We start from the raw sequence: 115,343 nt of genomic DNA, 5'->3' as shown, positions 1-115,343 counted from the left end.
ATCCTTTGATCGATATCCAATCGCGCGATATTGAAAACATGTATCACACTTTTGTTGATTGGGCGTGCTGAATCTCAGATAAAAAGCATTCGCGTTCAGATTATATTCCTTAAGCGATAATTGCTGGTTAGAAATGTGAATCGCATCTTTACTTTCAGGAAGATTTAGAACCCATGGTGTTTGATTTATACGTTCGCCAATACCTCCGTCGTCGTTGACACTATAAAGATCTATTTCAAATGTCATGCTTTCGAGAGGGCTCCATTTTGTGGTATTGTCACACCAGGTTCCCTGAAAACTTAAATACAATTCAAGGGGACGTCCCATTGGGAATTCAATCTTATCAAAATAGTAATAGTTATAATAGTCGTTAGCGCTTTTTAACCAAGCTTCACTATTAAATCCCTTCTTTACGGTGATCTTTTTTTCCTTTTTAAGAGCGGTATGATTGATCCGTACTTCATTAAGATGCAATATGGTGTCTTGCCCATAGTTGCTGATGGAAAGAATAAATAGGAATAGAAAAAGGAACAGGTTTTTCAATGGGTACGTTTTTAATTGCAATCAGGTCCCGCTTCCGGTATAGGCGGATTGGAAAAAAAAAATCTAACAAAAAGCCCCCAGTCCTGAAAACCGGGGGCTTCTTCAATCTAAAATCTAAAACTTATTGTTTGAGTACCTTTACGGTTTTGGTCATGCCGTCTGCAGTCATTTTGACTACATAGCTGCCGTTTGGCAAGCCGGACATGTCCACTTTCGAAGTTGTACTGTTGTCATTCTTAACGATCAATCTTTGCCCGATCATGTTGTACACTTCTACTGAAGTGATGTTTTTCGTATTGGTCAGGGTCAATACGTTTTTGACGGGGTTTGGATAGTAACTGAATCTGTCGTTTTCGATGCCTGGCGTTGACAAGGAAACATCTACCATAACATCATCAACATAGATGAAATATTGGTTGGCGGCTGAGTATGCATTGAACCCGAAGTAATATACGCCATCCGCAGGTACCGTGAAGTTGATGGATTCCTGCATTGCTGTGCCGGAGTTGATGCCGTTATAATTCGCAATATCAATCGACATATCATCTGCAGTTGGCGCTGTTCCGGCCATTACCTTAAGATCTTCGCTGAATGCATCAACGGCATTGTCACCGTATCTGTAAGAGATGTTATAGCCAATGCCGGCCTGCAATGTGACCCCTCTTGTAAAATACCAGGCATTTGCGGCATTGTCAGTGTCGTACCTATACGTAAGTGTCTTACTGTCAAAACCGGCCTGTAAAGCGCCAAAAGTATCTTCGGTAACTTCCCAGGCATTTCCGGTTCCGAGGTTGATGGCGCTGCCACAGATGGGAAGTCCGGGAGGCGTAGCGCTTTCGAAATCTTCCGAAAACGGAAGCCCTGACGCGTCACAGTAGGTGTTGAATTCTACGGGTCCGATCCACGCGCCATAGTCATTTCCGGCGCAAACCGACCTGACCCAGACATTATACTTCGTTCCTGACGCTAGGCCTGTCAGTGTAGCGTATTGGTTCGTTGACGAAACCAGCGTCGCGGTCGCCGGATCCTGCTCGGTTGCCAGGGTGTAACCAACCTGCCACTGCGACTCAGATCCATTCGAAAGCCAGGTTACGTCAGCGCTCGATGTTGAGACGCCGATGGCCGCAACTTCCGATACATCAGGACAGGTTGGCGATAGTTCCCACACAATGTTGTCAAGGAAAATAGACGAATAGGGGCCGCCATTCAAACGAATTGCCACATAGGTGTCCGGTCCGGTGTAGGACGAAAACTCAATCTTGTATTCTGTGGCCGTGTCCGAAGTGTTTACTTCTTCAACGAGGTTGAACACGCCCGAATTGGTGTTGGAATCGATTGTACCGATCTGTAAACTGCCTGCATTGATCGCATAAAATTTTAAACGGTACGTGCCCAACGAAAGGGTCGACAGGTTAGGGGAAACGAGTATGACATCATTGTCAGCAGTGGTCGACGAAAAGTCGTTATAAAGTTGTACTGCATTCGGATTGGAATGCACTTCTATCCAATCCCTTACACTAATGTCAGCGTATTCTGAAATGGATGGGCCTCTCACGATCGCCGTCCAGCAACCCGGAAGGTCGCCTGTGTCGGTTGAATCGAAGTTTTCAGAGAAGTTGGCCGTGGCAATACAGGCCGTGGTAAATGAGACCGGCCCGATCCAGGCGCCATTGTCATTGCCGGCACAAACCGATCTGACCCAGACTTTATAATCCGTATTGTCGGTCAGCCCCGTGATGTCCTTGGTTTCCGATGATGCCGTTACGAAAGTCAGCGTGTTGGGATCCGTCGCAGAAGCCGGTCCGACAGCCACATTCCAGCTGTTTTCCGATCCGCCGCCAATCCAGTTGATGGTGGCGCCGCTGATTGTAGTTGCTGATACCGCTACGTCAGTGACATCAGGGCAGGTCGGATTTACTTCCCATAGTATGTCGTCCAGAAGAATCGACGTGTAGAAGTCCTGATTGTTCAAACGGAACGCCACATAGGTATCCGTCCCGCTGTAAGCACTGAAATCTACTGTGTATTGCGTAACCTGGTTGGTAGTGGTGATTTCTTCGAAAACACTGAAAGTAGCACTTTGCGTATTCGAATCCATGGTACCCACCTGCAGGCTTCCTGTATTTTTAGCATAGAATTTCAGGCGGTGTGTGCCGCTTCCCAGGTTGGATAAGTTGGGGGATACGAGGATCACATCGTCAGCACCTGCCGTATCTGAGTCTGCATTGTAAAGTTCAACGGAGTTTGGAGCCGAATGAACCGTAGTAAAACTGACCGTGTTGATGGTTGCATAATCCGAAATGGTTGGACCCCTGAGGATTTCAGTCCAGCATCCAGGCAATTCCGGCGTGTTTACGCTGTCGAAATTTTCAGAGAAACCGGCAATCGGCAAACAGGCGGAGGTAAACGAAACCGGCCCGATCCAGGCACCGGCATCCGTTCCGCCCGCACACATAGAGCGTACCCAGACTTTATAATTAGTATTGTCAGTAAGTCCTAAGAGTTCCTTAGTTACATCTGCGGAAGCGACGGGAGTCAGCGCATTCGGATCGTTGTCCGAAGCACTACCGACAGCCAGCTGCCAGGCTGACTCCGATCCACCGGGCACCCAGGTTACTGTTGCCGTATTGGTACCGACAGCCGGAACGTTAATTTCGGTCACATCCGGACAGCTAGGGCTTTGTTCCCACAGGATGTCATCGATATAGACACTGCTGTACATTGAAGACGCGTTCAACCTGAACCCGATGTACGTGTCAGTGCCCGTGTAGGAAGTAAAATCGACGGTGTATTGCGTGGCGTCCTGTGTGATCTCAACTTCTTCCAGTACGGAAAATGTAGCCGTATCGGAAAAGCCGTCCATGGTACCGACCTGCAGGTTCGAGAAACCGCTCGCGTAAAACTTGATACGGTGTGTCCCGGCACCCAGATTGGATAGGTTTGGTGAAACCAGGATGACATCATAATCCCCCGTAGAATCTGAATTATCCAGCTGTACGGCGTTGGGCGAAGAATGTACCGGCTCAAAACCCTCGGTGACAATCCCGGCATTCGGTGACAATCCCGGGCCGCGGAGCACGGCGTTCCAGCACGTCGGCAGTTCCGGAGTGGAGACACCGTCAAAACTTTCATTGAACGCACTGATTCCGTTACACGCCGTGGTGAAACCGGATGCTAAAGTCCACGGACTGAATTCAGAACCGCAATTCGCCCTTACATAAAACACATAATCCGTTGCCTGCGTCAATGATGTTGCGGTGTAGGACATCGTGGTCACGGGTGTTCCGGAAGTTGAAGGCCCCGGATTTGGCGAGCCTGCAGGCAGGACCAGTACTTCCCAGGCCGTTTCTGCGCCTCCGGCTTCCCAACTGAAATCGGCACTCGTCATCAGGATCGAATTAACGGACACGTTCAACGGAACCGGACAGGTCAACAGGATTTGGAGTGTGGTCGTGTGGCCACCCTGGCTGCCTGCACAGGCGGCATCGTCAGAATAATGCAGCTTCACCTCGTCGACGGCAATTGCGTTAACGGTCAGTGGCGATTCTCCTGATGCGATAATATTATCTGACAGGTCGGTCACCGTAATGTAGTTTTCCGTGCCGTTGATCGAGCAGGTAAAAACGTAATCGCTGCCAATGGCAATGTTCGACACCTGGGCATAATCATCGACGGTCCAGTTAAACGTCGATATGGTCTGCGGGAATCCCAAGTTGTCAGAAATTACAGTGTTTCCAGGAAACTTGTAAGTTCGGATACATTGAGAAAAACCCGTTACCGCAGTCAAAACCAGAAAGAGCAGTAAAGTAATTCTTTTCATAAATAAACTGTTAGAGGTTGTTAATATATTGCTAAGATAATACGTATTCTGACTATTTTTCGGGGCGATTTCGCCCAAAACCTTATAAATCACAAAAAAACAGACAGAGGGTAATTTTTGTAACAATTGCGATTACCTGATTAGGGCGCCCCCTTCGGGCCGCGCGCTCCGCGCTACATGGTAGCCTGCTGCGATCGCTGGCGCAGCGCCGTTTTCAAAGTGTGGTCCGCGTGCCGAAATCCCGCCCGGCATAAAAAAACCAGCCCGAAAGCTGGTTGATATTATTGGGAGCATCGGGGAAAACCCATGCCGTTCCGCTGCGGCCTTACACCCTGAAAATCCCACCTACAGCGATAATCCTCTGCAGGAAAAAGAAATGCTGTGAGGCATGGTCCGTATTGCTTGTGGTCGTGCGGATGTCGTGCATGTCGATGTAGCCGCCCTTGATTTCGCCCTGTACATAAAAATGCTTGAAGAACGTGATGTTGAGTCCCGCCTTCGCCGAAATGCCAAATCCCGATATATGAAAATCATCATGCCTTTCGCGTCCCAGCAGCTTCGTGTTGGTTTTCGGGAACAGGAATCCCGCCCCGATGCCCTCGGTGACGTTAAACTGTACCTTATCGGTGTTGCTGATCTTCAGTACTGATGAGACATCGTCGGTACGCGAAAACTCAGTGTTTACGTAATTCAGGCCGTCCGTGTGCTCGTACTGGAGAAAGTCTTCGGTCATTTTCGTATCCGTATTGTTGTAAATACCGTTGAATACAGCGCCTTCCTCTGTATCGGGCAAACTGATAAAACCGGAAACGTTCGCAATCTGGTCCTGCGTCATCACATATTTCATGTGATCCCACCCGATCGAAATACTGTAATGGTCATCAATAAAATAGCCCATCCTGAAATTCGTTTGCGGGATTGTCATCCGCCCGGGGTTCAGGTAATCCAGGTGGTAGCCCTTCGGCTTGTCATGGGCTTCCATATCATGCACGGTAAAGTCATAACCTCGGCCCCAAAACCGTACATCCGAACGGCTGTAGCTTTCGCGGTTGCCGCCCCATGAAATGAAAAATTTCCCTTTATTGTGTGAAGAATATAAATCGCCTGTGGTTTCCTGTGCGCTGGCTGACCGGGAAACAACCATCACCATCATCAGGATGAAAACATTTTTAAGCATTGTAGTAGGAAATTGGGAATTAAAATGAATTGACCGTTTTGCGGATTGCCGTAAGTTTCTGCATCAAAGGCTCGAAATAATCAAGGTGCAGCATATTGGCGCCATCGCTTTTGGCGTTTGCCGGATCAAAATGCGTTTCGATAAAGATGCCATCGACACCCACCACGATACCGGCCTTGGCTATGGTTTCAATCATATCCGGGCGGCCCCCGGTGACGCCGGCGGTCTGGTTTGGCTGCTGCAGCGAATGCGTCACATCAAGCACGGTTTTGGCGTATTGCTGCATCGTGGGGATGCCGCGGTAATCCACAATCATGTCCTGGTATCCGAACATCGTGCCGCGATCGGTCACCATGACGTTTTCGTTCTGGCAATCCAGCACTTTCTGCACGGCATGTTTCATGCTTTCGGGGCTCATAAACTGCCCTTTCTTGAGGTTCACGGTCTTGCCGGTGTTGGCTGCCGCTACGACGAGGTCAGTCTGTCGCACCAGGAACGCAGGGATCTGCAGCACATCGACATATTCAGCGGCCATTGGCGCATCTTCATTTGTGTGGATATCGGTCACCGTAGGCACGTCAAAAGTCTCGGAGACCCTGCGTAGGATCTTCAATGCCTTTTCATCGCCGATACCGCAAAAACTGTCAATACGGGAACGGTTTGCTTTTTTGAAAGAGCCTTTAAAAACGTATGGGATCTGCAAATTATCTGTAATCGTGACGAGGCGTTCGGCAATGCGCATTGCCATTTCCTCTCCTTCGATGGCGCACGGCCCGGCCAGGAGAAAAAAGTTCCCACTGTCCAGGTGTTTGATTTTAGGGATGTTGTTTAAATTCATCAGTGTTGCTTTTTGAGGTGCAAAGATAATGATGAATTATGAATTTTTGATGAATAATCTGGACGGCCTCCAAACCCGAAAATGCGCCACACCCACCCCTGATTTTCCTGACCGCGGGGCCGGGCTATTTCTTGCGCAAAGTAAGACCCACAGGGACCATCACCTCGCTTTTGTCATAGATATTGATGTAAAGCCTGGCGGGTTTGTGCGGCCCGTCCCAGTCGAGCTCGTATACCTGGAGCATGCCCACGCCGCCTATCTCGTTGCGCTTGGTAGGGTAGGGGCAGCAGTCCTCAAGCTTGCGGTAGCGCAGCTTTTCGCCGTTTGGACCCGCCAATGCATTGAGGTAACGCTGCGCATTGAGCGTGTCGTTTTGGATATCGCGATAGAATACGTTCACCGGGTAATCCTTGTCGTAGCCGTATCTCGGATCCGTGCTGTACGTCTGTACCGCAAAAGTGTTGTCTTTGAGCAGCACCATGTCCGGCGCATTGTTGTTGATGTTCCTGATTGTGCTTTTTCCGCTCACACAGGCTGACAGTGCCGCTGCGGCTGCTATAGAAATGAGGATTGTCCTTAGTGTCATGGCTGTTTATTTTTGGTGTTTATTCCTAACAACGCGCGAAGCCGCCGTAGCGTATAGCATCCCGATGGAAAGCGTCATAAAAACGGTTTGGGTAATGTAGTCCGGGAAACTGAAATAGTCCCTGATGGCCTGCGGATTCGCGTTTTTTGACGCCATCGCACGCCTGATCATATTTGGGAAAAACTCAGGCGCAATGGATTTCTGGATTACAATCTGCGCAAACGGCATCAGGATGGCAATAAACAGGGTCATGTAAATTCCCGAGATACTTCCCTGCTTCCAGTCCATGCTGTTCCCGAAATACGCCGTTTTCTTCTCCTTAACCGCCATCAGGTAAATCAGGAATGCCAGTATATAGAACCCAAACGAATACCAGATATAATTTTCTATATGGGTGTCATACGCCCCCGTGTATTTTTCGAGGAATACCCACGCGATGTAAACAAAAATGTACCTGATGGCCCATTTGATCTCGATGGCAAATTTTTTCATGTCGTATAATTTCGCGTCAAAAATAACGAAAAACCGTCACCATGCAATTTTAACGGCGCAAGCTTCAGCGAAAAGCACTTTTTTTATTCCGGGCGTTGCCTGCGGCCCGGGCTGTACGCTTTTATCTTTGCTTCCCTGCGGTCAGCAAAGGATAACCGCTGCCATCCCTAACGCATTTCTGCGGCTACCGGCGGTTCCCGTTGACGCTTTTTGTTTACATTTGCGCAAACTCTGCGTGTATGGAATCACTTTATCAAACCTGGCCCTGGTACCTCTCAGGCTTCCTGATCGGAGCGGTCATGATGGTACTCATTTTTTTCGGAAAGACGTTCGGGATGTCGTCAAACCTGCGCTCGCTTTGCACTATTGCAGGGGCGGGCAGGTACGCCGACTTCTTCAACTTCGACTGGAAGTCACAACGCTGGAACCTCGCGGTGGTCTTTGGCGCCATGATCGGCGGATTTGTAGCGGTACATTATATGTCCGATCCGTCAAATGTGGCAATCAATCCCAAAACAATCGAGCAGCTGCATACGCTGGGGTTTGAAGCGCCCGGTGGCAAGCTGGCACCCGACAGCATGTTCGGCCCTGCCGCCTTCCAATCCCCTAAGACGATCGCGATACTGCTTGTCGGTGGGCTGCTCATCGGATTTGGGTCGCGCTACGCGGGTGGCTGTACTTCGGGACATGCGATCCAGGGCCTGAGCAATCTGCAGGTGCCTTCTCTCAAAGCCGTAATCGGTTTCTTCGTTGGTGGCCTGATCATGACCTGGTTGTTATTCCCCTTAATTTTCTAAAGTATGAAAACACTAAAATACATCATCGTCGGATTTGTCTTCGGGGTTGTGCTCACCAAGTCGGAGGCCGTGTCCTGGTACCGCATTTACGAAATGTTCCGGTTTGAATCGTTTCATATGTACGGCATCATCGGTGTGGCCGTTGTCACGGGACTCATCGGCGTACAGTGGATCAAACGAAGCAAGGCGCGGGACATAACCGGCGCACCCATTGTCATCCAGGATAAGGAGCAAGGTTCAGCCCGTTACTGGATCGGAGGGCTGCTGTTCGGGCTTGGCTGGGCGTTGGCAGGATCGTGCCCGGGCCCGATTTTCATATTAATTGGCGCCGGTTTCTTTCCTGTTACCCTGGTTTTACTGGGCGCGCTGCTCGGAACTTTCCTCTATGGCGTCGTAAAAGATAAATTACCGCATTAAAAATTTGGATGCAATTAAAAAAATGTATTATCATTGCGGCAACGTAAAACAAATTAACAAAATTTTAAAAAATGAAAAACATTTTAAAGGTTGCCGTGTTGGTATTGAGTATGTCATTCGTAGGTTGCAGCAGCGACGATGACGAGGCTTCAATCGTAGGAAAGTGGAATTTTTCTAAAGAAGGTCTGGCTGCACAAGGTCAGGAAGTTTTAACTGATTACACACACGCTACTGGTTGTACCAAAGACAATGTGGAGTTTAAGGCTGACGGTACCATTTCAGAAACGTATTATGATGACGCCTGTGCTGCATCGACTTCAAACGGTACTTACACTAAAAGCGGTAACACTGTTGTGGTGACTATGGACGGTGTAGCTACAACTTATGAAGTGAAGCAATTGTCAGGTTCAACTTTGAAAGTGTACGATACTGAAAGTATCGACGGACAGTCTTTCACGAATGTGACTGTGTTTACGAAAAACTAAAACCAATCGGTTACAATTGAAAAAGGCGCTGTAAAACAGCGCCTTTTTCTTTTGAACTAACTTCAACTTTATTGATACACTTTCACATAATCAATAATGTATTGCTGCGGAAAAATACTGTCGTCTACCGCCGGCCCTCCAAAATTGCCGCCGATGGCACAATTGATAAGAATGTAAAACGGCTGGTTAAATGGCCAGTTCCCTTCGGTTTTAGGCTCAGGCTGGTAGGTATAGACCAGTTGGTCATCGACATAAAACCTGATCTTCTCCGCATCCCATTCGGTCGCATACAGGTGAAAGCCATCTTCGACCGCGTCGATTTTTGTCTTTTTTGAGCTGGCATGCTCGCCATGGGTATCCTGGGTATGCAGCGTGGTATACACCATGTCAGGCTCCCGTCCGATGTATTCGAGGATGTCAATCTCACCGCATTTGGGCCATCCAGCGGTGCCGATGTTCGCGCCAAGCATCCAGAAAGCCGGCCAGATGCCCTGGCCCACCGGAACTTTCGCACGCGCTTCAATGCGTCCGTATTGAAATTGTCGTTTTCCCTGTGTCGTAATCCGCGTGGACGAGTAGGTGTCACCTACTTTTTTCGCGGTGATCACCAGCTTGCCATCGACAAGCTTATGGTTTTCCTTCGTGTACAATTGTCGTTCGTTGTTGCCCCAGCCACAGTTAGGGCAGCCGTCGCCAAGCTCAAAATTCCAGTCTTTTTCATTCAGTGACTTACCATTGAATTGCTCTTCCCAGACAAGTTTGCGCTTAGGCTGTTGGGCGTAGCCGGTGTTCACGGCCAACAAAAAGATCAGTAGCTTTTTCATGATTGTCAATTTACATATTTAAAGTCGGCCTGGAGCGTAGCGTCAGAATTGCCTCCAATGAATACCTTAAAGTCACCCGGCTCTGCTTCCCAACGGTTGTTACGCGTATAATATTCGAGCTGTTTTTTGTCGATGTCGAAAGAGACCGTTTTCATTTCACCCGATTTCAGCGGTACCATTTCGAAACCTTTCAGCTCCCTGACCGGCCGTGTCGAACTGCCGAAAAGATCACGCAGGTACATTTGCACCACTTCTTTTCCATCCATTTTACCGATGTTTTTCACATCCGCCGAAACTGTAATTTTATCATTTCCGGACAATACATTTTTGCTGAGCCTGATGTTTGAATATTCAAATTTCGAATACCCCAATCCGTACCCGAAAGGATACAATGGCGTATTTTTCTCGTCCCCATAGTGCGACCAGAAAACACTTTCGCCGCCGCCACCCGGCCTTCCGGTATTCTTGTGGTTGTAATACAGCGGCAATTGCCCGACACTGCGCGGAAATGACATCGGCAGTTTACCGCTGGGGTTGTAGTCGCCGTATAACACCTGGGCGATCGCGTTGCCGCTCTGCGTGCCAAGCTGCCAGGCTTCGACAATGGCAGGCACGTGCGCATCCGCCCAATTTAACAGCAACGGACGGCCGTTGTTTACAACAAGCACTATATTTTTATTTACCTGATAAACCGCTTCGAGCAGTTCCTGTTGCAGGCCCGGAAGTTCAAGGTTCACACGGCTGCGGCCTTCTCCGGTCTGGAAACCGATTTCTCCGAGTACGATCACGACGACGTCGGCATCCTTCGCGGCCGAAACCGCCTGTTCGATGCCCGTCCGGTCGGTCATATTGATTTTGGTTTCAGAACCGAAAACCGGCGTACCCATAGCCAGATCAACGCCTTTTTCAAAAACCAACCGGTTGCCCGTATATTTTTGCATGCCTTCAAGCACCGATACCGCCGACCCGTCTTTTGCGGCACCGCGCCAGCTTCCGAGCGGACTGCTTTTATCATTGGCCAGAGCACCAATAAGCGCAATCTTCTGCCCCGACTTCTTCAACGGTAGCAGGTCGTTTTGGTTCTTGAGCAGCACAATCGACTTTTTGGCCATATCCAGGACGCCGTCATGAAATTCTTTTTTACCGACGGTCGCCTTTTCATTGGCTTCATTGCAGTATTTATAAGGGTCGTCAAACAATCCCAACGCAAATTTCACTTTTAGGATTCTTCGTGCCGCATCGTCGATGTAACTTTCCCTGACTTTCCCTTCTCGCACCAGCGCGGCAAGGTGTTCCACGTAAACTGATGATTCCATGTCCATGTCAGACCCGCCGTTGGCGGCGATTTCAGCAGCCTCTTTGCCGTCTCTCGCCTGGCCGTGTGCAATCATTTCACCCATCGAGCCCCAGTCGGATACGACAAATCCGCCAAACCCCCAATCGCCCTTAAGCACATCACGCTGTAAAAACGCGCTTCCGGTGGATGGGATCCCGTTGATTTCGTTAAATGAATTCATAAACGTGTACACGCCCGCATCTACCGTAGCTTTAAACGGTGGAAAAACGACATTGTAAAGCGTTTCGGTTCCGATGTCAACCGTATTGTAATCACGGCCCGCTTCGGCGAAACCGTAGGCTGCAAAGTGTTTTGTACAGGCCACTATCGTCTTCGCGTTCTTAAAATTGTCGCCCTGAAACCCTTTCACACGGGCGTAAGCAATTTTACTTCCGAGATACGGATCTTCGCCCGCACCTTCCATCACACGGCCCCAGCGTGCGTCTCGCGTGATATCGACCATCGGTGCGAACGTCCAGTTGATGCCAACTGCGGCAGCCTCTTCAGCGGCGATGGACGCAGATTTTTGTATGGCATCAAGATCCCAGCTTGCCGATTCCGCCAACGGGATCGGGCTCAGCGTCTGGTACCCATGAATGACGTCATAGCCAAAAATCACGGGAATGTGTAATCGGCTTTCCTCAACGGCGATTTTTTGCAGCGCGCGCACGTCTTTGGTGCCCAAAACATTCAGCATTGAGCCTACCCAACCCTTTTTCAGGTGTTCGTATTTGATGGCTGCAGCGCCGTCTTTCGGGGCGGGACCGGTAACTTCCCAAAAGCCATTATATTGGTTCATCTGCCCGATCTTTTCTTCCAAAGTCATGAGCCTCAGTAAGGAATCCGCTTTGCGGTCAACCTCGGTGCTGGCCGAAATGGGTTGGCTTATCGCAGTTTTCTGGGTACTGCAACTCCATAGTACTGCGATAGCGATTGCTTGCGGCAGCATTAAAATCCTTCGTTTCATTTGTTTAGGTATTGTTGGCAAAATAAAGGTCGGTGTGAACCGACCTTTTATCAATTTTTATTCAATTCTTATTGGTACACCCTGACGTAGTCCACTTCCATGGTCGATTGTGTAAATGCCGGATCGATGGCGCCACCGAAATTTCCGCCCATGGCCACATTCATGATCAGGAAGAAATCCAGGTTGAACGGCGAACTGGCGACGTTGGCGTAGGAGTGGTAGAGGTTGCCGTCAACATAAAACTTGATGGACGAAGCACTCCAGGTGACCGAATACACGTGGAACTCTGAAGAAACATTCGAAATTGTCGTGCTGTTGGTATTGGCATTGCCGCCCGAAGCTCCGGGATAATGCAAGGTACCGTGAATCACGTTAGGATTGTTGCCGACATGTTCCATCACATCGATTTCACCGCAGGCAGGCCAGGAATTGGTCGCATAATTTTCGCCCAGTGCCCAGAGTGCCGGCCATGTTCCGCCGCCGGTTGGCAATTTGGCGCGGAATTCAATCTTGCCGTATTTGAATTCAAATTTGTTTTCCGATTTCAGTCTTGCGGACGTGTAGCCTGAGCCCACTTTCTTTGCAGTTATTTTGAGGTTCCCGTCTGCCACGATGACGTTGTCCGCGGTATTGGTGTAAGATTGGACCTCGTTGTTGCCCCATCCGCCTGCACCCAGGTCATACGACCATTTTGCAGTGTCGGGAGCACCATTTACGTCAAAGTTATCTTCAAATACAAGATTGTCAAAATTGTCGTCACCAGGCTGTGTCGGAGGTTGGGACGAGAAGGTGTGGTACCAAGCCAGCGCTTCATTACCACCCATGACGGCGCGTACTACCATACGATTTTCAGTTATAGACATGATCTCATAAGTACTTTGCTGGATGTAATAACCCATAAAACCACCGTCAGAGAATGTCATTTGCGTACCTCGTTTCAGGTTGGCCGCTACCAGAGAATTCGATGGGGACAAGCTTACCGTTTTTACGCCGCTCACATCAAAATCAAGACACTGGTCAGAACTGCCCGCCCCACCGGCGACGCCAAGGAACGCGGCGTTGAAGAATGTCCTGCCACCATTATCCAGCTGGTATTTCAGGATGCCATTGTCCAGCGAGAACGTCAGTTCGTTGTCATACAGGCAGGAACTGTCAGGGGAACCTGCCTTTTCAAACGGCTGTGCCTGGTAGTAATCGCCATAGTAATTTTTGGTCAGGTCGCCGTTATTCGGACCCACGCCCAGGTGACCCACCTCTGAGGCCGCCCAGTACCATTTTTTTGAACTGCCGCCGGTAAGGAATTGTACGGCTTCCTCGTCTTTAAAATCACTCTTTACCGTAACCTCTAATGTGGTGCTTGTGGTGACACCGCCTTTTCCGCTGGCCAGTACCGTTACCGAATACGTGTTTAAGCCGTTCTGGGTAAAGCGTTTCCGGAAAATCCCGCTTGGTGAATTTTCTGTGGTGCCGTCGCTGAAGATGTACTTATAGCTGATGGCGTTGTCGGCCGTTGCAGTAAAATCGACGAAGCCGCTGCCGTCTCCGTTAGGCATCTCCGCCGTTTGGCCCACGATGGCTGCATTGACCTGCAGGTTCGAAGGCGTGCTGATGTCGCCAAATGAATGGTCGTCCTGCTCACAGGCCGTAAAGGCGCAGATTGCCGCGAGGATGACCGCTGTTTTTCTGAATAGATTTTTCATTTTCATAGTTAATTTGAAAGTTGGATGTCGTCAAAATAATAGCTTGCGCCTGTTCCTGCGGTCCCGAAGGCGAAGAACACGACGACCCTTTGATATGCGTTGGCGTTGTTGATTCCGGCGAAATCATAGGTGAGTTCTTCCCAGCCATTTGAAGTTGTGGTGGTGGCGTCCAGTTCCGTGTTGATGTTTGGATTGGCAAAATTTTCCAATTTGAGTTTGACGACAATCCCTGACTGCGGCGACCAGACTTTCATCTTGATCTTGTGCAGGCTCGAAAAGTCGATGGGCTGCTGCAGGTTGATAAATGAACCCGCCCAGACTTCAGAGCCGCTGTTTTTCACGAGTTTGGCCACGCGCGTGCTGGTGTTGATTCCGGCAGGGCTCGGGTTGTTCTCTACTGTAGTGTTGGCGCCTCCGAAACCGGTAAACGTGTAAGTCAGTGCGAGGTTCTGGAATGTCAGCGGCAGTACAACCTGTGCTGCGCCTGTGGTCTGCATGATGTCGTCAAAGTAGAATGTGCTTCCCGTTCCGGCGTTCCCGAAATCATAGAAAATCACTAGCCTCTGGTAATTGTTTGCATTGTTGATCCCGGCAAAATCATAGGTAAGCGTTTCCCAGCCGTTGGCCACCGTTGTCGTCATATCTTTCTCGATATTGATGTTCGCGTTGTTCAGGTTTTCCAGCTTCAGCTTTACGATTTTGCCCGGAGCAGGGGAGTAGGTCTTGATCGAGATTTTGGTCATCGAAGAAAAATCGATCGGGAGGTCCAGCGGTAGTGTCACGCCGGCCCAAACTTCGGCACCGGGATTTTTGGTAAGCCTTCCCACGCGGGCGCTGGTGTTGATTCCTGAAATCGACGGGTTATCGGCCACAGCCGACACTGCACCGCCGAAATCCCCGAAAGCGTAGTTGAGCGTCGGCGACTCGAAATTCACCGGCAGCAGCAATGGATCGTACACCGTGACCTGTTGCGTAGTCTGCGTTGTCGCAGCGCCACCACTGAAGGCAGTAACGGTAATGGTGTATATGCCTACTGCCGCGTAGGTGTGCGACACGGTCTGGCCTTCGTTGAACTGCACCGGCTCTTCGTCCGGGCTTTCACCGAATGTGGCCTCGAAGTACGTCTCGAAATTTGCGGAAGCGGTTACATTCAGTTCGTAGGCATTGCCCACGGTCGCAACGGCGCTCATTTGAAGATTTTCAGGGGCGACGAATGTGACGTCAAGATCCTGGGTGTATTCCGTCGTTTTTCCATTCACGGTCATTGCGACGATTTTTACCGTATAATTCCCTTCTGCATAAATGTGTTCGAAATCCTGACCTGGGGCCACGGTTGCCGGTTCAGCGGTGTCATCGCCGAAATAAATCTCGTAAGCAGAAACCCCTTCACCATTGGGGCGGATCCTCACTTTTCCGCTATTGTCATGCGAAATGGTAAACAGTGCGGAAATATTGGTTGGTGCGGCCACGTCGTCGAGGAATTGCGTCCCCGAATCATTGTCGCCTGAGCAGCTTAAGGTTATCGCCGATAGGAATAAGCCGATAAGGTATTTAAAATTTTTCATAGTCTTAAGGTATTAATTGTAACCCGGGTTTTGTTGCCAGTTTCCGTTTGAGAACTGGATTTCCTCAATCGGGATTGGGAATATTTCATTTTTATCCGTTGTAAAACCTTCGATTTCCGAGGCTGCCCTTTTGGTCCTCACCAGGTCAAAGAAACGATGTCCTTCACCCATCAGTTCGGTCCTTCTTTCAGCCCAGATCAGGTCAGTGAGCGCCGGCCCTACGGCGGTAATGTCGTGGTCCGTATCCCCAAAAGCACGCCTTCTTACCCTGTTCAGGTATTCCTGTGCCTTGGCATCGTCGAGTCCGCTGCGGTTGAACGCCTCAGCAGCCATCAGCAACACATCGGCATAACGGATGGCGCGATAATTGTTTGGATTGGTCAGGTTCTGGTCCCCGATATTGGCATCGCCTTTTCTTGGTAAATATTTACGATTGAAAAACCCGGTGTGCTTGTAGCCCGTCCCATACGTCGCGTTATTGGCTGCAGCCCATGCTACGATATCAAGGATGGCTACGTCTTTGCGGTTGTCGCCAATTTCGAAAGCATTTACCGCTTCCTGCCTCGGCACGTTGAAGCTAAATCCTGAATCAAATACGGGGCCGGTGTAATTGCGTATGCCGCTGAATCCGACGGCGACGTTACCCTCGCTGCATTGAAGGCAGCCAAAACCAGCGCCTTCGAGGTCGGTGTATTGGACTTCGAAAACAGATTCAGGACCGTTTTCACCGGAATTTTCGAAAATCGAAGCGTAATCTGATACCAAAGAGTACGTACCCGTGCCGATTAAAGCCTCAAGTACATTGGCCGCGTCGGCGAATTTATCCTGGTACAGGTAAGCCTTCCCTAAAAGCGCCTGTGCAGCACCTTTCGTAGCCCTCCCTTGCTGCGCGGGTACAGGATTCAGGTTGTCAATCGCAAACAATAGGTCCGATTCTATCGAAGCGTAAACATCCTTTACTTCAGACCTTTTTATTGAATTGATGTCGGTAGTGGTAAACCTGGCATCTTTCAACGGAATCGGCCCGAACCATTTTACCAGTTCGAAATTGTAATAAGCGCGCAGGAAATAGGTTTCTCCCAACACCTGATTTTTATTTGGGAAATCTGTCTTATCCTTAAATTCGATGATGTAATTGCAACGGTTGACGCCGGCAAACATCCAATCCCAGAGGTTTTTGAGGTTCGCGTTTACGGGTGTATGCGTCATGTCATCAATCTGCTGGAAACCGATCACATCGGTAGCGCTTTCACCGCCAGAGGCTGTATTGTCAGAGGCGATTTCGCCAAGCATGGCATTGAGGTATGTGGATTGTAGCAAGTCATAAGCAGCGATAAGCGCTTTATTGTAGTCGTCTTCAGAGTTGAAGTAGTTCTCAGAGTCGATGGAGTAGGGTTGGGTCCGCTTTGTGAAGTCGTCGCTGCACGATAAGAGCGTGAACAACACCAGTGCCATGGTTATACTATATTTTTTCATTGTCGGTAATATTAAAAGTTGATGTTTACGCCTAGCATGTAGGTCCTCACTGATGGGTATGTCCCGTTATCGATTCCGCCTCCTATTGGCTGTGCGCCAACGGCACCCGGATCGTAGCCTTTATATTTGGTAAAAGTATAAAGATTGTTGGCTGCAACATACAATTTCAGCTTGCTGATCCCGGCCTTATTCGTGAAATCTGGGTTAACCGTGTAGCCCAGCTGCATGCTCTGGATCCTAAGGTAAGAGCCGTCTTCTATAAAATAATCAGAAAATACATTGTTGCTTGTTGCTGCTGTGGTTACACGTGGCACAGTGTTGCTGGTGCCCTTCCCGGTCCAGCGATTGAGCACGTAGTCAAGCCTGTTTACATCGCTCAGCGTACGCTCGTAGTTTCTTACGATGTCATTTCCGATAGACGCATAGGTAAACACCGAGAAATCGAAACCTTTGTACGCCATACTGAGATTAAAGCCCATGATCAGGTCAGGGATCGGGCTTCCCAGATCGGTCTTGTCCAACGCAGTAATGACCCCATCGCCGTTAAGATCCTTAAACCTGATATCTCCGGGTTGCGCTTCCGCGCCTAAGGCGGCCTGAGAAGGGTGTGCGTTTACCTCATCTACATTTTGGAAAATGCCGTCTGTTTGGTATCCATAAAAATAACCAATTGAATGGCCTTCTTCCATTCTTGAAATCGGCGGTTGACCTACACCGAAATTACCCGCCTGAAGGAAGTTGTTTTCGCCCTTTACATCGGTTACATTGTTGTTTATGGTTGTAAAGTTGTAATTCGCCTCGATTTTAAAGTTGTCCGAAATCTTTTCCTGATATCCTATAGCGAATTCAAACCCCGTATTTCTTGTCGTTCCCGCGTTAACAGTTGGCGAGCCGCTACCCGGTGCGCCTGTTCCTACTGTACCGGATACCGGCAGCCCGTCAATCAAAAGATCTTTACGGGTTTCGTTATAATAATCGGTAACGATGTTGAAACGGTTTTTCCAGAAATTCAGGTCAAGCCCGATGTCCATTTTTTTGGCCTTTTCCCAAAGGACATTAGGATTTGCCAGTGTGCCAATGGCCGTTCCGTTAACCAGCGTGCCGTCAAATACATAAGTAGCTTCACCCGTCAAAAGTGAGGCATAGCGGTTGTTTCCGATTTTATCATTACCAAGGCTGCCATAGCTCCCGCGGAGTTTCATAAAACTCACAAAACGATCATCCCCGTAAAATTGCTCATTTGAAACTACCCATCCGGCCGTCATCGAAGGAAAATAGGCTACCGTATTGGCGGGACCAAATTTGGTAGAGGCGTCGCGCCGTCCCATAAACGAAACCAGGTATGTTCCCTTGTAGTCATATTGAAGTCTTCCGAAATAAGACAACTGTCTTTCATCGTAATTATAAGATCCTACATCGCGTCCATTGAAGCCTGTCGCAAGTAAAATGTCAGCGAAATCCCAATCATTGTTAGGCACATCGTAAGCAGAAGCGAAGAGTCCGGTGCCCCAGGACTTGTTGATGGTCGTTCCCGCAGTCAGTGTGAAATTGTGGGCATCTGCAAACGTACGTTTGTAGGTTCCAAAGAGGTCAAATGTATAACTGTCATCTGTAGTGGTACTTTGATCGACACGGCTTCGGTTGACGTCAAACACTTTGCCGCCGTAATTCAGCATTTTTGCGAAGCTCCTTGAACTCCCATGACCCGTATTAAAACCGATACGGCCTGTGAGGGTGAATCCGGTGAAAGCCTCGTAGTCAAATCCGAAGGTACCATTTATCTTTTTGTAGGCCCCATCGTTGTAGGTATTTGCCAATTGTGCCAAAGGATTGATGATTTCGATTCCGAGCCCCGGTGTATTTGGCACCAGGGTATATTCCCCGTTCGCGTCGTATGGCGCCAGCGTGGCCGGAACGCTTACGGCGTTGAACAGTACTGACCCTAATCCGTTGTCATTGAAACCCCTTGAGTTGAAGTAAGTATAGGTGATGTTTGTGTTGATCTTAAATTTGTCGGAAACGTCAAAACCCAGGGTCATCCTGGCCGAGTTCCTTTTAAACCTTGACTTGTCCCATTGCCCGATGATGCCTTCCTGTGTCAGATCGGATGCGCTGACGCTGTAAGCGACCTTTTCCGATCCGCCGCTTAAGTTGAATTCATGGCTTATAATTGGTGCGCCTTTACGAAACATCTCTTCCTGCCAGTCTGTCCCTTTGCCCAGGCCTGAAACGTTTGGATAAGGAAGTGGCTGTCCTCCATTGGCATAACTTTCGTTGAGCAGTAAAGCGTATTCAGTGGCATTAAGAAGCGGCAGTTTGCGCGTGGTTTCCTGAAATCCGGTGTATCCGGAATAGCTGATTTTCGGCTTGCTGTTCTTTATACCTTTTTTTGTGGTAATCAGGATAACCCCGTTGGCGCCGCCCACACCGTAGATGGCCGCCTGTGAATCCTTAAGAATGGTCAGCGATTCCACGTCGCCAGGGTTCAGGTCGCTCATTGAGCCTACATAACCGTCTATGACGACTAATGGGCCGTTGTCCCCGTTTGATCCGACACCGCGGATTTTAATGTCGAATCCGGAATTTGGCGCACCCGTATTGCCCGATACAATGACGCCCGCCACGGTACCCTGTAGCGCCTGGTCGACTTTTATAGGCTTTATCTTTTCGATTATATCTTTCTTCACCACTGCTACCGCGCCGGTAACCTCCCGTTTACGCTGCGTACCGTAGCCAATCACAACCACCTCATCAAGTAATTTATTGTCTTCTTTGAGGGTGATTGAAATACTGTTATTGGTTTCGTTGATTTTCATTTCATAGTTGGTATATCCGATATACGTAAATACCACTACGCTTCCGGATGGAACTCCGGACAGCTTGAAATTACCGTCAAAATCGGTTTGTACAGATTGTGACGCGTTTTTAATCCCCACGGTGACTCCAGGCATGGGCAGGCCGGATTTTTCATCTTTTACCGTTCCCCCGATATCGACGCTCTGTGAAAAGCCGAAGACCGAGAACAACAGCAAATACATTAATGCATAAGTTGACTTCATGTTGTTATTTTTTTGTTTTGGTTAAAATTAGGCGTGTATATTGATAATCCGACAAAAGAAGCCACAACAAAAAACATACAAACGAAAAATCGGTGGATATTTCTGCCGACTTGCTAAAATTGCCAATGTTAACAGGATTTTAAGAAAGTGGTCGGCGGGTCCAAACCGCCATGGTTGTTGCTACTACACCGTTGTTGTTGTGGTGATGTATAGGATATTTTAACAATCTTCCGAAAGATGTTGAGTAGTGTCTATGCCAGCCATTGAGCGGAAACCCGGATTAACATCAGACGGCCAGGATGTATTCGACCAGACCCTGCTCATGTGATAAGTCCATCTTTTTCCGCAATCGGTACCGCTTGATCTCCACACTGCGCACCGAAATGTTAAGTAGCGGCGCAATTTCCTTGGAAGAGAGGTTCAGCCTGAGGTACGCGCACAGCCTGAGGTCATTCGGTGTTAGGGACGGATGTGCGGCCTTGATCTTCTTCAGGAAATCCTTATCGGCATTATTGAATGCTTCCTTGAATGCGTTCCAGGTGTCCTCCTCATTGATATTCTTATTAATCGTTGAGATGACTGATTTGATGTTCTTATTGTTCGGGTCTTCTGTGGTTTTCCTGAGATCGTCCTTAATCAGTGTCAGCAGCTCATTTTTCTGTATCAGGCTCATGGTGGATGCGGCAAGTTCGCGGTTTTTGCTGTCTACGTCCATCGTCAGCTGCTCATTGCGCATCTTCATTAGTTGCTGTTCATTTTCCAATTCCTTGATCTCAAGCAACAGGTTGTTTTCCTCAATGAGTTTTTCTTTTTGTTTCTGGTAGTAATTTTTATACGACTTGTTGACGAAGTGGGCGAGCACCATCAACAGGATTACGTAGATCAATATTGCCAGGTTCGTCGCGTACCATGGTTTTAGTATGGTGAACCGGTATTCGGCAACATTTTCGGAATACAGGTTACCGATTTTCGCACGCACTTTGAAGGTGTAGCTTCCCGCAGACAGGTTTTTAAAATTGACAACTGATTTTGAAGACAAGGTACTCCAGTTATCCTGCATCCCGTCAAGCAGGTACTGGTATTCGGCATTCACGTACTTGTTGTACTCAGGAATGGTGTAAGCGAAGGTGATGTTGTTATTTGCATATGGGAACTCACCCGAGGCTGAAATGGGAGCGAAAAATGGCGTACCGTTCATCGCATTGGCGGTGACCGCTGTAATGAGGATCTTGTAATTGCTTACACCGAAATCATTGATGTTGATGGTGTAATAGCCGTCAGTGGTTCCAATAAGGTAATTGGACGGGCTGATGCGGCTGATGTTTTCATACCCGAGCATCGAGTTGGTCAGCGACGCGGGTATGGGTATGACATTCTGTTTCAATCCCGCGCTGAGCTTTCCGGGTGAAAAATAATTGATATAGTTTTTGGTAAAAAGCCACAGTTTATTCGAATTATCGACAATCAGGTTTCCCGAAGTATAATCGTCTTTTGCAAAAATGCTGCTGAGGAAACGGTCTTTTTCGAAATCTTTTGTTTTAGGATTCAGGCTGAAGACACCGCCTTTGTATGCATAGTAAATGGTTCCATTGAACTTCGTCAGGCCGGCGTTCTTTCCTTTGGAAGGTGCGGCGTAGGCTTTTAGTCCGAAGCCTTTCGTGAAATCCGCATCGACCGAAATCCGAAAAACGCCCTTGTATTCGTGGCTGATGTAAATATCGTGCTTGTTGCCCAGTTCAAAATACTTCGTCGAATAGTCGAAACCCGAGATGCGGTTCCGGAACGACCACAGTCCGTTGCTGCGCTTCAATACTGAGATCCCGTAATAATTCCCCTGTAACAGCAAATCGGGCGTGTTTGGTACGGTCCTGAATTTCCATGTTCCCGAGGCGCTGAAAATCTGCTGGGCCGCACTTCCAGTTACCACAAATGTCCCCGTATCGTGCCCGCAAAACAGCGTTCCATCATACGCAAACAACGACCAGACCTGGCCTTTGGTTCCCGAAACAAAACGGAATGGCTCTGTTCCATAGTAATTCCTGCAGAACAATCCCTGATTGGTGCCTACATACAGCATATTGTTATGCAACACCGAGGCATACACCGTACCCAGGATTCCGGAATCATCGGTGAAGCTTTTCACCGGCGATTGAAGGTTGACGCAGTTGATGCCATTGTCAAGTCCGATCCAAAGGTTTTTATCCCGATCCTCAAACAGCGACAACGCCGTATTGTTGCTCAGGCCTTTGCTTTGAGTAAGGTGGTAGCGGATTTTTCCCTCTTTGGACAGGATAAAGACGCCATTGGACACGCAGCCGAGTGCAAACCCACCATCGGAAAGCAGCTGGGTAGAATAGACGCTGCTTTGCGCAAGGGCTTCGTCGGCTTCCGTGGCCCATTTGGTAAGCGCCCCATTGTTGTACCGGTAGAATCCGTTGTACTGCGTCTGTATGATCAGTCCGTCATTGTCAGCGATCAGGCCGACAATCTTGTTTGAAACCAGCTGCGGGTTGCCTGACACAAGGATGCTTTTGCCATTCTCAATCTCGAAGAGCCCCTCTCCGACGGTCTGGTAGTACACTGCATTACCCGTCTTAAACGCCTTGTTTATAAGACTTTTGGGCTGTATGATATTGAATTGGCCACCTTTGGAATCGTAAATATAAATCCGGTTGAGCGACTGGAAGATGATCCACTGATCGTATTGCAGGATATTCCAGATCTGCTCGTCGGGCAAAATCCTGTTTCTGATCTTTTCGCTGAGTGATACATAAATTAACCTGCCGTCCTGCTGGCGTTTCCAGAAACCGAATTCCATATAGCAGCCCGTGTAAATCCGGTCACCAATGACCTTTACCGACCGTATGATGGTTTCGTTTGGCGTCGGATACAGTTTCCAGTCCGTACCATTAAATTCGAGTAAGCCTTCGTTATTCGCCGCGTAGATGTAGTTGTTTTTATCCTGTCCCATCATCCAATTCTGGTTGCCGGCCTCATACAGTGACGGGGCATACTTTAAAATGGGGGGCAGGTCCTGTGCCTGGAGGATGCCACAAATGAGGATGACTATGGGGACTATTCTTTTAAGCAACCTTAATTATTTTTTTGGGATTAATTGCGCTTGGGCGGATAAAAATAAAGAATCTTTTTGCAGCATCTCAATATCCGGACAAAAAAAAGCACGAAACGAGTTCGTGCTTTTGTAGATGATGATCAGTCCGGAAAACATCGGCCTGTACAGAGGCCGTAATGGTCGTTGTCTTCCGGACCTAAAATTATTTAATGATCAATTTTTGAGAAACCGTCTTACCGCCAATGGTGGTGTTGACAATGTACATCCCGGCGTTCAGCGAACGCACGTCGATTGTCGCTGTACTGGTACCAGGCTCCACATTAATGACCTTTTGACCGATGGTGTTGAAAACCAAAACCGAGTCGATAGGCTGTTGGGCAGACAAGTGCAGCGTCGTCGATGCCGGATTAGGATACATCGTCATTTTGACCGATTCGTTATCAGTCACGCCTAATTGGTCTGTACTGAAATACACGTTGTCGACATAAACCTTGGCGTTGCTGCTCGCGAAAATCAATTGGGCGATATGCTGCCTTCCCATCAGGTTTGTAAAATCGGATAACGGAATCTGGATTGTGTTCCAATCTGACTGCGTCAGGTTGTTAAACACGATCTCATGCTCAGTATCATCGCCGCCACCAAACGCAGCGTCAGCACCGAAATCAACGAGCTTGACCTTGAATACCGAGAAATCAGGAGACCACACATCGACATTGAAGTGCGTCATCGAAGTGATATCAAGTTGTTGTGCAACTGTTTCTATACCAACAAAGTTCAGTCCGGTATATTTTTTAGTGTCGTCGCCATCTACCTGCACCTCAGTCAGCGTGGCATCAGACCAGCTGGTACGCCAGGTATCTACGGGAACATTCGTGTAAGCGTTGCTGAACATGGACATCACCTGCGCCTGAGGCAAAGTAGGGGCAGGGGCCGCTACCGTAGGATCTGTCGGGATTACGATGATCGGCTCATTGCTGAAATACACATTATCCACATATACTTTGGCGTTGCTGCTTGCGAAAATCAATTGCGCAATGTGCTGCCTTCCGGCCAGGTTCTCGAACTGTGACAACGGAATGTGGAGCGAAATCCACTGGCCTTGTGCCGGCGCATTAAACGTGACTTCATGTTCTGTGTCGTCGCCACCGCCGAATGCCGCATCAGCTCCGAAATCTACCAATTTTACCTTAAAGATGGTAAAGTCAGGTGACCATACATCAACATTGAAAACGGTCATCCCCGTGATATCGAGTTGGTTTGCTACGGTCTCGATACCTACGAAGCTCAAACCGGTGTATTTTTTGGTGTCGTTTCCATCCACCTGTACGTCTTCCAGTGTGGCCGCAGACCATGAGGTTTGCCAGGTGTCTACGGGTACGTTGGTGTATACGTTGCTGAACATAGACAGTACATCTTCCTGCGGAAGGACTGGGTCCGGAGCCGCAGTCAACGGATCAGTGACAGGAGGTGTAACATTTTCGTCGCTGAAATATACGTTGTCTACATATACTTTGGTATTTGAGCTTACAAAGATTAATTGGGCGATGTGCTGCCTGCCCATCAGGTTGGTGAAATCACTTAAAGGGATGTGGATATTTACCCATTGACCCTGTGCCGGGTTATCGATTGTCACTTCGTGCTCCGTATCATCACCGCCGCCGAAAGCGCCGTCATTTCCAAAATCGACCAGTTTCACTTTAAATACGGTGAAATCAGGCGACCAGACGTCAGCGTTAAAATGGCTCATTCCGGTGATGTCAAGTTGCTGTGCTACGGTTTCAACGCCAACAAACACAAGTGACGTATATTTTTTCGTGTCGTTTCCGGCCACCTGCACGTCTTCGAGTGCTGCCGAAGACCAATCGGTACGCCAGGTGTCAACAGCTACATTGTTGTAAACGTTGCTGAACAATGAAATGACATCCGATTGCGGCAACACAGGGTCTGGTGCCGCCGTTAACGGATCGGTCACAGGAGGCACCGTCGTCTCATTGCTGAAATATACGTTGTCGACATACACTTTTCCGCCGCCGCCAACAAAAATCAGCTGGGCGATGTGCTGCCGTCCCATGAGGTTCGTAAAATCAGCCAACGGGATGTGCAGCGTTACCCATTGGTTCAGTGCAGGCGCGTCGAATGTCAGTTCGTGTTCTGTATCATCCCCGCCACCAAAGGCGCCATCATTGCCGAAATCGACCAGCTTAACCTTGAATATGGTGAAATTTGGCGACCACACATCGACATTGAAATGGGTCATACCGTTGATGTCAAGCTGTTGCGCGACGGTTTCAATTCCTACGAAATTGAGCCCGGTATATTTCTTGGTATCGTTGCCATCAACCTGTACATCAGTAAGCGTGGCATCTGACCAGCTGGTGCGCCAGGTGTCTACAGGAACGTTGGTATACGCGTTGCTGAACATTGAAATGACATCCGATGACGGAACTGTTGGGGTCGGAGCCGCCACGACTGGGTCGGTAACCACCGGTACGGTCACTTCATTGCTGAAGTACACATTGTCTACAAATACTGTGGCGTTGCCGCCAACGAAAATCAGCTGGGCAATATGTTGCCTGGTTGTCAGGTTCTCAAATTCGGACAGCGGGATGTGCAGATGCACCCATTGATTCTGGGCAGGAGCGTTGAAGGTAATTTCATGTTCCTTGTCATCGCCGCCGCCAAAGGCCGCGTCAGCACCAAAGTCAACCAACTTCACTTTAAAAAGCGGAAAATCAGCAGACCAGACGTCGACATTGAAATACGTCATCGCAGTGATGTCGAGCTGGCTTGCCACGGTTTCAATCCCGACAAAGCTGAGCCCGGAGTATTTCTTAACATCATTTCCGGCAATCTGCACATCCTCCAGTGTGGCTGCTGACCACGAGGTCTGCCAGGTGTCTACAGGTACATTGGTGTACACATTGCTGAACATCGAGATCACATCCGATTGCGGCAGGGAGGGGTTCTCAGCCGCAGCGGATGGTTGCTGTGAATAACCTAATGAATATAACATCAGGCAAAGCGATATTGTAATTTTTTTCATAAATGTTTGGTTTTTTGTTCTAATCAAATGTAATCACGAATACGTTGTAGTGCGAAGAAACGCATTATATAAAAACTATACAATTTCTTACGATATCGTTATCGCTGCATATAGCTTAAAACACTGCATTTGTCAATAAATGTCAGGGAATGGAGGAGTTGCCTAAGCGTCGTCCCAACCAAAGATGTTGAGGTAATGTTATGGTCGTTCAGAGATGCAGTTTAACAAAACCTGTAGGAAATCTGCGACGGTGTAGGTCAATAGGCCCTATTGAATCTCATATGGGAATGTTATAAGGTATAGGTAACGATTTTTATTACAATTTTAACAACTGCGTTGTCCTGATTGTGTAAATTAGCCCCGTAACACAAATCAACATATATGAAAAAGATTAAATTTTTAGCCATGGCTGCTATTGCTTCCTTAGCTTTCAGTTGCAGCAGCGACAGCGATTCTGGTCCTGCGCCGACTATCATTGCGAAATGGAACCTTACCAAGACGGTTTCCGTTGTATCAGGCACGACCGATACAGATCCGTACACGGATAACGAACCGGGCTGTGACAAGGATTATATTGAATTCGTGACCGGTGGCGTTTTAAAGAACATCATTTTCTTTAAAAATGCAGAGAATGTGTGTACAGAAGACGCCGGAGACCAGGGAACCTGGACGCAGGCCGGAGATGCGCTCAATGTAACCGGAGGGGCTTTGGCAGGAACCTATGAGGTGACCAAACTCACCAATTCAGAATTGCAGATCCGCGCGACTTCCACCGTCGGTGGAACCACTGTCACGGTAACGCGCTACTTTAATAAAGCGAGCTAACATGAAATGATTCATTAAAAAAGCCCTTCTCATGAAGGGCTTTTTTTTTAGCTACTGTTTAATGAATTTTTTCACTGCCGTCTTTCCACCACTGTTGACGGTGATAAAATAGGTTCCCGCTGTGAGAAATTGCGTATTGATCTCTACGTCACCGGCAGGGGTATCGCTTTGATAAAGCAGCTGCCCGTGTATATTACAAATCCTGATCTGGTCGATCCCGGATGGGTTCAGGATATGAAGCTGGTCTTTTACCGGATTCGGATACATGCTGAATTCAGGCGTTTGCGGATCTGCTGCCTGTAGTTCGGCTCTGCTGAAGTACACGTTATCAACATACACGGTTTTATTTCCGCCCACAAAAATCAGTTGTGAAATATGATCCCTGTGTTGCAGGTTGGCAAAATCGGTAAGCGGAATGCTGTACGTGATCCAGCTGCCCTGTTGCGGATTGTTAAATGTTATTTCATGTTCGCTGTCATCGCCGCCGCCGTCGTATATGGCGTTCGGACCAAAGTCGACCAATTTTATCTTGAAAATAGTGAAATCGGGCGACCAGACATCCACATTAAAATAATCCATCTGCGTGGCATCAATTTGTGAGGCTATGGTTTCAATCCCGACGAAGTTTAAATTGGTATACCTTTTCGTCGGATTCCCGTCAATTGCCAAATCCTGCAGCACGGCATCAGACCAGGCGGTCCTCCAGGTGTCGACAGGAACATCCTGATACGCATCGCTGAACATTGAGATGACCTGGGCCTGCGGCAGTACGGGGGTAGGGGCAGCGGTGAGTGGTTGCGGTTGGGCTTCTGCCATCCCGAAAGTGATGTTGTCGAAATACGTTACGCAGCCATAAGTCCGCGGAGATCCGGAAAAGTCAGGAAACACGACAATCTGGTCAAATGTTGTGCCTACCTGCGCAGAAAAATTAAAGGAGAGTTCTTCCCATTGGTTAATGACCGTGTTTGATACCTTAATCTCCGGCTGCGCCCCGTTACCGGGCTGAACTAGTTTGATGCCGACATCGCTGATGACAGATTTGTACACCATGATTTTTATAGTGGCATGGTCGGCATCCAGCGTGAAAGTCCCCATATTCCCATGCTGCGTCTCTGTCCCTGCGTAGGGCATGCCGGTGATGAGTGTGGTAAATTTGGCAACGGTAGGTGAAATGTTAATGCCTGAAGGATTTGGATTGTCCACAAACTCGAGCGCCGGATTGCTGTCATTTTCAAAAACGTTCCAGGTGTAATTGGCACCTTGCCCGCCAGTTTCGAAGTTGATATTCTGCTGGCCATAACCGGCTGTAGCCAGACAAAGTAATGCGTAAATTTTTCTCATAATCTGAATGTGTTGGTTTATATAAATGTACCAACAACAGACAATGAAAATTCCGGGAGCGTGATATTTAAACTATACAACGCGGAATATCTGCACGGCCGGACCAAACGCGTTGTTCCCGTCAATGCCAACGCGACTTTCTATTAAGATTCACGGAAATTTTGAATGGGCTAAAACGATTTCGTAGCCTTGGTGTATGGTTTATTTTGCAGGGAAACTGCCGTTACACGATTTCGGCACTCAGTCCCGCTTCCAATAATTGGGTGCATTGCGGCTTCAATTCCTCAAACGATCCGGTTTTCACGGTACATTTTCCTTTGTAATGCACCAGTATCGCGCATTGCTCGGCTTGTTCAGCGGTATGGCTGCACACGCGGATTAAGGTCTCGATGACATGGTCGAAGGTGTTTACGTCATCGTTGTACAAAACGATTTCATTGTTGTTGCCCACCGCTTCCTCGGTCAGGACCTCCTCTAAAACTTTTTCAATGGTATCCATATCAGTAAGCGTATTTCAGCGAAACCCAGTTGTTACGCTGGAATTTCTTAACGTATCTCAATCCTTTTTCCGTGCAGCAGGCATCGATTGCCGGGATGTCGTCCTCGTAGAATCCGCTCAAAAGCAACTGTCCGCCCTTGTTCAGGCTGTCCACATAAGCCTGCATGTCATTAAGCAGGATATTTCGGTTGATGTTTGCGATAATCAGGTCATAGCGTTTACCTGCCAGTAAGGCCGCATCCCCTTCATAGACCGTGATCTGCGTGCAACCGTTGCGTTCCGCATTTTCAATCGAATTGAGGTAGCACCAGTTGTCGATATCAATCGCATCTGTTGGCCCGGCACCTTTCATTTCAGCCAGGATGGCCAGGATGGCGGTACCGCAGCCCATGTCAAGCGTTTTCATGCCGCGCACATCCATCTCAAGCAAATGCTGGATCATCATGTGCGTCGTCTCATGATGGCCCGTGCCGAAACTCATCTTCGGCTCAATCACAATGTCGTATGCTGCGTGCGTTTTCGGGTGGAAAGGGGCACGTACATGGCATTTGCCGTCAACGTCAATCGGCTCAAAATTTTTCTCCCATTCCTCGTTCCAGTTCACCTGTTCTATTTCTTCGACCTGATATGAAACCGTAAATTCAGGCGAATTGAGGATGTAAATGTCATCCAGGATGTCGGCGGTCCATAGGCTTTTTTGCACGTAGGCCGTCACCCCGAAGTCGGTTTCCACAAAACTTTCGAACGGTTTTTCACCCAATTCGGCTACTAAAATTTCGGCGCCTGACGCCTTTGGCTCAATTGTAAAATGGTATCCCAAATAGATATTTGACATGGTGTAATTTTTTGCAAAGGTATGAAAAAGGTTTAGGGTGCCGAGTAGAACTTTGTGCGATTATTGCCTTTGTTTGTGGCGGGCGTGCCCCTCGTTCCTCGGGTCGGGCTATCCGCTTTAGTCCTCGTCCGCTGCGCTCCCTGCGGGCTGCCGCTGCTATCCCTCACGCGGTACATCGCTGAGAGGGCGTGGCGCGTGTCAGTTTGCTTTCGTCGCAACCGCACCTTTTTTTTATAAATTTGCGACCAAACAAACAACACACTATGAAAAAAATCTTACCCATTCTGTTCCTGCTTTGTGCGGCGTCAGCAAACGCCCAGGAAATCATCCGGAATAAGAAGGACAACGACCTCAAATTGTCGTCCCTGCCTTATTACAACTACGGAAAAGGCCTAGGCATCACGTCGCCGGACAGTATTTTCCAGTTCAACATCCGTTTCAGGATACAGAACCGTGTGACCTATTTTGATAATGAAGGGCAGGACCCGTATTACGAAGGTCAGGTGCGCCGCCTCAGGATGCGGTTTGACGGATTTGTAGGAAATCCTAGATTCCTGTACGTACTGCAGATTTCGTTCGGTGCCGGCGACGTCGGCTCGGAAAAAGCAGGGGAAAACCTGAACGTGATCCGCGACGCGATCTTATACTACCGCCCCAATACACATTGGCAATTCGGGTTTGGGGTGACAAAGCTTCCGGGCACGAGGCAGACCGTGAATTCCTCAGGTGCCATCCAGCTCACCGACCGTTCCATCAACAACTTTAAGTTCGCGATAGACCGTGATTTCGGTTTCCATTTCGCCAACCTCAATGAGTTCAAAGATAAGTTTTCGTATAATTTCAAAGGCGCGATCAGCCTGGGTGAGGGTCGGAACTGGGCAACGAACAACCCGAATGTACCCGCCATTAAAGACAACAACGGGCTGTCATACACCGGAAAGATTGAATTGTTGCCGCTGGGGACTTTTAAGAAGGACGGGCATTACTTTGAAGGCGATATCCTGAGGGAGCCCAAACCCAGGCTGATGGTTTCGGGCGCGTACAATATCAACCTTAAAGCCAGAAAAACATTAGGACAAACCGGTGACTTGTTGTACGAAGCACGCGATATGTCATCGTTATTGCTCGACGCGATTGCCAAATACAATGGGTGGGCTGCCATGCTGACCTATATGAACCGCGTTGCTGATAACCCGGTCACCGTCAACCCGACCGATCCCACTTTAACGCGGGCGGTATTCGCGGGGCAAGGCATGGATTACCAGCTCAGCTACGTGTTCCCCTCTAAGTATGAGTTCATCGGTCGTTATTCGACCCAGAAGGTGGCCGATGAAATCAGCGCCTATTCGCCTGACACGGACCAGTTCAGTTTCGGCATCAACAAGTATATCTGGGAGCATGCACTGAAATTGCAATCCGAGTTTACCTACGAAAAGCTCGACTTTGCCAACGGGAGCTCGGCGAATAATTGGTATGTGCGGTTCCAGATTGAGGTCGGGATTTAAATAAATTCCGCGTTTCCCGCAAAGTTGTTGCCTCCAAACGATGGGAGCCAGATAGCAATCCGCACATCGGTATCGAAAACCGATTATTAGTATTAACAATTGATGTGCATTTTGCGCACGCCGGCTAACGGAATGATTTGTATTTTGCCCTAAGGGTAGGGGAAAGTGCTGTCCCTTACAAAAACCGCTGGATTTTTCGTGCGGTAATTCCACAACAGTTGTTAAAGTTTTTTTCCAGCGTGCGAGCCGTTTCATTTGAAATTTATCGCCGAAAACTAAAAAAAAATGCATTTCCAACGCTTATATTTGCACTATCAACAAAAATCACATGGAAAAAATCTTCAACAACACGCAAACCGCATTTGCACTCAAGACAGATACCGAACTCGACCGCGCTTATTTCCTCTTTAAGATGATTGCGAGTGAGCCCCTGGTGCGTATTGGGACGGCCGTGACCAACTTTGCCATCAAAGCGCATTTGCCTGTCGAAGGGCTGATCCGTGCGACTGTCTTTGACCATTTCTGCGGCGGCGTTAATGAAGCCGACTGCCTGCCGGTAGTCGACAAGATGTTTACCAAAGGCGTATCGTCGGTGTTGGATTATTCCGTGGAAGGCAAGGAAGAAGAAGCGCAATTTGATGCCGCGTTGGACATGACGCTCAAAACCATCCATTTTGCGGAAGAAAGGCAATCAATCCCTTTTGCAGTTTTTAAGCCGACCGGTTTCGGACGTTTTGAACTGTATGAAAAATTGGGTGAGGGGCAAACGCTCAGCGCCGAAGAGCAGGAAGAATGGAACCGCGTTGTTGCCCGTTTTGACCATGTCTGTAAAGTGGCCCACGATAAGGATGTTGCACTGCTGATTGATGCCGAGGAAAGTTGGATGCAGGATGCCGCCGATGACCTCGTGGCGGATATGATGCGAAAATACAACAAGGAAAAAGCCATCGTTTTCAACACCTTACAGATGTATCGCCACGACCGGATGGATTACCTGAAGAAACTGCACGACCAGGCCAAATCAGAGGGATTCTACATCGGGATGAAGATTGTACGCGGCGCCTACATGGAAAAGGAACACAAACGCGCGGAAGAAAAAGGCTATCCCACGCCGATCTGCGCTTCCAAAGAAGCTACGGATGAGAATTACGATGCCGCCATCCTGTACATGGTCAGGCACATCAATAACATGGCCATCTTCGCAGGCACCCACAATGAGGAAAGCTCTTACAAACTGATGGAACTTATGGCGGCGCATAACATTCCGAAAAACGACGGGCGCGTCTGGTTCGGACAGTTGTACGGTATGAGCGACAACATCAGTTTTAACCTCGCTGCTGCAGATTACCACGTGGCAAAATACCTCCCGTTTGGTCCCGTCCGTGATGTGATGCCGTACCTGATTCGCCGTGCTGAGGAGAATACTTCAGTTGCCGGGCAAACGAGCCGTGAACTCAATTTACTGAAAGCGGAGCGCAACCGCAGGAGGGGCAGGTAATCCCCGAGTAGTAGTTATATTTAAAGTTTTATTATTTTTATAGCATACTAACCATTACCCTATCAGTATGTTATCTCCTTATTTGTGGCATAACCCCACAGGAAGGCGTCACAGTATCGTGCTGTTGATGCTGTTATTACCGTTTATTGTTCCGGCGCAAAATCCGACAATGGATTCCCTTCGCGCTGTCATCGCCAAAACCAAATCGGAAAAGGATCGCATCATCCCAATGAGCCACCTGGCCTTTTATTATACCAGCATACAAAAGGACTCGGCTTATAAGATTGCAAACAGGGCCATCGCGCTGGCAAAAAAACATCATGATGAGGAGGCACTGGCGAGCTGCTATAACACGCTGGGCTGGGTGTACTCTTTTGACGGCGATTACGACAAGACCCAGTTTTACATAAACAGTGCCATCGCCATCTATCAGAAGAATAAAGACGAAAGTCAGGTGCTGAAAATCCTGGCGAACCTATCGAATATATACATTCGCATGGAACGATATGAGGCGGCTATGCAAACGGTATTCAAAGGTATCCGTAAGCTTGACAAAATCAAGGATAATGCATCGGCTTGTGCGTTGTATAAAAACCTGGGCGTCATTTACCGAAAAATGAATGATTTCCGAAGTGCTGTAAATTACATGCGCAAGGCACTCGATTACGCACCAACGGCGAAAACCAAAAATGAGGTAAAGACGAGCCTTGCCAACATTTACCAGCTCAAGGGCGAGTACGATAAGGCGATGCAGGAATACAACGAACTGGCGGCCTACTATGAGAATACGGGCGACGATTACAATGCCGCTCTCGTCTACGAAAACATCGCTCAGGTGTATATTTATCGGAAGGTCCCGGCGCTTACGAGGAAATATTTTGACAAGGCAATGCAGGTATACCGGCGGTTGGGCTATAAGATGGATATCGTCTATCTACAGCTTACCATCGGCGTTTTTGAAAGTACACTGGCACATTACGATGCCGCCATATCTGTCGTTGAAGAAGCGTATGCACTGTCGACCGAAATGCATAACACGCTTTACCGACTAAAGGCTTTACACCTTCTGGCCGATTTTTATGAAGCCACACACAATTACAAAAGGTCGCTGGAATGCGTAAAGCAGGCGGCAACCGTCAGCGACAGCCTGGATCTACAGGAACAGCAGACAAGATTCGACAAACTACAGACTGAATTCGGAACGAAAGAAAAAGAAAAAGAAATTAAGCTGCTGAACAAGGACAGGATGCTCCAGCAGCAAAAAATAAAAAACAGCCGCACCATGTTGGTCGTCATGGTGTTGCTTGTCGTCTTCATTCTGTTGGGCATTGCGTTCATTATCAACCGAAACCGACTCAGGCAGCGCAATAAGGAACTGGAGTTGCGCAACCGTATCGCATCAGACCTACATGACGATGTCGGCAGCTCGCTGAGCAGCATCCGGCTATTGAACGAAATGGTCCGCAATAACAGGGAAGGCTCCCCGGAACTCATGGAAAAAATCAGTACCAACATCAGGGAAACCATCGAATCGATGAGCGATATCGTGTGGATGATAAAACCGGACTCCTATCGAACCACGTCATCAGGACTGGATAAGAGGATGCAGCATTTTGTCGCCGATCTTCGCGCATCATCCCCATTGGAATTGATATTCAGGACTGAAAATACGGCAGACATGCAACTGTCGATGATTCATAAAAGGAATATCTACCTAATTTTTAAGGAAGCGCTGAATAACGCCGTCAAGTATTCCGGTGCTGATAGCGTCGAAGTGGAACTGCTGCTGCGGGAACGTATACTCACACTCACCGTTTCTGACAACGGTTCCGGTTTTGATGTGGCCGCGGCAAACCATGGTGACGGCCTTGAGAACATGCAGCAGCGTGCCAGGGATATCGGCGCGGTATTCGAGATCAGGAGTGCTCCCGGCTCAGGCACACACCTAAGGCTGACCGTCAAAATCTAGCCATCCCCCAAATTCGGGATGCGTCTCAAAACTTAAATAATTTAATTTGCTTTTAAAAACCGATGCAGCCACTCGAGGTCATACTTTTCGAAGACAACAGGCACCTGCGCGAAAGCCTGGAAATGGTTATTAACAGTGATCCGGCGCTTCATTGCGCAGCCAGTTTTGCCAACGGCAGCGACGCTGTCACCAAGATGAAGAAGCACAATCCCGATATCGTGCTGATGGACATTGCGATGCCACGCGTAGACGGCATTGATGCAACCCGTCAAATCAAATCGGTATTTCCTGATGCCCAAATCCTGATCCAGACGGTTTTTTCTGACGATGATTACATCTTCAGGGCGATCTGCGCCGGCGCATCGGGGTACATCCTGAAGTCAACAACACCTGAAGGATACATTGCGGCATTGAAAGACATCGGCAACGGTGGTTCGCCCATGACACCCGGAATTGCCCGGCGGATTGTCGATTTGTTCCGCAACGCCATGCCACAGACAGCCGCCAACTCCAAGCCCTTATTAAGTTTCAGGGAAAAGGAAGTGCTGCATGCATTGGTCGACGGGAAAAGCTATAAGATGATTGCTGCTGATTTAGGGCTTTCGCTCGACACCGTAAAATCACACATCAAGAATATCTATGCCAAGTTACAGGTGAATTCCAACACGGAAGCCGTTGCGAGGGCACTGCGCGAAAACCTGTGACCGCATGTCGCTCATGTGCAATAACCGTTATGGCTTTCACGCATCGGTCCGTCAATGTCGCGTGATATGGCCCGGTTTTTTCCGTATTTTGAAAAATGGATGACAATCTGGGGACCCGTATCCCGAAGATCAGTCTGACCACTGCGGCGCTAACAACGTTGCAAACCGGATGTATGTCGCTGGTCAGTTATCCCGCCGGTTCAAGGTTTGTACTGATCGCAATCCGGTTCCAGGCATTGATCGTCACTACGGCCATAATGAGTTGCGCGATTGTGATTTCATCAAAAAACTGTGTGGCCTTTTTGTAAGTATCTGCAGACAATCCGAGATTATTGATAAGGGTCACCTCTTCAGTTATGGCAAGGATGACTTTCTCTTCTTCAGAAAACAAAGCCGTGTCGCGCCAGGCGTTCAAAAGAAAAATGCGTTGTGTCGTTTCCCCGTTTTTCAGCGCATCTTTGGTGTGCATGTCTATACAGAAAGCACAGCCGTTAATTTGCGACGCCCTGATCTTAATTAGTTCCCTATGGGTTTTGGACAGCTTCGTCGTTGCCATATAACCTTCAAGGGCATACATGGCTTTAAAAGCCTGTGGCTGTAATTCATTGATGTTGATTCTGGTTTCCATTTTTGTGTATCTAAGATTAATGACGCAAAGCTAGCTCAGTAAAAACACACAGAACTTAAACTGGTTTAAGAACGTTTCTTTTTCCGGATTTCACTTAAATATTCAGGTGTGAAACCAGATAGGAAGCAATCAGGTATTGAGGTACCCGCTGGACGAATGCGGGTTGCCTAAGGCATAACTGTTCATAAATCTCTTCCTTAGAAAAATCGTAAAGATACTTCAGCCTGATCTGCGCTGCGGCATAGGCACGTTGGTACACAAACCGGAAATACCGCTCCATTTTTGGAAACTCAGTCAGTAACCGATCCTGGGCCTCCCTCAATGTATAATATCTCGGAATCTTCAACAGCCTGGATGTAAAATTCCGTCGGGAGATTCCGTTCATACGCCATATTATCGGTAATCCACCATGTTTCGATGGCAAACTCAGTCGTCTGTTCAATGCCTTTATCATTAATAAAGAACTTCCGCAGGCAGCCCTTCAATACAAAATAATGGTACCGGCACAATTGCCCTTCTGAAAGCAGGTTTTCCTTCTTTTTAACATCCATAACCTGGAAGAAAGAATCAATACCGGCATATTCAGCATCATCTGTGGTAATGAATTTTTCAAGATGCGATTGAAATATGTCGTGCATCCCGCTAAGTTATGAAAAAACAGTTGGCAGCAAAACACTCACCCTATCTCGTGATGCCCCGCATCACCTAATGCCTGTACTTTGCGTCAAAGGTTCCTCATTATTAACTTCTTACCAAAGATTAAAATTTCCTTTTATGAAGAAACAACTATTTTTACTAACCCTGTTTGCCTGCCTGCTTGGCGCGCAACGGGGGCACGCCCAGATCGGCGTCGGAACGGAAACCCCGCAGGGGGCACTGGACGTCTCAGCAACCGATAAAGGTTTGTTGGTACCCCGGGTGGTACTGACAGCCAGAAACGTGGCAGCACCGGTAACCAACCCTCAGGGAGGCGCATTAGCCAATGGAACATTGGTTTATAACCTGCAACAGGGTGGTACACCCCCAAACAATGTGCTTGTGGGATTTTACTTTTGGCAGGACGGGAGCTGGTACCCCGTATCAAGGGAGGCACTGCCTATCGACGGTTCAGCTGAGTTTGCGCCCATTTACGTCTCAGCGTACGGTAACAATACTGCCGCCGTCTGGGGTGCCGCCACAACCAATACCTCAGATTCAAAAGGGGTGTTGGGCACCTCTGCTGCCTCACTTGGTGCCGGAGTACAGGGAGAAGCATACAACACCACAGGCTATGCCTCGGGTGTAAGGGGATATTCCGGTTCTGCCAACGGAAGCGGTGTAGACGGCATCGCCAATAGTGTTACCGGCGAGAACTATGGTGTTCATGGCTCGAGCCAAAGCCCTGATGGCTATGGCGGTTATTTTAAGAACGAAACCGGAGGTAAGGCACTGCGTACCGCCGAAGGCGGCGTACAAATGGATGCACTGTCCGGCACGGGTACGCGTATGGTTGTCGCCGGCAGCAATGGTACACTTTCTGCACTGGCTTTGCCGGAATCTTTCTCGCTGCCCTACTCCGGAACAACTGCTTCTTCAGCCCTGACATTGGAAAGTACAGCAGGCGGTTCGTCTGTAATTGTTGCCTATGCTTCGGCAGGTACAGGTGATGCGGCTGGTGTTGTCGGTACTACGAACGCACCATCGGGAAGCGGTCTCAGGGGGACGGCGCTAAGCGGCGCAGGTACAGCTGCCGGTGTGGAAGGAGCTTCGACAGCCTCAGGCGGAACAGGGGTATACGGCATAGCGACCCATTCAACAGGAGTCAACAATGGCGTATTTGGGTTATCGCTGAGTCCACAGGGAAGTGGTGGTACTTTCGCTAATTTAAACACTTCCGGCATAGCACTCAGGACGCAGCAGGGAAACATAAAATTTGATAAACTGTCCGGCTCGGGCACCCGTATGGTCGTTGCCGGTGCAGATGGAACTTTATCTACCCAACCAACAGGACTCGTATTGCCTTACACTGTAACGACCCCCGGCTCAGGAATCAACATTACGACTGACGGCCCGGCGGCAAATGCGTTTGTAGGTATTTCCTCAACCGGTGTCGCGGTTTACGGACGTACTCATGGTGCTACATCAGCAATTCAGGCGATAGCCGATATCGAAGGAGACTTTTATTCTAACGGTATTTATGCCGAGAATTTTAGCCAGCAGGGAGCAGGTATCACGGGCGTTGCCAATGCAGATTCAGGTGTTGCAGCCGGTGTGTCAGGCGAAACACAAAGCCCTAATGGAAGCGGAGGGGTATTTCGAAACTGGAGCGATGGTGTTGCCCTGAGAACTTTGCAGGGTACTATCAGGTTTGACGACCTTTCCGGTGACGGGATGCGCATGGTCGTCGCCGATGCCAGCGGAAGATTATCTGCCCAACCAGCCGGATTGGTGTTGCCTTACACTGTGACCACCGCCGGCTCAGGAATCAACATTACGACTGACGGCCCGGCGGCAAATGCGTTCGCAGGTATTTCCTCTACCGGTGTCGCTGTCTACGGACGTACTCATGGTACTACATCAGCGATTCAGGCAATAGCCGACATAGAAGGAGACGTTTATTCTAACGGTATGTATGCCGAGAATTTTAGCCAGCAGGGAGCGGGCATCATGGGTGTTGCCAATGCAGATTCAGGTGTTGCAGCCGGTGTGTCCGGCGAAACACAAAGCCCAAATGGAAGCGGAGGGCTATTTAGAAACTGGAGCGATGGGGTCGCCCTGAGAACTTTGCAGGGTACTATTAGGTTTGACAACCTTTCAGGTACAGGAAACCGTATGGTGGTAGCAGGAGCGAACGGTACGTTATCAACCCAGGAAATCCCTGTTGGCGGCAGCGCCGGAGGCACGTTAAACGATGCCTACGATTACCCAACCCCTGGTTCAGGAAGTATTATTGATGCTGATTCCGGTGCCGTGGTTATCGGCGGGACTGATGGTTTGCAGGTGACCGGGACTTATGGTTCCGGAGCCGCACTTAACCTGAATGGCGCAGGATCACGCATGCTTTTTAACCCAAGAAAATCAGCATTCCGTTCAGGGAGGGTAACCGGAACACAATGGAATAATACTAACGTTGGCGATATGTCTTTCGCCTCAGGATGGAATACCACCGCATCGGGATTAGCCGCAACGGCTATGGGTTATGAGTCTACGGCTTCAGGATCAGGAAGTACCGCCATAGGTTCAGGAACTACCGCACCTTCCTATCAGGAGACAGCCGTCGGCAGTTACAACACAACTTATTCGCCTTCCGGCGCTGCAACATGGGTAAATACCGATCGCGTGTTCAGCGTCGGAAATGGAAATAACGCTTCGGCGAAATCAAATGCACTAACCATCCTGAAAAACGGCAATTCAGGATTTGGAGCTACCAATGAAACGCCTACAGCTACAGTAGATATCAAAGGTACTTTCAGGCTGCAGGGCAACGGTGCCGCGGCAGGTAAGTTCCTTTCCGCCATCGATGCCAATGGGAATGCCGCCTGGGTCGATGCACCCGCCGGCGGAGGCAACCAATGGACTACTTCCCCCAACGGCACCCATATTTATCAGGCAAATGTTTCCGGAGGGAATGTCTCCATCGGAAGCAACAATCCATCCCCTGATACGAAATTATCCATTTATGGCGGATCGCAGCCCAACGGACTCTATGTGAACGCCTCCTCTAACAGCGACTACGCAGTGAAAACCACTTTTGGTAAGATCAATTTCGGGGTCAACGGGGCCACCACGGAAAAGGTAGAGGTCAACGGCGCCATTAAGATTGGCGACGCCTCTTCAGACGGTGCCGCCAACGGAACCATCCGTTATACCGCAGCCAACGGATTTGAAGGCAAACACAGCAACGCCTGGCAGCCTTTAAACGGAACAGGCGGCAGCGGTGAGGGTTCGGGATCAGCGAGTTCACTGGACGCCGCCTATGACAACGGAGGTTCGGGTACAGGGCGTACCATAACCGCTGATGCGGGTGCTGTACAGATTGCTGGGACTGATGGCCTTCAGGTGACAGGCACGATGTACAGCGGTGCCAACCTCGCCCTTTCAGGGGCCGGTACAAAAATGTTCTTCTATCCTAAAAAAGCGGCGTTCCGTGCAGGCAATGTCGACGGCACACAATGGGATAACGGAAATATAGGCGAATTTTCAGCGGCTATGGGGCGTAATGCCATTGCCAGCGGAAGTACGGCTATCGCCCTTGGAGGTGACGTGTCCGCGGCCAGCGAGAGTGTGGCCATCGGTAACTTTGCCACAGCAAGCGCCGGCGGCGTGTCCATCGGGACGTTCACAAACGCGTCCGGCCTCAATGCCTTGGCAACAGGATATTCCACCAACTCCACTGGAAGTTATGCTACCGCAATGGGTTATGGAAACAGCTCGCCGTCCTTTGGAGAAACCGTGATAGGAAGGTATGCCACAACCTATACGCCGTTAGGAGGTACCGGAAACTGGAATACCGCCGACAGGATTTTTGCGATAGGGAATGGTACCAACGATTTCTCCCGTTCCAATGCACTTACGGTAATGAAAAACGGAGACCTGACCATCGCAGGAAACGCATTCAAGCCCGGCGGCGGTGCGTTTGCAGCCACTTCTGATGCCCGTCTTAAGAAAAACGTTGTGGATTACAAGGACGGACTTGCGCAACTCATGGGCATCCATCCCGTAAAATACCATTACAATGAAAAATCCGGGAATGATACCAGCAAGGAACATATAGGGGTAATCGCTCAGGAATTGCAACCCATTGCACCGTATATGGTGAGTACTTTCAACAGGGAAAATACCGAATACCTGCAGGTGGACAACAGTGCCATGACGTATATGCTGATTAATGCCGTTAAAGAACAACAACGCATCATCGATGAACAGAAAGAGGCGTTGAAAGCATTGCAAAATGACAACAATACGCTCAAGGCATCCATCAACGCACAGGCAGTGGAAACCGACAGCCTGAAAAAAGACATGGCGGCGCTGAAGTCATTGCTGATGCCCGGAGATCCAACCGCCGCAAAAAACTGATGGTTATGGGACGTTTTATTATGTTTGGCTTTTTATGGATGTTTCCATTATCAGCTGCCGCTCAAACGGCGTTTTATGTCGGGGAGGAGATTTACATTGGCAGTGGCGGCACACTGTACTGTGCGAACAGCGAGGTAAAATTCAATGCCAATATCGTTACCGAAACCGCCCCAAAGGGCGTACTGGTTTTCGGTGAAAACACGTCCTATTCGGGGGCGGATGACGCGCATAAGGTGGTGGGATTTCTCGCCAATAACTTTCCTGCAGACCTTGTGGTCTATCCTGTTGGCAGTCTGCTGACGCTCAAGCCGTTCGAATTGCAGACGGCTTCAAACGATGCGCCGGTAGAAATCGGCTTTATAGCCGCAGCACCTGAGAATCCTGGAAATCTGGAGGGCGTCGGGGAACTTGCCGACAGCGGATACTGGGCGATCCATTCTGAGGCGCTCGGGAAAGTGAAATTGTATTTTACCGCAGAAGATCTCGCGTCATTGTCGGTAAGCGATTTCGCTGATTTTTCAATCGCAGGTTATGATGGTTCTGATTGGGTTGTGATCCCGTCCACCGTAAATGAGGCGGGGAGTTATGTGCAAAGCAATGATTTTATCGATCAGGCCTTATACAGTTCTTATACGTTCGCCGTGGCAGCGCCGCTGAATACACCAGATCCCGCTGGGGTAATCGACATTGTGAGTTACAGGCAACGCGGATCAATCTTTATCCGATCTGAAAGCGCCTCGATTCAACAGGTTATACTGTATGATATGCGCGGACGTGAGGTGTATCGCAAATGGGGCAGCGGACTCCAATTGGAGCTTAATGACCTTAATACCGCAGGCGGCGTATACGTCATCGTTGTCGAGACCGATCGGGGGTCGGTCACCAGAAAAATCGTATACTAATCCGGTGTTTGATACTTTGGAACCCGGTCCAGTTGAGGACCGGGTTTTTTTTTGCCACGGGGCTACTCAAAAACCATCGACTTCAATTTAGAACGGTACGCCTCCAATGCCTGGGCCTTGGAAATAAACCCGAAATATTTCCCGTTTTTTAAAACGGGAAGAAACGCCATCTTGCTGCTCTCAAACTTATTCATCACGGTTTCCATCGTGTCCGTAGGGGAAATGACTTCTTTGGGCTGTAGCATAATCTCCCGGATTTTCGTGTATTTCACCTTAAAGTTGCTGAATATGATTGCGCGGATGTCGTTAAAATGCACGATGCCTTTCAAATTGTTTTCCTTATCGGTTACGGCAAAGATCACCTGGTTGGAATGCGAGATCAAATCAACGAGTTTCTCAAGGTTTTCGTCCTCGGTTACGGTCAGGTAATCGGACTGTATGATCTGCGTCGTCTCCAGCGTGTTCAGGATATTGGCATCTTTATTACTGGTAAAGGCATGCCCTTTTTTGGCGAGGTGCTTTACATCCATGGAGTGTTTTTCAAAACGTTTCGACACCGCAAAACTGATTGAGGAAACAATCATCAACGGAATCATCAGGTTGTAACCACCGGTAATTTCTGCAATAAGGAATATCGCGGTAAGCGGCGCATGGAAAATACCGCTTAATATTCCGGCCATACCCACCATGGTAAAGTTGCTCACAGGCAATTTGGTCAATCCGGTAAAATTCAGCAATGAAGAAAAGAAGAAGCCGCAATAGGAACCCAGGAACAGGGAAGGGGCGAAGTTACCTCCGTTACCACCGCTGCCTAAAGTGATCCCTGTAGCATACACCTTAACCATCATGGTCATCCCTACAAAGGCCAGCAGCGCAAGCTTATTGTCACGCAGTCCGCCAAAAAGGGTGTTCTCCAACAGCTGTCCCGGGTCACTCTCCGATAAGATTTTAATGCTCTCATACCCTTCGCCAAACAAGGTCGGAAAGATGAAAATAATTGCCGCCAGGATCGCCGCGCCCACCAGCGCTTTCTTGTACGGCGTAAATTTCAGTCGAGAGAAGAAATGCTCAACCCGCTGGAAATTCCGTGAGTAGTACACGGCAATAAATCCTGTAAAAAGGCCCAATACCAGGTAGAACGGAATATTGTGGTAGTCAAAAACCTGCTGTTGCTTGAAGGACAGTAATATCGTCTCATCGAGGACAATCACAGACACCAAAGCGCCCGTGGCGGCCGCAATCATGATGGGCGTAAATGCTGAAATGCTCACATCGACCAACAGCACTTCCACGGCGAAAAGCACACCGGCAATCGGTGCGTTGAAAGCCGCTGCAATTCCCGCCGCCACACCGCAGCCAATGAGTAAGGTCCTGTCCTTGTAACCCAGCCGGTAGCGCTGTGCAAAATTAGATCCGAAGGCCGCGCCCGTAATCACGATGGGGCTTTCGAGTCCCGCCGAGCCGCCAAGCCCGACGGTAAGCGAACTCGTAACAATCTGTGCATACATCTGCTTGCGCGGGATGATACCGGCCTTTTTGGCCACCGCGTACAAAATTTGTGAGGTGCCCTTTTCAATCGCGCCGCCAAGGACTTTCCTGACAACCACGACCGTAAGGAAAATACCCACTATGGGCAGGATACTGTTGATGAAACTCAACTTGAGGATGCCGTTTATATAGGTGGCGAAATAATATACGTAGTGCGCAAAGGACTTCAGCAGGATTACCGCAAACGCCACCGAAATGCCCACCAGTACGCTTGACAGGAAAATGAATTGCTTCTCCGTAAGGCGGTTTCGTGCCCACACGAGCGTATATTCGGTGCGGAAAAAGAATTTTCGGAACATCTGATTTTTATGGAGTCGCAAAATTAGGCCGTATTTGTTCTTAAAGCTTACAATTTAACGTTTCTTTGGTTAATAACCTACCGCTTTATCGTCACCGCGGCAGTCTGCGCCACCCTCTCGTTTTCCCTGCGAATTGATCAGGATGGCATCCACCTTCCCGATCACGGGCGCGCTTTGCTCGTTGACGTGGTAGCCTTTCCCGGTAAGGCTTTGCAGGATATGCTGCGGAAACTTCCCGGGCTCAAACAACACTTCATCAGGCAGCCACTGGTGGTGGAACCGTGGCGCATTGACGGCCTCCTGGATGTTCATCCCAAATTCCCGCACATTCAAAATGACCTGCAATACCGAGGTGATGATCGTAGAACCGCCCGGCGTGCCCAATACCATAAACAGCCTGCCTTGTTTTTCCACAATCGTCGGCGTCATTGAACTCAGCATGCGTTTCTGCGGGGCAATGCTGTTGGCCTCGGCGCCAATGAGACCGTATGAATTGGGTTCGCCGGGCTTGGCACTGAAATCATCCATTTCATTATTGAAGAAAAAACCGAGTTCGTCGCTGTATAACTTTGATCCGAAAGCGCCGTTCAGTGTCGTCGTGACGGCTACAGCGTTCCCGTCCTGGTCCACAATCGAATAGTGCGTGGTCTCGTTGCTTTCCGAAATGGTAACCTGTCCGTGCGATACGGTCGACGAGGGTGTGGCCTTATCCGGGCTGAATGATTTCATCCGCCTTCTGAGGTAGTTTTTGCTGAGCAGTGTGGCGTACGGGATGACCGTAAAATCCGGATCGCCCAGGAAATAATTCCGATCGGCGTAAGCACGTCGTTCCGCCTCTGTAAGCACCTGGATCGTCGCCTGGCTGTTGTGTCCGTAGCGCGACAACGGATAGGGCGCAATCATCGTCATGATCTGGGCCAGCGTGATGCCGCCGCTCGATGGAGGCGACATCGATATGATCCTGAGGTCTTTATAGTCGAAGAACACCGGCCTGCGCCACCGGACCTCATACCTTCCTAAATCTTCCAGTGTGATAATGCCGCCGTTTTTTTGGATAAAACCGGCGATGGATCGGGCTGTTTCCCCCTTGTAAAATTCATCACGGCCATTTCGTAAGATGCGCCGCAGCGTGTTGGCCAGCGCCGGATATCTGATGGTATCGCCCTGGTGGTAAACTTTGGCAAGCCCTGTTGCGCTGCCGCTGATTTTTATAATGGCCTCACGGTACGTGCTGAGTTGCTTTTCCTGCCCCGCCGTAACGACCACACCTTTTTCGGCTAAAGCAATCACCGGCGCCATGATATCCTGCATCGGCAGTTTCCCGAAGCGTTCGTGCACTGCGAACACGCCGGCGACCGTCCCCGGCACACCGACGGCCAACGCGCCTTCCGTGCTCAATCCGGGAATGACATGGCCGCTATCGTCAAGGTACATGTCCTTGGTGGCTCCCATCGGGGCTTTTTCGCGATAGTCAAGGGCGCCCGTTTCGCCGTCCGCTTTTCGGTACACCATAAATCCGCCGCCGCCGATGTTGCCTGCATAAGGGTAGGCTACGGCCAAAGCCAGTTCGGTAGCCACCATCGCATCGAATGCGTTACCACCCTTCCTGAGGATTTCCGCGCCAATCGCCGAAGCTTCTTCCCTTGCGGAAACCACCATAGCGTGTTCAGCGACTACAGGTTGCTGCGCCCATGTAATACTACAAGTCGGCCACAGCCATACCATCAGCACGGCAACCCGCTTCATAAAGTTTGTTTTTTCTCAGCGCAAAACCGCTGCAGTTCGGGGAAATACCGCGTGAACTCCTGCTCAAATACCGCATAGTGCTCGCGAAGCTCAAGGTGCGCAAACCGCATATTCGACTTGTCACCCGTACGGTGGTCCATCTGCGTGAGGATGCGCTCCATACCTTGTAAAGTACGGTAACTGAGCAGCCAGTTTCGGCGGATCATATACGGCATCATCGCTTTGGTCTTTTCGGTCAGGATGTCGTAATGGGCGATCAGGCTGCGATAAAAATTGTCCGTGAACGATTCCAGTGTCTCGGACGAATACAGTGTCCAGTTTTTGGATAGGAAATGGTCGTAAAACACATCCACGATCACGCCGGCATAATGATGGTAGCGCTGGTGCAGTTTTTTCGTGCTTTCCCGCCATATCGGGTGGGCATCGGTAAAGGTATCGATGGCGCGGTGCAGCAGGATGCCCCTGCGTACGTCGTCTGGAAACGACTCGAACTGCTTTCCCCGGATACCGTCCGCCATAAAGTTCCCGATTTTCATCAGTTCGTTGTCGCCGGAAAGGTATATGTGCGCAAGGAAATTCATTCTAAAGCAGTAAGGATCAGTGTACCGTAATCGGTGTTTTGTAATTGGTTTTTGTAAATATAGTGAAAAAGGCCAGAATATTACTGCGCAAAAATGGGCCGCTGCGTCGGTGCATCGATGCATAATAAAGACAGGCCAATGCGTTTCACCTTTGCGGTGTAATTATCGCCATGGCGTCATTACCCTTTGGGAAGATCCAACGCCTCGGCATAACGCATATCCCAATGTTCCGAAAGCAGGAGGAGTTGGTTGTAATTCAGGTTACCTAGAAACTTCCGCTTCCATATTGAAATGATTTTCAGTAGTTTTTGCCTGTCACGCTTAAGAAACGCTTTTACTCCGTTTACGTAGAAATACCACATCCTTGCATCTTCATCCCCAAGGTAGCGATAGAGTATATTCGTCGTTTTGCCAAAATATCGCAGCGCCATGGAGTTGTCTCCGCCAAGTGCGTAAAGTTGGCCTGCATGCCAATACAACGCCTGCCTGCGCTGTGGCTTTCCGTCCTTTAAATACGCCGCAATCAGCGCGGCACCCTGAAGGTAGCGCCCGGACCGGGCCAGCTCGCGCCAGCAGCAGGTGTCGCTGTCAAACTGCCGTTGCGTGTACAGGATTTCCTTTTGAGCAAAAGCAGGGCAGGACAGCAGCATCAAAAGTATCAGGACCGCTGTTCTCATCATTTTTAATGAAATCACTATGGCACGGGCACACCCGCCCTGCGCCGGTGCTCAACACCCCATTTGCGCAGCTCGTTGATGACAGGATCAAGCGACTGCCCATATTCGGTAAGCGCATATTCCACGACAACGGGAATGCTGTCGTGCACCGTCCTTTTAATGAGTCCGTTGACCTCCATATCGCGCAATTCCTTTGAAAGCATCCGGTCGGTGATCTTCGCAATCTCCTTGGACATTTCGGAAAACCGTTTGTTCCCGAACGACAGCGATATGATGATCGGCAGTTTCCATTTGCCGTTGAGCACTTCCAGCGCATCGTGCACCGGCCGGATCAACGACTGGCATTCCGCGTGGTTTCTTTCAGATTTCTCGTTCATAGCCATTTGATAATCAGTTTACTATATTACATGATAGCACTATACAAGAGTATAGTACTTCTCTTTGTATAGCAAAGGTAGGTAATTTTGTGGTGTTAAAATAAAATAATTTTCAACCTGCCTTTACGGCAAAATAATAGAAACCATGAAAAAAATACTGAATATCGTTACCAGTCCGGGCAAAGGCGCATCGGCCACTGTACAACTTTCTGATGGCATCATCGAAAAATTGCTCGGGGAATATCCCGGCAGTACGGTGACCACGCGCGATCTATCGGAAAACCCGCTCCCACACCTTGACGGGTTGCTGCTGTCCTCGTTCTTTTCGCCGGCAGAATCGCACAATGAGTTGCAACAGGCCGCCATCAGGCTTTCTGACGAGGCGATTGCACAGGTCCGTGAAGCCGACATCATTGTGCTTGGCGTGCCGATGTACAATTTCGGTATCCCGTCAACGCTGAAGGCATGGCTGGACCACATTTTCCGTGCCGGCGTTACGTTCAGCTATGGTCCGGACGGCCCCAAAGGTTTGCTCGGCGACAAGAAGATTTACCTGTCCATCGCCTCGGGTGGGGTGTATTCTGAGGGCCCGATGTCCGACTATGATTTTACGGATCCTTACCTGCGTAAGGCGCTCGGATTTATCGGGCTGACAGACATCACGACTTTCCGCGCCGAAGGCCTGAAAATGGCAGGTGGGGATCAGGTTGTGGAAAATGTAGTGGACTCGATGGTTATATAAGAGCCAGCCCGTTAACCATCTTGCCGGATATCAAGCAATTTGCATATATTTGTAAAAACAAATCCCTAAAATGAAAGCCGTTTTCTTGCTAAACAGAATTTATATGGCATGCACTTTTTTGTGGGTTGTCAATTTATTTCCACAGGCTGGTGCATTGGATTTGAGTTTTGGCAATAATGGGATTGTTACAACGGCAATCGGTTCTGATGCCCTCTCTTTTACATCAACACTGCAGCAGGACGGTAAAATCATTGTGGCCGGGTACTATGACAATGGAGCGAATTATGATTTTGCCATAGCACGGTACAATACAGATGGGAGCCTGGATTCCTCGTTTGGTACCGGCGGCATTGTGACCACTGCGTTCGCCGCATCGGATGATTTTTTACACGGTATAGCCATACAAGGTGACGGCAAGATCGTAGCCGTAGGTTCAACCAACAATGGCACCAACAACGATTTTGCAGTTGTGCGTTACAATACCGACGGAACGCTTGACAGTACTTTTGGTATCAATGGTAAGGTAATCACTACATTCGGGAGTTATTCCGAAGCGGCAATGTGCGTTGCCATACAGGCTGATGGAAAGATTGTTGCTGCGGGTTATGCATCAACGTCGGGATACTATGTTGGGGGTGCTCTGGCACGATACAATATTGATGGAAGCCTGGATGGTAGTTTCGGCAATAATGGCAAGCAGGTCACATTCATTGAAACATACAGGAATTCGTTTAACGCCATCGTTATACAGCCTGACAACAGGATTGTTGTAGGCGGGACCGGTACTTCCGCGGACGGGGCTAATCCGAAAAACATTATTTTAGCCCGTTACAATACTAATGGAAACCTCGATACAACCTTTGATAATGACGGCAAAGTCCTCACGTCCATCAGCAGTGGCGATGATGTGGCATATGGGCTAAAGATTCAGCAGGACGGCAAGATTGTCGCCGTAGGCAATGTCTCATTGGAAAATAACTATCCGCTGGCAATAATCCGTTATAATGTAGATGGAAGCCTGGACACCTCTTTCGGATCAAACGGCATTGTCCTCGAATTTGCCAACACAGAGGGGATAAATGTCGCGCGAAGTGTAGTTATACAGGAAGATGGTAAGATTATCGCGGGTGGGTTTGCAGATGATTCAATCTTAATTTTTGATTTCATACTGCTACGTCTTGAAAGCGACGGGAGTATAGATACCTCTTTTGGCGAAAACGGAAAGATTATTACACCGGTGGGCAACAATACTTTTGATTATGCTTACAGTGTTTTATTACAGGATGACAATAAAATTGTACTGTCCGGTTTCTCAGGATCGCCAAGGCACTTTGTAGTAGCCAGATATGATAATGATACCGATTTGGGATTGGCAGGGCAGGAAAGGACAGCACACCTGACAGTGGCGCCTGTTCCGCTTATGATTACGGCAAATGTAAATACAGGCGTGGAATTGCAAGATGCCACGATGACCCTCTACAATGCCACAGGGCAGATCGTCAGGCATTTCGAAGGGTTGTCCGGCAGCAATTTTGTTCTTGAGCGTGGCAATTTGGCAAACGGATTGTATCTTTTGCAATTTAAAGGCCCGACAGGGATGTCATTTACTAAAACCATCGTCATCGGAGACTGATCCGCTTTTCTTTATGCCTGCTGACATGCCTCTACACTAGGTTTAACTGGCAATCAATTTCTGTAAGCCGTCGTTGCCGACCGCCTCACAATTCCCTAAAATTGTAGTCCTCCCTAAAATTTATAAAGCTTCGATGCGCGGGACACTTGCCACAACATCCATGACAAAAGGGCTATTTTTAAAAACTGGCGTAATAATCCCACTTTGGCACAATTTTTATAATAACAGCAACACATCCCGAAGATACATTATGGAAACAACTAAGAAAATCGCCTACTCCATACTGGAGCTCGCCATCGTAGCCGAGGGCGTCTCGATAGAACAAACGCTGAAAAACAGCGTCGACCTGGCCCAAAAGGCCGAAACCCTGGGTTACACCCGACTGTGGCTCGCCGAACACCACAACATGCCCCACGTGGCGAGTGTGGCCACGCCCATACTCATCGGACTCATGGCCGGCAATACCCAAACCCTGCGTGTGGGATCCGGCGGGATCATGCTTCCCAACCATGCGCCACTGATTGTGGCAGAACAGTTTGGAACGCTGGGTCGGCTGTACCCCAACCGCATCGACTTGGGTCTGGGCAGGGCACCGGGCACCGACCAGCTCACGGCGCAAGCCATACGCAGCGACAGGATGCAGGCGGTAAATAACTTTCCGGCAGAGATTGCGAAAATACAGCAATACTTTTCCGTGGAAAATGAATGGTCCGAAGTACGCGCCCCGATTGCCGAGGGCGTTCCCATGCCGCTCTACATACTGGGTTCAAGCCTCGACAGCGCACACCTGGCCGCCAAAATGGGATTGCCGTATGCGTTTGCAAGCCATTTTGCGACGGGCATGCTCACCGAAGCCCTTCGTATTTACAGGGAGGAATTCGAGCCGTCCGCTTATTTGGACAAGCCTTACACCATGGCCGGCGTGAATGTCATCGCCGCAGAAACTGACGACGAGGCGGAACGGAATTTCACTTCCGTACTGCGCATGTTCGTCGGGATCCTGACAGGCCGGCGCCAACCCCTGCAGCCACCCATGGAAATGACCGACGAGCTGATGATGATCCAGCACAACCCCGCCGTTCGAGACATGCTCAAATATTCGTTTGTGGGCAGGAAAGAGGCGGTCGCCAAACAACTGGATAAATTCCTCCAGCAAACCGGCGTGGACGAACTTATGGTCGTCACCAACATGCACGATCATAACGACAGGATCAGGTCATACCAAATCCTGTCTGAAATAATGAGTGAAAGGAATATCTTGGTGTGAGAATTGCGATAGCGCCCACTGAACAATATTATCGCATGAGTAATTTTTGCTTCGTTTGTTTAGCGCCGCTCAGTCGGCTGCGTCTCTGGTCAAGACAAAATAAGAACGATTTAATTGAGAGGTACAGTTACGGATAAACCAATAAATAAAACAACATGAAAAAAATAGGTTTTTTATCCTTCGGCCATTGGGCCAATCACCCGGCCTACAAAGCCCGTACAGCCAGCGACACCTTACTCCAGTCGATTGACCTGGCCGTTGCCGCTGAAGAAATCGGTATAGACGGCGCGTACTACCGCGTCCACCATTTTGCACGGCAGCTGGCATCGCCTTTCCCGCTGCTGGCCGCCATCGGTGCGAAAACAAACGCCATAGAGATCGGAACGGGCGTCATCGACATGCGGTACGAAAATCCGCTGTATATGGTCGAGGATGCCGGGGCTGCCGACCTGATTTCGGGCGGACGCCTCCAACTCGGTATCAGCCGCGGATCACCGGAGCAGGTGATTGACGGCTGGCGTCATTTTGGGTACGAACCCCAACAGGGCGAGACCGATGCCGACATGGGCCGAAAGAAAGCACTCGAATTTTTAGAACGGCTGAAAGGCGATGGGTTTGCACAGCCGAACCCGAACCCGATGTTCCCCAATCCGCCCGGGCTGTTGCGACTCGAGCCCTATTCGGAAGGGCTGCGCGACCGCATCTGGTGGGGCGCGGCTTCAAATGCCACCGCGGTCTGGGCGGCACAGCAGGGCATGCACCTGCAAAGCTCAACCCTGAAGTTTGACGAAAACGGCAAGCCTTTCCACGTCCAGCAGGCAGAACAGATCAGGCTGTATAAAGAAGCATGGAAAGCAGCAGGGCATAAGCGCGAACCGCGTGTCTCCGTAAGCCGCTCCATCTTCGCGCTGATGAACGACCAGGACCGCATGTACTTCGGGCAGCAGGGCAACGGAACCGACAGCTTCGGTTATATCGAAAGCGACAAACGCGCGATCTTCGGCAAAAGCTATGCGGCCGAACCCGACAAGCTCATCGCGGAACTCGCCCACGACGAAGCGATTCAGGAAGCGGATACGATATTATTGACGATCCCGAATACCTTAGGCGTGGAGTACAACGTGCATGTTCTCGAAAGTATTTTGAAACATGTGGCGCCGGGGTTGGGGTGGCGGTGATGTAATTGAAATTTAGAATGTAAAACCAGTTGGATTGTTTCAAACAGTTCAACTGGTTTTTTGTGCTTTTATCAGAGGTGGTAAACCGCCAATGAAACTTACTGAAATTGCATTTAAAAAATTATCTTTGAAACTTGATAGTAAAAATTTTGATGACAAGAGAAAAGAAAATTGAGCAAAGTCTAATTGGCAAGCTAATAGATTTAAAATATACTTATCGCACCGATATTCGCGATAGGTTTTCGCTTGAAAGAAACTTTCGGGAAAAATTTGAAGCGCTGAACCGTGTCCGTTTAAGTAATTCTGAATTTGCAAGATTGCGTGATGAAATAATAACTCCTGATGTTTTTGCAGCTTCAAAAGTCTTACGGGAGAAAAATTACTTTCAGCGTGAAGATGGAACACCTTTGCATTATACACTTGTAAATATAAAAGATTGGTGTAAAAATGACTTTGAAGTTATCAATCAATTACGCATAAATACAGAAAATAGCAACCATCGTTATGATGTAGTTATTTTGATTAATGGTCTTCCTGTCGTACAAATTGAACTAAAAGGTATCAGTATTTCTCCACGACAAGCAATACAACAAATTGTTGATTATAAAAACGATGTAGGAAATGGTTATACCAATTCACTCATGTGTTTTATGCAATTGTTTATTGTTAGTAATCAATATAATACTTACTACTTCGCTAATAACAGAAACCAACATTTTCAGTTTAATGCGGATGAACAGTTTTTACCTGTTTATCAATTAGCTGATGAAAGCAATAAAAAAATCACCAATTTAGATTTATTCTCCGAAAAGTTTTTGTCTAAATGTACTTTGGGCGAAATGATTAGCAAATACATGGTGCTTGTTGAAAGTGAACAAAAGCTTTTAGTGATGCGCCCTTACCAAATATATGCAGTAAAGGCGATCATGGATTGTATCAATCAAAATCGTGGTAACGGTTACATTTGGCATACTACCGGAAGCGGTAAAACCTTAACTTCTTTTAAAGCTTCTACCCTTTTAAAAGAAAATCATGAAATTGAAAAATGCTTGTTTGTTGTAGATAGAAAAGACCTTGACCGACAAACACGAGAAGAGTTCAATAAATTTCAAGAAGGAAGCGTTGAGGAAAATACCGATACCGAAAGTTTGGTTAGACGTTTACTGTCTTCTGATTATTCGGATAAAGTAATTGTTACTACCATTCAGAAATTAGGTTTAGCGCTTGATGATACTAAAAACTATAAAGAGCGATTAAAATATTTAAGTAACACTCGCATTGTGTTTATTTTTGACGAATGCCATCGTTCTCAATTTGGTGATAATCATAAAGCCATTAAGGAATTCTTTCCAAAAGCACAATTATTTGGCTTTACAGGAACGCCAATTTTTTCTGAAAACTCCAATTACATTGTTAGAGAAAACGAAGAAGCAACCTATAAAACTACCGAATCTATTTTTGAAAAACAATTGCATGCGTACACCATAACACACGCTATTGAAGACAAGAATGTATTGCGTTTTCATATTGATTACTTCAAAGGCAAAGGCGATGTAAACCCAAAACCAGGAGAAGCTATTGCACAACAAGCAGTTGTCGATGCTATTATAGAAAAACACGATGCAGCCACCAACCACAGAAAATTTAATGCCGTTTTAGCAACTTCTTCTATCAATAATGCTATTGAATATTATCGATTGTTCAAACTTGCGCAACAAAAAAAGCAAGAAACGGATGTAGCTTATGTGCCGCTTAACATTGCTTGTGTATTCTCTCCACCTGCCCAATTGTTGGCAAAAGAAGGTGACCAAAAAAATGCAGAAGACATTAAGCAATTGCAAGAAGATTTACTTCAAGAAAAAGAAGACAATAAGATAAATCCGGAAGAAAAGAAATTAGCGCTGATTGAAATTATTGACGATTATAACAAACAATTTAAAACCAATCATACTATCAATGAATTTGACGGATATTATCAAAATTTACAAGCACGAATAAAAGACCAAAAATACAGCAATCGAGATTATGCGCACAACAATAAAATAGACATTACCATTGTAGTAGATATGTTGCTTACTGGCTTTGATTCGAAGTTTTTGAATACGCTGTATGTAGATAAAAACTTAAAGTACCACGGATTAATTCAAGCATTTTCCCGTACCAATCGTGTATTGAACGACACCAAGCCATACGGCAATATTCTAGATTTCCGTTCGCAACAAGAACAAGTTAATCAGGCAATTGCGTTGTTCTCGGGCGAGAGCAAAGACAAGGCGTTTAAAATCTGGATGGTGGATCCTGCTCCAGTTGTCATTGAAGAATATAAAAAAGCTGTGGAAGCGTTGGGTACATTCTTGCAAGAAAACAACTTGACTTACGAGCCTGACGAAGTGTATAGCCTGAAAGGCGATAGTGCCAAAATTGCTTTTGTAAAAAACTTTAAAGAAGTACAACGACTGAAAACGCAATTAGACCAATATACCGATTTAGATGAAAAACAAAAAGAAGTTATTGAAAACATTTTGCCAACCGACCGTTTGCAATCGTTTAGAAGTTCGTATTTAGAAACAGCTAAACAGTTCAAAGCCATACAAGACAAAGAAGGCAATGATGCTCCTGAAGATGTACAACAATTGGATTTTGAGTTTGTGTTGTTTGCTTCTGCTGTAATTGATTATGATTACATCATGAATTTAGTTGCAGACAACTTGCAAATGAAACCGTCTAAACAAAAAATGACGAAACACGAAATCATTAGTTTGTTGAGTGCTACCGCTAATATGATGGAAGAGCAAGAAGACTTAACTGACTACATCAATAGTTTAGATTGGAACACTGGTCAAGATGTAGACAAATTACGCAAAGGTTATCAAGCTTTTAAAGATGAAAAGAGCGATAAAGTATTAACAAAAATAGCTATTGATCACGGAGTGCAAAAAAATGAATTAAAAGCATTTGTTTTAAACATCATGAGCCGATTGATTTTTGATGGTGAAAAATTGACCGATTTGTTAGAACCCTTAGAACTCAACTGGAAAGAGCGCAGTGTAAAAGAACAAGCGTTGATGACCGACCTCATACCATTATTAAAAAAACAAGCCCAAGGGCGAGAAATATCTGGACTTACGGCTTATGAATAATGAAACAAATAAACTAATTCCTGAAATTCGCTTTCCTGAGTATAAAAGTGAAGGTATATGGGATAAAAGAAAGTTAGGAGAAATAAGCAATATAGTTATAGGCGGAACTCCAAGCACAATTATTGATGAATATTGGAACGGTGATATTGGATGGATTGGTTCTGGTGAATTAAAAAATAATATTATTAAATCGCCAACAAAATATATCACAGAACTAGGTATGAAAAAAAGTTCAACATATTTGTTGCCCAAAGGAACAACCGTTTTAGCAATGACTGGTGCAACTCTAGGAAAAGTTGGTTTTCTTGATATAAATAGTTGCGGTAATCAATCTGTTGCGGGGTTTATAGGTTTAACAAATCTAAATTCAAAGTTTCTATTTTATCAATTACAAAAAGAAACTACACAAATATTATCTTTTGCTGGTGGAGGAGCACAAGCTGGAATTAATAAATCTAATATTGAAAATTTAATTTTACATATCCCGCTAAGAATTGAAGAGCAACAAAAAATTGCAGATTGCCTTTCTTCATTAGATGAAGTGATAGCGACTCAAATTGATAAATTAGAAACTTTAAAAACCTACAAAAAAGGATTGATGCAAAGCCTTTTTCCACAAGAGGAAGAAAAAATGCCAAAGTTAAGGTTTAGTGAGTTTTTTACTTCATTAATAAAAATCTGTTTTGCAGAACTTGGTGAAATAAAAATTGGGTTAACTCATAAACCTGATTACATAAATACTGGTATTCCATTTCTTTCATCTAAAAACATTTCAGGTGGTTATATTGACTTTAAAGATATTCAATATATAAGTAAAGAAAAATTTGAAAGTATGCCTGAGAGTACTAAACCAAAGGTAGGTGATATTCTTTTCACAAGAGTTGGATCAAATTTAGGCAATCCAATTATATTGGAAAAGAACATAGAATTTGGAATTTTTGTAAGTTTAGGTTTTTTTCGTGTTAACAAAAAAGCAAATAACTATTACATGAAATATTGGATGGAATCTGATTTATTTTGGAAGCAAGTAAATCAAAAAGTAGGAGGCGGAGCAAAAGATAATTTAAATTCAACCTGGCTTAGAGAATTTGAATTATACATTCCTTCAATTGAAGAACAACAAAAAATAGCCGATACACTATATTCTTTAGATAATTTGATTAAAGAGCAAGTTGATAAAATAGAACAGTTAAAATTGCACAAAAAAGGATTAATGCAAGGGTTGTTTCCAAAAGTAAAAAATTAGAATATGAGTAGTGTAATAGAAATAGCTCAGGAATTAAAAGACATAAAAGAGAGTGTTATTCTGGTTTACGCCTTCAATGCAACTGGAAAAACACGCTTGTCTGTAGAATATAAAAATATAACTAAAAATCCTGAAGACGGAAGCCATGCTGGGGTCTATTACAACGCATATAGTGAAGATTTGTTTGTTTGGGATAATGATACTAAAAATGGAGAGCAAAATATCAAACTAGACATTAAATACAGTAGCCTTAACACACTACAAAGATTAATGACGGAAGAAGATATTGAAAAAAAATTATTGCCTTACAAGCGCAAGTATAATTTCTTTTTTAATCCAAACAATGATCCTGAAAAAGGTTACGACTCAATAACATTTTATAAAAACGATGATACAGACACTCCAATAAAAATATCAAGAGGTGAAGAACGAATTTTCGTTTGGTGTTTCTTTTTAGCTTTATTTGAAGTTGAAGGTTGGGCTGATAGTCAAAGTGCACATTTTTTTATTGATGATCCTGTTTCTAGTATGGATGACCATAATATCTATGTTACAGCTTATACCGTTTTTGATTTAATTGAAAGAGAATTTGAAAAAAGGAAAATTATTATTACTTCACATCATTTTGGTTTCCTGACAATTCTATCTGATATGTTAGGCAAAGGTTCTAGCGCTGGTAAGTATCGAAATAAAGATAATTCAAAAAAATACAAAGAATTTATTCTTGAAAGTAATACAGATGATCTATCATTAATAACAACAAAAGATGGTGTTTTTCTTTATCATTTAAGGTTATTGCAAATTTTAGATCAAGCATCCAAAACTGAAGTTTATACTTATCATTTTGCATTGTTAAGGCAAGTGTTAGAAAATATTGCTTCTTTTCTAGGTGTTGGGCAATTTAGCTATGTTTTGGAACAAATAGGAATTCAAGATAAAGAACGAATTGCTTTTATTGTAAATGCTCTTTCCCATTTAAATGTGTACTATCAACAAATCGATAAACCAGTTCCAGATAACTTAGAAATATTTAACGATGTTTTGATTAGAATAATGGATAAATATGGATTTATAATTCCAAAAGATTAAAAATGACACAAAAAGAACAACAACAATTGGGTAAAACCCTTTGGGCTATAGCAGATAAATTACGTGGGGCTATGAATGCCGATGATTTTCGGGATTATATGCTATCGTTTCTTTTTCTAAGATATTTATCTTCCAACTACGAAGAATCTGCTAAAAAAGAATTAGGAAGGGATTATCCTGATGATACACCAAAAGATGTTATGTCCAAATTAAAGGTCAATACACCTTTAGAAATTTGGTATAAAGAAAATTCGGCTGATATAGAGTTTTTTGAAAAACAAATGCGTAGAAAAGTGCATTATGTTATCAAGCCACAACATCTCTGGAATAGTATCGCCGAAATGGCTCGTACACAAAACAATGAGTTATTAGAAACGCTTCAAGACGGTTTCAAATACATTGAAAACGAATCGTTTGAAAGTACTTTTCAAGGTTTGTTTTCGGAAATCAATTTAAATTCTGAAAAATTAGGAAAGACACATCCCGAAAGAAATGATAAGCTTTGTGTTATCATTCAAAAAATATCAGAAGGCATCAAAGATTTTTCTATAGATTCTGATACTTTAGGCGATGCTTATGAGTATTTAATTGGTCAATTTGCAGCGGGTTCTGGTAAAAAAGCAGGAGAATTTTATACCCCGCAACAAATATCGTCTATCCTATCAGAAATTGTAACTTTAGACAGTCAAGATCCAACAACAGGACCTAAAAATAAACTGGAAAAAGTATTAGATTTTGCCAGTGGTTCGGGTTCACTTTTGCTGAATGTTAGAAAACGAATCAAAGAAAATGGCGGTAGTGTTGGTAAAATATATGGTCAGGAAAAAAATATTACGACCTATAACCTGGCACGTATGAACATGCTTTTGCATGGGATGAAAGACACTGAGTTTGAAATATTTCATGGTGATACCCTACTTAACCAATGGGATGAACTAAACGAAATGAATCCTGCAAAAAAAATTGAGTTCGATGCCATTGTAGCCAATCCGCCTTTTAGTTTACGTTGGGAACCTAACGAAGCTATGCGAGAAGATTTTCGTTTTAAAAGCTATGGTTTAGCGCCTAAATCAGCGGCTGATTTTGCCTTTTTATTACACGGTTTTCACTTTCTGGGTCAAAATGGAACTATGGCAATTATTTTACCCCACGGTGTTTTATTCCGTGGCGGTGCAGAAGAAAGGATTAGAACCAAATTATTGAAAGACAATAACATTGATACAGTCATTGGATTACCTTCTAATTTGTTTTATTCTACTGGTATTCCGGTTTGTATTTTAGTGCTTAAAAAATGTAAAAAACAAGAAGATGTTTTGTTTATCAATGCCAGTGAAACCTATGAAAAAGGAAAAAGGCAAAATACATTAAGCGAAGCTCATTTTGAAAGAATTATTAATACCTACAAATATAGAAACGAAGAGTTGCGATATTCTAAAAGAGTATCAATGGATGAAATTGAAAAGCAAGGCTATAATTTGAATATTTCTCGTTACGTAAATACTTCTTTAGACGAAGAGAAGATTGATTTACGAGAAGTAAATTTAAAAATGATTGACATTAATAAAAAGATTAAAGAGGCTACTGATAAGCATAATGAATTTCTTAGAGAGCTAGGATTACCCCAAATTTAATAAAGTTGCGATAGTTAAATTCAACGCGCTCAGTGATAATGATAGATAAAGTTAGAAGCACTGGAAATTTTTATGTTGTAGTGTTTCCGTAGTTTTGTCTTTTAAGCAATCTACAGGTTATAAGTTTAAGGCGACATTGATGATTTAAACTAGTCGTTCGGATTTGAAACCGTCCAAACAATACGTATTGTCGCGACAACACCTGATGTTTTTCAAGTTAAAAATAGCGCGAATTTACAAACCGATAGCAAGAATTTGCATCCCATCTCCACAACGTTTATCAAAAAAATAACAATTTCATTGACTCTGAAGTTTACAATGTGACATCATTAAAGTGTGTGCAACAATAGCATTCAACTTTCTATCCTCACAACCCCACACCCAAAATCGCCAATCCCAACCATCACCCCGTTCACCTCCTGCAGAAACCGTACGCACCCAACCCCCATCAGCATCCCCCCGCCATCTGGCAAAGCAGCAACAGATAAATCTAGGGAAGTCTCCCCGGCATGGCGCGCGATGAGCAGGGGAGGGCACAGCGTAACGGCATGCGTCAACGTATCAAAATCAAAACGCAGTGCGCCATAAAGGATTTCCAGATGCGTGGCGCCAACCGGGAACCGCACCCTGTCCACGGAAAAATCATCAACGGCATACGCAAACGTATCCGCATCCAAACGCTCCGTAGCACCAAGAAGCTGCTCGAGGCTGTACTTGGGTGAAAACACAAATCCACGCAGCAACTGCTTACCCGCTTCCGTCTGCATCCCAATACCCACTTTCCGCTGCCCACGTGCAGAAACGCTGTCATGGGTCTTGATGTCCTGCAACAGCTTCATCATCCTGCCGTGCAGCGTGGCATCCTTGTGCTTTCCAAGGAAAGGATGCAGCGCAATCCGCAGCGCTTTCTTTACTTTGGAACACGATCCAAACTCGGATGCATTCTCCCTTACCCGCACCATCTTCGGACTGTCCTTAATCTTTTTTCCGTCAAAGCCGCCACCGGCAGCACGCACCATGGGCTTGCCGTTTCGGTAATAAAAATTCAACCCGCCCAGTGTCCCTGCCAGTTTAATGATGCCCTGTTGCTTCGCCATAATGAATAGTGTTAGTCAAACGCTCCTGAATCGCACGACCACCAGACGGGTTCAGTCACGCTATCAACTGTAAATATAACGTTTTTAATGTATTATCAAAGCGTTTGTGTAAGGTATTTAAAGCGTATATATAGCGTATATATAGCGTGTTTATAGCGTATTTGTAGCGTATATTAATAATTGCTGGTGTTACTCCTGTTACTTGTGAAGGCTACATCCACTGCACATCCGTTAGAGCCATCTTCAGCAACAAACCATCACCTTTTAAATCGCTTTTTCGCTTTTTTATCTTCATGACCTCCTATTGCATTTCGCCTTAGCAGATTACATTTTAAACGCTATCTTTGGGCACATTTAAAAAGTCATGAAACACATTGTTACGTTAGCACTCATTTTGGCAGGCTTCGCCACCCCACAGGCCCAGATTGTCCAGGTTAAGGACATTTCCACCGGTTTTGGTACGGAAAGCGGCAATCCGAGGGAATTGTTCGATTACAATGGCACCCTGTTCTTCAGGGCCGCAAACGGTCAGGTCAGCAGCCAAATCGGGCTCTGGAAATCGGATGGCACGGAAAATGGTACCGTCATCGTAAAAGATGTCGATTATTCCACACAGGCGTATTTTGGTAACGGTTATAATTTCACCCCGTTCAACGGTGCCTTATATTTCACCGGTGGAACGACCTCGTTCAATAACGGCACGGTAAATGTGGAATTGTGGAAAACAGACGGAACGACCGACGGAACGGTCAGGGTAAAAGACCTGCATCCCGGCTTAGGCAGCAGCAATCCAAACCTTTTAACGATATTGAATCCGACCACCATGCTTTTTCAGGCGAATGACGGCACGGGCGGTATGGAATTATGGAAGACCGATGGCACCAGCGACGGTACGGTGAACATCACCGATTTTCAGGGCAACGGCAATACCATATCGTGGATGAATAAACTGGGGAGCGAAGTCATCATGGGGCAGAATCTATATTACATGGGAATTGTCTTTCCGCTTGGCAACGAAATTTACAAAACCAACGGGGATGTGGGCAACAATACCTTCGTGAAGGAACTTAACGGTGACATCATTAATGGCGTCGACAAATATGCCGTAAATGCACTGGGCACCATTTTCTTTATTGGCAATAACGGCAGCACGGGCTGGGAGTTGTTCAAGACCGATGGTACTGCAGCGGGCACCGTTTTGGTCAAGGACATTAAACCCGGGTCCCAAAGCTCGGGCATTCCGTACCAGATTGTGACCTTAGGAAACAACATCTATTTTGCGACCAATACGAACGATTCGAGGTTATGGAAGTCTGACGGAACGGCAGCCGGCACGGTGGCCATCCCGTTACCGCCGGGCGTAGTGGCTTCAAATACGTATTCGTATGTAACCAGCGCGAACGGTTTGGTGTATTTTTACGCCAATGAAGGGACAACATGGGATTTGTACGCTACAAATGGCACCGTAACGACCAAATTACTGGATTGTAATGCCAGTTCGGCCTCTTTGCTTTCATTTGCGAGCGAGAAGTGCTTTGTCGAATACAATGGCTTCGTTTACTTTGCCGTCGACAGTGACGGAGATGGTAAAAAGGAATTCTGGCGCACCAATGGCACCGCGGCAGGAACGGTTTTGGTGGCAGGTTTGTTTACTCCGTTCGTCAATCCCCAATCGGTTTCCTACATTACCGTGAGCAACAACAAGATCTTTTTTGCGGGTACTTTAAACGATGGAAACGAATTGATGATGTTTGATCCTTCGACGCTCGATACCGATCAGGCGCCTGACGCGGATGCGCTCACCGTGTATCCCAATCCGTCCAATGGCAGCATGAGAGTGTCGTACAATTTTACAGGACCTGCCGCATTTGCTGTTTTTGATTTGTTGGGAAAAGAAGTGTCGCGTGGTGCCGTAAATGGCAATGAGATCAAAACCGATTTAAACAACGGCATGTACGTCTTAAAGATAAATTACCAGGACGTTACATACACCAGGAAAATTGTCATCGTAAACCAATAGCCTTTCTTGAGTAGGCAACCCGCCACGCGTTGTATTCCAGCCGATCGGGTGTGGCATTTATTTTCCGATACAGAAATTCGCAAAGATGTTCCCCAACAGCTCATCATTGGTGACCTGCCCGGTAATTTCTCCAAAGTGGTACAATGCCTCGCGTATGTCAATCGCCATAAGGTCTGAAGGCAGGTTCATCTGCAGGCCGTAATTCACCTTCTGGATTTCTTCCAATGCTTTTAGCAGGGAATCATAATGGCGTGTATTGGTCACAATCGTTTCATTGTTGCGCAAAGCACCGGTATTCACAAACGAAAGTAACGTTTGCTTTAGTTCCTCAACACCTATATTCGCTCTGGCTGATAGCAGTAAGATCCCGGGAATCTCCGACTCCAGGTGGTTGATTTCCTGCTCCGATAACTTATCCGATTTATTGCCCACAATCACAAGAGGTTTCAACGGAAACTGGTTCCTGATCTTCTCGATTTCATTCTTTAACGCTACAGTAGAATTGTGAACTGTAAACTGTAAACTGTCAATTAGATAAACCACCACCTGCGCCTGTTCCATCTTCTCAAACGTCTTCCGTATCCCGATGCTTTCCACGACATCCTGAGTGTCACGGATGCCCGCCGTATCAATAAACCGGAAGCCTATCCCACCAATGACCAGCTCATCCTCAATCGTGTCCCTCGTCGTTCCGGCAATGTCTGAGACGATGGCGCGCTCTTCGTTGAGCAGCGCATTGAGCAAGGTCGATTTGCCCACATTCGGCTCACCCACAATGGCTACGGGAATCCCGTTCTTGATGACATTCCCCGTTGCGAACGAGTCGATCAGTCGTTTAAGCACGCGCTCGATCCGGTCGAGCAGTTCGCGGAACTGCGCCCTGTCCGCGAAAGCCACATCCTCTTCGGCGAAGTCCAGTTCGAGTTCAATCAGTGACGCAAAATTCAGCAATTCAATACGCAGCTGCGCAATCTCGTTGGAAAATCCGCCACGCATCTGCTGCATCGCAATCTGGTGCGATGCCTCGTTGTCAGACGCAATCAGGTCGGCCACCGCTTCAGCCTGTGATAAATCAAGTTTGCCGTTCAGGAAAGCGCGCAGCGTAAACTCACCGGCTTGCGCCATCCTACACCCGGTACGAAGCAACAGTTGGATGACCTGTTGCTGGATGTACGTCGACCCGTGGCAGGAAATCTCCACGGTATTTTCACCCGTATAGGAGTTCGGGCCTTTAAAAAGGGACACCAACACTTCGTCAATGACTTTCTCGCCGTCCACGATATGGCCAAGGTGCAGCGTATGGGTTTTCTGCTTCAGCAAATCCTTGCGCCTGACCGGCCGGATCACCTTATCGGCAATTACAATCGCATCAGGTCCTGAAATACGCACCACGGCAATGGCACCCGCCCCGGAAGGTGTTGCCAAAGCCACTATATTATCATCGTAGGTCATTCGGATTTTTTTTGCAAAAGTAAGCAAAAGCGGCTGGATTGCCGAATGTGTTTGTCTCGGTGACCTGCGTCAGCCATAAACCATTGCGGGTCGCGAATGATCTCAGGCGCGCTGACAGGCGTTGGATGACGCGGCACACTTGTTAAAAATTCCCCAATGCCCGCCACGCATTTCCCGTAGCTTTTGTAACTTTAAGGAAACCAAAAAAGCCCGAGCCATGAAAAAGATCCTTTTCCCTACCGATTTTTCAGAGAGCGCCAACAACGCCTTTATTTACGCGTTGCACCTCGCCGACACCTTCAGGATGGAAATCATAACACTGCATGTGTATGAGTTTCCGATCCTCGACAGCAACTACATAGAGGTGCCGTTGTACCAGGCTGAGGTGTATGAAAGCCTTGAGCTGTCCAGCTTCGAGAATTACAAAAGCCAGATTCCCGTCCTGCGGCAGCTCGCCTCGGCAAATGGCATGGAGCACATACCGATCAGCAATGTTCTGCGCGAAGGGGACCTCGTAGACAATATTGCATCAATAGTCAGGGATGAGCCTATCGGTTATGTGATCATGGGCACCCAGGGTGCCTCCGGTTTCAATGCCTTTTTCTTTGGCACCACCACCGCCGATGTCATGACGGGTACCAATGCCTTTGTGATCGGTGTCCCCGAAGAATCAAAATACGAACCCATCAGGAAAATCGGCTTTGCCACTGCATACAACCCCGACGATAAAACGGCCCTGGCCAAACTCATCCCGATTGCACAAACCCTCGGCGCCGTGATTGAATGCCTGCACGTGCAGTTGCCAGGAGAGCCATCGGACGCTGCACAAATAGCGGACTGGAAGCAGGCGTTCGCCCAAAGCAACATCAACTTCCATACCATTGAGAGCGCTTCGGTGGAAGAATCGATCATCGACTTTACCGAAGTGCATAAAATCCAGTTGTTTGCGTTACTGAACCACAAACACGGATTTTGGGAAGGCCTGTTCCATACGAGCCTGACCAAGAAACTCGCATTTCACCTCAAGGTGCCTTTGCTCGCATTACACGAAGGATAAACAGCGTTTTTAAATCATCCCATTTTACCCGTACAAAAATCAAATTAACACCATCTATGCCCATACAGACCATCAATCCGTACAACAACAAGCTCATACAATCATTTGACGCTTTGACCGAAAGTGAACTCGAACACAAATTGGCGCAGGCCCACCGGGCATACCTGTCGTGGCGCAACGAACCCGTTTCGGTACGCGCCGAACTCCTGCACAAGGTGTCAGATATTATGCTGCAGCGTAAAAACGAACTGGCAAAGCTCATCACACTTGAAATGGGCAAGCTCATCGCACAAAGTGAAAGCGAGATTGAGATGTGTGCTTCGGTCTATCAATACTATGCGGATCACGCTGCAGCGTTCCTCGAGGACAAGCCGCTGGAGGTGTCAGACGGCAGTGCGTTCATACGATATACGCCTACAGGCATCATCCTGGGCGTGGAACCATGGAACTTCCCGTTTAACCAGGTGGGCAGGATTACAGCCCCAAATATTGTCGCAGGTAACGTGGTGATGATTAAGCACGCGTCTAACGTGCCGCAATGTGCCGCCATGATGGAGACGATTTTTAAGGAAGCGGGTGCACCCGAAGGCGTCTACACGAACCTGTTCCTGCCCGGTGATAAGATAGCCGCGCTCGCCGCCGACGAACGTGTTACGGGACTGTCGCTGACGGGCAGCGAGAAAGCAGGCGCCAGCCTCGCCGAAGCGGCAGGGAAGAACCTCAAGAAATCGGTGCTCGAACTTGGCGGCAGCGATGCGTTCATTATCCTCGACGATGCCGATATCGATCTGGCCGTTGAAAAAGCCGTACTGGGCCGATTTAACAATATGGGACAATCCTGCACCTCGTCCAAACGGATCATCGCGTTAGAGGCGGTAGCCGACGAATTTCTCGACAAGTTTAAGGCAAAAATAATCGGACTGAAAGTGGGTGATCCCTTAGACCCGGATACGAAAATCGGTCCGATGGTCAGTGAGGAGGCCGCCGCACGATTGGCAGAACAGGTTGATGACACGGTAAAGGCAGGTGCGAAGATCGTGACGGGTGGAAAGCGCATCGACAGGGAAGGGGCTTTCTATGATTTTACGATACTAACCGATATTCCGAAAGGGTCGGTGGCTTACCGGGAAGAGTTGTTCGGCCCGGTCGCCTCGTTCTATAAAGTCAGGGATATCGAAGCCGCCGTGGCCCTGGCCAATGATACCGGTTTTGGATTGGGCGGTTCGGTTTTCAGTCGGGATACTGACAAGGCCATTGCGGTGGCAAGCCGCATCGACACCGGCATGGTTTTTATCAACCAGAACGTGGCATCCCGACCTGACCTTCCCTTTGGCGGCACCAAGCGCTCGGGCTATGGCAGGGAACTGTCCCAGTTAGGGATTGAAGAATTCGTAAACAAAAAAGTGATCCGGATTGCGTAAGGGCCGTCAGTGCGTGAAACCTCATAGGCTGTCAGGACATAAAAAAAACCGCAATGGATAATTGCGGTTTTTCTCGTATAAAAATTGGTTGGGTTGGTAATAAATCTATGGTGTAATAGTGTACTCTTAATTGTTGAGCATCACCGGCATAACAAGCATGGTCACGGTTTCTCCCTCTTCGAGTCCATCTACCGGTGTCAGGATCCCTGCGCGGTTCGGCAGTGACATTTCTAGCATGATCATGTCCGAGTGCAGGTTGGTAAGCATTTCAGTCAGGAAACGTGAGTTAAAGCCGATCTGCATGTCATCGCCCTGGTAATCGCAGGTCAGCCTTTCTTCAGCCTTGTTAGAGTAATCGATGTCCTCAGCAGAGATATTCAGTTCAGCTCCCGCAATTTTAAGCCTGATCTGGTGCGTGGTCTTATTTGAAAAGATGGCCACACGGCGCACGGAATTCAGGAATTGCGAGCGGTCAATCATGAGTTTGTTTGGGTTTTCTTTCGGGATAACCGCCTCATAATTCGGATATTTGCCGTCTATGAGTCGGCACATTAATACATAATTATCAAACGAGAACGTTGCATTGGAGTCGTTGTACTCAATCTTTACTTCAGCATCCGAAGCGCCCAAAATGCTTTTCAGGATGTTCAGCGGCTTTTTTGGCATAATAAAGTCGGCAACCTGTGACGCCTTCACATCGGTACGGGCATACTTCACAAGCTTGTGCGCATCTGTGGCAACGAAAGTCAGCCCTTCAGGGGAAAACTGGAAAAACACGCCCGACATCACGGGACGCAGGTCATCGTTTCCGGCAGCAAATATCGTCTTGCTCACGGCAGTCGCCAGTACGTCGGCGGGGACTAAGGTCACTGAAGGATCTTCAAGATTTACGGATTTCGGGAATTCCTCACCCGGGGCATAGGCCAGGGCATATTTTCCGGAATTGGAGCTGATCTCGATTGTATTGTTTTCCTCAACGGTAAAAGTCAGGGGCTGTTCCGGGAAAGTCTTGAGTATTTCGAGCAACAGTTTTGCAGGTACCGCTACGCTTCCGGTGCTGTCTGAATCGATTTCAAGCGTCGCCGACATCGTCGTCTCAAGATCTGAGGCGGAAACGGTAAGCGTCTTGTTGTCTAATTCGAAAAGGAAATTGTCCAGGATGGGCAGCGTGTTGCTGCTGTTGATGACACTTCCTAAAACCTGCAGTTGTTTTAATAAGTAAGAACTCGATACGATGAATTTCATTCGGTGTAATTTTTTTTAAAGGACGTAAAAATCTGTATAATTTTTACATTCCACAAATATATTTTAAAGTAATAGATTTTGAAAAGATTTTTATTAACATTCAGTAAAGTTTACGCGCTCCGCATCCACATGTCGGCCACGCACAAACCTGAATTCCTGCATAGACGGATTCCCGATTATCCCGCGTACCTGCGCTTTCTTAAGAAGCTATAGATCAGGCCGAAGACCAGCAGCAACAGCAAAGGCGCGCCTACAGTCAAAAGCTGTGTTTTGGTGTATTGCTCTTCGACTTTTTTATCATCGAGCAACTGCAGTTCGATGTTCTTATTGCGGATGCCCACCAGGCCATTGTCATCGAGCAGGTAGTTCAGCGCATTGATGAGGAAGTCGCGGTTGCCGTAACTCTGCTGCGTCCACGTGTCAATATCGTTGACCAGTGGCTTCTTGTTGACGTATTTGTAGTTGATGATGTCACCATCGGCAATGACAATCATCTTATTTGGAATGCCGTCGTCGATGGGTTTTTGCGCCTGAAACGGTTTCACGCGGTTCTTAAATGCTGAGGTGAACCTGCCTTCAAGCAGCGTACCGATGATCTGCCCGCCTTCCTTGAACGCATTTTCGTCGACGCCGTCGGTAAAATCCGTTAAGCCCACGCGGATGGGTACGCCGACTGCTTTGGATTGTGCCGAGCTTTTAAGCAATACCGTCTTCTTTATGCCATTTTTCAGCGTATCCATCTGGTTGGCAAATTCGAGCTTCACCAGGTTGACATTTTTATTGATGGCGTGGTTTTCTTCCGATTTGATGATCGGGGAGTACAACCAGTCGACGGGCATTTCGCCGTTTTGGGATTGCACCGTGACCGGCGTTGACAACAGATCCTGGATCAGCCTGCCGTTGATGCGCACGCCGTATTTAAAGAACATGTCGTCGAGGTTCAGGTCCATAGGGAATGCCAGTGACGCCTGCTGTTCGTTCTGCAAACTGTCGAGGTCGATGGCTACCTTGTCGATGAGCCACATCGTTTTGCCGCCTTTTTCAATGAACTGGTCCAGGATGTATTTCTCGTTATTGTTAAACGGCTGTGTGGGTTTGGCAATCAGGGCCGCGTCAAAATGGTTGAGGTTTGACAATACTCTTACCGGGTCATTCTGCAGTGAATCCAGATTGAACTCAGCAATCGTGTAATATTCTTTGGCCGCCATCAGGAAATCGGACATGTATTTGTCACCGATTTCGCCGTTCCCTTTAAGCACAGCGATTTTCTTTTTATTGGTGGTGGTCAGTTTGGTCAGCGCGTCGGTAAACGCATATTCGAGCAGCTGTACTGATTTGCTGATGTTTTGGTCTGAGCTGTTTCCGAAATTGTTAACCAGCAGCGGTACGCGCACCGATTTCTTCCCGACATTGGCGATGGCCCACGGGAATACCTGCGTCTGCGTCTTTTTGCCCTTGACGGTCTGGTTGATGTTTACGGGGACAAATCCGAGTCCGATGAGTTCCTGCTTATACGCGTCGGCATTGGCTTCGTCGGCCATCGGGTCATTGAATTTAAAAACGATGTTCGAATTGTAGGCATTGAATTCCTCGAGCATCTGCCTGGTTTCGGTCTGCAGCCTCTTGAATTCAGCTGGAAACTCACCCGCAAGGAACACGTCAATATACACGGGATCCTTGATTTCCTTTACTACACGACGCGTAGCCTCTGACAGGGTATACCGTTTGTCGGCAGTGAGGTCGAAGCGTTTAAACCAGAACAATCCGATGAGATTGACCAGAATTAATGCGGCGAGGATGAAAGTCAGTTTTTTAAGGCCGGTTTTTGTATGGCTTTTCATCAGGCTTTGGAGGATTTAAGTTTGAAAACGGTCAGCGATAAAAACAATACGGCGATGCTGGTGAAATACACCAGGTCGCGCGTGTCCAGCACCCCACGGCCCATGCTTATGAAATGGTCCTGCATCCCGATTGCGGAAACATAGGATGCAAAAGCTCCTGCATAACCTGCCACACCGTCAAAACCGAAGTAAAACAGGAAACACAGGAAGACCGAAACGATGAAGGCCACGATTTGGTTGTCGGAAAATGTCGACGCAAAGATGCCAATGGCGGTATACCCCGAAATCAGGAACAGCAAACCGAAATAGGATCCTATCGTGCTGCCCATATCGATGTGGCTGGTGTCCATACTGAGGTCGCCGATGACGTACACATACAGCAGGGTAGGGAGGATCGCGAGCACGATCAGCAGTACCGCTGCAAGGAATTTGCCGTTTACGATCTGTGCGATGCTAAGCGGTTTGGTCAACAGCAATTCGAGTGTGCCCTGTTTTTTCTCTTCCGAAAAGCTGCGCATCGTAACAGCAGGAATCAGGAAAATGAGGATCCAGGGCGCGAGCGTGAAAAACGGAGCCAGGTCAGCAAAGCCCGCATTGAGGATGTTGAAATCACCTTCAAAAACCCAAAGGAACAATCCGTTGAGCAGCAGGAAAATGGCAATCACGAGATAACCCATCGGCGAACCGAAGAAGGATTTTATTTCTTTGAGGAGTATCGCTTTCATTTTTGTAGAGTGCCGTGCTGTGACGTGCCCTTGTGCCTGCGCACCCTGACACCCTGAACATCGGCCTTATGGTGTTTGTTAATTACATTCCGGTTTTATTCAATTCAATAGGGTGATGCGAAGTCGCTTCCTACTGCAAACTTACTAATTTATCCACGCTCCACGCTTCGGGCCGTGCATTAAACAATTTTTTGGTAAATGCCCAGACGTCATAAAACAATTCCGACTGCCGGTAATTCTCGAGGTCGTCGTCGGATTCCCAGTAGCTGTAAGTAAAAAAGATACAGGGGTTGTGCCGGTCCTGGTACAGTTCCAGGAAACGGTTTCCGGGCGCATTCCGTATTTTTTCCTTCATCAGTTCAAAATTCTCACGGAAGGCAGGTATATTTTCCTCGTGGAAAGACATTTTTACAATACGTACGATCATGGCTGTACATCAAAATTTATGGTTATCATATCCCGGTAGCCCAATCCCAGTAAGGTCTCAGCGCTGCCGACAGTGTTAGGGTTGCTGCGAAAAATGGCTATTTCAAGGAATCCCGCCTCATTGAAAATTGCGAGCCTTTGGCCTTCATAGTCCTTGATCGGGAATTTATCAGACACGGCAATGTCGGAATACTTCGGCCAGATGGTCCTGATGTGGTTGCGCCCGCGCTTGTCGTTCAGGACAATTTCGTAAGGCCGGCCTTTTGCGGTCTCGACGAAAAGCTGCCGTGAGATGTTGGTCACCACATTCCCGAAATGGTCGATGTAAATCACATACCCCCTGATGGAATCGGCGAGGGCTACAGGCTTGAGCTCCGTGACCTGCTTCATCGATTGTATGTCCTTCCCGATAACATTCAGCTGTCCGCCTCGCGCGATATGGCAGGCTACGGTAACAAACACGTCAAGGTCGGTCGCGTCGGCCGGAAGGCGGTCGTGTATGTTGATTTCCGCCATTTTCTGCGGAACGATTTTTTGCGTCAGCATGCCCAGGATGCCGTTGTCGGCGCAAACGAAATAATGGCCGTCCCATTCCATCGCGATGTGGCGGTTCTCCTTGTTGTATTCGGCATCGATTCCGATCAGGTGCACGGTCCCTTTCGGAAAACTATTATACGCTGCCCCGACGATGTAACTCGCCTGCGCGGTATTGAACGGATCGATATCGTGCGATATGTCAATGATTTGCGCCTCGGCAAACTCTTTCAGGATCTTACCCTTCAAGGAACCCACGAAGTGATCCTTGAGTCCGTAGTCGGTTGTGAGGGTAATTATTGACATAAAATTGTTTATAACTAAAAAGAAAAAGGCTTTAAATTATGCTTAAATTTGAATGCAAAGCTACAGCATTTTGTACTTTATTTACAGACATTTTTTAATTGATATTCGTCTCCCGGTATGATAAAAAGGGTTATTTGTGTTTTCATTATGGTTTTGAGCGTGCAGGCCTATTGCCAGGATCTTGTTTATAAATCGGGAGCCACTATCCTTAACAGTGAAAACCAGAAACTCAGCCCGGATCAAATTCGGGAAATCATGGCTTCGAATTCAGAAGCCGTGGATCTTTATAATTCGGGAAGGAACAAGAAAATCCTGGGCGATTTTTTTCTTTTCACCGGAATCGGACTGATGGCGGAGGAAACGATCCGTGGACTGACTTCCGATATTGATTTTCCCACGACGCTGTTTTATGCGGGCGTCGCCGCGACAATCGTCGCTTTACCGATAAGGATCGGATACAAAAAAAGGATGCGAAGCGCCGTAGCCGGCTACAACAACAAATCCACAGCAAGCCTTTTTAACGGTGTCATTGTTATCGGCAACCGAAATGGCATCGGATTTTGCCTGAACGTAAATTAACAACATAAAAAATATTGCTTTTGAACGAAAGAATCATTGAATTAGTAGACATCGCCCCTAAAGATTTTTGGGGTGCCCAGGATGCCCACCTGGAGACCATCAAGAAATACTACCCGAAATTGAAAATCGTCGCCCGCGGTACCACCATAAAGGCTTTTGGAGAAAAGGAAGTGTTGGATGAATTTGAGAACCGTTTTAACCGGCTGATGCAGCATTTCAGCCGCTACAACCGCATCGACGACAATGTAATAGATCGTGTGATCCAGAGCAATACACAGGAAGAGCAGCGCATGCCGGACAGCGACAAGATCCTGGTACACGGCGTAGGCGGGAAAATCATCAAGGCGATGACGCCGAACCAGCAATTGCTTGTAGACAACATCAACAAGAACGACATGGTTTTTGCAGTCGGTCCTGCGGGTACCGGGAAAACCTATACCGGCGTGGCGATGGCCGTAAAAGCCCTCAAGGAGAAGCAGGTGAAACGCATCATCCTGACGCGTCCTGCGGTCGAAGCAGGGGAAAACCTTGGTTTCCTGCCCGGTGACATGAAAGAAAAGCTTGATCCGTATATGCAGCCATTGTACGATGCCCTGCGTGACATGATTCCGCCGCAGTCGCTCGAAGACTACATCCTGAAAGGCATCATTCAGATTGCGCCATTGGCATTCATGCGCGGGCGTACGCTCGATAACGCCTTCGTAATCCTCGACGAGGCACAGAATACCACGCATTCGCAGATGAAGATGTTCCTGACCCGTATGGGAAAAAACGCCAAGTTTATGATCACCGGCGACCCCGGGCAGGTCGATTTGCCGCGGCGTACCATATCAGGGCTCAAGGAGGCATTACTGGTATTGAAAGATATCGAAGGAATCGGCATCATCTACCTTGACGACAAGGACATTGTGCGCCACAGGCTTGTCAAGAAGGTGATTGACGCGTACAAGCAGATTGAAAACAATGACTGACCGCGGTGGAAAACCGCAATAGCCAGTCACACCATACCTCATGGAAATCCCCTTAAAAAGGGGATTTTTTTATATTTGCAGAAGTCCGTTTCATTGCTGTTTTGGTATGGTTTGCTGCTGTTTTTGTTCGGGAGTTGTTCGGGAGCGCCCGAACAAAACACTGCTTTTCCCGAAGGAAACCCGAAGCAAACCATACCAAAACCCGAAGAAAGTGGTAAGTATGTCCCGGGATTCAAAACTATTACGATAACACAATAATTTTCCCGATATTTGAACGCTCTAAAAAATAAATATGGGAATGAATAAAAACACGATCCTGGGCTGGGCGACCTTAATCATGATCCTGATGGGTTTGTTACTGATTGCTTTAGGTGCCTTCAGGTATGATGATACCGCAGGCTGGGGATTCGGCGCCGTAGGCGTGGGGTTTCTTGCCAATGCCTGGGTGTTCAGTTCGTTAAAAGGCAGGCTGTAGCCGCCAAAACGTCCGGCATTCCCGGCCAACACAAATGCTAAAAAAACAGTTCTAATTTTAAAATAAATCAAATGTCAGACGATAAGAAGGTCATATTTTCAATGCAGCGCGTCAGCAAGACTTATCAAAGCAGTGATAAGCAGGTTTTAAAAAACATTTACCTGAGCTTTTTCTATGGTGCCAAAATCGGGATCCTTGGTCTAAACGGTTCCGGAAAATCCTCATTGCTCCGCATCATTGCCGGTGTCGACAAGAATTACCAGGGCGACGTGGTCTTTGCACCGGGATATACCGTGGGGTACCTTGAGCAGGAGCCCCAGCTCGATGAAACCAAGACCGTAATTGATGTGGTTCGGGAAGGCGTCGCCGAAACCGTGGCCATTCTCGATGAGTTTAATAAGATCAATGACATGTTTGGCCTTCCCGAGGTCTATGAGGATGCGGATAAGATGCAGCAACTGATGGACCGCCAGGCCGATCTGCAGGACAAGATTGACGCTTCAGGTGCCTGGGAACTAGACACCAAGCTCGAAATCGCCATGGATGCGCTGCGTACGCCTGATGGCGATATGCTGATCAAAAATCTTTCCGGCGGGGAGCGCCGTCGTGTGGCGCTGTGCCGCCTGTTGCTGCAACAGCCTGACGTATTGCTGCTCGATGAGCCTACGAACCACCTTGATGCCGAGAGCGTGCTCTGGCTTGAGCAGCACCTCGCGCAGTATGCGGGGACTGTGATTGCCGTGACGCACGACCGTTATTTCCTTGACAACGTGGCCGGCTGGATTTTGGAACTGGACAGGGGAGAGGGTATTCCGTGGAAAGGGAATTACTCGTCTTGGCTCGACCAGAAATCAGCCCGTATGGCCCAGGAGGAAAAAGTGGCATCAAAAAGGAGGAAAACCCTCGAGCGCGAGCTGGACTGGGTAAGACAGGGCGCAAAAGGCCGTCAGACCAAGCAGAAAGCGCGTCTGCAGAACTACGATAAATTGCTCAACGAAGACCAGAAACAGCTTGACGAAAAGCTCGAAATTTACATCCCGAACGGGCCACGCCTCGGAACGAACGTCATCGATGCGCATGGCGTGGCGAAAGCTTTCGGCGAGAAATTGCTTTACGACAACCTGAATTTTACCTTGCCGCAGGCCGGTATCGTCGGCATTATCGGGCCAAACGGCGCGGGTAAGTCCACGATATTCCGGATGATTATGGGCGAGGAGACTCCGGATGCAGGGTCTTTCGGGATCGGGGACACCGTAAAGATTGCCTACGTAGACCAATCGCATTCCAATATCGATCCGAATAAGACCATCTGGGAAAACTTTGCCGACGGCCAGGAACTGATCATGATGGGGGGCAGGCAGGTCAATTCGAGGGCATACCTGAGCCGTTTCAACTTCAGCGGCAGCGACCAGAACAAGAAAGTATCGATGCTGTCCGGAGGGGAAAGAAACAGGCTCCACCTGGCCATGACGCTCAAGGAGGAAGGTAATGTATTGCTTTTGGATGAGCCTACGAACGACTTAGATATTAACACGTTAAGGGCTCTGGAAGAAGGTCTGGAAAACTTTGCCGGCTGTGCGGTGGTCATTTCCCACGACCGTTGGTTCCTGGACAGGATCTGTACGCACATCCTCGCGTTTGAGGGCAATTCAGAAGTGTATTACTTTGAAGGCGGTTTTTCCGAATACGAAGAGAACAAGAAAAAACGTCTGGGCGGCGACCTGACCCCGAAGCGGATCAAGTACAGGAAACTCATCAGGAACTAATAAAATGATTTGGACAGATCCCGGCGTATGGTCGGGATTTGTATTTATTTTTGCTTGCTTTAAATCCGACGTGAAGAAAATAGCCTCGATCATATTACTGCTTTTTGTGCAGGTTTTTTACGCACAATCTGAAGCTGCTGAGAAAAAAGCCGTTGAGAAAATCATCAACGACGCCGCTAAGGCGTTTGACCGGGGTGAATATGAAAAGTCACTGAGCCTGTCCTCAAAAGCCCTCGTCCGCGCGTTCAGGCTTGATGACGATTATCTTATCGCGCATTCCTACAACGCAATTGGCGTGGTGTATGACGAATTTTCAGAATCGAAGCGCGCCATAGAGTTTTACAAAAAAGCGCTTCATTATGCCGAGAATATCGACAATGATGTGTTAAAGGATTTCATCAACAGCAATATCGGCAGTGTTTATTACTACAGTAAGATTGATGTCAGGAAAGGGATTGAGTATTATAAGAAGTCGTTGTACTACGCGACAAAATCGAACGACAGTTCCCAGATTGCGTACGCCAAAATGAACATTACGGCGGCCTGTTTTTACCTAGGCCATTTCAGCGAAGGCATCGTCTACCTGAACGAGGTGAAAGGTTTTATCGAGCGCAAAGGCCAGCCCGAATCAAAGTTGTCTTACTACGGGCTGCTCGGACTTTACAATACCCACGAAACCAAAAATCCCGCCATTGCCGAAGGGTATTACCGCAAAGCGCTTGAAATCGGGCAGCGCAACAACATGATGTCGTTCATGGCCAATACCTATGACAACTACATTGCCCATCTCGAAAAATACAGGAATTTCAGGCAGGCCGATTCCCTCAGGAAGATTTATAAGAAAATCAACGACAGCATTTACCTCGAAAACCGCCCCGGAGACCTCGACGACACTGCGATGCAGATTGAGTTGGACGAGTACAAGGCGCAACTCGTGAAAATTGAAAACGCCAATGAAGCACAGCAGAAAAAAATCCGCGATTCGCGTATCATCAGCGTGCTGTTCGGCATCCTGCTGCTGTTTTTGCTGACGATGGTGTACATGCTGTATAAGAACAACATCTTCCGAAAGAAAATCAATGCCGAGTTAACCAAGGCGAATGAGGAGTTGCGCGCCGCAAAGGAAATTGCCGAGCAAAATTCGCAGCTGAAGACCCAGTTTATCTCTACGGTCAGCCATGAGCTGCGCACCCCGCTTTACGGCGTAATCGGCATCACCGACATGATTTTGGACGAACACAAGGAGCTGGTGAATAACGAGCAGCTGAATTCGCTTAAGTTTTCTGCAAACTACCTGCTCGATCTCGTTAACGATATCCTCCAGATGAATAAGATGGAGGACAAACGGACGGTGTTGGAAGAAATCGATTTCAGTCTGCAGGAGGAGATACTCACCATCCGCAATTCGCTGCAATTCCTGGCCGACAATAACGGGAACACCTTCAGCACCGTGATCGACCCGAACATCCCGGAACGCATTAAGGGCGACGAGCTCAGGTTGTCGCAGATATTGGTCAATCTGGCCAGCAATGCGCTGAAATTCACCCACAATGGTCATGTAAAGATCACCGCCCGGCTCAATGCATTTGTCGACGGCAAATACCTGATCGATTTTACTGTTGAAGACGATGGAATCGGCATCGCCAAGGGGGACCAGGAAAAGATATTCGAAAAGTTTGTGCAGATTGGCAGGAAAGAAGGCGATTATCAGGGTACCGGCCTTGGACTCGCGATTGTAAAGCGGTTGATCGACCTGTTCGGCAGCAGCATCACTCTGGAAAGTGCCGAAGATAAGGGCACGCGTTTCGCATTCACCATTGCGTTTAATCAGGCTGATGAGAAATTGATTGAAACCATAACACCCGAAGTGCAGCAACACCACATGAAACTAAATATCCTTGTCGTAGAAGACAACAAGATCAACCAGATGGTCACCAAGAAAATCATCGAGCGGAACGGACACCGCTGCAGCATGGCCGATAGTGGCGACGACGCGATTGCTTTGGCAACGTCTGAGCCGTTTGACATCATCCTCATGGATATCAATATGCCCGGCATGAACGGCTATGAGACCACGAAAAAAATGCGCGCGATGGGAATGACCACGCCCGTAATTGCGCTCACTGCTTTTGACAAAAAAGAAGTGACCGCCGAAGCGGTCACTGCCGGGATAAATGATGTTATTGTAAAACCGTTCGAGCCTTCGCTGTTATTTGACCTGATCGAAAAACAATTGAAGTAGCTTTCGGTATTGTCCACCTTTTTCCAAAAAAGGATAGGGGATATTATTTGATAATTGCGCTGCAGGCCACCCTTTTACCCGCATTTCCGGCAGGCTGTGACGTAAAGTCGTCCGGGTCCTGGTGCACGATAAGCCCTTTGCCCAGAATGTCTTTTTTGGGATCGCCGCATCCGATGCACCATTCATCTGTCGTCATGGTGATGGTGCCGTTCCCGAATTCATCCGCAGGGAAATTGCCTATATCGCCTTTATGGTAAGCGCCGGTGCCCCATTTGCCGTGGCTTTCGAACGTAGGGTTCCAGTGGCCGCCGGCACTTGACCCATCGGCAGCCGAACAATCGGCTTTCTCATGGATGTGTATCGCGTGAACACCCGGCTTCAGTCCGGATATATTGGCGGTAAAAGTGACTTTCCCGTCGCGTTGCACGAATGTCGCTGTCCCGGAAACCTTACTGTCGCTTTTCGGCATCAGGTCGAGTTTTAGACGCACGGTTTTCGACCTTGGCTGTGCGTTGTCAGATACGCTTTCAGTTTTTGATTTGCAGCTGATCACTATGGCAATTACTGCAGCAGCTGAGATAAGTATTTTTTTCATAATTGTGGTTGTTTTCTTTCAAAGGTAGCAAAAAACACAGTGTCAAAATCGGCAAATGGAAATGTTGTAACAGTCTTTTGAAATTCCAATAGCCAAGGTTGCTAATTTTGTAAGGCATATTCTTTTTTGAAAGAAAATCATTAACAATAAACTCGAAAACATGAAACGAAGGGAAATGGTAAAAAGCGGCTGGCAGCTACTAAAGGACACCTTTAATGAGTTCAATGAGGACAACGCGATTAAACTCAGCGCCTCCTTATCTTACTACACAGTGTTTGCCTTGCCGCCGCTCATCATGATCATCCTGGCCATTACCGGTTTTTTCTTTGGAGAGGAAGCGGTGACGGGTGAATTCTTTGGCCAGATCAACGGCCTTGTCGGTAATGAGGCCGCCATGCAAATCCAGGAGACGATTAAGAACACGCAGCTTTCAGGGAGCACCACTTTTGCCACTGTGTTCGGGATTGTGATGCTGGTGATTGGTGCGTCGGGTGTTTTTGCCGAAATCCAGAGCTCGATCAATTTCATATGGGGGCTTAAGGCCAAACCCAACAAGGGCGTGATGAAATTTGTAAAAAACCGTCTGATGTCGTTCTCCATGATTGCGGTCATGGGATTCCTGCTGATGGTGAGTCTGCTCGTCAACACCGTCATGGACATCCTGAACTCAAAGCTGGCGCTCTATTTCCCAAATGTGACCGTATACCTCTTTTATGGGATCAACACGCTGATCCTGTTCGTGACCACAACAACGCTGTTTTCGATCATTTTCAGGACGTTGCCCGACGGGACCATTGCGTGGAAGGACACGCTGATCGGCTCCGGCGTCACCTCGGTATTCTTTATGATCGGGAAACTGGCCATCAGCACGTATCTTGGGAATTCCACTGTCGCGACGGTGTATGGCGCTGCGGGCTCGGTTATCATCATCTTGGTCTGGGTGTATTATTCGGCGATTATATTGTATTTTGGGGCCGAGTTTACCAAGGTGTACGCGCGGGCGCATGGCCAGAAAATCATTCCTAATGATTACGCAGTGGAGATAAAAAAGGAAATTTTTGAAATTGACAGTAAGTAATATTGTAACATTCGATATTTTAAATGTAACAATACCTCGCGTTAAAGTCTGAATTTTGTAAAATCAAGATGAAACGATACAAATATCCGACGAAATACTTGGATATGTCAAAAATACATTTTTGTTTTGTAGTTTGAAACTTGGAACCTGTTAATTAAGATTGGGGAACGATTGTAAATCTTTACAGTTGGATTTTTTTTAACAAATCATGTTTTAATTGTTTTTGGGAAAGAGACCCTTATGAAAATAAGGGTCTTTTTTATGCCCGTAAGCGAAATTTCCGTTGGTTACGGGGAGTTGATCATGGTCATTTTTGAGACCGATATATTTTATAACTTTTCAAAAATATCCTGTAACAGCCCGCTGCGTTATTATTGCCAATTTTGTAATGTAAGCCGGAAGGAATTCCTGAAAGCTTTAAACCAAACTTTAATAACACTAAACAACAGAAATCATGGGAAATTTACTTTACACCATCGCGGTGATCCTGATCATCATTTGGGCTATCAGTTTCTTCGGAGGATATGCGACAAGCGGAATCATCCACATCTTATTGGTCATTGCAATTATTGCGGTATTGCTGAGGGTAATCCAGGGCAAAAGGCCGGTTTAAAAATACATTTTGTTTTGTAGTTTGAAACCTGAGTAACGAGTATAAAATTGGGGAACGCCCACAAACGTGGGTGAATTTTATATCACGATCATGTTTTAATTGTTTTTGGGAAAAAAGGCTTCTTTAATTAGAAGCCTTTTTTTTATTGGTCTTTACCGATGTACCGGCTACATGGGGTGTCATTTTGTTTTTTCTCCAACAAAATAGTCGCTGTTGGATTTAAACAGCACATTGAAAGTCGTCAGGCTGCCGTAAATTTTCGTAATGTACTGCTGCAAGTCGATCTTTTCAATTTCCTCAAGATTGCTGGCATTGATTTTCTGTTCCATCACGCGAAGGCGGTCGCGTACCATAATAATCTTGTGGAAAAAAGTATCAATCGGGATGTCCTTTGCGGCGAGTCCGCCCTGCCCGGGTTCAAGCACCATCTTGCCGCCTTTCCATTTGTCGGCTATGGCTACGTTTTCGCCAATACCGGACCATTTTTTGAGGATGTCGCGCAGTGAACGCTCCACATCATACAGACTGATCGTATCCACTTCATTTTCTGATGCCTCGATGACCTCAAATGTGTCATTGAGCGCGATTGTTTCCAGTCCGTTTTCTATGAACGTTACCCAGTAATCCTTGGAAGAAACATTCGTAATAACGCCTTTTCCGAATTCCGGATGGTCAATCCGGGAGCCTATGCCTAATAATTTCATTTTTGATTTATTTTGGACGAAAATAGGAATGAAAATTGAATCGGCAAAAAAATATGGAAGTTCCGCGGATTTTTATATTTTCGGGCAAAACATCGTTTTATGTACCAACTGACATTTTATAAATCCCGATGGGTCGGCATCCGGCTGCTCGGTGTTTCCGGCATGTTCGTATCAATCGGTTTGTGGATGGTGTGGCATAAGCCCTATGGCGAGATTACCTATTTTTTCGGTCTCGCAGCGGCCGGCTTCTTCGGCATCGCGATGGGTGCGGCCCTTTTCATTATTTTTGACCGCAGGCCGCAACTGGTAATTACCCCGCGCGGCGTCTGGGACAGGACCTCCAAAAAACAGGAAGTCAGGTGGGATCAGGTATTGGAGACGCGTTTGATTAACATCAACGGACAGCGATTTATTGCAGTAAAGACCACCGACGACTTTGTGTTCCGGGTGAAGCGGTGGCGGTGGGCTACGATGCTGTCCTCTGCTTTTGGTGCCGAGCGGTTTAACCTCGCTTTGGGGCACCTCGCGGGCGACCCTGATAAAATTGCTGCCCTGGTACGGGAGATGCATTCCGCAGACGAGTCCATGCGCAGCCAATTGATACAGCGTTTCAAAACAGCTGCCGAGGCTAACTCGTCGGGATGGACAGGAATGAGGGAATACCTTTACTACTTTCTATTTTTGGTACTTCTGATCGCAATCTCCCTGAATATCCGCGAGGCGTTCCTATACATCATGGTGGCAACGGCCATCCCTACGGTGATTTCTAGGTTTTACCAACGCTGGTCGGCGCAGGGCAGCACACCGAAACTGGTGAGATACTGCGATAACATCGCCTACTTGGGATTTATCCACCTCGTCGCATATTTCTGGATCATACAATTGAATAAATAAAAAAAGCCACAGTTGAAACTGTGGCTTTTACGTTATGATGGGCGGATTAGAAACAGTAGTGATTTTCTTTTACCAGCCTGGATGCGATCTGCTCGCGCAACCCGACAATATTGGGCATGTTGTTGTATTTGGTAAAACGCCGCAATCCCATCAGCATCATGCGCTGTTCATCGCCTTCTGCAAATGAGATAATACTTTCCTTTCCTTTTTGCGTTACAACATCCACTGCCTTGTAAAGGTATAGTTTTGCCATGGCAATCTGTTCGGCGTGGGCGTGCTCGCCGGACGCTTTGGCATTTTTTTCCGTGCGCAGGATCGCGGATTCCGCTATGTAAATTTCAATCAGCATATCAGCGGCGGCCATCAGCAATTGTTGGTGCGCATCAAGGTCGGGTCCGTATTTCTGGACGGCGCCCCCGGCGACCATCAGGAAGGCCTTCTTAAGCTTTGCAATCATTTCCTTCTCTTCCGAAAACAATTCTGAATAGTCGGGCGTATTGAAATCCGGGATGCCCATCAGTTCTTCCTGTACTTTCATCGCAGGCCCGAGTAAATCGACATGGCCTTTCATTGCCTTTTTGATCAGCATGCCCACTGAAAGCATGCGGTTGATTTCGTTGGTACCTTCGTAAATGCGTGAAATACGCGCGTCACGCCAGGCGCTTTCCATCGGGGTGTCTTCAGAGAAACCCATCCCGCCGAGGATCTGGATTCCTTCGTCAGCGCAATTCTGGATGTCTTCAGAAACGGCCACCTTAAGGATGGAACATTCGATCGCGTATTCCTCAACACCCTTGAGTTCGGCTTCCTGATGCGATGCACCTGCGGCTTCGCGTGCCCTGATGCGGTTCTCGATGTCTTTGGCAGCACGGTAGGTGGCGCTTTCACCGGCATAACAGCTCGTGGCCATTTCAGCAAGCTTATAGCGTATCGCGCCGAAACTGGCAATTGGGGTGTTAAACTGCACGCGTTCATTGGCATAATGGACGGCACCGGTCGTTACGCGACGTTGTGCATCCAGGCAGGCAGCGGCGAGTTTTATCCTCCCGACATTCAGTGCGTTCATGGCAATCTTAAAGCCGTTTCCTCTTTCCGAAAGCATGTTTTCCACGGGTACTTTGGTGTCGTTGAAAAATACCTGCCGGGTTGAAGATGCGCGGATGCCCAGTTTGTGTTCTTCCTCATTCATCGAAATACCGTTGGAAGGATCGTTCTCGACAATAAAGCCAGTAATATTCTTATCGTCCTCGATTCGGGCAAAAACGATGAAAAGGCTGCAGAACCCTGCGTTTGAAATCCACATTTTCTGCCCTGTTATCGAATAATATTTGCCATCGGCTGACAGGACTGCTTTGGTCTTCCCGGAATTGGCATCAGATCCTGCGCCGGGCTCCGTTAAACAGTACGCGCCAAACCATTCGCCTGACGCCAGTTTCGGAACGTATTTTTGCTTTTGTTCCTCGGTGCCATATAGCGTAATGGGCATCGTGCCGATTCCGGTATGCGCCCCGAACGCGGTGGAAAACGAGCCTGTAGCACCTGAAATGTAATCGCAGACCAGGACCGTATCCACAAATCCCATACCCATGCCGCCGTAAGCTTCTGGAACCGCGACGCTCAGGAAGCCCATTTCTCCGGCTTTTTTCATGCACTCTTCGGTAAACGCGTAGTCTTTTTTCTCGAAACGGTCTTTGTTGGGCCAGATTTCCTTATCGACAAATTCCTTTACGGAATCGCGCATCATTTTTTGCTCTTCAGAAAAATCTTCAGGAGTGAAGATGTCTTCGCACAGGGTTTCCTTCACAAGGAATTGCCCGCCGCGTGTTACGTGTTTTTCGGTTGTATCAGCCATGAGTTATGTTTTTGAATTGTTATAATAGTTCGTAAATACCGGCGCATCCCTGTCCTGTTCCTACACACATGGTCACCATGCCGTATTTGTTGCCCCGGCGTTTCATTTCATCAAACAGCTGTACCGATAGTTTTGCCCCGGTACAACCCAGAGGATGTCCCAATGCGATTGCGCCGCCGTTGACATTCACGATATCGGGATTGAGTCCCAGCTCGCGGATGACGGCTAACGATTGCGACGCGAAGGCTTCGTTGAGTTCGATGAGCTCAATGTCATCCTGTTTCATTCCCGCTTGTTTCAGTGCCTTGGGAATCGCTTTTACCGGACCGATACCCATTATCCTTGGTTCGACGCCGGCTGAGGCGAAATTCACGAGGCGCGCGATGGGGGTGAGGTTCAGTTCTTTTACCAATGCCTCGCTCATGATCAGTACAAAAGCTGCGCCATCGCTCATTTGTGATGAATTCCCGGCCGTCACGCTGCCGTCAGCCGCAAAAACAGGTTTGAGGTTGTGGAGCGCGGCAATGTTTGTATCGGCACGCGGACCTTCGTCTTTTGTGACAGTGTAGGATTTGGTTTCTTTTTTGCCATTTTCGTTGAGGAACGTCTGTTCGATAGTTATGGGTACGATTTGGGCGTCAAATTTGCCTTCTGCCTGTGCTTTCAAAGCCTTTTGATGCGATTCCAGTGCAAATTGGTCCTGGTCTTCCCGAGATACATTAAACTGTCTTGCGACCGCTTCGGCAGTGAGACCCATGCCCCAGTAGTAGTCTTCGTTTCCATTTTTGGCCAGCGCATAATCCGGCGTGGGTTTATAACCGCCCATCGGGATGTAGCTCATGCTTTCCGCTCCGCCTGCGATGATGCAGTCCGCCATGCCGGATTGTATTTTGGCCGTAGCCATCCCAATGGTCTCAAGACCTGATGCGCAGTAACGGTTTACCGTCACGCCGGGCACGTCGACAATATTCAATCCCATCAGCGATATCAGGCGTGCGACATTGAGTCCTTGCTCAGCCTCGGGCATCGCATTGCCGACCATGACATCATCAATCCTTTTTTTATCAAATTCAGGAAGTCCGTCCATCATATATTGGATGGTTTCGGCTGCCAGTTCGTCGGGCCTTTTAAACCGGAATACGCCCTTAGGTGCTTTACCCACCGCCGTCCTGTATGCTTTTACTATGTATGCTGTTTTCATGTCTTAATTTCTTAATGGTTTGCCTTTGGTGAGCATAAATTGAATCCTTTCCAGCGTCTTCCTTTCTGTACAAAGTGATAAAAACGCTTCCCGTTCCAGATCGAGCAGGTATTGTTCGCTGACCAACGTCGGTTCGGACAAATCGCCGCCGGCCATCACATACGCCAGCTTGTTGGCAATTTTCTTGTCATGGTCAGAAATGAAATGTCCGGCCGTCATCTGGTCTGTCCCAACCAGGAACATACCGAGCGCCTGCTTACCAAGGACCTTGATGTCTTTGCGCGGGATGGGTTTGCTGTAACCGGCTTCGGCCAAAAGCAATGCCTGTTTTTTTGCCTCGAGGATTTGCCGGTCTTTGTTGACGACCACAATGTCTTTCCCTTTCTGCAACACGCCCAGGTCGAACGCTTCATGCGCAGACGTAGACACCTTTGCCATGGCTACCGTCAGGAAATACTCCTGGAGTACGTTTAGTTCCACATCGTTTTTTCGGAACAAATCAGAGGCCCTTAATGTCATTTCCTTTGATCCGCCGCCGCCGGGAATGACACCAACGCCGAATTCAACCAAACCGATGTAGGTTTCTGCGGCAGCGACCACTTTGTCGGCGTGCATGCTCATTTCGCACCCGCCGCCCAATGTCATACCATGTGGGGCTACCACGACCGGAGCAGCGGAATAGCGTACCCGCATCATTGTGTCCTGGAACATCTTGATAGCCATGTTCAGTTCGTCATATTCCTGCTCGACAGCCATCATGAAAATCATTCCGATATTGGCACCGACGGAGAAATTGGCGCCCTGGTTACCGATGACCAGGCCGCTGTATTGGGTTTCTGCGAGATCAATCGCCTTGTTGATGGCCTGCAATACATCGCCTCCGATCGTATTCATCTTGGAGCGGAATTCCAGATTCAGGATGCCATCACCGAGGTCCTGTATTACCGCTCCCGAATTGCTCCAGACTTTTTTGGCATCGCGGATGTTGTCGAGGATAATGAACGCATCCTGCCCCGGCTTTTCAACCTGCGATTTGGATTTCAGATCGTAATAGTAAGTCGCACCATCGCGGATGGTATAAAAGGTCTCGCTGCCCGCAGCAAGCATCTCATCAACCCATGCAGCGCGGCTGAGCCCGGCAGTCCGGATAAGTTCAATCCCTTGTTGTACACCGATGGCATCCCAGATTTCAAACGGACCGTTTTCCCAGCCGAAACCGGCTTTCATGGCATCGTCAATTTTATAGAGATCGTCTGTGATTTCCGGCACGCGGTTCGACACGTAGGCAAACATGCCTGCGAAATTCCTGCGATAAAATTCACCGGCTTTGTCGGTGCCCTTTATCAGGACTTTGAAACGGTCAATCGGTTTTTCAATTGTTTTGGTCAGCTCAAGTGTCGCGAAGCTGGCCTTCTTTGCGGCGCGGTATTCCAATGTATTTAAATCCAAAGAGAGAATCTCCTTGTCTACTTTTTTGTAAAAACCCTGACCGGTTTTGCTGCCATACCATTTGTTTTCGACCATCCTACTGATGAAATCGGGTAATTTGAAAAGTGCATGTGCTTCATCTTCAGGAACGCCCTGGTATAATCCGTTAGCGACATGCACCAGCGTGTCAAGCCCGACGACATCCACGGTGCGGAACGTGGCCGACTTCGGCCTGCCAATCACGGGTCCGGTCAGTTTGTCCACTTCTTCAATCGTAAGATTCATTTCCTGGACAAGATGGAACAAACTCTGTATCCCGAAAATCCCGATGCGGTTGCCTATGAATGCCGGAGTATCTTTGGCAACGACCGATGTTTTTCCGAGAAATTGCTCGCCGTAATTATTCAGGAAGTCAAGCACTTCGGGGGAAGTCTGCGGGCCAGGAATGATTTCAAACAATTTCAGGTAACGCGCGGGATTGAAGAAATGCGTCCCACAAAAATGTTTCTGGAAATCCTCGCTGCGGCCTTCGCTCATGAGTCGGATCGGGATCCCGGAGGTATTCGAGGTGACCAGCGTACCCGGTTTTCGGTGCTTTTCGATTTGCTCAAAAACCAGTTTCTTGATGTCCAGCCTTTCTACAACCACTTCGATTATCCAGTCTGCACCTGCGATCTCGGGCATATTATCGGTGGTGTTGCCGGTGGTGATGCGGCTGGCAAATTTTGGATGGTAAATCGGTGAAGGTTTTGATCTGAGGGCATTGGCCAGATGGTCATTAACGATGCGGTTCCTGACCGCCTTATGCTCGAGTGTCAGCCCTTTTTTTGTTTGGGCTTCCGTGAGTTCGTTGGGGACAATGTCGAGCAGCAGCACTTCCACGCCGATATTGGCAAAATGGCATGCAATTCCGGATCCCATGATCCCTGACCCTACAACGGCGACTTTTTTAATAATTCGTTTCATTCGGGAGTTTCTTGGTTGAAAATATTTTTATCGAGTATGAGTTCATTAATGGTTTCAGCAACCTGCATAAAGTGGCGCAATTGCTCATCGGTAATGTTCTTTTTGATCGCCTCATTGAATTTGAGCACGTTGTTGCGGGACAATTCACGTTTCTCTTTACCGAATTCGGTGAGGTAAATCAAGACACCGCGGCCGTCTTCCGGATTCTTTTTCCTGACGATCAGGCCTTTGTCTTCCATCGACTTCAATGTGCGCGTGAGGCTCGTGGCTTCCATACCCATTTTAGGGCCGAGTGCGGTTGACGGCGTGCCTTTCTCGCGATCGATGCTTAATAAGGCAAAACCGGTAGCCATAGTAGCACCGTATTTCGCCGCTTCTTCATTGTACGTGCGGGCAACTGCCTGCCATGTGGCCCGGAGGATATAATCTATTGTTTTTTCTTTCATATGGTCGGTTGGAGTTCAAATATAATAAAAAATAGTATGCACGCATAACAAAAAGTAGTTTTTATTTTTTCGCGTTGCGGGATATATGTTACAATGTACAAAATTTAGATTACTGATCTTCAGTAATTTAAGACCGATGACGGAGCATCAATTGTTAAATTTAAAAATTTAAAAATCTTTTTGTAACAAAATTAACATCGTTACGTCTATTAGGCAATCAACAATCATCAATCAATCATCATGAAAAAATCAATCACAACCCTCGTGGTAGCACTCTTCGCTACTTTCAATGCAGCGCATGCCGCAAATTTGTCTAACACCGATAACAGGATAACAACATCGGCTGATCCAAGCCTGATTACCAGTGAATTGGGCACTCTGAAAAAGTATAATAGGACAATCGATGACATTATTGCTGCCGACTTAAAAATTACGGAAGCCAGTTTGCCTTCCAAAAAGCCGGTCTTAAAAAAGAAAGCTGCTAAAAGGCAGATAAAAATAAGGAAACAGTTTTCAAACTAAGGCCGTCCTGTTTCCGATCCAATCATTCAATCAATCACCTTAATTCATCATCATCATGAAAAAATCAATCATTTGTTTAGCAATGGCTGTATTGTCAGTCACTACTGCGGCAGTTGCAGCAGAGAACCGTGTTGTTTCAAACCCTAATACCGAAAGCGCCGCGTACAACGGCACACCGCTTTGCCTGGCCATCAGTAAGGGCGATGTGGACGTGGTAAAAAAATTCATAGAATACGGCGCGAGTGTCAATGAATCCTCTAACGGCATGACGCCTTTGATGTTTGCAGCCCGTTACAATCAGGTAGAAATCATCAGGTTGCTTGTAGAAAATGGCGCCAACTTGAAATCAAAAGATGAACGCGGGCTTACCGCCCTGAATTACGCCGAAAATTCCAAGGCTACGCAAGCGGCGGAATATATCAAAAGCCTCAACAACACCAAGAAGTAAGGTTTTATTATTTTGTTTAGTTAGAAAAAGCACCATCAGTTTTGCAGGGCTGATCATGGTGCTTTTTCGTTTTTACAGCTTATCCGAAATAAGAGAACGTGGGTTCTCCCTCAATTTTCAGCAGCGATTCATAAATGAGCCGGATTACGTTCTCAACGTCTTCACGATGCACCATTTCCACCGTGGTGTGCATGTAACGCAAAGGCAGCGATATTAAAGCAGACGCCACACCGCCGTTGCTGTATGCAAAAGCGTCGGTATCAGTACCGGTAACCCGCGACGACGCCAGTCTTTGGAACGGGATCTTATTATCCTCGGCTGCGCTGATGATCAACTCCCGAAGATTATTCTGTACGGCGGGCGCATAAGTAATGACCGGCCCTTTTCCGATTTTTGTTTCGCCTTCAATCTTTTTGTTAATCATCGGGGTGGTGGTGTCATGGCACACGTCGGTGACGATGGCAACATTCGGCCTGATGGTATTTGTAATCATTTCGGCTCCGCGCAGGCCAACTTCTTCCTGCACTGAATTGGTGATATACAAACCAAAAGGCAGGGCCTTCTTATTTTCGTGCAACAGCCTCGCAACTTCAGCAATCATGAATCCGCCCATGCGGTTGTCGATAGCACGGCAAACGAATCTATCGCCGTTCAAAACCATGAATTCATCGGGATAGGTGATTACACAGCCCACATGGACCCCGGCTTTTTCAACCTGCTCCTTGTTTTCGCATCCAATATCGATAAACAGGTTGTCAATTTTCGGGTGCTCTTCCTTGTCGCGGTTGCGGGTATGTATAGCAGGCCATCCGAAAATGCCTTTTACAATACCGCTTTTAGTGTGGATGTGTACGCGCTTGGAAGGCGCAATCTGGTGGTCTGAGCCGCCATTGCGTATGACATAAATCAGCCCGTCGTCCGTAATGTAATTGACGTACCACGAAATTTCATCGGCATGGCCTTCAATCACTACCTTATATTTTGCATCGGGATTGATAACACCCACGGCGGTGCCATAAGTATCAGTAATAAATGTGTCGACGTACGGTTTCAGGTAGTCCATCCACAATTGCTGCCCGCCCGATTCATAGCCGGTAGGAGAGGCGTTATTCAGGTATTTTTCAAGAAATTCAAGGGACTGGTCGTTTAATATGCTTTCGGCGCTCATAAAATATATTTTCGGCTAAAATATAAATTTGATATTAGAGTTTAATAGCTAATAATGCTAATTTTGGAAATTAAAAATTGTTTTTATGAGAGCATGGAGGTTTATGGTTGCGGTCTTTTTAATCACGGCAGCCGCGGCAGCGCAAGAAGAAAAGCCGGATAAGCGTGACGATTACCTGAACCAGCCCGATACGATTTCCGGGCCGACGATTTCGCTGGATGAAGTCGTAATCGATACCCGGAAGAGCAAGCTCGATGCCGAAGCCCGCAGGCAATTTGCCATCCTGCAGCGTCGCGTATATAAGGTGTATCCATATGCCAAGAACACAGCAACCAATCTCACGGCGCTCAACGCCGGTATGGCGAAAATGAAATCCAAGAAAGATAAAAAGAAGTACTTTAAAATTGTCGAGGATTATTTAGACAACCAATTCAAGCCCCAACTCAAGAAGCTGTCGCGTAAGGACGGGCAGATCCTTGTCAAGCTGATTTACAGGCAAACGGGCAGCAGCACATATGACCTGATTCGCGAATACAAGAGCGGCTGGAAGGCATTCTGGTCCAATAACACAGCGAGGCTATTCGATATTAACCTGAAAACAGAGTACAAACCTGGTGATGTGGGTGAAGATTACCTGATTGAAACCATTCTCGAGCGGGCATTCCAAAGCGGCAGGCTGCAGCGGCAGGATGCGGCTTTTGCGATTGACCTGACCACGCTGAAAGCATATTGGTCTGACAAGATGAGCGCTTCTACAACAGAATAATTTTGGCGTGCCGGCTCCGCAGGCTCAGCCGTCGGGCACTGCGCTTCAAGTCCTCGCTTCGCTGCGGGCTTTCCGCTGCGGTCCCTCACGCGGTCTGTGCGGGGTTGGCGGGGCTGTCAGGGTTGAAATTTTTTTCAGGCCCAACCTTCCCGTTCCCAGCGCGTTAGGCTGATGGGATTAAAAATCCTCAAAAAAAGACGTCAAAAAGTTTGCGAAACCCAAAAAGGGGCTTACTTTTGCACCCGCAATAAGGAAGTTCATAAAAATACTGGGGCGGTTTTAAAAAGTTTTGCAGGGTGGCCAAAAGATTATATCTTTGCTGTCCGCCTTTTGAGAAAAAAAGGCTGCAAAAAATAAGAATCGCTGATTTTCAAGGGGTAAGATAAATTAACAAATTTTTTTTGCCAAAACCCTTGGAAAAGTAAAAAAGGGTTGTACTTTTGCACCCGCTTTGAGACACAAGCGGTATAAGAAAAGATTGACACGTTCATTGATATATTGGATTGACAGCACTTCCGGAGTGATTCGGAAGTAAGCAGAGAGTAAGGGAAATCGGAAGATTTTCGAGAGAATAAAAATACGTTAGAAATTCGTCTGAAAAATACGCCAAGCGATTGGCAAACAATATACGATGAAGAGTTTGATCCTGGCTCAGGATGAACGCTAGCGGCAGGCTTAACACATGCAAGTCGAGGGGTAGAGAGTGCTTGCATTCTTGAGACCGGCGCACGGGTGCGTAACGCGTATGCAACCTACCTTGAACAGGGGGATAGCCCAGAGAAATTTGGATTAATACCCCATGGTATATTGAGATGGCATCATCTTATTATTAAAGTCACAACGGTTCAAGATGGGCATGCGTCCCATTAGCTAGATGGTAAGGTAACGGCTTACCATGGCCACGATGGGTAGGGGTCCTGAGAGGGAGATCCCCCACACTGGTACTGAGACACGGACCAGACTCCTACGGGAGGCAGCAGTGAGGAATATTGGTCAATGGGCGCAAGCCTGAACCAGCCATGCCGCGTGCAGGATGAAGCATCTATGGTGTGTAAACTGCTTTTATACGGGAAGAAACCCTGCCACGTGTGGCAGATTGACGGTACCGTAGGAATAAGGATCGGCTAACTCCGTGCCAGCAGCCGCGGTAATACGGAGGATCCAAGCGTTATCCGGAATCATTGGGTTTAAAGGGTCCGTAGGCGGGCCTGTAAGTCAGTGGTGAAAGCCCATCGCTTAACGATGGAACGGCCATTGATACTGCAGGCCTTGAATTATCGGGAAGTAACTAGAATATGTAGTGTAGCGGTGAAATGCTTAGATATTACATGGAATACCGATTGCGAAGGCAGGTTACTACCGGTGGATTGACGCTGATGGACGAAAGCGTGGGTAGCGAACAGGATTAGATACCCTGGTAGTCCACGCCGTAAACGATGGATACTAGCTGTTGGGGGCAACTTCAGTGGCTAAGCGAAAGTGATAAGTATCCCACCTGGGGAGTACGGGCGCAAGCCTGAAACTCAAAGGAATTGACGGGGGCCCGCACAAGCGGTGGAGCATGTGGTTTAATTCGATGATACGCGAGGAACCTTACCAAGGCTTAAATGTAGATTGACAGGTTTGGAAACAGACTTTTCTTCGGACAATTTACAAGGTGCTGCATGGTTGTCGTCAGCTCGTGCCGTGAGGTGTCAGGTTAAGTCCTATAACGAGCGCAACCCCTGTTGTTAGTTGCCAGCGAGTCAAGTCGGGAACTCTAGCAAGACTGCCAGTGCAAACTGTGAGGAAGGTGGGGATGACGTCAAATCATCACGGCCCTTACGCCTTGGGCTACACACGTGCTACAATGGCCGGTACAGAGAGCAGCCACCACGCGAGTGGGAGCGAATCTATAAAGCCGGTCACAGTTCGGATCGGAGTCTGCAACTCGACTCCGTGAAGCTGGAATCGCTAGTAATCGGATATCAGCCATGATCCGGTGAATACGTTCCCGGGCCTTGTACACACCGCCCGTCAAGCCATGGAAGCTGGGGGTGCCTGAAGTCGGTGACCGCAAGGAGCTGCCTAGGGTAAAACCGGTAACTAGGGCTAAGTCGTAACAAGGTAGCCGTACCGGAAGGTGCGGCTGGAACACCTCCTTTCTAGAGAAAGGCGACATTTTAGCATATTACCATTAGGATCTCTGATGGTTTTCATTACTCTCGCTGTTGGTTCAAAAAAACAATCCAAGAAAAACAAACAGAGTCTCGTAGCTCAGCTGGTTAGAGTACTACACTGATAATGTAGGGGTCGGCAGTTCGAGTCTGCCCGGGACTACTACTTTGTTTTTTGTTTGGGTAAAGGAAATTTTAGAAGTTGAGTTACACTTACTGGTGAACCGTTCAAGCAACTGTTAACTGTAAAGGTTGACCGTACACTAAAAACGGGGGATTAGCTCAGCTGGCTAGAGCGCCTGCCTTGCACGCAGGAGGTCATCGGTTCGACTCCGATATTCTCCACGATCAATCCATCGGATTGAAAAAGTTCATTGACATATTGGGATAAGAAAATACAAAAAGTAGAAAGAACACAAAGTTTACAGTGTACAGCTTACGGTTTACAGTGCAAACTGTTAACTGTTAACTGTCAACCGTAAACTCAAAAGTACAATAAGCAAAATAAGGGCGTATGGGGGATGCCTAGGCTCTCAGAGGCGAAGAAAGGCGTGATAAGCTGCGAAAAGCGCCGGGGATCGGCACACACGAATTGATCCGGCGATACCTGAATGGGGCAACCCAATACATTGAAGATGTATTACTCCGATAGGAGGGCAAACCCGCTGAACTGAAACATCTAAGTAGGCGGAGGAGAAGAAAACAAAAGTGATTCCGTAAGTAGTGGCGAGCGAACGCGGATTAGCCCAAACCAGTGTTGTTACGGCAATACTGGGGTTGTAGGACCACGGCATTTCATGCAAACTGAACCGGAAGGACCTGGAAAGGTCTGCCATAGAGGGTGATAGCCCCGTATGGGTAAGGGATGTAATGGATAGTGGTATCCTGAGTAGGGCGGGGCACGTGAAACCCTGTCTGAATCTGGCGGGACCATCCGCTAAGGCTAAATACTCCTGAGAGACCGATAGTGAACCAGTACCGTGAGGGAAAGGTGAAAAGAACCGTGAATAACGGAGTGAAACAGATCCTGAAACCATACGCCTACAAGCGGTCGGAGCCCACAAGTTGGGTGACGGCGTGCCTTTTGCATAATGAGCCTACGAGTTAACGTTGCCGGCAAGGATAAGCATTTAAGATGTGGATCCGTAGCGAAAGCGAGTCTGAATAGGGCGCTTTAGTCGGTAGTGTTAGACGCGAAACCGTGTGATCTACCCATGGGCAGGATGAAGCTGTGGTAACACACAGTGGAGGTCCGAACCGGTTGTCGTTGAAAAGACTTCGGATGACCTGTGGGTAGGGGTGAAAGGCCAATCAAACTCGGAAATAGCTCGTACTCCCCGAAATGCATTTAGGTGCAGCGCTGGATATAGTTATATAGAGGTAGAGCTACTGATTGGATGCGGGGGCTTCACCGCCTACCAATTCCTGACAAACTCCGAATGCTATATAATGTTTACCAGCAGTGAGGGCTTGGGTGCTAAGGTCCAAGTCCGAGAGGGAAAGAACCCAGACCATCAGCTAAGGTCCCAAAATCTACACTAAGTTGAAAGAACGAGGTTTGTCTGCCCAGACAGCTAGGATGTTGGCTTGGAAGCAGCCATTCATTTAAAGAGTGCGTAACAGCTCACTAGTCGAGCGGACGAGCATGGATAATAATCGGGCATAAGTGTAGTACCGAAGCTATGGATTTACAGTTTACTGTAAGTGGTAGGGGAGCATTCCAGCGGGGCTGAAGGTGTGTCGTGAGGCATGCTGGACCTTCTGGAAAAGAAAATGTAGGCATAAGTAACGATAATGCGGGCGAGAAACCCGCACACCGAAAGACTAAGGTTTCCTCAGCTATGCTAATCAGCTGAGGGTTAGTCGGGTCCTAAGGCGAACCCGAAAGGGACAGTCGATGGCCAACGGGTTAATATTCCCGTACTTGTATTGATTGTGATGGGGTGACGGAGTGATGAAAGTACCGCGCACTGACGGAATAGTGCGTTGAAGCACCTACCTATATCGTTTATAGTTAAATGCGTAGACGATGGGGAAATGCGATAGTACTCGGAGTCTTCGGACAAAGAGATAGTGTACCTAAGGGCTTCCAAGAAAAACCTCTAAACTTCAGATTGATACAACCCGTACCGTAAACCGACACAGGTAGTCGAGGAGAGAATCCTAAGGTGCTCGAGAGATTCATGGCTAAGGAATTAGGCAAAATAGACCCGTAACTTCGGGAGAAGGGTCGCCAGCAGCAATGCTGGCCGCAGTGAAGAGGTCCAGGCGACTGTTTATCAAAAACACAGGGCTCTGCAAAATCGTAAGATGAAGTATAGGGCCTGACACCTGCCCGGTGCTGGAAGGTTAAGAGGAGATGTTATCTTCGGAGAAGCATTGAATTGAAGCCCCAGTAAACGGCGGCCGTAACTATAACGGTCCTAAGGTAGCGAAATTCCTTGTCGGGTAAGTTCCGACCTGCACGAATGGTGTAACGATCTGGACACTGTCTCAGCCATGAGCTCGGTGAAATTGTAGTAACGGTGAAGATGCCGTTTACCCGCAGTGGGACGAAAAGACCCTGTGCACCTTTACTATAGCTTAGTATTGACTTTGGATAAGTGATGTGTAGGATAGGTGGGAGACTTCGATCCTGCGTCGCCAGGCGTAGGTTAGTCATTGTTGAAATACCACCCTTTGCTTATCTGAAGCCTAACCCCATAATGTGGGGGACAGTGCTTGGTGGGTAGTTTGACTGGGGTGGTCGCCTCCAAAAGAGTAACGGAGGCTTCTAAAGGTTCCCTCAGCACGCTTGGTAACCGTGCGTAGAGTGCAATGGCATAAGGGAGCTTGACTGAGAGACATACAGGTCGATCAGGTACGAAAGTAGAGCATAGTGATCCGGTGGTTCCGCATGGAAGGGCCATCGCTCAAAGGATAAAAGGTACGCCGGGGATAACAGGCTGATCTCCCCCAAGAGCTCATATCGACGGGGGGGTTTGGCACCTCGATGTCGGCTCGTCACATCCTGGGGCTGGAGAAGGTCCCAAGGGTTGGGCTGTTCGCCCATTAAAGTGGCACGCGAGCTGGGTTCAGAACGTCGTGAGACAGTTCGGTCTCTATCTACTGCGGGCGTTAGAAATTTGAGTGGATCTGATTCTAGTACGAGAGGACCGAATTGGACCGACCGCTGGTGTATCTGTTGTCCCGCCAGGGGCACCGCAGAGTAGCTACGTCGGGAAGGGATAAGCGCTGAAAGCATATAAGCGCGAAACCCACCACAAGATGAGATTTCTTTTAAGGGTCGTAGGAGATGACTACGTCGATAGGCTACAGGTGTAAAGGCAGTAATGTCATAGCCGAGTAGTACTAATAACCCGTAAGCTTATGTACGCCTTCCGGGCCTTCGGGCCCGGGACACTTTTTGCATGTAAATTTTTGTCCCAATGTGTTAATAATATAATGTGATCGGAACACCGATCGCGTAACGACTTAAGGTGGTTATTGCGGCGGGGCTCACCTCTTCCCATCCCGAACAGAGAAGTTAAGCCCGCCTGCGCAGATGGTACTGCAGTTTTGTGGGAGAGTATGTCGTCGCCTTTCTTTATGGAACCCCTCATGGAAACATGAGGGGTTCTTTTTTTTTAGGGATGCGACGCAGTTCGGGCAAAGCCCCGCGTCGTCGCCTTTAGCTTCGCCCGGTTCGGCTAAAGCCTCGGGTTTTTTGAGACCCCAGCTTGAGACCCATATTTTTTTTACTAATATCCAGAAATCCAGTCATTACCCGATGGGATCTTTGGTTTGTTTTAAAACTCAATTTTAAAAACTAATTTCTAATTTTTCCCCTAAAAAAAATTTAAGTCCGACCTCCATGCCGCAGCTCATTTTCTATCTTTGAGACCTGTAAGCCATATTTTTTTTTAGTATGCATAAGTTAATGTCGGTTTTTTGCTTTCTCTTCGTCTTCAATTGTGTGTTTTCTCAGAATAACATTCAAATTAAGATTAGCAAGCCATATGCAATTTTCAACTTTCTCGAAACAGCAATCAACAGGACAGGAACGTCATCAACGCTCAATGAAATCATCACTGCAAATGCTAAAGACAATTCCGATTTTAAATTGCTATGCAAAAACTTCAGCGCAATCAGGATGGACTACAGTTACGCCCGAGAGGAATTTCCGGAAAGCAGAAGGCAGAACAGATCCGTCAGGGACCTGATTTATATTGCACTGGTAAAGGCAGAAACCTGGACCGAATTCAATAGCAGTATCATCGGAATCTTACCCAACAGCGAACAACAGAAAATGCTGTCGCTACTGAAACAGGCGGAACCCTACTACGACCAGTTTGTATGGATTACCTCGAGAAGTAAGCTTGAAGAACAAATTACCGGGTTATCACAATACCTTCCAAAAGCATATCAAGTGTTCCCCATCTTCAGGGAATTTTACGGCTCGAGCTGGGATTCCTCAATCCCATTTTTGGTCACCTTATATCCCATTCCAGGCACGAGCGGCATTTCCACCGCGAAGCCTTACGCTAACAGTCTGTGCGTAGGGGTGCTGACAGACAAAGCCGCGCCTGTGGAGACTATTGGAGTGATATTGCACGAAATGTGCCACGTATTGTATGACGAACAGCCTAACGAAATACAGCAGGAAATTGACAAATGGTTCAGCGAAAATACCTCGCCGTACAATGTGCATGCGAGCGGTTTTTTTGACGAGGGAATGGCCACGGCGCTCGGCAACGGTTGGGCTTACAAATACCTTTCCGGCAAGTTAGACGACGAAGAATGGTACAACAACAAATACATCAACGGGTTTGCAAAAGCGCTCTATCCATTGGTGGCGCAGTATATCGATCAGAAAAAATCGATAGATAAGCCATTTATCGATCGGGCTGTCGATCTGTTTGCATCAACTTTCCCTGAATCGAATAGTGACTACGACTTGCTCCTAAGCAATGTGTCGGTATATACTGATGCCGAAAATAATTCGGAAAGGGATGCTGTGCTGGATGTACTGGAGAGCCAGTTTCGCTTACGCGGAATTCAGCTTTCTTCTCCTGTATTGGATTCAAAAAGCCTTGAATTCCTCGCTACAGACAAGCAGACACAGCTTGTCGTTATTGACAGGAACCACAGGCAGGATATGGAAGCGCTCCGGAAGATTTTCCCCCAATTGAAGGCTGTTTCAAAAACGCATTTAAAACAGGATTTTATTTTCAGTTTTTTGGATGACACAAACCGCCCCGTAATTCTATTGCACATGAAAGACAAGGCCACATTGCCTGCTTTGGTTGCTAGAATGAAGACATTGAAGGTCATCGGCCCGAACGTGGAAGTTCTAGGCACGCCTGTCGATTAATTCGTATTATGTAAAGCGAGGAAATCCGGAATTCCATTTCAAACGTTGTCTTTATAAAACCCGCTGCGTCTTGTATGCGGGTTTTTTATTCGTACAATGAATTTCAAAACAGGTATTTATACGCATTTTGCTCTCATAGGGAACCCTTATTTTTACCCCATCAACCATAACCTAAAACCACATGAGAACAATTATTTTACGCACTTCAATAGCAGCTCTGATTGCTTTGGGGTTGGTCTGGTCGTGCAAGTCCGGAAATTCGGCGGACACTGATGCCGATTACCTGCCACAGGATGTGCTGCAGTCGTGTACCCTGACACCGGAACAATTCGCAACCTGGTTCGATAAAGGCAAGGTTTCTGAAAATGGTTTCGTAAATGCAGCCAATAGCTTGACGTTCGGATTTAAAAGCAATTGTGATTTTTATAAATGGTCCGAACAGATGTTTCTATGGATGACGTCTCCCGCGGATGATTTTGGAATCGGGAAGCGCGTGATCGAGTCTCCGGTGTTTTACACGGTGTCGCCTGAAGACAGTTTAGGGCATCGGACTTTCATCCAGCACAGGAAAGGATTACTGCTCAGCGCCGTGACCGGTCTTGAGAAAAGTATTGGTATCGATAGTGAGGAAGGACAGGCTACCGGCGACGCGCTCATGGCCAAAGACGGTTCTATGGTTTATTACATCACAATGGTCAACGATGTGTACGCCCAATTCCTGACGGCTGTGAAAGACGGGAAAATGTCGGGCAGGACCTTCCCAACGACCCAAAGCGTGCTTGACAGCATTGTCGCATATGCCAAAACCAACAATGTAACACTGCCGGATGCGACAGCGCTTGCGATGGAAATCAAGACATCCTGGGTTGATGTGGCCAAACTTAAGGATGCGGACAGCTACATACAAATTGATGCACTGGTACCGACATACGATAAAACCGCAACCAAGTGGACGATTACCGGACAGCGCAAAGCCAGGCTGGCGCTACTGGGCATGCATGTGGTGGGCAGCGTGGCAGGACATCCTGAGATGGTCTGGTCCACGTTCGAGCACAAGGCAGTGTCACCTAATCTCAGTTACACCTATGTGGATAAAGAGAATAAGGTGAAAACCGTAAAAGGCGATATCAAAGGGGATTGGGTGTTAAATTCAAAGCCACAGGACACGGTAAACATCAACGTTTCGCATATGAAATTTAAAGGTAATGCGGTGTATGCCACCTTTGAAGGGGCGCCCGAAGGAAATACCGTGAGCCCAAGCAATTCTACGAGAACCAAGCCGTGGGGCGTAGCCGACAGTGGCGTACCGAACCCGAGAAATGCAACGCCAGCGATTGCAAACAGCGAGGTAATTTCAATCAACAATTCGATTATGTCAATGCTCGCAGGCAATGACCTTCGTAAAAATTATATGTTCATCGGCTCAACATGGACTGAGAAAGGCGCAGCGCCCAACGGTCGTAGTTATGCCGCTACCGATGCCGCACCAGGCGTGGCAGTAGGATCCAGTCAGCTCGCCAATACGACGATGGAAACATACATCCAGAATGGCACCGGCTACAACAAACAGGGATCATGCTTTTTGTGCCACAGCTCCTTCAACAGGAAAGTACCACAATTGTCTCCGGATACCATAAGCCACGTGTTTTCTGACCTGAAACCTTTGACAATAGTCGTGGGTGGCAAAACCGTCAAATTAAAATAAATCCAAAGTTTAAAAAAATGGAATATTTACAGCTCAACCTGATTAACAGGTCGCAGGATGCAAACAACAGCCAGATTGTAATTTTTCAACAGAACGAGGCGGATTCGTATGAAGAGATTGCCGTAGCCTGGCGGGTCATCGAAAATTGCAGAACGGGCGATTCTTATCCTTTCCGTTTTCCGATGCAATACATAGTGGGGGCAAATACATCGGATGGGAATTATGTCCCAACGCAGTACGCCGTGGCCGGGGAAGCTTTCAATGTAACCGGCGAAACCCAGTATGCGCTCGATTTTTGCCGTAGAGGGCCGGAAGAACCACAATCGATCCAGGTTAACAATAACCTTAACGAAAATATTGATGTGAACATTTACAAAGACGGCAGGCTTTTGGCGGTTAAATCGGATGTGAACCCTTCAGGGGCTGCGGTCTTCGAATTCAAGCCTACCATTTGGATCGGTGTGACCAGCAACATTACGGAAGGAGAAATAATGAATTCAGCCATCATTGCAAATATCAATACGGAACTCAACCTTCTTGGTATTGCCAAAGCGAACATTATCATGACTGACGGGGGGTCAGTCACTGATAATCAGTTTCAATTTACGCTCGAACCATTGGATTAAGCGTTTTTTGATTTGGCAATACTTAAAAGAGTCCCTTGAGGACTCTTTTTTATTAGGCTTTATTAACGATGTTTTCTATGGCTTCGACCGTGGTAAGGTGGTATCCGGGCTTTGCTTTTTCGAAAATGTTTTTCGCCCGGGCTTTACCCTCCGCGGTTTTAATCATTTCCTTATACAATGTCATCAGCGACCCGGTGCGGCTGGTAGCAATCATGAAGGATTCGATGTCAGGATATGCCGCTTTGTATTGGTGTTTAATCGCCTGCACAAACCATTGCCTTTTGATTACGAAATTCCCGCCTTTGGTGAAGTTGAATTCCTTATCAATGGTTTGCATCTCGGCAGGCGTAAGGTCTTCAGGCAGGTAATCGATAAAATGTTGTTTTTCATTCGTAGACTTTATCTTGGAGGCAAGGCCTTTAATTCCTGTTTGTCTCCACGTCCTCTGGATTTTATCGATGGCGTTAAAGTCTTCAGAAACGGGGGTGATGATATTTGACGGGATATTCGGTTCGTAAATCCAACCCTTTGCATTGATTTTCTTTTCCAGAACTTTGTCGCCCCGAATCAGGTTTTTGTTGAAATAGTCCACAAAATCCGCTGTCGTCACCGATTGGAATGCGTGATCGTCAAACCATGATTTTACGAAGGCATCGAATTTTTCCCGGCCTACGGCAGCTTCCACGGTTTGCAGGAAGGCGTATCCTTTTTCATAAGGGATGTCGCTCAGTCCATCATCCGGATTTTTCCCCGAGGTGTTCACTTTAAGCCGTGTATCGGGATTGTCTTTCCCGTATTCCGCCATGTTGTCTGACAGTACTTTGCGGCTCAGCACATCCTGCATTTTTGCCTCGGCCTTGCCAAATACTTCTTCGCCGATGCGGTGCTCTACGTAAGTGGTAAATCCTTCGTTGAGCCAAATGTCATCCCAGGTAGCATTCGTAACGAGGTTCCCGCTCCAACTGTGCCCCAATTCATGCGCGAGCAGGCTCGTCAGCGACCGGTCTCCGGCAAGCACGCCGGGGGTAAGGAATGTCAGGTTCGGGTTCTCCATCCCGCCGTAAGGAAAACTTGGCGGGAGCACCAGCACGTCGTATCGTCCCCAACGGTATTGCCCGTAGAGTTTTTCTGCTGATTTGACCATGTTGCCCAGTTCGGCAAATTCATTCGCTGCTTTCTTCAGCACCGATGGCTCAGCATACACACCCGTCCTGCCATCAATTGCCTGAAACTGTAAGTCCCCGACTGCAATCGCCATCAGGTAAGAAGGGATTGCCTTGGTTTGCCTGAACTGGTAAACACCCGTATTATTTTTCTGCTGTGGGTTCTCTGCGCTCATAACTGCCATCAGCGCTTTCGGCACGGTCACTTTTGCATTATAGGTAAACCTGATGCCGGGTGAATCCTGGCACGGAATCCAGGTGCGCGACCAGATGCTTTCGCCCTGCGAGAATAGGAACGGCTGCTTTTTGTCTGCTGTCTGTAACGGATTCAGCCACTGCAGCGCAATCGCGTCTTTGGTGGTGTTGTAATAGATGTTGATTTTCGTCGTATTGGGCTCAATCGTAATGTGCAATGGTTTTCCGTGGAATTCCACGTCGTTGCCAAGGTGGAATTCCGTAACCTTTTCATCATCGCCGAGGGTTACTTTCAGGATATCCAAAGTATTTTCGTCAAAGATGATTTCGGTCCCTTTCGCGATATTGTCAATCTGCCACGAGGCTTTACCCGAAATGGCGCGTTTGTCGAAATCAACGGCAATGTCCAGGTCCAGGTGCCTGACAACGGCTTTGGTGGGTTCTGAAAAGGAATGGTCGTCATGAACGGTCTTCAGGATTGTCGAAACTTTTTGGGTTTGCTCTTTTTTACAGCCTATCAACAACAGGATGAAAGGGACCAGCAGGATTTTTTTCATTTCATGGAATTTTTTACAAATATAGGCATCAGCAGTGCGCTTTGCAATACGCACATACATCGCGCAACAGGCAGTCCGAATGTTTTGGGTTTTTGGGACGGCAGGTTTCACGCCCGAGGAATGAAATCGCCATCCCGACATCGCTCCACATGTCGCGCGGCAGCACCTCCATCAGGTCTTTTTCCATCTTATCTCCGGTTTTTGCGTGCGAAATGCCCAATCTTGGCACTACGCGCAGCACGTGCAGGTCGGCCATAATGCCTTCCGGGTCTGCCTCAGCCTCGCGCATGATCACGTTGGCAGATTTCCTCCCGATGCCCTTCAACGCGGTGAGTTCAGCCATGGTGGTAGGGATGTTCTTATCGTCCTTTAGTGTTCGGGCAATATCGATTAGCCAGCCGGATTTGGTGCCGAAATTGCGCACTTTTCCTATGTAAGGGTCAAGGTCTGCGGTTTCGGCTTTTGCCAGCGACTTCAGGTCAGGGAATTTGTCGAAGAGGGCAGGGGCGACCTTGTTGATGTGTGCGTCTGAATCCTGTGCGGACAGCACCACCATCACCATTAATTGGTACAGGTTTCCGTAATCCAGCGGATGTTTTTTATGCTTATACTTGTCAATGAGCGGCTTCAGCTCTTGTGCCCAATCAGGTGATTTCATTTTTTTTTATTTAAAAATAAACAATTTGCGTCAGACGCCGCAGCGCTATTTTGGATCGATTAAACAAACAGGCATTATTTTTTTATGTATTTTCACCAATCGAAAATAATCAAACCAAAGTATTTATGATTAAAAAATTACTTGCACCCGCTTTTTTGTTTCTTATTGGTCTCGGAGCCAGTGCCCAGATTGGCACCTATCCGTCAACAGAGAGTTTTGATGCCGTGTTTACAGAAGGCCAGGACGTGGTTTTCATCCCGAACTGGACTGGAAACAGGGTAAATCCCACCGCAACCGCGACGCGCATTTACCGCGACGAAACCGATTTTAATTCTGCACCGGCAGCGATGAGTATCATCCCCACCGCCGCATTTACAGGAAACGTAACGGTGAGCCTCGACATGACCTCGATCAGCTCGCTCAATGTCGGTTTTGCAGCCAAGGCAATGGCAAACGGAAATGGCAGCAGGAATACGGTACTTGAAATGGAAGCTTCGATCGACGGTGGCGCTACCTGGATCGGAAACCGGGAGGTCCTGTCGCTACCGAATGAGGACCAGGCTGACTTTCAGCAGTATAATTACATTCTACCCCTGGCCGCTGCAAACCAACCCAGCGTGCTGCTGCACTTTCTGGTGTCGCGTGGCACCGACGGAACCGGCACACCGGCAAGGATTGTCATTGATGACGTGGTATTTTCTGAAAATACAGCCACCGTCCTGGAAACAGATGTGACGGCGCTGGCATTTTCGCAATTGCAGGGAACACCTTCCGCAACGCAACCCGTACAGGTCAATGCAGGCAATCTTACCGGCGATATCAACATCGTTGCCACAACAGATTTTGAAATTTCGTTGCAGCCCGATGCGGGTTTTACCGATACCATTACGCTCCCTGAAACTGCCGATTTCCTTGGGCCCGTCGCAATCTACGTGAGACTCAATGCTGCGGCTGCCGGTTCTTACACAGGGACGGTAACGATCTCATCACCCGGAGCAGCGTCGCGCATAGTGGATTTATCGGGGACGGCAACAGCTGTCACGGTAACAAATCCTGCACCGCTGGTACTTCCCGGGCCGATCGGTAGTGCGGTCCTGGAATCCTGGGATGCGTCGTCGCCGGCAGGTAGTTTCCCGGATCATATGGCCTTCTGGACACACAATGTGAATGATCCCGGGCTTGACGTTTCGTATATCGACGACTGGCATTGCCCTTATGATCTTAGCAACCGGGCCAGGTTCATTGGGCAGGGTGCCGACGGCATTTCTTTTGTAAGCGCGGCAAATTCGCAGTTTACAGGCGTTTGTGACGGTTCAGATCCGACACAAAGCAGCGGTGAGACCATCGCCGCCGGTAAACCCGGAGCCATTGTCCTTTCGCTGGAGACCTTATCATTACAGACCGGTAACCCAAATCAGGTGAATGATGATATTGTGGTGGTGGAATGGACGGCACGCACCATAGCCCAAAACAGCAGGATTTATGGATTGCGGATGCAGTACCGCATAGGCGACGGCAACGGAAATCCAAATGCCGGCTGGACAGAATTTGCAAATCCACAGGATTATATAGTTGGAGAAACCGGGACTTCCGAGACAAGGTTTACGGATTTGCCTTCGGACTGTATCGGCCAGCCGCTTGTTCAGGTTCGTTGGGTGTATTACTACATCAGCGGAACGGGCGCACGGCCTAACCTGGGCCTTGACGACGTGCGGGTCACTGTGATTACACTGCTCGACACCCCGGAACTGGAGCATCGTAAAGCCTTCGGTTTCTATCCGAATCCTGCAACCGCCAATACGATTTTCTTTAACGCTCCTTCAGACGTAACCGTATCTGATGTTTCAGGAAAAATTATTAAGACCGCCGCAAATGCGTCGACATTGTATGTCGGGGATTTAAATCCGGGGTTGTACTTCATCAGCAATAATGAAGGCAAAGTCTTGAAAATGATCCGATAAGTAGCGTCGTATATATTCAAAGCCGGGTGATTTTTCCCCGGCTTTTTTTATGCCCATTTCCCTGGTCCGGGAGGTAAATTGGCAGCGGCACTATTTTATTTAGTATGTTTGTCTGCGCAATCCCTATCCAATGCAAAGACATATTTCATTTTTCATCCTGATTTTGCTGTCAGGATTCAGGGCCTGTTTGGTGCAGGCACAATCTTCCATCCTCGAGCAGACATTGCTCACCCAGGAAAGTTTCAACACATTTACTGCCGTGAGCGTGAGTGGTTCCCAGACCTGGAATTTCAATGCATCATACGGTGCGGTCTGCAGCGGATATGTATCCGGCCAGAATTTTGAAAATGAGGATTGGCTTATCAGCCCGGCTATGGATTTATCGCAGGCCGATAACGTGAAGCTGTCATTTGAACATACCCGCGGCAGTGCCGCCGTCATGAACCTGGGCGTGGCTGAAGGAAGGTATAAAGTTTTTGCTACCGATAATTTCACGGGAGATCCTTTGACGACCGCATGGGTCGAACTCGACGGACTCAACCAGAACCTGACCTCGGCCTGGCAATACATCCCTTCGGGCGAACTGTTTATCCCGGCAGCCGCAAAGTCGGCAACGTCGCGCATCGCTTTCCGCTACCTCAGTCCGGCCACCCCGGGCGCTACCTGGGAGGTGAAGAATGTCAAAGTCATCGGTCAGCCACAGGAGGGCACCGGATCGGCGATCTTTAAAATAACCAACTGGAATGCGGAATGGCTGGGCTGCACAACTTTCGGACCGACAGACGAAACCCTCCAAATCAGTAATGTTGCCACGGCGATGCTCCTGATGAATTCCGACCTGTATTGCCTGCAGGAAATCACCAATACGCAGGCCACACCGGTGCTGGAAACGCTGGTATCGCTTATGGGCACTGACGTATGGGAAGCCAGGATTATACCCGCTGTCACTGACGAATGCGACCAAAGACAGGCGATTGTCTATAAAAAGGAGCGCGTGCAATACATTGGCGGAAATCTGCTTAACAACGGCATCGCCGCGCAGGGGAATTCCTACTATTACAACTGGGCCAGCGGGCGCTATCCCGCTTTGTACAACCTGAATCTGATCGCAGGAAATGATGTGGTTCCGGTATCGATTGTAAACATCCATGCCAAATCAGAAGATGGCAACGCCATGAGTTACACCAGGCGCCTTGGGGGTTCAGAGGCGCTGAAAGCCATCCTTGACGGCGTGGCCTACAATTCAAGAAACCTGATGATTATTGGCGATTTCAATGACTACCTGAATGGGACATCAAGCGTGGCCTGCAGCTGTGCCGATTCGCCGTATAAGAATTTCGTTGACGACGCATCACACTACACTGGCATTACGGCCAATCTGACTACTAACAATCATCCGGTGATTGAAAACACGATGATTTCGGATGAGCTCGCAGCCCATTACATTCCGGGCAGTGCCGCCAGGGAAGTCTCGGTCACACAGGCCATCGGCAATTATTCCAATACCACTTCAGACCATTATCCGATCAGTACGATGTTTGACTTTACGGCATTGGGCGTACAGCAACCTGATCTGATTGACAGTAAATTTGTGATTTATCCCAACCCGGCATCTTCGCAAATCACAATCGCCGGCGCGGCGGCAGGGGCGCTTCCGGTTGCCATTTACGATTTCACAGGGCGGCAGATCCGCGTGCAGCAACTCGCCCAAAACAAGATTGACGTCAGTGGATTGCCAACTGGTGTCTATATCCTGAGGGCAGGGAAGCAGTATGCGAAATTTGTGAAGCGCCGCTAATGAGCGCTTTGAATCAACCAAACCGAATTTGCGAATGCTCCAGTTTTATGAAACAAAGAAGCCCGTTCTCTGACAACATTGATTTCAAGGTAGCAATCATGGAAGGGTGCGGCGGCGTCTGCGGATCCGAAATCGCAGAAAAAGCCTGAATCCTTCGATTTTTAACGCGGTCAGGCGATTCGAAGTGATGCGATGGGTGAATCTTTAAATTCAATTGGTAGCTTACCATTTCAACGTTGGACATAGATGGAATTATCGGTCAATCCACTATTAATGGTATTTAACGATTTAGCTGTCGAAAAGTCAGGTTGATTCGGGGTAAGATTTTTTTTGTTGTTTTTGGAATCTGATGTTCCCAGAAATTATTTGTTTTCCCGGCCATCAACAGGAGCGAACCGTGGTGCAGAGGGATCTCGACCCAGGGTAGCTCCTTACGGGTTTTGTGACGCAAACGGAAGATACGCGTCTCTCCAAATGTTACCGAGGCGATGATGGGGTTTGGGCCGGATTTACCGGTATGGTCGCAATGCCAGGCCACGCTGTCATTCCCATTACGGTATAGATTTAGCAGGACCGCGTTGAATTTCGCATTGAGCTCATTTTCTACACGCAGCCGAATGGTTTTTAAATCATCGCTGAGTTCGGGCATCGCGGTTTCCGACCCTGTGTCCTGCTTGTCTTCAAACCACGCAATCATTCGTGGCGCGGTGACGATTTTGTCATACATAGGCATTTCGTATTCACGCCAATGGGTTTGCTGCAGTAAATTACGGTAATAACAGTCGGATTCATCCTTATTGAAAAAGCGATCAATGAGCATCACATCTGCATCGGGAAGGTCGAATATTTTTTTTCCACCGGTTCCCGTGCTGAATATCTCGGTATCATCGAATAGGGTCAATATCATGGTAGTTTTTTTATTTATTTGAAATTCCTGCCTTTGTAAAACACTTCTTCCGTGCCACTTTGTTTTTCATCCCCTCGGGACAATGTGGAAAGGGCAGATGCTACATTCGGTGCTTCGGTCATGCCACGAAGCAATGTTGAAAGGTTAAAGCAGCGGTTCACCACTACATGGATCACTTCACCCTCAATCTGCAATTTCCCTTCAACCATCAGCAGCCGCGCCTGCACGATTTCCCTGCGGTGCGCCTCGAAAATTTTAGCCCAGACGACCAGGTTTGCAAAACCGCTTTCATCCTCTATGGTTACGAAAAGCACGCCTTTGGCAGTACCTGGCCTTTGGCGTACAGTTATGAGTCCGGCTACCTTGATCTTGTCTCCGTTTTTCATATTGGAGAGTTTGCCGCTTGGCGTTACGCCCAGGCTATTCAACTGCGGACGTATGAAATGTACCGGATGGGCTTTCAACGATAAACCGGTAGTGGCATAATCCTCGACTACGTGTGCCGCTTCTGTCAGGAATGGCAATGTAAGTTGCGGCTCATTGATACTTTCCGAAGGCTGGCCCTCGAACATTCCGACAGGGCTGTCGGTCAATGCGGACACTTCCCATAAGGCACGCCTGCGGTCAAGACCGATTGAGCGGAATGCATCGGCATCGGCAAGTTTTTCGAGCGTAGCCATAGGTATTCCGATATCGAGCAAAGTATTCACCGAGGTGAACAGTTTTTCCCTTCCGGCAACCAATAACTGCATATCGTCGGCTGATAAGCCTTTTACCTGCCTGAAGCCTAAACGAATGGCATAGTATTTCCCCGATTTCTGTTCTAATGTATTGTCCCAATCCGAATAATTGATATCGACGGGCTTTACCGTAATCCCGTGGTTTCGCGCATCAATTACGATCTGTGCCGGCTGATAAAATCCCATCGGCATACTGTTGAGCAAGGCTGTGGCGAATACATCGGGATAATAGTATTTGATCCAGGACGACACATAAACCAGCAACGCAAAGCTTGCCGCATGGCTCTCGGGAAATCCGTATGAGCCGAAACCTTCCAATTGACGGAAGACGCGCTTTGCAAAATCTTCTTCATAGCCTTTCTTTATCATGCCCTGGACAAGTTTCCTTTCCCAATCGCTGACCTTTCCTTTGGCCTTGAATGTTGCCATACTGCGGCGCAATCCGTCAGCCTCTGCTGGTGTGAAACCAGCGGCAACAATCGCGATTTCCATTGCCTGTTCCTGAAACAGTGGTACGCCGAGCGTGCGCCCTAAGATTTCCCGAAGTTCCTCACTCGGAAAATCGATTAAACTGGGGTCACTACGTCTTTTAAGATACGGATGCACCATGTCGCCCTGTATCGGCCCGGGCCTTACGATAGCCACTTCAATAACCAAATCGTAAAAGCATTTCGGCTTCAGCCTGGGGAGCATAGACATCTGGGCACGGCTCTCGATCTGGAACACGCCGAGCGTATCGGCATGCTGGATCATCTCGTACACGGCGGGATCGTCTTCTTTATTGATTTCAGCTAAAGTCAGGTTCAGCCCATAATGCTGCTTACATAAATCAAATGCCTTTCGGATGCAGGTCAGCATACCCAAGGCCAGGACATCGACCTTTAAAAATCCCAATGCCTCGATGTCGTCTTTGTTCCATTCGATGTTGGTGCGGTCTTCCATGCGCGCATTGAGTATCGGGCATAGGTCGGAAAGCCTGTCCTGCGTAATGATAAAACCGCCCGTATGCTGCCCGAGCTGGCGCGGGAAACCGACATATTGCTTTGTCAATTCTATCACCTTTATCAAATGCGGATCGGACAAATTAAAGCCTTCGGAAGTGATACGGTTTTCATCAAGTGCGTCACGGAATTCCCAGATCGTGGCGGCAAGCTTGTCTACCGCATCCGCAGATAATCCCATGGCTTTTGCCACATCGCGAATCGCGCCTTTCCAATGCACCTGTGTTACCGTTGCAACAATGGCCGCGCGGTCACGTCCATATTTCTCATAAATGTATTGGATCACTTCTTCGCGGCGCTCATGCTCAAAATCGACATCGATATCAGGCGGCTCGTTGCGTGCATCAGACATGAAACGGGCGAACAGCAGCTTAAATTTGGAAGGATCAACCGAGGTAATTCCGAGGCAATAGCAAACCACGGAATTGGCCGCCGAGCCACGGCCCTGGCATAATATGTCTCGGTCACGCGCAAAACGGACGAAATCATAAACCGTCAAAAAGTAAGCAGCATAATTTTTCCGCTCCATGAATTCAAGCTCATAGCGGATTGTCTCGGCAATCTTTTCAGGGATATTATCGTTAAACTTTTCATTGGCTCCCTGCCAGGTCAGCATCTCGAGTTCCTGTTGGGGGGTTCGACCCTCTGAAGTAATCTCTTCGGGATAGACATATTTCAGGCTGTCGAGCGAAAACCGACAGGAATCCGCAATTTCCCGTGCCTTTTCCAATGCTTCCGGATATTGCCGAAACAACCTTTGCATTTCATCTTCGGATTTGAGGTAGCGTTCCGCATTTTGGTAAAGCCGGAATCCAGCTGCCTGTATGGTACATTTTTCACGGATGCAGGTCAGTACATCCTGAAGCTCCCGGCGTTCGGGTATATGGTAATGCACATCGTTGGTTGCCGCGAGCGGTATGTCCAGCGATTGGGAAAGCTGCCAGAGCCGATGCATGCGCTTGTTATCATTTGAGTGGTAGGAGCGGCTGATACCGAGGTAAAGCGCATCACCCAGCTTTTCATGATATTCCTGCAATGTGGATTTGAAAATATCGTCGAAATCGAAGTGTTCATTCAGAGACAGCGGTGCCAGTGCAATAAACTTTAATCCTTCGGCATATTGGTACACATCGGCTTTATACAAATGGCATTCCCCTTTTTCAGCGCGCAGGTTGCCGGCTGAAAGCAGGCCGGACAGCCTTGCATAGGCGTCCTTGTCTGTAGGATATGCCAGTAAAGGCGAGCCGTCGAGCAGTTCCAGATGGCAACCGATAATCAGGCGGATTTCCTCCTTTTTTGCAGCAACATGTGCGCGTACGACTCCCGCCAGTGTATTCCGATCTGTAATGGCAATTGCTTTATAACCAAGGCATGCTGCCTGTGCTACGAATTCGTTTGGATGCGAACCGCCGCGAAGGAAGCTGAAATTGGTGGTCACCTGTAGTTCTGTATAGCTCATGCGAAAAAACCGTGTATAAACCATTCAGGACGACCGGCATCATAGGGGCCGGAGCGGAACAACCAATAGCGCGATCCGTTTTCGTCCTCTATGCAATAATAATCCCTGTACAATCCTTTCGATTGCCACCATTCCTGTTCGATGCGTTCAGGACCGTCTGATTTGGCGACATGATGCAATACTCCCTTATACCTGAACAGCATCGGCGGATAATCAGGAAGGACTGCCGTTACCTCAATCGGCTCCGGTTTTGATAAAAGGAGGATTGGCCTTGGCCAATCGGTGCGCCATTTTACCATGGGTTTTTCCCATAACGGGGAGGCCTGTACTACCGACCGTTCCGGCCAGTAACGTTCTGCAGGGAGGTATCGGCTTACTGAACCTGCGCCTGCTTTTGCCGTTACCCGGTCAAGCAGTTCCGCCACCTTTTTATCATTCTGGCACGATGCGCTCCAGATTGCGGCCTGCTCATTGGTTACCGGTTCCACTTTTGGCGCTTCAAGTAAAAAAGTCTCAAAACCCAGATCAGGCTGCAGCATGGCAATCTTAGTTTCGAAAAGTTTGAAAAGATGTATGGGATTGCGTGACGGATAGCCTGTACCGATCTCAATCTGCTGGATGTCACCGTCAACGCGATAGGCGCGGAAAACCGCTTTGCGCAAACCGATGCCTTCGGCTTCAAAACGGATGCAGAGGGTTTCGAGTAATTGTTGCAATGCCATCGTAATGCCTTTGGGTGTGGGAATGGGTTCGAGGCTGCAAAGCTTTTCCTGATAGGGCTCTATTGGCTTTACAGGCAGGATGATTTCGGTTACCTGACCTAAAGCCTGCCCAATCCGTAAAGGCAATGAAGGTCCGAAACGACGTCGTAAAGCGGGAAGTGGCATGCCGATAAAACTGTCAATCCGCTGCAATCCCAATTTCCTCAAACGCGCTAGGACTTCCGGTTCCAGGCGGAGTGCAGCAGGCGGCAATTCTTTTAATGCCGTACCTTGTGCGCCAGAGCTGACGATAGCCTGCGCCTTACCGAAACGGGCTACTGCCCAGGCTGTACCTATCGTATCGGCAATGGCTATGCGGACGGTATAGCCAAATCCATTCAGTTTTTCACGGATGCTTTCAAGATAAGCCAATTCGCCACCACGATAACGTGTACAGCCCGTAATGTCAAGCATCAAACCTTCCGGCATATCCACGGCTGTAAACGGTGTATAGGCAATACACCACTCGGCCAGTGCCTGCAATATTTTTTCCGTTTTTCCGGGTTCGGATTCCAATACTTCCAATTCGGGAAAAATGGCTTTGCAGTCTGCCAGTACCATACCTGAACGAATACCCTGGCGCGCCGCCGTTTCGCTGACCGATTTTACCAGCATACGGCCACGCTCTCGCGCAGTAAGTACGAAAGGCATGTCACGGAATTCCGGCCGCCTGCGCACCGTATATTCCGTAAGCAGATAAGGAAACCATATGGAGGCATATCTTGGCATTATCCTGCGTTTCGTGCGTGTTGTGTTTGTGCTGAAAACTGTTTTTCTACAAGAGGGCGGAAGCATCCTCCTGCCCAGGTTACGGGCCATGAATGGGGGCTGCCGTTCCGGACCTTAAGCAATTGTACATCCCAGCAACTGTGCCCTAAACCGGGGAGGCCTTCTTCGGGACTGCTGGCCAGCGGTGTGATTTTCCAGCGTGCCGTACAGGCAGTAGCATTTTCGGCAAATGGCCTGAAACGATGGATGAAAGCCGTGACACCACTTTGTTCAACCGCCAGTTGCAGCCGCCTTGATTCTGTAAATCCGAGTTCTTTTACTTCTCCTATAACAGCAGTAAGGGCTTCGCATTTCAACGCCTCCTCAATGGTCCATAATGTGTCTTTAGGCTTCAGCACCTTAATAAAAATCATCCTGTCGGGCTCAATTCCAAATTGCTTTAAGGCCGGCGGAAAAATCATCTTTTCTTTGGCGATCCAAAGGCAGAGGCTGCCGGGCTTCATAAAGCTGCCCGCGAGCGCAGAGATGAAACCGCTTGTTGAAGCCGCTTCGACAGGTTCGTAACTGATGAACTCATGAATCGCACCCGTTGGAAAAACATTCCCGGGAAAAGCAGAAGAAAATGGCATCAGGCCATCCGTGACAGGCTCTTCCGGCATCTTTCCAAACCCCTGCATGGCGTTGATTTTGGCCTGGAGTGCTTTTACCATTTCCCTTTTTTGTTCAGCCTGCATATTGTTCAGATAAATATTTATGCAAAGTAAGGAATATAATTACCAAATATGTTTATATTTGTTGTGAATAATATTACCATTAACATATGTCTATATTTTCAGATAACCTTAGGTACCTTCGGGTAAAGCATGGATTAACCCAGCAAAAAATTGCTGATATATTATTGATCCCGCGTGAACGCTATGCTAAATATGAGGGGATGACGGATCCGCCATTGGATTGCCTGCAGAAGATTTCGAGATATTACCATGTCAGTATTGACCTGCTATTGTCGTTTGATATCCGGCAGGTTCCTTACGAAGATTTAATCAAATTGGAGGATAACAGGATTTTGCTTCCTATGGCCGTGGACAGCTTTGGTGAAAATAAGATTGAAATTATTCCGGCCAGGGCACAAGCCGGTTATCTTAGCGGTTATTCCGATCCTGAATTTATTGAGGGGCTGCAGCACATTTCCCTGCCTTTTTTGAGGAATGGCAAATACAGGGCATTCCCTGTTACCGGGGATTCCATGCCGCCGCATAAAGAGGGCTCGTTTATTGTAGGGCAGTATATTGAGCGGCTTACCGATGTCATTGATGGGAAGACGTATATACTGATTACAAAGAATGACGGAATTGCCTATAAGCGACTTAAGAAAAACAGTGCAAGCTCACTCACGGCACAATCAGATAATACGATTTATGAGCCGTATGAAGTGAAGGCTTCTGAAGTATTGGAGATATGGCAGTATGCCTGTAGTATTGCGACACAGGAATTTGAGCAGGATGATTTCGGGGTTATGAGCGTTAAGGATGTACTGCAGGGTATCAGGCAGGATTTTTCAGCGTTGAGAAATGAATTTGCAGGCAGAAAGGTACAATAGCGGTTTAATCAGCCGCGGTTTCCTTAATTAATTACAAATTCATTCCTTAAGGGCTGGCTTTCCGACGTATCGTCATTCGACTTTGGTATGCATGAATTAACGCATTTTTGTTGGAATATTTTTTATGAGTTGCGTCCGGCGGCTTCACGTCAGTTACGGCATTTGGAACTGAGTACTCTCGGCGTGGACAAAACGAAGTTATGGAAAACGCGGTTACATTTTACAAGAGACGTAGCAATTAGCTTCGCTCCGTTCGGCCTTTGGCCTCGGGTGCGTGAAACCGCTGTTATGAGAAGTGCTAAGGTTTTACTCGCGTTATTTTATTATCTTTTAGAATGACAAGATCGCTATTCATTCTCTTTTTGAACTCGATGAGTTTTTCATAGACCTTGTCCATTCCCGCTACAATTTTTGCCTGGTTTGTTGTTCGCTTATGAGTTTTCATTTGTAATAGCTTTTTAGTTTGTCAAACTTTTGTTCGTTCAAAATATTGATTTCCGCGTCAAAAATCTTTTCGGCAATTAGATCATGTTTTCCCTCGGAGTTATCAAAAATCAAAACTTCGTCAACAATTGAAATATAAATGTCGAACAAATTTTTGATTCCGGCAATGTATCGCCGATTTATAACATCAGTCTCAATGTTATGTCCGCCTTCGGCAACTCTCGTTTTCACACGTTCTATTGCCAAATCGGGAGTCTGCAGCCAAAAGAAAAGCAAAGTGATATTGTAATTTTTTGCTTTGGCTTCTATGATTTTTGATTTGTAACTTTTGGTTGCCAAAGTGGTTTCAAAAGCGAAATTTTCATTTCCTTCCAAAAGTTCGTTGATTCTTCGAAGCATAATTCTTCCTGCTTCAAAAGAAACTTTTTCAGGTTGAAAAGGGGAAAGGCCTTTAGCAATTTCGTCAGCATTGACAAATTCTTTACAATCTAAAATTTCAGGCAAAATTGTAAAAGAAGCTGTTGTTTTTCCAGCTCCGTTGCAACCAGCAATTATGTAAAGATTTTTTTCCACGCCCAAAGATACCAATTTGGATCATACGTTGAGCGTCATCTTCGCACCGCGGAAGCATTTCTCCTAACAGAAATGTATCTGTAAGCGATCAGATGTGATTGGGTACAATCGGCGCTATTCCGTACTTTTTATTCGGGCTCAGATGTACTGTTTTTTAATTGATTTAGTTTTTCTTTTAGTGCGATACCCAGGCCCTTATCAATCATATTTGAAATTTCTCTTTCAGCTGCCGCTACTTTCGTAATGGTTAAATGTTTGTCATTTTTTAAAAGCGCGATTGCCGCTTCGGTTGCAAAAGTCTGTGCTTTTGGAATTAAAGCAGCCGGCTCAAACGTATTCCAATACTTAGTAGCTTGCTCAAGGTCTTTTTTTGCGAAAGCGTAAAAGAAAGCGGCATCAAGCCACACTATATTTCGGACTCCTTTAGGGATGGATTCAATCTCATTGATATAATCCATTAAATGTTTTTCTGCTTTTTCCAGGTTTCCTTTGTCAAATTCAGCTTGGTGGAAGAAGCTATGAAGATAGACTTTAAATGATGCTTTTATTTTTTCAGAAAGAATGAATGCCTCATTGAGCTCGTTGATGTCAATTTCTTTGGGTCGAATCCCCGCAGAAGCACTAGTTATTAATTTCAAAATAAGTAATTCAAATCGCGCTGTTTCCCCTCCTCTCAATAACCGAAGCACCCGGGCGCCATCTGATGAAAAGCCATTGGCTCTCATTGGTAATGCGGTTGTTATAAAAATAATTAAAGAAAGCACCGCCATTATATAAAGTGAATTTCTAAAAACTTCAATAGGTGTCGTAGATGATGGTATAATACTATACAGACCGTAAGCCAGCAGAGTCAGTCCCAGACTTGCCAGTGGACCACCAGCTGCATAAACAGAAAATCGTTTGGTAAGGTTTTCGGTTCCCATAGGAATACATATCACTAAACCGCCAGCGGTATTCACATTTTTATTCCATTTAAACTGCCATTTATCAGTTTCCTTTTCCCACA

At 47.6% G+C, this 115,343-nt stretch carries 85 protein-coding genes, 2 tRNA genes and 3 rRNA genes (2 of these 90 running past the window's edge); 43 read left to right on the top strand and 47 right to left on the bottom strand.

The features are described 5' to 3' along the window. The 6 genes from HYN48_RS12450 to HYN48_RS12425 form a co-directional block, all read right to left on the bottom strand. Positions 1-543: the 5' portion of a hypothetical protein gene (locus HYN48_RS12450; RefSeq protein ID WP_146171779.1), read on the bottom strand. 123 nt of this gene lie to the left of the window's left edge; 543 of the gene's 666 nt are visible here — the first part of the coding sequence; its start codon is at positions 541-543; the stop codon falls past the left edge of the window. 121 nt (positions 544-664) lie between these two features. Further along, positions 665-4,363 carry a T9SS-dependent choice-of-anchor J family protein gene (locus tag HYN48_RS12445; protein ID WP_108372189.1) on the bottom strand — a complete coding sequence of 1,233 codons (3,699 nt, stop codon included), beginning with the start codon at positions 4,361-4,363 and terminating at the stop codon, positions 665-667. Positions 4,364-4,688: 325 nt separating this feature from the next. Further along, complete coding sequence (locus HYN48_RS12440; protein WP_108372187.1) at positions 4,689-5,540, bottom strand: hypothetical protein; 852 nt, start codon at positions 5,538-5,540, stop codon at positions 4,689-4,691. A gap of 19 nt (positions 5,541-5,559) precedes the next feature. Next, on the bottom strand, positions 5,560-6,378 hold the full coding sequence (gene kdsA, locus HYN48_RS12435; RefSeq protein ID WP_108372185.1) for a 3-deoxy-8-phosphooctulonate synthase: 819 nt from the start codon (positions 6,376-6,378) through the stop codon (positions 5,560-5,562). A 124-nt stretch (positions 6,379-6,502) separates the two neighbouring features. Further along, the gene (locus tag HYN48_RS12430) at positions 6,503-6,964 is read right to left on the bottom strand and encodes a 2-dehydro-3-deoxyphosphooctonate aldolase (RefSeq protein WP_108372183.1); all 462 of its coding nucleotides are present in this window, start codon (positions 6,962-6,964) and stop codon (positions 6,503-6,505) included. A gap of 6 nt (positions 6,965-6,970) precedes the next feature. Then, positions 6,971-7,456, bottom strand: a complete 486-nt coding sequence (locus tag HYN48_RS12425) for a DUF4199 domain-containing protein (protein ID WP_108372180.1) — start codon at positions 7,454-7,456, stop codon at positions 6,971-6,973. Positions 7,457-7,695: 239 nt separating this feature from the next. On the opposite strand from HYN48_RS12425, the gene HYN48_RS12420 reads away from it, so the two are divergent. The 3 genes from HYN48_RS12420 to HYN48_RS12410 all read left to right on the top strand — a co-directional run bounded on the left by HYN48_RS12420 (position 7,696) and on the right by HYN48_RS12410 (position 9,155). Continuing rightward, the gene (locus HYN48_RS12420; protein WP_108372178.1) at positions 7,696-8,253 is read left to right on the top strand and encodes a YeeE/YedE family protein; all 558 of its coding nucleotides are present in this window, start codon (positions 7,696-7,698) and stop codon (positions 8,251-8,253) included. Positions 8,254-8,256: 3 nt separating this feature from the next. Next, entirely contained in the window at positions 8,257-8,670 is a 414-nt protein-coding gene (locus HYN48_RS12415; protein ID WP_108372176.1) for a DUF6691 family protein, read from the top strand. Positions 8,671-8,741: 71 nt separating this feature from the next. Then, the gene (locus tag HYN48_RS12410) at positions 8,742-9,155 is read left to right on the top strand and encodes a lipocalin-like domain-containing protein (protein WP_108372174.1); all 414 of its coding nucleotides are present in this window, start codon (positions 8,742-8,744) and stop codon (positions 9,153-9,155) included. 68 nt (positions 9,156-9,223) lie between these two features. Here the strand turns inward: HYN48_RS12410 and HYN48_RS12405 are convergent, their stop codons facing one another. From HYN48_RS12405 to HYN48_RS12370, 8 genes are all read right to left on the bottom strand, one after another. Then, the gene (locus HYN48_RS12405) at positions 9,224-9,979 is read right to left on the bottom strand and encodes a glycoside hydrolase family 16 protein (protein ID WP_108372171.1); all 756 of its coding nucleotides are present in this window, start codon (positions 9,977-9,979) and stop codon (positions 9,224-9,226) included. A 5-nt stretch (positions 9,980-9,984) separates the two neighbouring features. Beyond that, on the bottom strand, positions 9,985-12,282 hold the full coding sequence (gene bglX / locus HYN48_RS12400; protein WP_108372169.1) for a beta-glucosidase BglX: 2,298 nt from the start codon (positions 12,280-12,282) through the stop codon (positions 9,985-9,987). 68 nt (positions 12,283-12,350) lie between these two features. After that, entirely contained in the window at positions 12,351-13,982 is a 1,632-nt protein-coding gene (locus tag HYN48_RS12395; protein WP_108373633.1) for a family 16 glycosylhydrolase, read from the bottom strand. Positions 13,983-13,990: 8 nt separating this feature from the next. Next, positions 13,991-15,547, bottom strand: coding sequence for a PKD domain-containing protein (locus HYN48_RS12390; RefSeq protein ID WP_108372167.1), 1,557 nt, complete (start codon positions 15,545-15,547; stop codon positions 13,991-13,993). Positions 15,548-15,559: 12 nt separating this feature from the next. Then, positions 15,560-17,023, bottom strand: coding sequence for a RagB/SusD family nutrient uptake outer membrane protein (locus HYN48_RS12385; protein WP_108372165.1), 1,464 nt, complete (start codon positions 17,021-17,023; stop codon positions 15,560-15,562). An 11-nt stretch (positions 17,024-17,034) separates the two neighbouring features. Next, positions 17,035-20,082: a SusC/RagA family TonB-linked outer membrane protein gene (locus HYN48_RS12380; protein ID WP_108372162.1), complete on the bottom strand. Its 3,048-nt coding sequence runs from the start codon at positions 20,080-20,082 to the stop codon at positions 17,035-17,037. Between the two features lie 286 nt (positions 20,083-20,368). Continuing rightward, the gene (locus tag HYN48_RS12375; protein WP_281261093.1) at positions 20,369-23,173 is read right to left on the bottom strand and encodes a helix-turn-helix and ligand-binding sensor domain-containing protein; all 2,805 of its coding nucleotides are present in this window, start codon (positions 23,171-23,173) and stop codon (positions 20,369-20,371) included. A gap of 184 nt (positions 23,174-23,357) precedes the next feature. Then, entirely contained in the window at positions 23,358-26,198 is a 2,841-nt protein-coding gene (locus tag HYN48_RS12370) for a T9SS type A sorting domain-containing protein (protein WP_108372160.1), read from the bottom strand. Between the two features lie 381 nt (positions 26,199-26,579). Between HYN48_RS12370 and HYN48_RS12365 the strand changes: the two genes are divergently transcribed. After that, positions 26,580-27,023, top strand: coding sequence for a lipocalin family protein (locus tag HYN48_RS12365; RefSeq protein ID WP_108372158.1), 444 nt, complete (start codon positions 26,580-26,582; stop codon positions 27,021-27,023). Between the two features lie 51 nt (positions 27,024-27,074). On the opposite strand, the gene HYN48_RS12360 is transcribed toward HYN48_RS12365, so the two are convergent. The 3 genes from HYN48_RS12360 to prmA all read right to left on the bottom strand — a co-directional run bounded on the left by HYN48_RS12360 (position 27,075) and on the right by prmA (position 29,698). Further along, positions 27,075-28,364, bottom strand: a complete 1,290-nt coding sequence (locus HYN48_RS12360; protein ID WP_108372156.1) for a T9SS type A sorting domain-containing protein — start codon at positions 28,362-28,364, stop codon at positions 27,075-27,077. 223 nt (positions 28,365-28,587) lie between these two features. Then, positions 28,588-28,863, bottom strand: a complete 276-nt coding sequence (locus HYN48_RS12355; protein ID WP_108372154.1) for an ATP-dependent Clp protease adaptor ClpS — start codon at positions 28,861-28,863, stop codon at positions 28,588-28,590. Position 28,864: 1 nt separating this feature from the next. Beyond that, positions 28,865-29,698, bottom strand: coding sequence for a 50S ribosomal protein L11 methyltransferase (prmA, locus tag HYN48_RS12350; protein WP_108372152.1), 834 nt, complete (start codon positions 29,696-29,698; stop codon positions 28,865-28,867). 263 nt (positions 29,699-29,961) lie between these two features. Between prmA and HYN48_RS12345 the strand changes: the two genes are divergently transcribed. The 4 genes from HYN48_RS12345 to HYN48_RS12330 all read left to right on the top strand — a co-directional run bounded on the left by HYN48_RS12345 (position 29,962) and on the right by HYN48_RS12330 (position 35,374). After that, a complete protein-coding gene (locus tag HYN48_RS12345) occupies positions 29,962-31,203 on the top strand; it encodes a porin (RefSeq protein WP_108372150.1) in 1,242 nt (413 codons plus the stop codon). A 328-nt stretch (positions 31,204-31,531) separates the two neighbouring features. Continuing rightward, the gene (locus HYN48_RS12340) at positions 31,532-32,701 is read left to right on the top strand and encodes a proline dehydrogenase family protein (RefSeq protein WP_108372148.1); all 1,170 of its coding nucleotides are present in this window, start codon (positions 31,532-31,534) and stop codon (positions 32,699-32,701) included. A 67-nt stretch (positions 32,702-32,768) separates the two neighbouring features. Continuing rightward, on the top strand, positions 32,769-34,670 hold the full coding sequence (locus HYN48_RS12335; RefSeq protein ID WP_108372146.1) for an ATP-binding protein: 1,902 nt from the start codon (positions 32,769-32,771) through the stop codon (positions 34,668-34,670). Between the two features lie 62 nt (positions 34,671-34,732). Then, entirely contained in the window at positions 34,733-35,374 is a 642-nt protein-coding gene (locus HYN48_RS12330) for a response regulator transcription factor (protein ID WP_108372144.1), read from the top strand. Between the two features lie 187 nt (positions 35,375-35,561). On the opposite strand, the gene HYN48_RS12325 is transcribed toward HYN48_RS12330, so the two are convergent. From HYN48_RS12325 to HYN48_RS15415, 3 genes are all read right to left on the bottom strand, one after another. Further along, positions 35,562-36,002: a carboxymuconolactone decarboxylase family protein gene (locus HYN48_RS12325; RefSeq protein WP_108372142.1), complete on the bottom strand. Its 441-nt coding sequence runs from the start codon at positions 36,000-36,002 to the stop codon at positions 35,562-35,564. A gap of 94 nt (positions 36,003-36,096) precedes the next feature. Continuing rightward, on the bottom strand, positions 36,097-36,282 hold the full coding sequence (locus tag HYN48_RS15420; protein ID WP_483866649.1) for a hypothetical protein: 186 nt from the start codon (positions 36,280-36,282) through the stop codon (positions 36,097-36,099). 10 nt (positions 36,283-36,292) lie between these two features. Then, on the bottom strand, positions 36,293-36,640 hold the full coding sequence (locus tag HYN48_RS15415) for a Crp/Fnr family transcriptional regulator (protein WP_483866648.1): 348 nt from the start codon (positions 36,638-36,640) through the stop codon (positions 36,293-36,295). 136 nt (positions 36,641-36,776) lie between these two features. Here HYN48_RS15415 and HYN48_RS12315 point away from each other — a divergent pair, with 136 nt between their 5' ends. Beyond that, entirely contained in the window at positions 36,777-41,057 is a 4,281-nt protein-coding gene (locus tag HYN48_RS12315) for a tail fiber domain-containing protein (RefSeq protein WP_181248476.1), read from the top strand. A gap of 5 nt (positions 41,058-41,062) precedes the next feature. Then, the gene (locus HYN48_RS12310; RefSeq protein WP_181248475.1) at positions 41,063-41,959 is read left to right on the top strand and encodes a T9SS type A sorting domain-containing protein; all 897 of its coding nucleotides are present in this window, start codon (positions 41,063-41,065) and stop codon (positions 41,957-41,959) included. Between the two features lie 62 nt (positions 41,960-42,021). Here HYN48_RS12310 and HYN48_RS12305 read toward each other — a convergent pair whose 3' ends face one another. From HYN48_RS12305 to HYN48_RS12285, 5 genes are all read right to left on the bottom strand, one after another. Further along, entirely contained in the window at positions 42,022-43,806 is a 1,785-nt protein-coding gene (locus HYN48_RS12305) for a chloride channel protein (RefSeq protein WP_108372136.1), read from the bottom strand. Between the two features lie 69 nt (positions 43,807-43,875). Continuing rightward, a complete protein-coding gene (gene ggt, locus HYN48_RS12300; RefSeq protein ID WP_108372134.1) occupies positions 43,876-45,552 on the bottom strand; it encodes a gamma-glutamyltransferase in 1,677 nt (558 codons plus the stop codon). Further along, a complete protein-coding gene (locus tag HYN48_RS12295) occupies positions 45,549-46,133 on the bottom strand; it encodes an acyl carrier protein phosphodiesterase (protein WP_108372131.1) in 585 nt (194 codons plus the stop codon). The genes ggt and HYN48_RS12295 overlap by 4 nt, the downstream gene beginning before the upstream one ends. A gap of 179 nt (positions 46,134-46,312) precedes the next feature. Beyond that, positions 46,313-46,813, bottom strand: coding sequence for a hypothetical protein (locus HYN48_RS12290; protein WP_146171778.1), 501 nt, complete (start codon positions 46,811-46,813; stop codon positions 46,313-46,315). 14 nt (positions 46,814-46,827) lie between these two features. Next, positions 46,828-47,187, bottom strand: coding sequence for a winged helix-turn-helix transcriptional regulator (locus tag HYN48_RS12285; protein ID WP_108373629.1), 360 nt, complete (start codon positions 47,185-47,187; stop codon positions 46,828-46,830). 145 nt (positions 47,188-47,332) lie between these two features. On the opposite strand from HYN48_RS12285, the gene HYN48_RS12280 reads away from it, so the two are divergent. The 8 genes from HYN48_RS12280 to HYN48_RS12245 all read left to right on the top strand — a co-directional run bounded on the left by HYN48_RS12280 (position 47,333) and on the right by HYN48_RS12245 (position 59,113). After that, on the top strand, positions 47,333-47,929 hold the full coding sequence (locus HYN48_RS12280; protein WP_108372127.1) for an FMN-dependent NADH-azoreductase: 597 nt from the start codon (positions 47,333-47,335) through the stop codon (positions 47,927-47,929). 103 nt (positions 47,930-48,032) lie between these two features. Further along, the gene (locus HYN48_RS12275) at positions 48,033-49,562 is read left to right on the top strand and encodes a T9SS type A sorting domain-containing protein (RefSeq protein ID WP_181248474.1); all 1,530 of its coding nucleotides are present in this window, start codon (positions 48,033-48,035) and stop codon (positions 49,560-49,562) included. A gap of 250 nt (positions 49,563-49,812) precedes the next feature. Further along, positions 49,813-50,829 carry an LLM class flavin-dependent oxidoreductase gene (locus HYN48_RS12270; RefSeq protein ID WP_108372123.1) on the top strand — a complete coding sequence of 339 codons (1,017 nt, stop codon included), beginning with the start codon at positions 49,813-49,815 and terminating at the stop codon, positions 50,827-50,829. 155 nt (positions 50,830-50,984) lie between these two features. Beyond that, complete coding sequence (locus HYN48_RS12265) at positions 50,985-52,007, top strand: LLM class flavin-dependent oxidoreductase (RefSeq protein ID WP_108372121.1); 1,023 nt, start codon at positions 50,985-50,987, stop codon at positions 52,005-52,007. Positions 52,008-52,159: 152 nt separating this feature from the next. Next, on the top strand, positions 52,160-55,147 hold the full coding sequence (locus HYN48_RS12260; RefSeq protein ID WP_108372119.1) for a type I restriction endonuclease subunit R: 2,988 nt from the start codon (positions 52,160-52,162) through the stop codon (positions 55,145-55,147). Next, positions 55,140-56,393 carry a restriction endonuclease subunit S gene (locus tag HYN48_RS12255; protein WP_108372117.1) on the top strand — a complete coding sequence of 418 codons (1,254 nt, stop codon included), beginning with the start codon at positions 55,140-55,142 and terminating at the stop codon, positions 56,391-56,393. The genes HYN48_RS12260 and HYN48_RS12255 overlap by 8 nt, the downstream gene beginning before the upstream one ends. 3 nt (positions 56,394-56,396) lie before the next feature. After that, a complete protein-coding gene (locus tag HYN48_RS12250; RefSeq protein WP_108372115.1) occupies positions 56,397-57,482 on the top strand; it encodes an AAA family ATPase in 1,086 nt (361 codons plus the stop codon). Positions 57,483-57,484: 2 nt separating this feature from the next. After that, complete coding sequence (locus HYN48_RS12245) at positions 57,485-59,113, top strand: type I restriction-modification system subunit M (protein ID WP_108372113.1); 1,629 nt, start codon at positions 57,485-57,487, stop codon at positions 59,111-59,113. Positions 59,114-59,466: 353 nt separating this feature from the next. Here the strand turns inward: HYN48_RS12245 and HYN48_RS12240 are convergent, their stop codons facing one another. Then, on the bottom strand, positions 59,467-60,210 hold the full coding sequence (locus HYN48_RS12240; protein ID WP_108372111.1) for a hypothetical protein: 744 nt from the start codon (positions 60,208-60,210) through the stop codon (positions 59,467-59,469). A 364-nt stretch (positions 60,211-60,574) separates the two neighbouring features. Between HYN48_RS12240 and HYN48_RS12235 the strand changes: the two genes are divergently transcribed. Further along, the gene (locus HYN48_RS12235) at positions 60,575-62,230 is read left to right on the top strand and encodes a T9SS type A sorting domain-containing protein (RefSeq protein WP_108372109.1); all 1,656 of its coding nucleotides are present in this window, start codon (positions 60,575-60,577) and stop codon (positions 62,228-62,230) included. 57 nt (positions 62,231-62,287) lie between these two features. On the opposite strand, the gene mnmE is transcribed toward HYN48_RS12235, so the two are convergent. After that, positions 62,288-63,682, bottom strand: a complete 1,395-nt coding sequence (gene mnmE / locus HYN48_RS12230; protein WP_108372107.1) for a tRNA uridine-5-carboxymethylaminomethyl(34) synthesis GTPase MnmE — start codon at positions 63,680-63,682, stop codon at positions 62,288-62,290. 217 nt (positions 63,683-63,899) lie between these two features. On the opposite strand from mnmE, the gene HYN48_RS12225 reads away from it, so the two are divergent. Both HYN48_RS12225 and HYN48_RS12220 read left to right on the top strand, forming a co-directional pair. Continuing rightward, a complete protein-coding gene (locus HYN48_RS12225) occupies positions 63,900-64,739 on the top strand; it encodes a universal stress protein (RefSeq protein WP_108372105.1) in 840 nt (279 codons plus the stop codon). A gap of 56 nt (positions 64,740-64,795) precedes the next feature. Beyond that, positions 64,796-66,160 carry an NAD-dependent succinate-semialdehyde dehydrogenase gene (locus tag HYN48_RS12220; RefSeq protein ID WP_108372103.1) on the top strand — a complete coding sequence of 455 codons (1,365 nt, stop codon included), beginning with the start codon at positions 64,796-64,798 and terminating at the stop codon, positions 66,158-66,160. A gap of 126 nt (positions 66,161-66,286) precedes the next feature. On the opposite strand, the gene dnaN is transcribed toward HYN48_RS12220, so the two are convergent. The 5 genes from dnaN to HYN48_RS12195 form a co-directional block, all read right to left on the bottom strand. Then, the gene (gene dnaN, locus HYN48_RS12215) at positions 66,287-67,405 is read right to left on the bottom strand and encodes a DNA polymerase III subunit beta (RefSeq protein WP_108372101.1); all 1,119 of its coding nucleotides are present in this window, start codon (positions 67,403-67,405) and stop codon (positions 66,287-66,289) included. Positions 67,406-67,581: 176 nt separating this feature from the next. Further along, entirely contained in the window at positions 67,582-69,246 is a 1,665-nt protein-coding gene (gldG, locus tag HYN48_RS12210) for a gliding motility-associated ABC transporter substrate-binding protein GldG (RefSeq protein ID WP_108372099.1), read from the bottom strand. Beyond that, on the bottom strand, positions 69,246-69,971 hold the full coding sequence (gene gldF / locus HYN48_RS12205; protein WP_108372097.1) for a gliding motility-associated ABC transporter permease subunit GldF: 726 nt from the start codon (positions 69,969-69,971) through the stop codon (positions 69,246-69,248). The genes gldG and gldF overlap by 1 nt, the downstream gene beginning before the upstream one ends. Before the next feature lie 130 nt (positions 69,972-70,101). After that, a complete protein-coding gene (locus HYN48_RS12200) occupies positions 70,102-70,398 on the bottom strand; it encodes a putative quinol monooxygenase (protein ID WP_108372094.1) in 297 nt (98 codons plus the stop codon). Next, positions 70,395-71,237: an SAM hydrolase/SAM-dependent halogenase family protein gene (locus tag HYN48_RS12195; RefSeq protein WP_108372092.1), complete on the bottom strand. Its 843-nt coding sequence runs from the start codon at positions 71,235-71,237 to the stop codon at positions 70,395-70,397. Before HYN48_RS12195 ends, HYN48_RS12200 begins: the two co-directional genes overlap by 4 nt. A gap of 117 nt (positions 71,238-71,354) precedes the next feature. On the opposite strand from HYN48_RS12195, the gene HYN48_RS12190 reads away from it, so the two are divergent. The 5 genes from HYN48_RS12190 to HYN48_RS12170 all read left to right on the top strand — a co-directional run bounded on the left by HYN48_RS12190 (position 71,355) and on the right by HYN48_RS12170 (position 77,270). Then, the gene (locus HYN48_RS12190; RefSeq protein WP_146171777.1) at positions 71,355-71,816 is read left to right on the top strand and encodes a hypothetical protein; all 462 of its coding nucleotides are present in this window, start codon (positions 71,355-71,357) and stop codon (positions 71,814-71,816) included. 20 nt (positions 71,817-71,836) lie between these two features. Further along, the gene (locus tag HYN48_RS12185) at positions 71,837-72,787 is read left to right on the top strand and encodes a PhoH family protein (protein WP_108373627.1); all 951 of its coding nucleotides are present in this window, start codon (positions 71,837-71,839) and stop codon (positions 72,785-72,787) included. 292 nt (positions 72,788-73,079) lie between these two features. Beyond that, positions 73,080-73,262, top strand: coding sequence for a CAL67264 family membrane protein (locus HYN48_RS12180; protein WP_108372088.1), 183 nt, complete (start codon positions 73,080-73,082; stop codon positions 73,260-73,262). A 71-nt stretch (positions 73,263-73,333) separates the two neighbouring features. Then, positions 73,334-75,028, top strand: coding sequence for an energy-dependent translational throttle protein EttA (ettA, locus tag HYN48_RS12175; protein ID WP_108372086.1), 1,695 nt, complete (start codon positions 73,334-73,336; stop codon positions 75,026-75,028). A gap of 70 nt (positions 75,029-75,098) precedes the next feature. Then, positions 75,099-77,270, top strand: coding sequence for a tetratricopeptide repeat-containing hybrid sensor histidine kinase/response regulator (locus tag HYN48_RS12170; RefSeq protein ID WP_181248473.1), 2,172 nt, complete (start codon positions 75,099-75,101; stop codon positions 77,268-77,270). A 43-nt stretch (positions 77,271-77,313) separates the two neighbouring features. Here the strand turns inward: HYN48_RS12170 and HYN48_RS12165 are convergent, their stop codons facing one another. Then, positions 77,314-77,865, bottom strand: coding sequence for a superoxide dismutase family protein (locus HYN48_RS12165; protein ID WP_108372082.1), 552 nt, complete (start codon positions 77,863-77,865; stop codon positions 77,314-77,316). A 160-nt stretch (positions 77,866-78,025) separates the two neighbouring features. On the opposite strand from HYN48_RS12165, the gene HYN48_RS12160 reads away from it, so the two are divergent. After that, on the top strand, positions 78,026-78,943 hold the full coding sequence (locus HYN48_RS12160; protein ID WP_108372080.1) for a YihY/virulence factor BrkB family protein: 918 nt from the start codon (positions 78,026-78,028) through the stop codon (positions 78,941-78,943). A 454-nt stretch (positions 78,944-79,397) separates the two neighbouring features. After that, entirely contained in the window at positions 79,398-79,556 is a 159-nt protein-coding gene (locus tag HYN48_RS12155; RefSeq protein WP_108372078.1) for a lmo0937 family membrane protein, read from the top strand. 179 nt (positions 79,557-79,735) lie between these two features. On the opposite strand, the gene HYN48_RS12150 is transcribed toward HYN48_RS12155, so the two are convergent. After that, the gene (locus tag HYN48_RS12150; protein ID WP_108372076.1) at positions 79,736-80,260 is read right to left on the bottom strand and encodes a hypothetical protein; all 525 of its coding nucleotides are present in this window, start codon (positions 80,258-80,260) and stop codon (positions 79,736-79,738) included. Positions 80,261-80,359: 99 nt separating this feature from the next. Between HYN48_RS12150 and HYN48_RS12145 the strand changes: the two genes are divergently transcribed. Beyond that, positions 80,360-81,154, top strand: a complete 795-nt coding sequence (locus HYN48_RS12145; protein ID WP_108372073.1) for an STM3941 family protein — start codon at positions 80,360-80,362, stop codon at positions 81,152-81,154. A 46-nt stretch (positions 81,155-81,200) separates the two neighbouring features. Here the strand turns inward: HYN48_RS12145 and HYN48_RS12140 are convergent, their stop codons facing one another. From HYN48_RS12140 to HYN48_RS12125, 4 genes are read right to left on the bottom strand one after another with little or no spacing between them, the layout of a single operon-like run. Beyond that, positions 81,201-83,006, bottom strand: a complete 1,806-nt coding sequence (locus tag HYN48_RS12140; RefSeq protein ID WP_108372071.1) for an acyl-CoA dehydrogenase family protein — start codon at positions 83,004-83,006, stop codon at positions 81,201-81,203. A 19-nt stretch (positions 83,007-83,025) separates the two neighbouring features. Continuing rightward, positions 83,026-84,207, bottom strand: coding sequence for an acetyl-CoA C-acyltransferase (locus tag HYN48_RS12135; RefSeq protein WP_108372069.1), 1,182 nt, complete (start codon positions 84,205-84,207; stop codon positions 83,026-83,028). A gap of 3 nt (positions 84,208-84,210) precedes the next feature. Beyond that, the gene (locus HYN48_RS12130) at positions 84,211-86,601 is read right to left on the bottom strand and encodes a 3-hydroxyacyl-CoA dehydrogenase/enoyl-CoA hydratase family protein (protein WP_108372067.1); all 2,391 of its coding nucleotides are present in this window, start codon (positions 86,599-86,601) and stop codon (positions 84,211-84,213) included. Continuing rightward, a complete protein-coding gene (locus tag HYN48_RS12125) occupies positions 86,598-87,047 on the bottom strand; it encodes a MarR family winged helix-turn-helix transcriptional regulator (protein ID WP_108372065.1) in 450 nt (149 codons plus the stop codon). Before HYN48_RS12125 ends, HYN48_RS12130 begins: the two co-directional genes overlap by 4 nt. Positions 87,048-87,287: 240 nt before the next feature. Between HYN48_RS12125 and HYN48_RS12120 the strand changes: the two genes are divergently transcribed. Continuing rightward, positions 87,288-87,569, top strand: a complete 282-nt coding sequence (locus tag HYN48_RS12120) for a hypothetical protein (RefSeq protein WP_108372063.1) — start codon at positions 87,288-87,290, stop codon at positions 87,567-87,569. Between the two features lie 55 nt (positions 87,570-87,624). Beyond that, positions 87,625-88,017: an ankyrin repeat domain-containing protein gene (locus tag HYN48_RS12115; RefSeq protein WP_108372061.1), complete on the top strand. Its 393-nt coding sequence runs from the start codon at positions 87,625-87,627 to the stop codon at positions 88,015-88,017. A 79-nt stretch (positions 88,018-88,096) separates the two neighbouring features. Here the strand turns inward: HYN48_RS12115 and HYN48_RS12110 are convergent, their stop codons facing one another. Beyond that, positions 88,097-89,185, bottom strand: a complete 1,089-nt coding sequence (locus HYN48_RS12110) for a M42 family metallopeptidase (protein WP_108372059.1) — start codon at positions 89,183-89,185, stop codon at positions 88,097-88,099. Between the two features lie 85 nt (positions 89,186-89,270). Between HYN48_RS12110 and HYN48_RS12105 the strand changes: the two genes are divergently transcribed. The 9 genes from HYN48_RS12105 (at position 89,271) to HYN48_RS12060 (ending at position 99,791) form a co-directional block, all read left to right on the top strand. Then, complete coding sequence (locus HYN48_RS12105; RefSeq protein WP_245945955.1) at positions 89,271-89,951, top strand: DUF4294 domain-containing protein; 681 nt, start codon at positions 89,271-89,273, stop codon at positions 89,949-89,951. 628 nt (positions 89,952-90,579) lie between these two features. Beyond that, positions 90,580-92,095, top strand: a 16S ribosomal RNA gene (locus HYN48_RS12095). Between the two features lie 101 nt (positions 92,096-92,196). Next, positions 92,197-92,270: transfer RNA gene (locus HYN48_RS12090), tRNA-Ile, on the top strand. A gap of 108 nt (positions 92,271-92,378) precedes the next feature. Beyond that, a tRNA-Ala gene (locus tag HYN48_RS12085) sits at positions 92,379-92,452 on the top strand. Positions 92,453-92,600: 148 nt separating this feature from the next. After that, positions 92,601-95,482: ribosomal RNA gene (locus tag HYN48_RS12080) — 23S ribosomal RNA — on the top strand. 100 nt (positions 95,483-95,582) lie between these two features. Further along, positions 95,583-95,692 (top strand): 5S ribosomal RNA (gene rrf, locus HYN48_RS12075). The 16S, 23S and 5S rRNA genes sit together here with 2 tRNA genes alongside, the layout of an rRNA operon. A 322-nt stretch (positions 95,693-96,014) precedes the next feature. After that, positions 96,015-97,460 carry a hypothetical protein gene (locus HYN48_RS12070; RefSeq protein WP_108372053.1) on the top strand — a complete coding sequence of 482 codons (1,446 nt, stop codon included), beginning with the start codon at positions 96,015-96,017 and terminating at the stop codon, positions 97,458-97,460. Between the two features lie 181 nt (positions 97,461-97,641). Continuing rightward, positions 97,642-99,165 (top strand): hypothetical protein, encoded by a 1,524-nt coding sequence (locus HYN48_RS12065; protein WP_146171776.1) that lies wholly within the window; start codon positions 97,642-97,644, stop codon positions 99,163-99,165. A gap of 17 nt (positions 99,166-99,182) precedes the next feature. After that, positions 99,183-99,791 carry a hypothetical protein gene (locus tag HYN48_RS12060; RefSeq protein WP_108372049.1) on the top strand — a complete coding sequence of 203 codons (609 nt, stop codon included), beginning with the start codon at positions 99,183-99,185 and terminating at the stop codon, positions 99,789-99,791. Positions 99,792-99,843: 52 nt separating this feature from the next. Here HYN48_RS12060 and HYN48_RS12055 read toward each other — a convergent pair whose 3' ends face one another. Together HYN48_RS12055 and HYN48_RS12050 are read right to left on the bottom strand one after the other, a co-directional pair. Beyond that, positions 99,844-101,706 carry a hydrolase/aminopeptidase gene (locus HYN48_RS12055; protein ID WP_108373625.1) on the bottom strand — a complete coding sequence of 621 codons (1,863 nt, stop codon included), beginning with the start codon at positions 101,704-101,706 and terminating at the stop codon, positions 99,844-99,846. Positions 101,707-101,734: 28 nt separating this feature from the next. Next, positions 101,735-102,364: an endonuclease III domain-containing protein gene (locus HYN48_RS12050; protein WP_108372047.1), complete on the bottom strand. Its 630-nt coding sequence runs from the start codon at positions 102,362-102,364 to the stop codon at positions 101,735-101,737. A 125-nt stretch (positions 102,365-102,489) separates the two neighbouring features. On the opposite strand from HYN48_RS12050, the gene HYN48_RS12045 reads away from it, so the two are divergent. After that, a complete protein-coding gene (locus HYN48_RS12045; protein ID WP_146171775.1) occupies positions 102,490-104,325 on the top strand; it encodes a T9SS type A sorting domain-containing protein in 1,836 nt (611 codons plus the stop codon). Positions 104,326-104,455: 130 nt separating this feature from the next. Then, entirely contained in the window at positions 104,456-106,123 is a 1,668-nt protein-coding gene (locus HYN48_RS12040) for a T9SS-dependent choice-of-anchor J family protein (protein ID WP_108372043.1), read from the top strand. Between the two features lie 280 nt (positions 106,124-106,403). On the opposite strand, the gene HYN48_RS12035 is transcribed toward HYN48_RS12040, so the two are convergent. From HYN48_RS12035 to HYN48_RS12020, 4 genes are read right to left on the bottom strand one after another with little or no spacing between them, the layout of a single operon-like run. Beyond that, positions 106,404-107,030, bottom strand: a complete 627-nt coding sequence (locus HYN48_RS12035; RefSeq protein WP_342747846.1) for an alpha-ketoglutarate-dependent dioxygenase AlkB family protein — start codon at positions 107,028-107,030, stop codon at positions 106,404-106,406. A gap of 14 nt (positions 107,031-107,044) precedes the next feature. Next, positions 107,045-110,230 (bottom strand): error-prone DNA polymerase, encoded by a 3,186-nt coding sequence (locus HYN48_RS12030; RefSeq protein ID WP_108372041.1) that lies wholly within the window; start codon positions 110,228-110,230, stop codon positions 107,045-107,047. Next, positions 110,227-111,720, bottom strand: a complete 1,494-nt coding sequence (locus HYN48_RS12025; protein ID WP_108372039.1) for a Y-family DNA polymerase — start codon at positions 111,718-111,720, stop codon at positions 110,227-110,229. Before HYN48_RS12025 ends, HYN48_RS12030 begins: the two co-directional genes overlap by 4 nt. Continuing rightward, a complete protein-coding gene (locus HYN48_RS12020) occupies positions 111,720-112,430 on the bottom strand; it encodes an ImuA family protein (RefSeq protein WP_219909586.1) in 711 nt (236 codons plus the stop codon). Before HYN48_RS12020 ends, HYN48_RS12025 begins: the two co-directional genes overlap by 1 nt. A 110-nt stretch (positions 112,431-112,540) precedes the next feature. On the opposite strand from HYN48_RS12020, the gene HYN48_RS12015 reads away from it, so the two are divergent. Next, entirely contained in the window at positions 112,541-113,320 is a 780-nt protein-coding gene (locus HYN48_RS12015) for an XRE family transcriptional regulator (RefSeq protein WP_108372035.1), read from the top strand. A 441-nt stretch (positions 113,321-113,761) separates the two neighbouring features. Here the strand turns inward: HYN48_RS12015 and HYN48_RS12010 are convergent, their stop codons facing one another. Next, the gene (locus HYN48_RS12010; RefSeq protein ID WP_108372033.1) at positions 113,762-114,337 is read right to left on the bottom strand and encodes an ATPase; all 576 of its coding nucleotides are present in this window, start codon (positions 114,335-114,337) and stop codon (positions 113,762-113,764) included. A gap of 128 nt (positions 114,338-114,465) precedes the next feature. Further along, positions 114,466-115,343, bottom strand: the 3' portion of a protein-coding gene (locus tag HYN48_RS12005) for a M50 family metallopeptidase (RefSeq protein ID WP_108372031.1). It continues 256 nt past the right edge of the window; only the last 878 of its 1,134 coding nucleotides appear in the window; the start codon falls outside the window, past its right edge — the gene reads right to left on this strand; its stop codon occupies positions 114,466-114,468.

Origin of the sequence: Flavobacterium magnum (assembly GCF_003055625.1) — a bacterium.
Taxonomy (GTDB): Bacteria; Bacteroidota; Bacteroidia; order Flavobacteriales; family Flavobacteriaceae; genus Flavobacterium; species Flavobacterium magnum.
The sequence above is the reverse complement of the archived record's forward strand: the minus strand, read 5'-3'. Positions and strand labels throughout refer to the sequence as shown.

Excerpts from the sequence above, each read along its gene's own strand:
- kdsA (WP_108372185.1), bottom strand. The coding sequence starts at position 6,378 with ATGAATTTAAACAACATCCCTAAAATCAAACACCTGGACAGTGGGAAC.
- HYN48_RS12270 (WP_108372123.1), top strand. The coding sequence starts at position 49,813 with ATGGAAACAACTAAGAAAATCGCCTACTCCATACTGGAGCTCGCCATC.
- HYN48_RS12120 (WP_108372063.1), top strand. The coding sequence starts at position 87,288 with ATGAAAAAATCAATCACAACCCTCGTGGTAGCACTCTTCGCTACTTTC.
- HYN48_RS12025 (WP_108372039.1), bottom strand. The coding sequence starts at position 111,720 with ATGCCAAGATATGCCTCCATATGGTTTCCTTATCTGCTTACGGAATAT.
- HYN48_RS12180 (WP_108372088.1), top strand. The coding sequence starts at position 73,080 with ATGGGAATGAATAAAAACACGATCCTGGGCTGGGCGACCTTAATCATG.
- HYN48_RS12410 (WP_108372174.1), top strand. The coding sequence starts at position 8,742 with ATGAAAAACATTTTAAAGGTTGCCGTGTTGGTATTGAGTATGTCATTC.
- HYN48_RS12330 (WP_108372144.1), top strand. The coding sequence starts at position 34,733 with ATGCAGCCACTCGAGGTCATACTTTTCGAAGACAACAGGCACCTGCGC.
- HYN48_RS12360 (WP_108372156.1), bottom strand. The coding sequence starts at position 28,364 with ATGAGAAAAATTTACGCATTACTTTGTCTGGCTACAGCCGGTTATGGC.
- HYN48_RS12145 (WP_108372073.1), top strand. The coding sequence starts at position 80,360 with ATGTACCAACTGACATTTTATAAATCCCGATGGGTCGGCATCCGGCTG.
- HYN48_RS12070 (WP_108372053.1), top strand. The coding sequence starts at position 96,015 with ATGCATAAGTTAATGTCGGTTTTTTGCTTTCTCTTCGTCTTCAATTGT.
- HYN48_RS12355 (WP_108372154.1), bottom strand. The coding sequence starts at position 28,863 with ATGGATACCATTGAAAAAGTTTTAGAGGAGGTCCTGACCGAGGAAGCG.
- HYN48_RS12390 (WP_108372167.1), bottom strand. The coding sequence starts at position 15,547 with ATGAAAAATTTTAAATACCTTATCGGCTTATTCCTATCGGCGATAACC.
- HYN48_RS12405 (WP_108372171.1), bottom strand. The coding sequence starts at position 9,979 with ATGAAAAAGCTACTGATCTTTTTGTTGGCCGTGAACACCGGCTACGCC.
- HYN48_RS12445 (WP_108372189.1), bottom strand. The coding sequence starts at position 4,363 with ATGAAAAGAATTACTTTACTGCTCTTTCTGGTTTTGACTGCGGTAACG.
- HYN48_RS12040 (WP_108372043.1), top strand. The coding sequence starts at position 104,456 with ATGCAAAGACATATTTCATTTTTCATCCTGATTTTGCTGTCAGGATTC.
- HYN48_RS12440 (WP_108372187.1), bottom strand. The coding sequence starts at position 5,540 with ATGCTTAAAAATGTTTTCATCCTGATGATGGTGATGGTTGTTTCCCGG.
- HYN48_RS12135 (WP_108372069.1), bottom strand. The coding sequence starts at position 84,207 with ATGAAAACAGCATACATAGTAAAAGCATACAGGACGGCGGTGGGTAAA.
- HYN48_RS12220 (WP_108372103.1), top strand. The coding sequence starts at position 64,796 with ATGCCCATACAGACCATCAATCCGTACAACAACAAGCTCATACAATCA.
- HYN48_RS15415 (WP_483866648.1), bottom strand. The coding sequence starts at position 36,640 with ATGCACGACATATTTCAATCGCATCTTGAAAAATTCATTACCACAGAT.
- HYN48_RS12325 (WP_108372142.1), bottom strand. The coding sequence starts at position 36,002 with ATGGAAACCAGAATCAACATCAATGAATTACAGCCACAGGCTTTTAAA.
- mnmE (WP_108372107.1), bottom strand. The coding sequence starts at position 63,682 with ATGACCTACGATGATAATATAGTGGCTTTGGCAACACCTTCCGGGGCG.
- HYN48_RS12380 (WP_108372162.1), bottom strand. The coding sequence starts at position 20,082 with ATGAAGTCAACTTATGCATTAATGTATTTGCTGTTGTTCTCGGTCTTC.
- ettA (WP_108372086.1), top strand. The coding sequence starts at position 73,334 with ATGTCAGACGATAAGAAGGTCATATTTTCAATGCAGCGCGTCAGCAAG.
- HYN48_RS12235 (WP_108372109.1), top strand. The coding sequence starts at position 60,575 with ATGAAACACATTGTTACGTTAGCACTCATTTTGGCAGGCTTCGCCACC.
- HYN48_RS12150 (WP_108372076.1), bottom strand. The coding sequence starts at position 80,260 with ATGAAATTATTAGGCATAGGCTCCCGGATTGACCATCCGGAATTCGGA.
- HYN48_RS12280 (WP_108372127.1), top strand. The coding sequence starts at position 47,333 with ATGAAAAAAATACTGAATATCGTTACCAGTCCGGGCAAAGGCGCATCG.
- HYN48_RS12195 (WP_108372092.1), bottom strand. The coding sequence starts at position 71,237 with ATGTCAATAATTACCCTCACAACCGACTACGGACTCAAGGATCACTTC.
- HYN48_RS12200 (WP_108372094.1), bottom strand. The coding sequence starts at position 70,398 with ATGATCGTACGTATTGTAAAAATGTCTTTCCACGAGGAAAATATACCT.
- HYN48_RS12055 (WP_108373625.1), bottom strand. The coding sequence starts at position 101,706 with ATGAAAAAAATCCTGCTGGTCCCTTTCATCCTGTTGTTGATAGGCTGT.
- HYN48_RS12045 (WP_146171775.1), top strand. The coding sequence starts at position 102,490 with ATGATTAAAAAATTACTTGCACCCGCTTTTTTGTTTCTTATTGGTCTC.
- HYN48_RS12140 (WP_108372071.1), bottom strand. The coding sequence starts at position 83,006 with ATGGCTGATACAACCGAAAAACACGTAACACGCGGCGGGCAATTCCTT.
- HYN48_RS12275 (WP_181248474.1), top strand. The coding sequence starts at position 48,033 with ATGGCATGCACTTTTTTGTGGGTTGTCAATTTATTTCCACAGGCTGGT.
- HYN48_RS15420 (WP_483866649.1), bottom strand. The coding sequence starts at position 36,282 with ATGGAGCGGTATTTCCGGTTTGTGTACCAACGTGCCTATGCCGCAGCG.
- HYN48_RS12125 (WP_108372065.1), bottom strand. The coding sequence starts at position 87,047 with ATGAAAGAAAAAACAATAGATTATATCCTCCGGGCCACATGGCAGGCA.
- HYN48_RS12345 (WP_108372150.1), top strand. The coding sequence starts at position 29,962 with ATGAAAAAAATCTTACCCATTCTGTTCCTGCTTTGTGCGGCGTCAGCA.
- gldF (WP_108372097.1), bottom strand. The coding sequence starts at position 69,971 with ATGAAAGCGATACTCCTCAAAGAAATAAAATCCTTCTTCGGTTCGCCG.
- HYN48_RS12295 (WP_108372131.1), bottom strand. The coding sequence starts at position 46,133 with ATGAATTTCCTTGCGCACATATACCTTTCCGGCGACAACGAACTGATG.
- gldG (WP_108372099.1), bottom strand. The coding sequence starts at position 69,246 with ATGAAAAGCCATACAAAAACCGGCCTTAAAAAACTGACTTTCATCCTC.
- dnaN (WP_108372101.1), bottom strand. The coding sequence starts at position 67,405 with ATGAAATTCATCGTATCGAGTTCTTACTTATTAAAACAACTGCAGGTT.
- ggt (WP_108372134.1), bottom strand. The coding sequence starts at position 45,552 with ATGAAGCGGGTTGCCGTGCTGATGGTATGGCTGTGGCCGACTTGTAGT.
- HYN48_RS12110 (WP_108372059.1), bottom strand. The coding sequence starts at position 89,185 with ATGAGCGCCGAAAGCATATTAAACGACCAGTCCCTTGAATTTCTTGAA.
- HYN48_RS12190 (WP_146171777.1), top strand. The coding sequence starts at position 71,355 with ATGATAAAAAGGGTTATTTGTGTTTTCATTATGGTTTTGAGCGTGCAG.
- HYN48_RS12225 (WP_108372105.1), top strand. The coding sequence starts at position 63,900 with ATGAAAAAGATCCTTTTCCCTACCGATTTTTCAGAGAGCGCCAACAAC.
- HYN48_RS12385 (WP_108372165.1), bottom strand. The coding sequence starts at position 17,023 with ATGAAAAAATATAGTATAACCATGGCACTGGTGTTGTTCACGCTCTTA.
- HYN48_RS12305 (WP_108372136.1), bottom strand. The coding sequence starts at position 43,806 with ATGTTCCGAAAATTCTTTTTCCGCACCGAATATACGCTCGTGTGGGCA.
- HYN48_RS12415 (WP_108372176.1), top strand. The coding sequence starts at position 8,257 with ATGAAAACACTAAAATACATCATCGTCGGATTTGTCTTCGGGGTTGTG.
- HYN48_RS12035 (WP_342747846.1), bottom strand. The coding sequence starts at position 107,030 with ATGATATTGACCCTATTCGATGATACCGAGATATTCAGCACGGGAACC.
- HYN48_RS12050 (WP_108372047.1), bottom strand. The coding sequence starts at position 102,364 with ATGAAATCACCTGATTGGGCACAAGAGCTGAAGCCGCTCATTGACAAG.
- HYN48_RS12395 (WP_108373633.1), bottom strand. The coding sequence starts at position 13,982 with ATGAAAAATCTATTCAGAAAAACAGCGGTCATCCTCGCGGCAATCTGC.
- HYN48_RS12160 (WP_108372080.1), top strand. The coding sequence starts at position 78,026 with ATGAAACGAAGGGAAATGGTAAAAAGCGGCTGGCAGCTACTAAAGGAC.
- HYN48_RS12340 (WP_108372148.1), top strand. The coding sequence starts at position 31,532 with ATGGAAAAAATCTTCAACAACACGCAAACCGCATTTGCACTCAAGACA.
- HYN48_RS12265 (WP_108372121.1), top strand. The coding sequence starts at position 50,985 with ATGAAAAAAATAGGTTTTTTATCCTTCGGCCATTGGGCCAATCACCCG.
- HYN48_RS12255 (WP_108372117.1), top strand. The coding sequence starts at position 55,140 with ATGAATAATGAAACAAATAAACTAATTCCTGAAATTCGCTTTCCTGAG.
- HYN48_RS12245 (WP_108372113.1), top strand. The coding sequence starts at position 57,485 with ATGACACAAAAAGAACAACAACAATTGGGTAAAACCCTTTGGGCTATA.
- HYN48_RS12430 (WP_108372183.1), bottom strand. The coding sequence starts at position 6,964 with ATGACACTAAGGACAATCCTCATTTCTATAGCAGCCGCAGCGGCACTG.
- HYN48_RS12310 (WP_181248475.1), top strand. The coding sequence starts at position 41,063 with ATGGGACGTTTTATTATGTTTGGCTTTTTATGGATGTTTCCATTATCA.
- HYN48_RS12155 (WP_108372078.1), top strand. The coding sequence starts at position 79,398 with ATGGGAAATTTACTTTACACCATCGCGGTGATCCTGATCATCATTTGG.
- HYN48_RS12020 (WP_219909586.1), bottom strand. The coding sequence starts at position 112,430 with ATGGTAAAAGCACTCCAGGCCAAAATCAACGCCATGCAGGGGTTTGGA.
- HYN48_RS12285 (WP_108373629.1), bottom strand. The coding sequence starts at position 47,187 with ATGAACGAGAAATCTGAAAGAAACCACGCGGAATGCCAGTCGTTGATC.
- HYN48_RS12420 (WP_108372178.1), top strand. The coding sequence starts at position 7,696 with ATGGAATCACTTTATCAAACCTGGCCCTGGTACCTCTCAGGCTTCCTG.
- HYN48_RS12065 (WP_146171776.1), top strand. The coding sequence starts at position 97,642 with ATGAGAACAATTATTTTACGCACTTCAATAGCAGCTCTGATTGCTTTG.
- HYN48_RS12290 (WP_146171778.1), bottom strand. The coding sequence starts at position 46,813 with ATGATGAGAACAGCGGTCCTGATACTTTTGATGCTGCTGTCCTGCCCT.
- HYN48_RS12370 (WP_108372160.1), bottom strand. The coding sequence starts at position 26,198 with ATGAAAAAAATTACAATATCGCTTTGCCTGATGTTATATTCATTAGGT.
- HYN48_RS12250 (WP_108372115.1), top strand. The coding sequence starts at position 56,397 with ATGAGTAGTGTAATAGAAATAGCTCAGGAATTAAAAGACATAAAAGAG.
- HYN48_RS12105 (WP_245945955.1), top strand. The coding sequence starts at position 89,271 with ATGAGAGCATGGAGGTTTATGGTTGCGGTCTTTTTAATCACGGCAGCC.
- HYN48_RS12315 (WP_181248476.1), top strand. The coding sequence starts at position 36,777 with ATGAAGAAACAACTATTTTTACTAACCCTGTTTGCCTGCCTGCTTGGC.
- HYN48_RS12425 (WP_108372180.1), bottom strand. The coding sequence starts at position 7,456 with ATGAAAAAATTTGCCATCGAGATCAAATGGGCCATCAGGTACATTTTT.
- HYN48_RS12240 (WP_108372111.1), bottom strand. The coding sequence starts at position 60,210 with ATGGCGAAGCAACAGGGCATCATTAAACTGGCAGGGACACTGGGCGGG.
- HYN48_RS12165 (WP_108372082.1), bottom strand. The coding sequence starts at position 77,865 with ATGAAAAAAATACTTATCTCAGCTGCTGCAGTAATTGCCATAGTGATC.
- HYN48_RS12060 (WP_108372049.1), top strand. The coding sequence starts at position 99,183 with ATGGAATATTTACAGCTCAACCTGATTAACAGGTCGCAGGATGCAAAC.
- bglX (WP_108372169.1), bottom strand. The coding sequence starts at position 12,282 with ATGAAACGAAGGATTTTAATGCTGCCGCAAGCAATCGCTATCGCAGTA.
- HYN48_RS12030 (WP_108372041.1), bottom strand. The coding sequence starts at position 110,230 with ATGAGCTATACAGAACTACAGGTGACCACCAATTTCAGCTTCCTTCGC.
- HYN48_RS12335 (WP_108372146.1), top strand. The coding sequence starts at position 32,769 with ATGTTATCTCCTTATTTGTGGCATAACCCCACAGGAAGGCGTCACAGT.
- HYN48_RS12015 (WP_108372035.1), top strand. The coding sequence starts at position 112,541 with ATGTCTATATTTTCAGATAACCTTAGGTACCTTCGGGTAAAGCATGGA.
- HYN48_RS12260 (WP_108372119.1), top strand. The coding sequence starts at position 52,160 with ATGACAAGAGAAAAGAAAATTGAGCAAAGTCTAATTGGCAAGCTAATA.
- HYN48_RS12115 (WP_108372061.1), top strand. The coding sequence starts at position 87,625 with ATGAAAAAATCAATCATTTGTTTAGCAATGGCTGTATTGTCAGTCACT.
- prmA (WP_108372152.1), bottom strand. The coding sequence starts at position 29,698 with ATGTCAAATATCTATTTGGGATACCATTTTACAATTGAGCCAAAGGCG.
- HYN48_RS12130 (WP_108372067.1), bottom strand. The coding sequence starts at position 86,601 with ATGAAACGAATTATTAAAAAAGTCGCCGTTGTAGGGTCAGGGATCATG.
- HYN48_RS12365 (WP_108372158.1), top strand. The coding sequence starts at position 26,580 with ATGAAAAAGATTAAATTTTTAGCCATGGCTGCTATTGCTTCCTTAGCT.